The following is a 112,162-nucleotide window of genomic DNA, read 5'->3' as shown; positions in this document are numbered from 1 at the left end:
GTTATAGCCAGTTTAGTCCGAAACGGCAAGGACGTACAGCGTCGCCCCGAGGGCACGCCGACTCCCGGGGGAACAGCGGGCAAGGCGAGACCCAGCAGCGACATCGTCGCGATGCGGCTCGCTGACCGCCCCCAGGAAAGCGGCGTGCCGGACAGGGCGGCTTTAAAGGGCAATGAAAGCAGAGGAGCGCCATCCCATCCGGGATGACGCTCCTCTGCTCAAAATTATTTGAAGTTTTTCAGTGCCCTCAATCTATCCTGAGGGCGCTTTTTGCGTTCTAATGCGATGAAGTCGAACGTACTCCCGTTCGTGTCTTGTTGAAACGAAGCCACTTGTCGAAACCCGCAAGCTTCATACACGCGAATCGCCCGCACGTTGAACGTGGCAACCGACAAGGTGATACGATTTGGGTCGAACGTAGATTCGATGAAATCAAGAATCGAGGTGACGAACGCTCGTCCGGTCCCATTTCCGGTCAGACCTGGCTTCATGCCTAAACCGAGGTCAATCGTATCGGCGTCTGTTTGATGCACGCTAACGAAACCGACCAGTTCGCCATCGTTCGTGATGGCGAATACCGATTGCCCTCGTTGTTCGGTGTCTAAAAACTCGGCCAAGTCGTCTTCGTCAGCCTCCATATCGTAAAAAGCATACTCTCCATCGTAATGCCAACTGAAGGCGATTGTTTCGGCCTGCGCTTGTGTCATCAAAGCGAACTTATACGTCATAGTGATTTCCTCGTTTCAAAAGGATGGATAGGTGCTACACTTTCGATAGTACCATCAATTCAAGAAGTGAGGTGACCACATGGGAATCAAACTAGATATGGTCGGCATCGTCGTCGAGGATATGAAGCGAGCGCTCGACTTCTATCGGCTGCTCGGACTGTCGATTCCAGCATCAATGAACGGGGAAGCGCACGTTGAAGTTGACGAAGGCGGCGTCCGGCTCGCCTTTGACACAGTCGAGGTCGCGGAGTCGGTGTATGGGGAATGGAAACCGGCATCGGGGCATCGGGTCGAGCTCGCTTTCCTGTGCGACAGCCGTGAAGCGCTCGATACACTGTTTGAAGCTATCTTCAAACAAGGATACGTGATTCATCGTGAGCCGTGGGACGCGTTTTGGGGACAACGTTACGCCATCGTCGTCGATCCGGACGGGAACCTCATCAGCCTATTCGCGTCATGACAAAACCCTCGCCTGGACTTGGCGAGGGTTTATTCGTCTCGGGTTTCGCCCCAAGAGCAGAGCGCCTTCATCGCTGGTTGCAGGCTAAACGCCTCCTCGGTGAGGGAGTATTCGACGTGGAGCTGTTTGTCGGTCGAATAGTCGTCGCGTCGGACCATGCCGAGCTGTTCGAGTTCGCGCAGTTGGTCGGTCAACACTTTGCGGCTGACGTCGGGGATGGCGCGCTGAATCTCCGAGAAGCGGCGCGGGCCGGTCTCGAGCGTGCAGTACACTTGTGGACGCCATTTACCGCCGATGATGTCGAGCGCCTTGTTGACGGGGAACGGGGTCGTCATGTTCAGTTCGCCTCGCTTTCGGGTAGTTACTTCAATGTGCGTACTTTTTTTCTTGCTACGATGAAGGTATCTTATCGTTATCGACCCAAATGAGCAACCAAAAAGGAGCGGATCAATTTGACTTATCCACGTACATTCTCACATATCGGGCTATCAGTCCCCAGTGTGACGGAAGCAGTGAAATTTTATGAAGACGTGATGGGCTGGTACACGATCATGCAACCGTCGGACGTCGTTGAGGATGACTCACCGATCGGCGTCATGTGCACCGACGTGTTCGGCCCGGGCTGGGGCAAGTTCCGCATCGCCCACATGTCGACCGGTGACAAGATCGGCATCGAGCTGTTCGAGTTCCCGAACAACGAGAAACCGGAGAATAATTTCGAGTTTTGGAAAACAGGCATCTTCCACTATTGCGTCCAAGACCCAGACATCGAAGGGCTCGTCGAGAAGATTGTCGCCCACGGTGGCAAACAACGGATGCCGATCCGCGAGTATTACCCGGGCGATAAGCCGTACCGGATGGTGTACTGTGAAGATCCGTTCGGCAACCTCGTCGAGATCTACTCGCATTCGTATGAACTGACATATTCGGAAGGAGCGTACTAATCATGAAAGCATGGCTACTTGAACAACCTGGCCTAGATAATATGAACCTCGGGGACATCGAACGACCGACCCCGGGAGCGGGCGAACTGCTCATCAAAGTCGAAGCGGTCGCCTTGAACCCGGTCGACTATAAAGTCGGCACGAACGGCAACCCGAACTGGGCATACCCGCACATCCTCGGCGTCGACCTCGTCGGCGAAGTCGTCGAAGTCGGATCGAGCATCGCCAACATCATCACCGGCTCCCGCGTCGCCGTCCATACGAGTCTCGCGAACAACGGAGGCTTCGCCGAGTACGCTGTCGTCGACGCCCGTGCTTGTGCCGTCGTACCGCAAGACGTGAGCGACGAAGCGGCAGCAGCCATCCTCTGTGCCGGCATGACGGCGTATGAAGCAGTCATGCAGAAGCTGAACACGCGCGACAAAGAGACGATTCTCGTCCACGCCGGAGCGGGCGGGGTCGGCGGCTACGCGATTCAGCTCGCGAAAAAGCTCGGTCTCAAAGTATTCACGACGGCATCGCCGGAAAACTTTGATTGGGTCACATCACTCGGTGCCGACGTCGCAATCGACTACAACGTCGAGGACGTGACGGAACGAATCATGGAACTGACGGACGGCCGTGGTGTCGATCTAATTTTGAACACTGTCGGCCGCGACGTGGCAACAGCCGATCTCGATCGCCTCGCCTTCAGCGGACAGCTCGCTCATATCGCCGGTCCGCCTGACATGTCGAACATGAAAGGGTTCACGCTGTCACCATCGATCCATGAAGTCGCCCTCGGTGCGGCCCATGCGAGCGAAGACGAGCGTGCGATTCGCAACTTGGCGTATATGGCCGAGGAGTTGATGAAACTGCTCGAAACGGGTGAACTGAACGACCTCGTCACCGACGTATTGCCGTTCGACCGCTTGAAAGACGGACTCGAACAGCTTCAGACGCGGAAAGTACGAGGCAAGTTGATCGTCCGCGTACGCGACTAAATCTTGGCCTCTTGTCTCGTGACAAGGGGCTTCTTTTGGAGGGGATGACATGGATTTACGGACGTCATATCAACAGACGACGCATCAACTGAGCGGGCACGGGAAACGGAACGTCGGCGTCTTACAGCGCGCGTTTGAGCAAGCCGACCCGGAGCAAACGAGCGACCATTATGGGACGGGCGAGGTCATCGAACAATTCGAACAAAAGCTCGCCACGCGGCTCGGGACGGAAGCCGCTGTCTTCTTTCCGAGCGGCACGATGGCACAACAGATCGCCTTACGCATCTGGTCGGACAAGACAGGGAATCGAAGCGTCGCCTATCACCCGCTCTGTCACTTGGAGATTCATGAACAAGACGGGTTGAGACAGCTGCATCACCTCGAGCCGCTTTTGATCGGGGGAGCGGACCGATTGATGACGCTTGAAGAAGTGAAGGCGTTACCGGACGTCGCTTGCCTGTTGGTCGAGTTGCCGCAACGTGAGCTCGGCGGTTATTTGCCACCGTTTGATGAGCTTGAAGCGATCAGCCGGCACTGCCGGGATCGGGGGATTCATCTGCATCTCGATGGGGCCCGCCTGTTCGAGACGTTACCATATTATGAGAAGACGGCCGAAGAAGTATGCGCCTTGTTCGATAGCGTCTACGTCTCGTTCTACAAAGGGATCGGCGGTGTCGCCGGGGCGATTTTGGGCGGACCGAAAGCGTTCTGTGACGAGGCAAGAATCTGGAAACGGCGCTATGGCGGCGACTTGATCGGCTTATACCCGTACATCACCCCGGCCGACTACTACTATGAGCTCAGGAAAGACCGAATGGGAACGTACTACGAACATGCCAAAGCGCTCGCAACCCGGTTCAATGCGCTCGACGGTGTCTGGACGACGCCGGATGTGCCGGTGACGAACATGTTCCACCTTCATATGAATGGGGACGCAGAAACCGTCTCGAATTGGATCGAGCGTGTCCAAACGGAGACAGGCATCGGCATCACCGGGTACGTCGTGCCGCATGACGGTCATTGTTCGACCGAGATCAGTGTCGGGGATGCGTTTTTAGACATCGATACGTCTCGGCTCGACAAGTTGTTCGAGGTACTCTCCCATCAACAATAACAAAAGCCCTGAAGAAACAATCGTTTCGACAGGGCTTTTGTTGAGGAACGATGCTTACGCGGCCTCAAGTTTGGATACGTTTTTTCGTAGTGAAAGGTGTTTGACCGACAGTGTGATGAGCCATTGGATCGTCTTCGCTTGGACGAATACGAGCGGTGACAAGATGACGTAGTGCATCAGACTATGCGCTGTGATGAAGTCGTTTTGAACGAGTCCCCAGTGGACGAAGAACATACCGAGGACAACGTAGGCGACACCTGGGCAGATGAGGCCGAAGCTCGCCGCGCCATCAGGCTGTTCGTTGAAATAGTCGAGACGACGCAATACACGGAATCCGATCAAGCCGACGGCAGTGCTCGCCATGAACAGGAAGCCGAGTACGACGAACAGTAGCGCCGTGTTGACATGTGTCTCGAGTAGCCGGTGCGACACCATCGAATAGATTCGAACGAACGTGATTCCAGTGAGCGTGAAGATCGGAATCAGTAACCAGACGGTCGGTGCGCCAGGTTTGGCCAGACCTTTCGCCAATACGGCACGTAAACTCATACCGCCGAAGAAGAGGAGGATACCGCTGACGAGCGCTAAGAACAAGAGGGAGGCGACCGTCGATGTGACATAGACCCATGGTGTCGTCGACATCGCGGCAGGGCTCGCTAAACCGACAGCGACCATGACAAACGCGAACGCTCCTAAAAATTGTCCGAATTGATTCAAGTTGTCGACCGGGAATTTACCGTTCGCCATAACGTTGGAGATGTACTGAACATAAAGCACGAGCGCGTAGACGCCGATTGCCAAGAATGCGAGCAAGGCGAACGGGAAGAGTGATTGGACGTTGGCCCATAGTCCAGGGACGAACAAGGCGCCGAGAATGAACACGACGTTGACGCTCATCGCGTATGTAAGCGGTTCGGCCATGACCGCCACTTCACCCGGAGTGCCTTTGAGAGCCTGATAAGCCGACGTTCGCTTGTACGTGTGGAACGAGCGGACGTTCCAAATGAGCAGGCGGAAATGGTTCACCGCGAGCGCCAAGATGATGAGGGAGACAGCGACAACGAGAATTTGCGCAGTTCCTCCTTTCTCAAACGTGGCCCGCAAATGATCGAAATGGGGGAGTGGTGAATCCGGATGCGGAATCAAAAACATGAAATACATAAAGAACGAGACGGCGAGCCCGCCGTTACCGAGTGCTGATAAGAAGTAGAGCGGATGATAAGGTCGTTGTGTCATTGTGAAAAAGTCCTCCTAAAAAATTAGATAACCAATTTATACCCCCTATGGTATAATGGAGTCAATACTTTCCTCGTCAAATGAGGGGAATCCCCTATGCCGTTTTGATGAGGAAATCACGTCGGGTGAAGTGATTTAACTCACAGATTGACCCAGGAAAACAACTGGGGCACTTCATGACTAGATGACGACGATCATAGTTGCGTCCTATAGTCCGGGAGAAATTGAGGGACTTCCCCTATATAAGTTGTATGCGCTTTCAACTATGCTGAAGGCGTGGGTAAGTTCACTGAATTGACATAATTTTGTCGGTCATCTACGGAAACGAAAGGGGAATTGCTTTATGCGTACTCATTATCGAGTTGTCATCGTCGGAGCCGGTACCGGAGGGATTAGCGTCGCTGCGCGCCTGCTTCGTGAAAAACATCATTTAGCCGATGAGGTTTTGCTGATCGATCCTGAAACGAAACACTACTATCAACCGCTTTGGACGCTCGTCGGAGCCGGAGCCGCGAAAAAAGAAGAGTCGGAGCGAGACATGGCGACACTCATCCCAAAAGGTGCGAAATGGCTTCAGGACAAGGTAGTCAGCTTCGACCCAGAAGCCAATCAAGTCGAGACGGCTGTCAACGGGACGATTTATTACGACTACTTGGTCGTCGCGTCGGGGATTGAGATCGATTGGGGTCGGATCAAAGGATTAGAAGCAGCGCTTGGGACGAAACAAGTATGTAGCAACTACTCGTATCAACACGTCGACTACACGTGGGATACCCTTAGGGGTTTTGAGGGCGGTACCGCGTTGTTCACGCACCCAGCATCACCTGTGAAGTGTGGCGGGGCCCCGCAAAAAATTATGTATATGGCGGAAGACTACTTTGTGAAAACAGGTGTCCGCGATAACAGTAAAATCGTCTTCGGATCGGCCAACCCGGCTATCTTTGATGTTGCCAAATATCGGACGGCGCTCGAAAAAGTACTCGAACGAAAACGGATTGACACACATTTCCGTGTCAATTTAATCGAGATTAAAGCAGACGACAAAGTCGCTGTCTTTGAACAGTTAGATAGCGGTGAAACGTTCGAGATGCGCTATGACATGATTCACGTCACGCCACCGATGCAAGCACCGACATTCATTCGAGAAAGCAAGCTTGCGGACGCGGGCGGATGGGTCGATGTCGATATGTACACGCTTCAACATAAACAGTATAAAAATGTCTTCGGACTCGGTGACTGCACGAATTTACCGACGTCGAAGACCGGTGCCGCGATTCGGAAACAAGCGCCCGTCGTCGCTAAAAATGTGGGCGACCTCATGTATGGCCAAGTTCCGGTCGCGTCGTATGACGGCTACTCGTCTTGCCCAATCGTCACAGGCTACAACAAGCTTATCTTGGCTGAGTTCGATTACGAGAAAGTACCACAAGAGTCGATGCCGTTCAATCAAGCGAAAGAACGCCATAGCATGTATATCTTGAAAAAAGACTTTCTTCCAGTCATGTATTGGAACGGGATGTTGAAAGGGACGATGTGAGAAAGGGGGAGAAGACGATGGAACGTACACCAACGAAAGAACAGACATTAGAATCTGTGTTGACGCGGCCGGACGTCGAGCAAGCGCTCGTCTCCCTCGTCGAACGATTGCCCGAGATTGAGAAGTCGCTTCGCCGCCTCGAAGACGCTGTTGATTTCGGGATGGCGACGATGAACGACCAGCAAGTGAGACAAAAAGTCGATACGCTCCTCGACTCATCGAATTTACAAGTCGAGACGCTCGAGGCGGCGGTCAAGCTCGCCGAGAAGTTGCCGATGTTGCTCCAGGTGACGAACCAGCTTGAACAAGTACTCGCCTTCGCACAAGACGTCTACGCGGACGAGCAGACACGAGAACTGATCGGTCAACGGGTCGATGAATACGTCGCACCGGTAAAAGGGAAAGCCGACGCCACGCGTACGATGCTCACCGAAATCCGAGCACGGGCTGAACGCGATGACCGCAACATCACGTTGTTCTCGCTCGTTCGTTGGCTGAAAGAGCCATCGGTCCAGCATGGCCTCAAGTATATGCAGGCGACGGTCGAAGTATTGTCCGAACAAACAAAAAAATAATGAACCGGTCCGGACGTGAATGCATCACGTCCGGTTTCTGTATGCTCAAATAGTTGGCAACAATTACCCGCGGGGGTATGATGGGGGAAACGAGAAGGCAGACAGAAAGGAGGGGGCGGATTGGCACTTCAAGATTTTGAACGCCAGATCTTAAATGTCCTAAAAGACGGGGTCATCGTGATGGACCATGATCGAAACATCATCACGATGAACGAGGCAGCCGAACAATTGACCGGGTGGCGGCTAGGAGAACCTGTCCCGTACTGTTCATTTTGTCAACGACGTGAAATCGGTCCGGACGAAGATCGATGCTACTTGATCCAACATGAGCGCTCCCCGTACTTCACGTCAGAGATGCCGACATATTCGGGAAAGATGGTCGACGTGGAGATGAATACGGCGCGAATTTTGAACGATCCGATATCGGGTGCGACGTACTATTTGCTCGTGCTTCGCGATTTTACGGAACGCAAGCGCCGGGAAGCGCATGCGCTTCGCGAACAGATGGTGTGGGAATTGATTCGAGCCCGGGAGGAAGAGCACGAACGGCTCGCCCAAGAACTCCACGACGGGGTCGGTCAATCGTTGTTCAGCATCGCCCTCGCCCTCGGTGCGCTCCAGTCCGATGTATCCGACCCAGACAAAAAAGACTACATCGAATCCGTACTCGCCGAAGTGGGCCGACTGATCGATAACGTGCGCGGCTATTCGAAACAACTGCGCCCGATCGAGCTGGATCAATTCGGACTCGGCTCGGCGTTGAACGTGTTAGTTGATAGTTTTGCCACCAGATACCCGCTCGTCACGTTTCGGACCGACATTCGTTTAGCTGACCGCTATGAGCGCGTCATCGAAATCAACGTGTATCGCATCGTCCAAGAGGCGCTCGTCAATAGCATGAAGTATGCACAGGCGAGTACGATCGATTGCCGCATCGTCGAGCATGACGGACAAATCGATGTGCTGTTTAAAGATGACGGGAACGGGTTCGATCAACAACGAGTGGCGAAAGGATTAGGGCTTCGTCATATGGAAGAACGGACGAAAACGATTCACGGTACGTTTACACTCGAATCAGTCATCGGACAAGGCACTGAAATTTCAGTGTCCGTTCCGATTGAGCGAGGTCGCTATGACACCGATTGATGTGCTGATTGTCGATGACCACGAACTCGTCCGGCGTGGATTGAAGTTGATGTTTCGTCCCTATAAAGACATCAACGTTGTCGGGGAAGCGGCCGAAGGGACGACAGCCATCCAGGAAGCGATGCGGACGATACCGGACGTCGTCTTGCTCGACATCACGATGCCGAACGGACTCGACGGATTTATGACGGCAAAAGCGTTAGCGCAAGAAGTACCGACCGCCAAAGTCATCCTGCTCACGATGCACGATGAGGAGCTTTACATCAAACGCGCGCTCGAGCTCGGTGTGCCCGGCTATTTATCCAAAAATAGTGATCCGGCCCAGCTCGTCGACGGCATCAAGCAAGTGATGGAAGGGAAGCGTTACTATGCAACGTCTCTGTCGGAAGCGTTTATCGAGAAAGCAGCATCGCAAAAGACAGAGTCGGTGCTGACGCGGCGTGAGTCGGAAATTGTACGTTTGACAACGCTCGGTTACGGAAATATCGAGATTGGAGAGAAACTCGGCATCAGTCCGAAGACGGTCGAGAACCATAAAGGACGCATCATGCAGAAACTTCAAATCAAGCATCGACACGAGCTCGTCCAGTTCGCGTTGAAAAATCGGTTGATCGACTACGACGGCTAGAAAGAGGGGAAGTTATGAAACTAGATTTAGAGAAGACGGTCGATTCACAGTACATTCAACAGCACCTCGCCAACGAGCGGACGTTCCTCGCCTGGATCCGGACGGCCATCACCGTCATCGGGATCGGCTTCCTCGTGACGAACTTTCATTACTATCGAAGTGAGAACTTGAGCGGGGCCGAGCATCAACTGATCACGGCGATCGGCATTTTGTCGATCATCTTCGGTATCGCGACGATCCTCGTCGGGACACGGTCGTACTTGAAGAAAGTGCACACGATCAACTCGCAGCAGTTCAAGTCGGCGAAGATGAGCCTCGTCGCGCTCGCCATCGGGATGGTGTTCATCTTCACGCTCATCTTGATTGTTAGTTATTTTCTGTTTTAACAAAAAACCGCCCGCATCTCAACCGAGGTGCGGGCGGTTTTGGTTATCTCGAGACGATGGCGTTGAGACGATCGAGTTGTGACGAGAAGCCTTCGACGGCGCCCATTTCGACGACCTGTTTGAGAGCAGCATCGTCTGTGAACTCGGAGCGGCTGACGAGCAACGTCCCGTCCGGAATGTCGATAAATTCGTTCGTGATCGTCATGACCGGGAAGTCGGGATTGACGTTCCCCGCCTCGTCTGCAAAAGCATCAAGGTAGACAATCCGGGAATGGGGATCGATTTCAAGGAACGTCGCCTTGCCCCATGACTCCATCCCGACATAATCGACTTGGTCCTCATCGACACAGGTCATGCAATAATGCCATGTCCCACCCGGTTCAAACTCAAACGTGCGGATGTCTGTTTTCCATCCCGCAGGTCCCCACCACGCCTCTAAGTGAGCCGGGCTTGAGAATGCCTCGAACACGAGCTCACGTGGCGCTTTGAAACTCCGCTCAACAACCAACGTCTTACCTTCGACGTGCGATTTGACGGTTCCCATTTGAAAGACTCCTCTCTAGAGAAAGTACGGTACACCGACTTGAAACGATGTAGTCCTTATTCCCGAATTGAGCGTCCTTCCAACCTGATCAGTCAAACAACAAATCGAGCACCGTCTCGCCGATGGGACGTTCTTTCCCTTCGTACGGGAAGGAATGGATATGGATGGCCGGGTTGAAGTTCAATTCGATGATGCCGTAGTCATTTTCTGCGTCAAGCGACGGGATCATCATATCGACGCCGCAAATCGTGGCACCGATTGCTTTCGCCGAATCGACCGCGACCTGTTTATAAAAGTCAGAGATTTGGTCCGTATAGTCGATGCTGTCGCCACCTGTGCTAATGTTCGAGTTCTCGCGCAAGAAGACGCGTTCGCCGTCAGCGAGGACGCTGTCAGGAGTTTTGCCTTGCGGACGCAGGAACGATACGACGATGTCGTCGATCTCGATCTTCTCGAGCGGTGTCTTATAGCCTTTGCCGCGGAGCGGATCCTCATTTTTCTTCGCAACGAGCTCGCGGATCGTCGAGACACCGTCCCCGGTCACATTCGCCGGGACGCGGTGCAAGATGCCGGCGACCTTATCACCGATGACGAGGAAACGATATTCTTTCCCCGGTAAAAACGTCTCGAGCAAGACGACGTCGTCGAACGTGTTGGCATGACGGAACGCCTCGAGCGCCTCGTCGAGCGTCGTCCCGTCTTTGAAGATGTGGATGCCAATCCCGAAGTTCGTCGATTTCGGCTTCAGGACGATTGGCTGAGCGGAAAACTCGGACCAGACGTTACGCAAGTCGTCTTCACTGCGCAACTCGACACCCCCAGGGACGTGGATGCCGTGTTCGGCGAGCACATGTTTTGTCACCGTCTTGTTTTCCATCATCAGCACCGACACGTAGTTATCTTTCGACGTTTTCGTCGCTTGTCTGACGTACTCGACCCGATTGCCGTGACGAAGACGGATGAATTGGTCGTCCCGGTCGACGACATCGACCGCGTAACCTCGTTTTAAGGCCGACTTCATCAAAATTTGCGTCGACAGTTCCATGTCCGTATAGCCGTGCATCCGGAACCGGTTGGCGAACGCATCTTCATAATACGTCTCGGCTTGGCGGAGTGACCAGGTCGTATAGCCTTCGTCGGTCATGACTTTTGTCAGCCGGGCCGAGTAGGTCGCTTCGACGTTGTCAATCCGTTCCCGGACGGACGCGAAGACGTCAGCAAAACCGAGGTCGTGTTGCGCGTTGAACGACTCGATGTCAGCGACGAGGTCACGGGCGAACGTTTGCAGAGCGACCGGCTCGCCATCACGTTCGAGGACGAGTGACGGCGATAGTCCCTCTTTGGCGACGAGCTGTTGGTTACGGAACGCCTCGGCTTGCCAGTCCGCGAAGTCAGTCTCGTCTTTCAACGCTAAATAGAGCAAGAAGACGTGCAGGAATCGCAAATCATCGAGTGCGATACCGGTCTTCTCGAACGGATTGAGGTCGATGTTGCGAATCTCGATATAATCGATGCCGTTCTTCTCGAGCCGGTCGAGGTCATTTCCGCCGCGTGACGTCTTCAGTCGAATCGGCGAGTACAGCTCGTTCGGGTTGGCGATGTCGCCTTTGGCGATCAAACGGCGGACGCTACTCGCATAGTCTGGGAGCGTCGCATAGTTCGGATAGAGCGGTTCGACGTTCGTATAACCGCAGTCACTATTTCGGTACGACAGCGCCGTCGTATTCGAGTAGACGTCCTCGTTCAACGCCTGCATTTGGCTGACGCAACGTTCCTCGTAGCTCGTATGGACGGCAGGCGTTCCGCCGAGCAAGTAGACAGCGAGCCAGCGCAGGCGCAAATAGTTGCGGACGAGCTTCAAATAGAGCTCGTTTTTGAAGCGGTCATATTGCTCGGGAGACCCTTCATATAACGCGGCGATCAACTCGTCCGAGAACGAGAAGTTGAAATGGATCCCGGAGATGAGCTGTTTTTTCGCCCCGTACTTTTGAAGCAGATGTTCACGGTAACGGCCGGCCTCAATACCGGAACTGCCGAAGTCGGCGAGCGGGATGACGCCGCCGTCCGGCAACGGGCACGGCATCGACTGTGGCCAAAGCCGCTCGTCGCCGATATTTAGCGCCGTGATGTCATAAAGCGTCTCTAAAAAGTTATGTGCCGCTTCGACGGTCGGGAACGTCGGCGTGATCAGTTCGATCTGGCTCTCGGAAAAATCGGTCGTAATATACGGGTGCGTCGCTTTGTCGCCGAGACTTGACGGATGTTTCGTCACGGCGAGCGTCCCGTCTGTTGTCACACGTAGCATTTCGCGTTCAATCGCGAACCGTCCGCTCGTGAGAAGTTGCTTGGATAATTGCTTAAATCGCTTCTGCAAGTGAAGTCACTTCCTTTTTCTTTAGTCGAACAAATAGTGCCGAGACGAGCCCTTTAACGATGCTCGAGATGGCGATACTCCACCAGATGGCGTCGATGCCGAGATACGGCTCGAGGAGGATAGCGAGCGGGATCCTAGCGACGGTGAAGACGATAGAGATCATCGCCGGGATCTTCGGTAGCCCGAGTCCGGAGAAATAACCGTTCCCGATCATCTCGAGCGAGGCGAAGATGAGGGAGACGCTGATGATACGTAAATAGCTGGCCCCGATTTCAATCGTAGTCGGATCATCGACGAAGGCGCGGATGAGCACGTCCGGGAAGAAGAGGAATACGAGCGTGATCAGCCCGGTATAGAGCATACCGAGGTGCGTCGTCACGCGATACCCTTCGTGCACGCGTTCAATCTGTCGGGCGCCGATATTTTGGCCGGTATAGCTCGCAATCGCCCCGTTCAGTCCGCCGATCATCATGTAGGCAATCGACTCGATCTGTAGGCCGATGCGCTGGGCGGCGATTGCTTCCGTCCCGTACGATCCGATCATGCGGGCGAGAAAGATACTGATGACGGTAAAGAGGACGCGTTGTGTCGCCATCGGGAAGCCGAGGCGAACGATCTCTGTATAGTCCGCGCGAACGGGTTCGACCGTCTCGTCCCAGTCAAAGAGCGCGCGAGCCCGATGCCAGAAGAAGCCGAACATGACGGCGTTGGCGACGAGTGTCGCCAGACCGGCCCCGAGCACGCCGAGACCGAGCGGATAGATGAAGAGCGGCGACAAGATCATGTTGAGCGTGACCCCGGTCGCATTGATCCGCATCGCTGTCGTCGTATTGCCGAAAGCGCTGAATATGCGGGCGTACAGCAAGTTGAAGAACGAGAACAACAGCATCGGTGCGCTTACGAGCAAGTAGCTGTAAGCGAGCCGCTCGACGGTTGGTGCGTTCATATTCAAAAAGCCGATCAGCGTCTGACCAAAGGCGACGAGGAGCGTCAAGAAGAACAGGCCGAGGACGAGGTTACCTCGTTTTCCGGCCTTGACGTAACGTTGGATCAACTGTTGGTCCCGCCTGCCGACGGCTTGCGACACTTTGATGCCGGCGCCGACGACAAGTAACGATTGAATCGCCTGGCCGAGCATAATATAAAAACTGGCCGCACCGATACTGGCGACGGCGTCGCTACCGAGCGCACCGACCCAAAACATATCGACGAGACTATACGTGAACTGTAAGAGCGAACTGCCGACGAGCGGAAGGGCGAGCGCCAAAATGACGCTCTGCACACGTCCGGTCGTCAAATCGACGGTTTTCACAAGACAAGACTCCTTCAACGAATTAGTATATAACCATTTAGTTATATATAAGCACGACGAGACAAAATTGGCAATCACGACGCCCGACTCGACGAAAAATCGACACAAAAAAAGGAATTCGAGGTGAATTCCTAACCGAGTTTTGGTATCACAAAAAAGCGTTTCTTGTCTTTGAAACTTAAAACTTGTTCAAATTCTTCGCCTTCATTGCGCCATTTGATGCGTAACGTGTACTCAGAAGAGTCTGTTGGGACTTCACCAAAATAAATAAATTCCGTTTGGTCCGTAGCTGCCAAGTCGATATATTCATGAGGAGACCAATCTAAATCGCCCGTCAGGAGTTGTCCATCTCTATAAAAATCAAGAGCGGTGATGTCGCCCTTCATCCCGTCCCAGTACAGCTGACCTCGCCAAATATTCTTAATCGAGTTCCCGACATCGTATTCCGCTTCCCATTGTCCATCACTTGAGCCTGCATATAGCTTTGAAGGCAACGTAAGCGAAACGCCGATCCAAACCAGCAGAATCAATCTGAGGACCACCAATAATCATGTTGGTGTATTCATAGCAATGACCTCCACTTTCACATTGTGATGATGTTATATTCTGTAATCGATAAATATAACCCTCTAAAGGACATGTGGTTTTGACACCGGCACGTGCAAAAGACAAAACTGACCAAAATGGCATATGTCGCGCCACTTTAGTCAGTCATCGGCTTCATCGGTTTGGAATGAATTTCTTAATGAGTATAGGCCCGAATCCAAGTCGTCATGTAAACGAGCGTCGAGATGATGAGTGTCGAGGCGAGCGCGTAGATCGGGTAGGTCGGGAGCGCGTCTTCGAACAGCGGATAAAACATGAACGACGACATGAGCAGCGGCACCGATATTCCGAATGAGACGTAGGCCGCTTTCGTCGCTTTCGCCGTGATCACTTGTTCGCGTTCATCGACGTCACTGAACTCGGTCATCCGGATCGACCATTTCCAAAAACTCATGTCGCGATTTGGTCGGGTGTTGAACGAATAGACGCTCCATACAATAAAGAAGCCGACTAGCAACAACAGCGGCACCATGTTAAATTCGATTTCGAATCGCTCGGTTTCAATAACCGTGGTCACATCGGACACGAACGAGCTGAATAGAAATGCCATCAAGATGTACAGGATAATGCTGGAGATGGACTGAATGACGACATGTTTCAAATTGTTTCCTCCTCAATCGTAAAAATCGATTCGACCGGTTCCTCGAACACGCGGGCGATTTGCATCGCCAGCAGGAGCGACGGGGTGTAGCTCCCTTTCTCGAGCGAGATGATCGTCTGTCTCGTCACACCGACCTTGGCCGCAAGGTCGCCTTGTGTCAATTGATGCCGGGCCCGCAACTCTTTGACGCGATTGACTAATGGCATGGTGCCACCTCATTTCTTGTTTCTAGTTATAGTGTAAAGTAAACTTTACTTAATGTAAAGCTGACTTTACTTATTTGCGGGTGGTACAATAGAACCAAATGTGGAAGGGGGGAGGTTGATGAAGGCGATTTTAGGACAGCATCATGTCTCGGCGATGACGGGGGATGCCAAGAAAAACTTACGATTCTACACGGAAGTTCTCGGGATGCGGCTCGTTAAAAAGACGGTCAACCAAGATGATCCGTCGATGTATCATTTATTTTATGCGGACGAGACGGGCGCGGCGGGGACGGATTTGACATTTTTTGAGCTGCCGTTTCTCGGGCAGACGTATCGAGGAAGCAGCAGCATCTCGCGGACGGCGCTCCGCGTGCCGGCAGGGGCGTTGCCGTACTGGCTTGAGCGGTTTGCTGCGTTCGGTGTGCTGCATGACGAAGTGACGGCCGTGCTCGGACGGCCGACGCTCTACTTCGAGGATGAAGAGGGGCAACGGCTCTGTCTCGTGGAAGGCGGGACGGGTACGCCGTGGAGACAGGGGCCGGTCTCTGCTGACGCTGCCGTCTTCGGTCTCGGATTTAGCGAATGGACGGTTCGGCGACCGGAGAAGACGGAGCGGGTGTTGACGGACCTGCTCGGCTATCGCTTTTCGACCGAAATCGAACGGGACGGTCAAGTGGTGCGTGTCTTCGAGACGGGTGACGGAGGTGTGGGGACGGAGATTCATCTCGTCGGGCGTCCCGACCTACCGTCGGAACGGCCGGGACGGGGCAGCGTCCATCACGTCGCGATTCGCGTCGAGGACGATGCCGAGATGGGGCGTTGGGTCGAGCGACTCGATGCGTTCGGCATTAGTCATTCCGGACTGGTTGACCGCTACTATTTCAAATCGATTTACTTCCGCGAGCCGAGCGGCATCTTGGTCGAGCTCGCGACCGATGGACCGGGGTTTGCGACCGATGAGCCCGTCGAAACGCTCGGGGAACGCCTGGCGTTGCCGCCTTTCTTAGAGCCACGCCGAGCAGAGATTGAGAGAAAACTGAAGCCGATTTAACAACGAAACCCGACAGACTAGTTTGAACTGAGCCCCGTAAAATGGACAGTTTAATAAAAAGCCCACGTGTTCTATGCGGCGATCAGATGGCCCCGATATTGTTCCGGGGTCATCTTTTTTAGGTTCCATTGACCGCGTTCGCAGTTGTAATAGCTTATGTAGTCACCGACCATTTCTCGGACCTCCTCGAGCGATTTGCACGAGCGGTTGGTGACATAGTCCTTCAAATGACCGAAGAACGATTCAATTGGTGCGTTGTCGAGACAGTTTCCCCGACGTGACATGGACTGGACCAGTCCGAGGTCACCGACGAGTTGCTGGTAGTCTGGATGTGTGTAGTGGAAGCCTTGGTCCGAATGAATCATCGCCTCAGGATGCAGGTTCCCTTGGAGGTGCTCTTCGAGCTTTTCCATCGTCTGAAAGACGAGGTCCATGTGAAGGCCCATGGACAGCTTATGTGCCACGATCTCGCGTGTGGCGACGTCCTTCACACAAGACAAATAGACGTTCTCGCCGGAGGCGATCGGGAGATAGGTGATGTCGGTCACGAACACCTTCCCGGGCTCGCTCTGTCGGAACTGGCGGTTCAACAGATTCGGCACGACGCGATGCTCGAGCGTCGCTTTAGCTAGTTTTCGATAAGGGCTCATCTTTCGGATTTTGGTGACGATGTTATACTTGCGCATCAGTCGGAGGATACGCTTATGGTTGATCCGGACCCCGAGGGTCGCGCGCACCTCCATGTACAGTGCCCGATAACCGACTTTGCCACCGTGGCTGTCGTGAATCTGCTTGAGTAGGGTCGCGTCTAGGTAATCACGCTCTTCCCGGAGGGACTCTGCCTCGGCTCGGTTCAACCAGGCATAGTAGCCACTCCGACTCACGCCAGCGATCTCACACAGTGGACGGACGAGGTTCTTCAGCTGCGCGATTCGGATGATGGTATTGATGACCTGATATTTCTCTGCCGGTGTCAGTTCGTTCGTTTCGCCTGCCCTTCTAACTTCTCTAGCTTTTTTAAGAGTTCATTTTCTGCCGTCAGGTATTTGATACGCGCCTCTGCCTTCGCTAACCGTCGCTCCATCGACTCGTCTGTTTTCGGACGCCCGCCTCCCAGAGTCTTCCCACGTTTGTTGTTCAGGAGACCGTCTTCTCCGTCCGTTCGGTACGTCCGACGCCAACGCTTCAACGAAGACTTCGCCTTCTCTTTCCCGATCACCGTCAGGTCGAACCCCGCCTCTGTGAAGATCTGTTGGGGTCCTTTGCCGTCCATGTTCTCACGCACGGCCTTGACCTTAAACTCGGCGGTGTATTGAATCGAGCGTTCTGATACGGAGGCGACGTTCGGATTTTCTTCAAGCCGATTGATTTGATGGATGTTGAAGGTGATTTTACTCATGATTGTTTCTCCCGTCTGAATGAATAGGTTCATTATAGCGATTCGTACGCACACGAAAAACCCCGAGTGAGGGACTTTTTCAAGTGTCCATCATTCGGGGTTCAGTTCAGTTTTTAGTCCGTCGGGTTTTTTATGCCTAAAAGCATGGCCAGTTCATTCGTTCGGTTCGCCATCAGGTCGGCGATCGTGTAACGGTCGAGCACGTGCAGGAAAGCGAGCATCGCCTCGTTCAAGACGCTCCGAAGGTCACACGCCGGTGCGATGACACAGCGGCCTTCGCCGAAGCATTCGACGAGCTCGAGCGGCTCCATCGTCCGGACGACGTCACCGACGTTGATGTCTTCCATTGGGCGGGCGAGCCGGAAACCGCCGCCGCGACCTCGTACCGATTCAAGATAGCCGTGTTTCCCGAGCTCATAGACGACTTTCATGACGTGGTTCTTTGAGATTTGATATTGGTCAGCCACTTCTTGGATCGTCACGAGACGATGGGAGAAGGTGGCGCTGTACATTAATGTTCGGAGTGCGTAGTCGCACGTTTGCGTGAGCCGCATGATCGTTCACCTCTTATTTGTCCATTGTACAAGACATTTCTTGAAAGCGCGACGATGGAAGATGTGAAAAAAGCGTGGCGGAATCAAGGCTAAAAGTTGAACTTCGTTTTAAACAAGTATTTTATATATTGCTTTTACCGTGACGAAACTCACATAATGTATGTGTACTTTCAAAAAGGGGGAAATATTTATGTTAGATCAACAAACGATTGAAATTGTCAAAGCGACGGCACCGGTCTTGAAAGACCACGGTGTCGCCATCACGAGTCATTTCTATAAGCGCATGTTCGCAAACAATCCAGAAGTTCGTCAGTTCTTCAACCATACGAACCAACAACGCGGCCGCCAGCCAGAAGCGCTCGCCAACGCCGTCTACGCGGCCGCCGTCCATATCGACCGTCTCGAAGCGATCTTACCGGCGATCCAACCGGCGCTTCATAAACATCAAAGCTTGAACATCCGCCCGGAACATTATCCGATCGTCGGCGCTAACTTGCTCGGCGCAATTCAAGACGTTCTCGGTGAAGCAGCGACGCCTGAGATCATCGAAGCTTGGGCAAAAGCGTACGGTGTCATCGCCGACGTCTTCATCTCGCTCGAGAAACAAATGTACGCCGATGCACCATGGATCGGCTTCAAGCCGTTCACGATCGCTGAAGTCATCGAAGACACGCCGGAAGTGAAACGGTTCCGTCTTGTCGCGAACGACGGTGTCGTTGGTGTGGCTATTCCGGGCCAGTACATCTCAGTCCAAGCCCGCATCGAGGGTGAAGATATTCTACACCACCGTCAATACAGCGTCGTCGAGACGACAGAAGACGGCTACTGGATTGCGCCGAAAGCGGAAGGGCTCGTCTCGAACTGGCTTCACGAGCAAACAGTCGGTACAGAGATTCCGATGAGCGCGCCAGCAGGCGAGTTCACGATGGAAGACACGGACCGTCCGCTCACGCTCGTCGCTGGCGGGATCGGTATCACACCGCTGTTCAATATGGCGAAGACAGCGCTCCGTCAAGGTCGCTCGGTCACACTATTACACGCCGTCCGCAGCACGAACCTCCGTCCGCTCGGTGAAGAGCTCGACGAACTCGTGAACGAGGGACTTCAGCTCATCACACACATCGACGAGGTGTCTGGCTGCATGAGCGCGACGCAGCTTACAGCACTCGATGTCGACGGTCATGACGTCTATACGTGTGGCCCGACCGCGATGATGGAGACGGTCGTCCAAACGATTCCACAAGCACGTTACGAGTTCTTCGGTCCATCGGCCGTGCTCGCCAAAGCATAAGAAAAGACGATTGCGAAAACAGTCGTCACATCACCGCGAACCGGTCATCGGTTTGCGGTTTTATAATTCTTCCGCGTGCATCACATTTCTGTCGCCGTCAAGCGTCTCAAGTGTCTCGAATCTACCCCGTTGTGATTCATCGAGCGTGATCAAGTAAGACATGACGTATCCTTCGTCTCGAGGGTCGTTCACGGTGTATGTCTCGCTCCAATCCGAACCGCTTAGTCGCACGTAAGCCACATCTTCCGGTTTTTCGTTGAAGCGAATACCGATGTATTCATCAGTCGTATTGCCAAAGTGAATCGAATCGAACGGTTTTTCTTCAATCGTGTCCCATGTCGACGCGCTGAAGCCTCCATCTGAATTCATGATACCGAGACCGAGAATCGTCTCGTCTTCATTCGTAAATAAGACGACGGTGCTGCCTTCTACGTATGTGTACCAGCCTTGGGCGGTCATGTGCTCATGCAGTTTTTGTTGCGCCTGTGCCAAAGGTTGTTTTCGTTGCTCGTCCTGATAATACCCGACGCCGGCCGTGACTGAAATGGCGATGATGATGATCATACCTGTAAGGAATAACGCGAGTCCTCGTTTTGACATCTTGCCCCTCCTTGTTCAGTTTTTCATAAGTCGATGGAGTCAAGTACTTGCTCATTTTGATCTAACGTTTGAAGGATCCAGTCGGATGTTGGACGGTTTCGCAACTCGATGATGTGTGTGTCAGCATAGTCACTATCTTCGGTACGATTGAGGATGTGTTGTTCTTGTATACGATCTCCGATGATACGGAGATAGGCAACGTTCTGAGGTTGTTTGTTAAGGCGGATGCCTAAATAGTTATTGGACTCGTCACTCGAATAGATATAGTCAAACGGATCCACGTCGAGGGTCTCTATAGTTCCGTAACCGTAGCCGTCCACACTCATTTCAGCGAGGCCGAGCATGGTCCCATCTTTATTTGTGAAGAGGGCAAGTGTCGCGTCATCTGTTTTGTGATATTCGTATGCGTGAAAATCATTGTCTGCCAGGTAACGTTTCAATTGGTGTCTCTCATAAAAATAACTACCGATTCCTGAAAAAATGACGACAATCGCGATGCAAATCACTAAAGACCAAATTAGTTTTCGTTTGAACATCCAATTCTTCCTTTCTATATGAAACAGCCCATGTCGCTACCTGAGCGCATGGGCTGTTTGTTTAGTACGTCAAACTCGCGGCGACGATGATGCCGACGACGAGCGAGGCCGAGAACAGGCTGACACCGACGGCGAGGTTGCCGTTTTCGACTTCTTTCTCCAAGTTTACGCCAGGCGTGAGCACGTACTCAAACGTCCAAAAAGCGAGCACTTGGGCGAGGATCCCGACGAGTCCCCAGATGAAGGCGTCGAGCAGGTTGACGCTGTTCGCCCAAACTGTGTAGATGACGATGGCGAGGCCGAGCGCTTTGCCCCAAAGTTTGAGGGCGACGGCGACGTTGCCAGCTTTGATGAGTTTTCGTTCCGAATATTTTGTCGTCAGGGCGAACACGACGAGTCCTGCTAAAATAAGTCCGAACCCGGTACCGAGGTGAGCCAGGAAGCTCAAGATTGAATCGAGCGTGATAAATGTCATGTGTTAATCTCCTTCGTGAGTTGGTGTGCCGATGGCTAGGTAGTAGGACTGGTTGTTCGTGATCATGCTTCCGGCCCGGGCGCCGAGCGCCGACGGGTGGCCGTTCAGACAAAAGCAGCCGATCATGTAGTGCGTCGCAAGCGGACCGTTGACCGTGTTCGTCGTTCGTGTCGGTAGCTCGATGAATTGTTGATACACCGCGGTTTCTGCGGCATATGTCTGCAGCACTTCTTTATGGAACGGGACGCCGTCTTCGGCATACAAAATGACCGAGTCGCCTTCACGTCCGAAGGCCGGTTTTTGCACGTAAGCGCTCTGGCCTAAAAATGGGTCCGCCTCGAGATAAGTCGGTAACAAGTGAGTACGGATGACCTGGCGCTCCGCTTCATCAAAATATGTATCCGTCTCATACAGTTCCCAAATGAGCGCTTGGACGCCTTTGGACTGCATGAGAAATGCGGACAACGGGTTGAGGAGCGACACGTGCTTCGCTTGGTTCAACTCGAGCAGCCGGATGCCGATCAAGTCGCCGTTCGGCGCCCGGTCGTCGACCAAGTGCTCGATCGGATACGTCTGGCGGTACAAGACGTCGACCCGTTCGCCCGACGGGGTATAGACGCCGTCCACGTCGACGAGCAACCGGTCGAGCGGGACGAATTCTGACGGCAAGTCGAGCGTCTCTTGGAGGAAGCGGGTCGTCCATTTGTCCTCGATGTTGTCGTCGTGTGACGTGAAGACGATTTTTGGTGTCCCGTCGCGATTTAATCGTTGCCACGCCGCGATGACGGCTTTACGGAGTTCGGTCTTCAGCTCGGCTGTCGCGTTCGCGTTCGGGTCGTTGAGTCCGAACGCGGTCGTCACATACCGGTTCACATCGAACAGTTCTTTGATGAACGTCGGCGTGTCGGCGTTGAACTCCATCAGTTTGATCACACCGTCTTTGACGATCCAGTCATAACGGCCGATGATCGTCTCTTGCGGGAGCGCTTTGTCACGCAAGAACGGCAAGCTCGCCTCCGGATAACCGAGCAGACGGAGCGTCTCGTCTGGGAGCGTCCGCAACAATCGATTGGCTTTCCGGAAGATGGCATCGACGGCGCGCGTCGCTTCCCGGATGCGGTCGACCTCGTCTTGCGTGTAGACGAGGCAATCGTAGAGTGCATATTCTTCGTCGTTCAAGTCGGGCCAAAAGTAAGGGATTTGGCCGAACAAGTCGTGCCGATTCATCCCCCGAAGCCGCCTTTTGAGCCGCTGCCGAGTCCCGAGTTTGACCCTGAGTTCGATCGGTTCGGCGTGATGCTGCTCGCGCCACCGTTCGAGCGGTAGTTTTTATAAGCGGACGAGTTTTTTAGCGAACTCTTTGAATTGAACAGACTGCCGAGTAAGAAGAAGCTCCCGAAGTGCGGGGACCGTCTGTCGTCGCAGTAATATGATTCCGTTTCGTCGTCCCATTCCCAGTCGTCACACTCATAGCCGGTTGGCTCTTCCGGTAACGTCGCTTGTTGCGTTTCGTCCGTACCGCACGCCGCGAGTGACGCTGTCAAGACGGCGGCCGAGAGACCGCTTAAAATCTTCTTGCTTGTTTTCATGTTGTTTCCTCCAGTGTATAGCCAGTCGGGGTGACATAGATGACGTAGACGCCACGGTCCTCGTCCGTCTCGGCCGAGTCGCGCGCATATTCGTTTCCGGCGACGTATAAATACTCGCTGCCGAGCATGGCGAGCGCGTCAAGGTGACGGTCGACGAAGTACGCTTCGAGCAGCGGGTTGTCGAATCGGTCGTCGAGCGTGCGAATCTCGACTTTGATGTCGTCAGTTGCTTTCTTGTCAACAGGTCCTTCCGTGTACCGGTCGACGTAAATCAAGAAATATTGGTCGCCTTCGAGCGCGGACGAGCGTTGTTTGTACGTCATGCCGTCTTTGACGAAAAATTCGCATTCGCGTCTAGCAAGTACTTCATCAAGCCCGAGCGATGTATAATGGTAAAGTGGCTCGAACGAGATCTCATTTTTATAGAGTCGGTATTCTAAAACGATGGAGTCCATAGGTTAGTCCTTTCTTTTTTCTTTCTATACGGAACCGAACACAAACGGGTTTCGTAAATCAATTGAGTTGTCTCTAGTATATAGGAGAAAGGGAGTGATTTCAGTGCATATCTTTTTTCGAGTGTGGCGCGGGTTATCGAAATTATCGTTTCTGAACGTCGTGTTGGCATCACTCGTCATTATTTTGACCGGTACCGTCCTCGGTTACTGGCTCGAGCCGGAGACGTTCCCGTCGATGTTCGATTCGTTCTGGTGGACGATGACGACGCTGACGACGGTCGGTTACGGTGATTTCTTCCCGTCAACGGTTGCCGGGCGTTGGCTCGGCATTTTCCTGTTCCTGTTCGGGATCGGGATTATCGGGGCTTTGATCGGAAAACTCGTTGAGGTCGGTGCGACGTTTCAACGTTTAAAACGGGAGGGAAAGCTAGTGTATCGAGGAGAAGGGCATTACGTCTATATCGGTTGGTCGCCGAAGACGAAGAAAGCGATCGACGAGGTGCTCAGCTATGAGCCGAAGGCGGAGATCGTGTTGATCGACCAATTGAAAGAAGAACCGTACGATCATGACAACGTCCATTTTGTCCACGGTGACCCGTCCGATGAGGCGGTGCTCCTGCAGGCGAACATTTTGAAAGCGCGCCGGGTCGCCATCTTCGCGGATGCGCAGATCAGCGAGACGTTGCTCGCCGACGGGAAGTCGCTATTGATCGCGTCAGCCGTCGAGGCGCTGTCGTCGGAACGGGGGGTTGACCTACATACGGTCGTCGAAGTATGCGAAGAGCGGAACATCTCGAAGTTCAAACACGTGCGCATCGACGACTTTATATTGGCGAACGATTCGGTGTCGCTCCTCATGGCGAAAGCGACGTTGCAGCCGGGCACGACATCGATTTTCCGGCAACTGCTCAGCAAGCAGTCCGGTGGTAACATTCAAGCGCTCGCGCCGAGACCCGAGTGGGCGACGGTCCGGGACGCTGTCGAAAACTTGTTGCGCCAGGGCGTCACCTTGATTGCCGTCAACGACCGTCTCGATTTCGCGACGGCGCTCGACACAACGCTTGAGCCGAGTGACACGCTCTACATCGTCTGTCATGACGATGCGTGGGAACGTTTAAAGCAAGGAGGAATTTGATGCATAACGGAACGTTTATCCGCAAGATGACACGTATGCAAAACGTGCAACGGTGGGACGAATACGCGCCGCACTATCACGATAACGCGGCGAGCCATAGCTTCCGTGTCGCCGTCTTCAGTTTGATTGCGGCCTATTATGAAGAGAACAACGGACAGGACGTCAACTTGCTCGATGTGCTCGGCAAGGCGTTGTTCCACGATATGAACGAGGTGCAGACCGGCCCGATCATGCACCGGACGAAAAAAGAGCCGACGCTCAAAGAACATATCGAACGGATGGAACGGACGGCGAGCCTCGGGTTGGTCGACTTGTTGTCACAGTCGCTCCGGCCGCACTTTTATCGTTTTCTCGTCGAGGCGGAGGACGATTCGTTCGAAGGACGGATTGTCGACGGGATCGATTCGTTCGATGCGATGCTGTTCGTGCGGCGTGAAGTCGCACATGGGTCGCCACACTTCGTCGAGAAGCTCAAAGAGATGAAGGCGGTGCTCCGCGACCATCCGCTCGAGTCAGTCCGCTGGCTCTATGAGCAAGTCGAAACGGAGACGGACGTCGCGACGTTCATCGAGAACGTCATGCGGATGGATAGCGTCCGGCGCTGGAAAGGCCGTTTCAATACGATTGACGACAACGACGCCATCCACGGTTTCCGGGCGGCGGCGCTCGGTCTGTTCAGCGGCTTGCTCGAGCGTGAGAAGTACGGGGTCGAGGTCGACGTCGCCGAATTGACGGCGCGCTTGCTCTGTCACGACCTCGTCGAAGGCGTGACCGGGGACGTGCTCGGTCCGGTGAAGCACTCGACGGCCGAGACCGGTGCTGCGTTCGAGGCGTATGAACGGGCCGAGAGCGAGGCGTTATTGTCACTCCTCCCGGAATACATGCAACCGGCGTTCCGGCGCTATATGGCCGATTCGAAAGATGCGACGTACGAAGGGTCGCTCGTCGATATGATGGACAAGCTTGACGCCTTGATCAAGATGAACATGGAGCGGAAGATGAACGGGGCCGAGTACGAAGTCACGTACCGGGAACAACTCCGGAAAGTCCAGTCGCGCTATGAGAATCCGAGTATGATTTTCTTCCTTGCCTACATTTTGCACGATCTCGATTATGTCACGAGCTAAACGAGTCGCAGACGACCTGTCTGCGGCTTTTTTTATATCATTCATTGACATATATCATTCAACGATATATATTAGGAGTAAGAAGTATATCGATGAATGATATAGGAGGCGAGACGATGCCACGGAACGATACGATCGGGCTCGGGGAGTTGACCGACAGCACATTTTACATCTTGCTCGCGCTGACCGAGCCAAGACACGGGTATTTGATCATGCAGTTCGTCGAAGAGTTGACGAATGGGCGGATGCAGATAGGTCCGGCGTCGATGTACACGATCATCAAAAAACTCGTGAACGCGTCGCTGATCGAGCCGCTCGACGGGGACGGCAAGAAGAAGAGTTATATCATCACGGACATCGGGCGCGCATTGTTACACGAAGACGTGAAACGGCGCCAAGCGATGGTCGACGACGCACGTTTTATTTTGGAAGGGGAGGGCCACAGATGAACCGAAAATATATGGCGAGTTGGGGCCTCGCGTTCGCTGAAGAGCGTGAGATGGAGAAGTTGGGACGAATGGCCGCGCAGGGCTGGCATTTAGAGAAGTTCGCACCGCTTGGCTATACGCTCGTCGAAGGAGAACCGGCGGACGTCCAGTATAGTCTCGATTATCGTAAACGACCGGACGAGGATTATTTCGAGCTGTTCCGCGCGAGCGGCTGGGAACACGTCACGTCGAGCGGGGACGAGATTCACGTGTTCAAAGGTAGTCCGGACGCGCGACCGATTTACTCGGATCGTGAGACGACACACGAGAAATACGCTCAAGTCGAAGGGCAGATGGGGAAAGTAGCGTTGGTACTGCTCATCTTATGGGTCGGGCTGTTTATATTGCTTGAACTGGATTGGTCGGGACTCGTCGAGACGGGATTGATCATGGTCCAGTTGCTCGTCACGATCGGACTCGTCTTCACAGGTCTCCCGTATTTAGGCTATCTCGTGAAGCGAAAACGGCTCGATCGCAAAGGATGACTAGGCGGATGGCACAAGCCATCCGTTTTTGTTTTGGACGACTGAACTATTCAAGAAAAAAATAGTTAGGTGCAGAGAACTGTTTTTCGGAAATCCTCTGTTAAACTAAAGCGGAATCGTTCATGATAAATAATGAAAACGCTTGCATTTAATTCGATAGGAGGAAAACGCATGATGAAGAGACGACAAGGGTTTGCGGTCATCGCTGGCGTCACGGCGATTGCGCTGCTTGCTGGGCAACCGGTCGCGCAAGCAGCGACGCCGCAAAACGGCACGATGATGCAGTATTTTGAATGGTACGTCCCGAACGACGGCCTGCATTGGAATCGGTTATCGAACGACTCGCAGAACCTGAAAGATATCGGTGTGACGACGGTGTGGATCCCGCCGGCGTATAAAGGGACGTCGCAAAACGATGTCGGTTACGGGGCGTACGACTTGTATGACCTCGGTGAGTTCAACCAGAAAGGGACCGTCCGGACGAAGTACGGTACGAAAGCGCAGCTCCAATCGGCGATCTCGAACTTGCGTGGTAAAGGTATCGGTGTCTACGGCGATGTCGTCATGAACCATAAGGGCGGCGCCGACTACACCGAGTCCGTCCAAGCGATCGAGGTCAACCCGTCGAACCGGAACCAAGAGACGTCAGGGGAATACGGCATCTCGGCCTGGACCGGCTTCAACTTCGCGGGCCGCAACAATACATACTCGCCGTTCAAGTGGCGCTGGTATCACTTTGACGGGACCGACTGGGATCAGTCACGCAGCTTGAGCCGGATCTACAAGTTCAAGAGTACGGGCAAGGCGTGGGACACGGACGTCTCGAATGAGAATGGCAACTACGACTATCTCATGTATGCCGACGTCGACTTCGAGCATCCGGAAGTCCGTCAAGAGATGAAGAACTGGGGCAAATGGTACGCCGACTCGCTCGGGCTCGACGGGTTCCGCTTGGACGCGGTCAAACATATTAGTCACGCGTACTTGCGTGAGTGGGTGACGAGCGTCCGGCAGACGACCGGCAAACAGATGTTCACCGTCGCCGAGTATTGGAAGAACGACCTCGGCGCCATCAACGACTACCTCGCGAAGACCGGTTACACGCATTCGGTGTTCGATGTGCCGCTGCACTATAACTTCCAGGCGGCCGGCAACGGCGGTGGCTTCTATGACATGCGCAACATCTTGAAAGGCACCGTCACCGAGCAGCATCCGACGCTCGCCGTGACGATCGTTGACAACCATGACTCACAACCTGGGCAGTCGCTCGAGTCGACGGTCGCCAACTGGTTCAAACCGCTCGCCTACGCGACGATCATGACGCGCAGCCAAGGTTACCCGACGCTCTTCTACGGAGACTACTACGGGACGAAAGGGACGACGAACCGGGAGATCCCGAACATGTCGGCCTCGCTCCGACCGATCATGAAAGCACGTAAAGACTTCGCCTACGGGACACAGCACGACTATCTCGATCATCAAGACGTCGTCGGTTGGACACGCGAAGGCGTGAGTGACCGGGCCAAGTCGGGTCTCGCGACGATTTTGTCTGACGGACCGGGCGGCTCGAAATGGATGTACGTCGGCAAGCAGAACGCCGGTGAAGTGTGGAAAGATATGACGAACAACAGCAATCGTCTCGTCACGATCAATAGCGACGGCTGGGGCCAGTTCTTCGTCAACGGGGGCTCGGTGTCGATTTACACTCAACAATAACGAATTCGAACAGAGGGACGCCATCCGTAATGGATGATGCCCCTCTGTTTTCATGTTTGCAGTAGACGTTGCACGAGCTTCGTATTCCACATCCCGCGGGGCAAGGGTAACAAACGAAAGTTCGCCATTTCTTCAGGCTCGTCGGCCCCTTGTGCGGGTATCGGATGATAAAGGATGATGATCACGACACCGACCGCCATGGAGGGGAACAACGAACACCACGACGTCTTCCGCAAGCTGACGAGACGCATCTCGTTGACGAGAACCAAGTCATTATCGTGGAGACGCTGAAGTTGATTCAGGACGCCGGATGGGGCGAGCTTGGTCCATAACCGTTGCTAACAAGAGCGCGGTCTTCCCAAGCAGCGCCGACTTCAGGTTGCGCTTCAAATAAGTGGTGAGTAGTTCACAAGCGTATACTTTTCTGGTGTAATACATGGTATAATTACCTGGTATTAGTTTAGGTGGGGAAAATAATCATATGGATACTATGAATTCACCTTCACGCACGTCGGTTGTCGGTTTCATTTCATATCATCAATTTAGAAGCGTCGTGAACGCTGTCGAATTCAAGGAGGCTCACATATGAGTAAAGAAAAGATTGCCCAGCTACGTAAACACGTCTCGCCCTTTGAAAAGGCAGATGTCAAAGTCAGTGTCCGGCAGATGATCAACACGATCCTGCCGTTCCTCGTCGCCTGGTTCCTTGCGTACCAAGCGCTCGAAGTGTCGGTGTGGCTCACGATCCCGCTCGCGATCATCGCAGCCGGGTTCGTCGTCCGCATGTTTATCATCTTCCATGATTGTACGCACGGTTCGTTCTTCAAAAACAAGAAAGCGAACGCCGTCGTCGGAACAATCATGGGTGTGTTGACGCTGTTCCCGTACGAGAAGTGGAAGCGGGAGCATTCGATCCACCACGCGTCGAGCGGTAACCTCGATAAGCGCGGTGTCGGTGACATTTGGGTCATGACGATCGAGGAATATGTCGAGGCCTCGAAATGGACGCGTCTTCAGTACCGCCTCTATCGCAACCCGCTCGTCATGTTCGGTATCGGACCGTTGTTCTTGATTCTCGTCACGAGCCGGTTTAACCGCAAGGACGCTCGGAAAAAAGAGCGGATGAACACGCATGTCATCAACCTCTCGCTCGTCGTGCTGTACAGTCTGATGATTTATTTGGTCGGCTGGCAGGCGTTCTTGATCATTCAAGGGACGACGATGTTCACGGCCGGTGTCCTCGGGATTTGGCTGTTTTATGTCCAACATACGTTCGAAGACTCGTATTTTGAAGATGAGAGCGAATGGGATTACGTCAAAGCGGCGATCGAAGGCAGTTCGTATTACGAGTTGCCGAAAGTGTTGCAGTGGGTGACAGGCAACATCGGCTTCCACCACGTCCACCACTTGAGCCCGCGCGTGCCGAACTATAACCTCGAAAAAGCGCATACGGCGACGCCGCCGCTACAAAAAGCGACGACGATCGGATTGTTCTCTAGTTTAAAATCGCTTCGTTACAAATTGTACGATGCGAACAATATGACGTTCGTCACGTTCCGCGACATTAAGCATCTGTTGCGCGACCCGAAGACGACTTTATAAAAAATGTCCCGCTGAAGCGCTTCAGCGGGACATTTTTAGTTCACATATTTTAGCGTTTCCAGACCCAGTCGTCACTCTCATACTTTTCAACTAAGCGAGCGATCTCATCTCGTTGCGTCGCCGTGAACACGAGCGGCTCGAACGTCAGTTGAAACGCGTCGCGGAACCCGTCCTCGAACGCCATGGCGACTTCGTCGAACGTCACGAAGCGGCCGAGCGTCTCGTTCAAAGCGACCGCTTTGCTGCTGAACCGTGCTTTCGCGTATACTTTCTCGTCTGCTTCCATATTGAAGCAGTCGAACAGGACATCATCGTCGATCGATAGTGGGATCGACCCGTGCTGCAAGACCGCTCCTTGGTGCCGGACTTGAGCGCTACCCGCCACTTTACGGCCGTCGACGGCGAGTTCGTAGTAAGAAGCGGCGTCGAAACAGACGGCCGACTTCGGTTTCCGCAATACTTCGCGGTCTTCTTCGGTCAACGGTACCGAGAATTCGGCCGGGACACCGAGCGCTCGGTAGCCGCGCCGGACGCCTTCGGTCAACAGGCGATAGCTCTCGATGACGTTCGTCGGGAGTGTCGGCGTCGTTTCGGGCAAGATGACGCTGTACGTCAATTCGTCGGCGTGTAAGACGGCCCGGCCCCCGGTCAAGCGGCGGACGACCGGGATGCCGTTCGCTGCGAGCGCCTCACGGTCAAGGTCACGCGTCGCCCGTTGGAAACGCCCGACGCTGATTGCGTGCGGGGCCCATGAATAGAAGCGGAGCGTCGGCTTCAGCTCGCCGCGTGCGACCCAGCCTGAGACCGCTTCATCGATCGCCATGTTTTCAGCCGGGGCGAGTGATTGTGTCGTTAAAATGTGCCATGTTGTATCAGTCATCGTGTCTCTTCTTTCTCTCAATCGATTGGCAACATCGTATGGCGACGTGCCTTATGGACTTGTTCGTCGGCGTGATATGACGAGCGGACGAGCGGACCGGCCTCGCAATGTGAGAAGCCTTTTGACAAGGCGATTTCTTTCAACTCGGCAAACTCGTCCGGGTGGTAGTAGCGCTCGACGTCGAGGTGTTTCTTTGTCGGCTGTAAATATTGACCGAGCGTCAAAATATCGACGTCATGGGCCCGGAGGTCGTCCATCGCTTGAATCAATTCTTCTCTTGTCTCGCCAAGACCGAGCATGATCGACGACTTCGTCGGGATGTCCGGATTCAATTCTTTGGAACGTTTTAGGAATTCAAGGGTGCGGTCGTACGTCGCTTTGGCCCGGACTCGTGGCGTCAAGCGGCGCACCGTCTCCAAGTTATGGTTCATGATGTCCGGCCCCGCGTCAATCAACGTCTGGAGTGCCGAGAAGTTGCCCATCATGTCGGACGGTAATACTTCGATCGACGTTTCCGGGTTCATCGCGCGTATGGAGCGGACCGTCTCGGCGAACACGGTCGCCCCGTAATCGTTCAAGTCGTCGCGGGCGACGGCGGTGATGACGACGTGTTTCAAGTTCATGAGCCGAACCGATTCGGCGACGCGTTTCGGCTCTTCCCAGTCGAGTTCGTTCGGTTTCCCGGTCGTGACCGCGCAGAAGCGGCACGCCCGTGTACAGATGCTCCCGAGAATCATGAACGTCGCCGTGCGGCGGACGGCCCAACACTCATGGATGTTCGGGCATTTCGCCTCCTCGCACACCGTGTTCAAATTCTTCTCCCGCATCATCTTTTTAAGGCCGGTATACGTCTCGTTCGTATTCAATTTGATTTTCAGCCATTCTGGTTTTCGTTTCAGTTCCCCTCTTGCCACTTCGGATTCCCCCTTTATCATGTCAACCCCTAACGAAATGAGTTTACCAAAAAACAAATGAAAATCGAACCACTCAAATTATTGGCTTTGCCAATACAGGTGGAACGTGTTCCAAGACAGGTCAAATGTTTCAAAATGGTTACGCTTTCATCAAAGTCATTGTTTCCCATTTTTTGAATTGCTATACTGACGTTGACCACCTGAATAATGACCATATGTAACTGATTCGATCAGGCATGGGGTGAACGAGCGTTGGTGAGGCAACGCTTATTCCTCCATGCCTTTTCGTTTGTGGTCGGGGGAACTTTCAAAAAGGAGTGAAAACATGAACAAAGTACTGAACTGGACAGCAACACTCGGATTGACGACAGCGTTACTCGTCTCGTCCGTCCCGATGGCAAACGCGGTCGTGGCAGAGGAGACGCCGGCACAATCGATTGAAGCACGGGTGAACGCGCAACTCGAGGCGATGACGCTTGAACAGAAACTCGGACAGATGATCATGCCAGACTTCCGACTTTGGAACGGGACGAACCATACGGCACTCGCGCCAGATGTGGCACGGGTCATCGACCGGTTCGACCTTGGAGGCGTCATCTTGTTCGCGGAAAACGTGACCGAGACCGAACAGACGACGAAACTCGTCCACGACCTGCAAGAAGTCGTCAAGCAAGACGACAGCAACGACATTCCGCTCTTCATCACGATCGACCAAGAAGGCGGGATCGTGACTCGGCTCGGAACCGGCACGAACTTGCCGGGGAACATGGCGCTTGGGGCGACGCGGAGCAGCCAATACGCGTATGATGCGGGGAACATCATCGGGTCAGAGTTGAATGCGCTCGGGGTGAACGTCAACTTCGGTCCGGTCTTAGACGTCAACAACAACCCGGCCAACCCGGTCATCGGGGTCCGCTCGTTCTCGAGTGATCCGGAACTCGTCGGTGAACTCGGCTCGGCGATGACGCAAGGGATTCAAGACCAAGGCGTTGCCGCGACGGCGAAACATTTCCCGGGACACGGCGACACGGCCGTCGACTCGCACTACGGCTTGCCGATCGTCGATAAGTCACTCGAAGACTTGCGCGGGCTCGAGCTGTTGCCGTTCAAGCGGGCTATCACGGAAGGTATCGATATGATCATGACGGCCCATATCGGGATGCCACAAATCGAGGACGAGGTCGTCAACTCGCCGCGCGGCACGTTCCCGCTCCCGGCGACGCTCTCTGACGACGTCATCACCGGCGTCTTGCGTGACGAGATGGGCTATGACGGCATCGTCATCACGGATGCCCTCAACATGAAGGCGATCACGGACAACTTCACAGAAGCCGAGGCGGTCATCAAGACGTTTGAGGCGGGTGTCGATATCGCCCTCATGCCGACGATTTTACGGTCGAACGCGGACGTCGTGAAACTTGAGACGATCTTTGAAGACGTCATGGCGGCTGTCGAGAGCGGCCGTTTGCCAGAAGCGAAGATCGATGAAGCGGTCGAACGGATCTTGAAGCTGAAAGCGGAACGCGGCATCTGGAGCGAGTCAATGGATACGACGACGCTCGAGGCGAAACTCGCGGAAGCAAATGCGGTCGTCGGTAGTGCCGAGCATAAAGCGACAGAACGTGAGATTGCCGAAGCGGCCGTCACACTCGTGAAGAACGACGACAAGACACTTCCGTTCAAACCGAAAAAAGGGGAGACGGTGCTCGTCATCTCGCCAGCAAAAGATCAGACCGACAGCATGGTCAAGACGATCAAATCGCTTAAAAAGAACGCGGGCAACATGAAGCAAGTGAACGTCATCACGGCGAACTATACGGCGTCGACACCGCACCTTGACCAAAACCCAGATTTAAAACAAAAAGTCGAGGCGGCCGACTACATCATCGTCGGCTCGAACGTCAACAACAGCGCCAAGCTGAAAGCGACGTCAGCGGACAATTATGTTCCGGCAGAAGTGTTCCGCTATGCCAACGAGACGGGCAAGAAATCGGTGTTGCTCAGCCTTCGTAACCCGTACGATGTGGCCGTCCAACCGGATGCGCCGGCCCAGCTGCTCATCTATGGCTTTAAAGGTGACCCGAACGGACCGGACTCTGAAGCAGGTAACGCCAAGTCGGCTGGACCAAACCTTCCGGCTGGCATCCGCGCCATCTTCGGTGAAGTCAAACCAGGAGGCAAGCTCCCGGTCGACGTCCCGACGTTTGAGAACGGTATGTTCGGTGACGAACTCCACTTCGAATTCGGTGACGGCTTCAAAAACTGGAATAAATGAAAACAGCGAGCGCCCTTGAGGGTGCTCGCTGTTTTTAGTTTTAGTTTACGCCTCGAAGTAACTGACGACAAGGAGTCCAGGACCTGTGTGCGCGCCAATTGCCGAACCGACGATCGTCTTCGTCACGCTGGCCGGATTCATCTGTTCAAGTAGCAATGCTTCCAACTGATCAGCTTTGGCCGGGTCATCCCCGTGGCCGATAAAGATATGATGTCCTTCGATGAGCGGTTTTGACTCGGTCATCCACTCGACGATGCGCCGCATCATTTTTTTATGACCGCGAATCTTTTCGATCGGGACGAGCTTACCATCTCGGACAGTGAGCAGCGGTAAAATCGTCAACAAGTCCCCGATGAACGCGCTCGCTCTCGAAACTCGGCCACCGCGCATCAAGTACTCGAGCGATTCGACGGTGAACAAGTGGCGGATCTTCCCGACGAGCGACTCGGCGTAGGCGATCGTCTCCTCGTACGAGTGGTCTTGGCCGTATTCGGCGACCGTTCGGACGAACAATCCTTGTCCGACCGACGCGGTCCGCGTGTCGAGAATATGGAACGTGCTGTTCGGGTATTCTTCTTTAAGCAAGTTCCCGACCATGACGGCCGTCTGATATGTACCGGACAGTTCGCCCGAGAAGGCGAGGTAAAGGAACGGGATCTCAGACTCGAGATGTTGACGGAAACAGCGCTCAATCCGGGCCGCCTCGATTTGGAACGTCTTCGGCGTCTTGCCGACACGCATCGCGTCATATACTTCTTTCGGCTGAATCGTCTCTCCGTCTAAAAACTCTTCGTTGTCGATGATGACCCCGAGCGGTAACATCTCGAGGCCGTATTCGACGATCTGGTCTTGCGTCAAATCAGCACCGGTATCGGTTATGATTTTGAACATGGTTGGATCACTCCTCTAGTAGTTGGTGTTCAATGTCGCGGATCGGTTCGTTTCGCTGCCACATGCGATCGAGCTGAACGACGAGCGTCGCTTGTTCGTCCGCGTCGAGCGTTGCCGGGACGAGTCGGCTCGTCTCCCCGAGCACGTCATAGGCGCGGCGGAGCACATCGTTGACGGTGAGCGGGATGTGAAGCAAGTCTTCGAGCGACGCCATCGTCTCCGGGACGATGGCCGGGTACGTGAATCGTGTCGCTTCGCCTTGGATGGCACGGTCGTAAAAGTCACGGATGAGGGCGGCACGAGCGCTTCCGCTCTTGCGGACGCTCAAATAAATTTGGACGGCGACACCGCCACGGACACGTCGCTGCGAGATGCCGGCGAACTTTTTACCGTCAATCGATAGATCGAAGCTACCCGGGCAGTACGAACCGACGATTTCTCCAGGCACGATTTTGTCCGTCACGTCTTTGAACATATGTTGAATGAGCGACGTCATCGCCTCATAGCCGCTATCGATTTGAATGCCGTCATTCTCGGGTAGAATAAGAGATAAGTTCAATACATCTTCGTCGAGGACGACCGCAAGTCCTCCCGAGTTACGGATGACGGGACGATAGCCATGTTCATGCAGCAGTCGAATCCCGTCGCGCAGATGAGGCAGCCGCGCGTCTTGAATCCCGAGCACGACTGTGTTCAGATGGATCCAGGCCCGAAAGACGGCGCCTTGGTGTTTCGTCGACGCGCACAGCGTATCGTCCGTCGCGAATGATTGCTCGGCTTGAAACGCCGCACCGAGCGATGATTGGTCGATCAGGCGGTAGGTCGGTTGCCGTAAAAGTGGATGGATCATATGCATAATTCCTTTTCAAAAAATAATGTCTTCCTCATTATAGCATGGAGGGAACGACTCGGAAGAAGTCGAATCAGTACAATACATAAAACGCAGGGGGCACCAACATGTACACATCACGAGGTCAGCTATCTGGGTCAAAAGTGTTTAAAGACCCGGTCCATCGCTATATATACGTCTACGATCATCTCATTTGGGAGTTGATCAACACGAAAGAGTTTCAACGGTTACGTCGGATCAAGCAGCTCGGGACGTCGTTTTTGACGTTCCACGGGGCTGAACACACCCGATTCCACCATTCGCTCGGCGTCTATGAGATTGCCCGGCAGTTGATCGACCAGTTCCGCGACTATCCGGAATGGGACGACCGCGACCGGGAGCTGTTGCTCGCGGCGGCACTGTTGCACGACGTCGGGCACGGCCCGTTCTCGCACGCGTTCGAGCACGTCTTCTCGGTCCGCCATGAAATCTGGACGGAACGGATCATCTTAGGGAACACGGAAGTGAATAAAGTCCTCTCCGAGATGGGCGTCGGGTTCCCGGAAGAAGTCGCGGCCATCATCAACAAGACGCACCCGAACCGGCTGATCGTCAACATGCTCAGCTCACAGCTCGACGTCGACCGGATGGACTATTTACTTCGCGACGCCCATTTCGCCGGCGTCAGTTACGGGAAGTTCGACCTCGAGCGGATGCTGCGCGTGTTGCGGCCGGACGAAGATCAAATCGTCGTCAAACAGTCGGGGATGCATACGATCGAAGACTATATCATGCGGCGCTATCAAATGTATTGGCAAGTCTATCTGCATCCGGCGACGCGTTCGAGTGACTTGTTATTAAAAGCCGTGCTCGAGCGGGCCCAAGAACTGCATGAATCGGGTTATGTGTTTGAGATGACACCGAAGCATTTCTTGCCGATCTTCAACCATGACGAGATGACGCTCGAACACTATTTGAAGCTTGACGAGACGATCGTCTACTTCTATTTCCAAGAATGGATGGACGAGGCAGACCCGATTTTGGCTGATCTGGCGAGCCGTTTCGTCAATCGTCGCCTGTTAAAGTATAAAAACTTCCCAGAAGCGAACCGTGTCCGCTATATGGACCGGTTACGGTCGACGATGGAAGCGATCGGGTTGCCGACGCGCTATTATTTGCTCGAGGACCAGCTCAGCCAGCTGCCATATGATCTATATAAAGGGCACGGCACGTACGAAGGGATTTACCTGCAGATGAACGACGGCGACCGTCGCGAGATTTCAGAGGTGTCGATGCTCGTCCAATCGATTTTGAATTCGCGACAGTCGGACGAGAAAATTTATTACCCTGAGGACGTGCTGTTGAACTTGAAAGACCACGCTTCAGAAAAATCATGGATGTTGTCAACGTTACGCGGCGATTGAATCGCTTGAAAAGGATGTGACACCATGGGGATCGGGACGCTCATCGGCGGAATCGGCATCTTTTTGTTAGGGATGATGCTGTTGACCGATACGTTGAAAAGCTTGGCCGGGGAAAGACTGCGAGAGCGGTTGAACCGCATGGCGGAAGGACCGGTGGCAGGGGCGTTTCTCGGTGCGACGATGACGGCGTTGTTCCAGTCCTCGACTGTGACGACGCTCATGACGATCAGTTTCGTCAGCGCAGGGCTGTTGACGTTCACGCAGGCGCTCACGCTCGTCATCGGGGCGAACGCTGGTAGTGCGACGACGGGATGGATCGTAGCGCTCCTCGGCTACAACGTCGACATTCGGGAGCTCTTACTGCCGCTCATCGGCGTCGGGATGGCGCTCCGCTTGATCGGACGACGGGTCAAGCGGATTGGGATGTTACTCGTCAGTCTCGGACTTGTTTTTGTCGGCATCGGAACACTCCAAGAAGCGATGCGGGAAGTCGTCACGTTCTCGTTTTCGGGCTGGGACACCGACACACCGCTTCATCAATTAGCCTTGCTCGGCACGGGCCTGTTCATGACCGTCGTCTTGCAATCGTCGAGCATCGGTCTCGTCTTGACAATGACGGCGCTCGCGACCGACACGGTGACGCTCGCGCAGGCTGCATTCCTCGTACTCGGGCAGAGTGCCGGAACGAGTCTCGTCGTCGCGCTCGGCTCGCTCGGAGGATGGAAATCAGCGCGGCGCATCGTGCTCGGACACGTACTCGTTCACAGTTCGATTTTGTTGATTGGCTGGCTGACGTTCCCGCTCTTGTTTGGTGTCGTCAATCGCGTGGCCGACTGGCTGAATTGGAATGAGCTATTGCGGCTCGCGTTGTTCCATACGTCGTTTCACTTGCTCGGCGTGTTGACGTTTCTGCCGTTTCACGAAGCGTTCAGCCGGCGGTTGCTCAAATGGGTGCCGAGTCGGTCTGAAAAGCTGATCCGTTTCCTCGACCCGAACATGTCGCGGATCCCGACGGTCGCACTCGAGGCGGCAAGACGTTCGTTGATTGAGATCGAGCGCTATCTCGGAAACGAGACGAAACTGTTATTGACGGAAGCGCGCAAGCGGGAAGACGAGTTGCAGCTCGTCGAGAAGACGCTCGGGGACGTCCGGGTATTTTTGAGCACGATTCAATTGGAAGAAGGACAGGGCCGCAACGACTACGGACAACACTTGTCACTGCTCCATACGATCGACCATTTGGAGCGCTGGCTGTTCGTCCTGCGCGAAGTCGATCCCGTTGACGCCCTCCGCGACACCGACTTTTTAGTCGCACGTCAGCTCGTCTTGCACGAGCTCGAGCTTGTCGATGCCCTCAACCATCACACGCCGCCGGAAGATTCGAAACAATGGAAGACGGCGTCGAAGCAGCTCGCCGAGTACCGGAAAGCGCATCGGGCCGAGATGTTAGAGGAGACGGCGGCGAACCAGCTTGAAATGGAGCAGACGATTCGCAAAGTTCAAGCGCTCCTTTGGCTCGACCGGCTTGGTTATCACGTTTGGCGGGCGACCCGGCACTTGATCAAGCCGACCGTCCCGAGCGAGCGGTTCGAAGTGAACTCAGAAGACTGAAAAAACACCCGCGCGTCCAACTGGATGCGCGGGTGTCTGGCGTTATTTTTTGTCGGCGTGCATGACACCGGCTTGACCGTAGTTCGTCGCGTCCATCTCTTCGATGAAGACGGTGATGTTTTCTTTCGGTGCGTTCGTCGTCTCTGAGACGGCGTCCGTCACTTTCTCGATCAAGGCACGTTTCTGTTCAACAGTACGGCCCGGGAGCATTTTTACGGTAACGTATGGCATATTATTTCCTCCTTTTCTAGTTCTCTTCTATTTTAGAGAATCACTAGTCGAGAGGAAAGCGAAAAATCAATGGAATGCAGCCTCGATGATGTGAGGCGCACTCGATTTCGACAAGTTTTTGTGCACGACGCGCTCTGGTTTCGTCCGTAACTCGTCACGGAACGAGTTGGACAGCTCGGCTTCTCCGATGACGACAAGCGCTTCCCAGTCGTGTGCACCTTTCATCTGTTCGACGGTTTGGGCGAGGTCACGGTAGAACCGACCGAGATTTTCGGCAAGTCGACGATCGAATTTATCGACTTGCGAGCTGCTCGACGCCATACGGTCACCCGAAGCCGTCCCTTCAAACCGAACCCACTCCTCGGTCTCAGGGTCGAACGCGAATTCGAACGTCGCATCGATGTGCCCGAGTGAGGTATCGAGTACCGTCACGTGGTCGAGGTTCGTCAAAATAATACCGGTGGACGGAAATTTTTGTTGTAACGCCTCGAGTGGTTCAAGTACTGGCTTCGTTTCCCAGTGGAACGACGTCTCGACATCGTGTTGAAGGTAGTATGTTTCAAATAAATCGTTTTCTTCCGAAGCAAAAATGATTAGGCTTCGCGCCAAGTCGTTCCGGTGTTTGCCGAGTTCCTGATCGACTTGCTTACGTACTTTTTTGAAGTTCTTCAGTTGCGTCTCGTCACCGGACGCCTCTAAATATTCACCGATCCGCTTCAAGCCGTTCTTCAAGTGGATTGACCAGTCGCCTTGTTGGTTAGGTCCTGTATTAAGGTAGACCGATAGCACACACTTGTCCTTGCATTCAATCTGACGCAATTGTTTCAAGTCGCTTGCTAATCCCATCTTAATTCCTCCCTAAAGTAAACGTTCTCTTAACCTGTTTCCTACTTGGTTAGTACTCAAACACCGAATACGATGGGAAAATATGAAAAAGTAGGTGCGAAACGAGATGAATCCGGGTAAGTAACAAGACAGACTAGCAGTAGGAGGAACAATCGTATGAAATGGAAAGGCAGACAGGCGAGTCAGAATGTCGAAGACCGACGGGGGCGAAGTGTTGGGGGGAAAGGGATTGCGGGAATCGGCGGCGGTTTGGGCCTCATTTTAGTCATCGTCTTCACGCTTTTGAATGGGGGTAACCCGGGAGACATCGTCAACAATATCGGAATTGGTGAGCCGCAGTCTTCCGAGACGTATCAAGGCTCGGCACGGGAAGAAGAGATGGCGGACTTTGTCTCGGTCGTCCTACGTGACACCGAAGAAGTGTGGACCGACATCTTTGCCGAGAACGGGTTGACGTATCGGGAACCGACGCTCGTCCTCTACTCAGGACAAGTCGAGTCGGCGTGTGGGATCGCTGGCTCTGCGGTCGGACCGTTTTATTGCCCGGGCGATCAGAAACTGTATATCGATTTGAGTTTCTATGACGAACTCAGTCAGCGCTTCAACGCGCCGGGCGACTTCGCGATGGCGTACGTCGTCGCCCATGAGGTCGGACACCACGTGCAGACGTTGCTCGGCACGACCGACGAGATCATGCCGCTGCGAAACGAGATGAGCGAGACCGAGTTCAACACGTACTTGGTACGGTTCGAACTTCAAGCCGACTACTATGCCGGTGTTTGGGCGCATCACGCCCAAGGCATGGGCTATTTAGAGGCGGGTGATGTCGAAGAGGCGATGAACGCGGCGCATCAAATCGGGGACGACACGTTGCAAAAACAAGCGCGTGGCTACGTCACGCCGGACTCGTTCACGCACGGGACGTCGGAACAACGGAAACGGTGGTTTGATAAAGGTTTTCAAAATGGAACGATCCAAGGCGGCGACACGTTCAATACAAAAAACTTGTAAGTCTCACCTACAGGTTGAGCGCGAGCTCAGCCTTTTTCGTGTCCAAGTTGGAATGTAGGGAAAGAATCCGCTATCATTAAATACAGCAACTAGTAGCAGGAAGGGGATGACCTGATGGAATCCTTACTGAAAAAAATCGAGCTCGCCCAAGGCGAGATGACGTCCGTCGAAAAGAAGATCGCGGACTACATCTTGACCCATTCGACGCTCGTCCCGAATATGACGACGAAAGAACTCGCCCAAAAGACCGACGTGTCAGAAGCGAGCATCGTCCGCTTCGCGCGTGTCGTCGGGATCGACAGCTTCAAATCGTTCAAGCTCGCCCTCGTCAAAGACTTGGCGATCACAGAGACGATGCTGACCGACTTTAACGTCCTCCAACAGAAGGACACCCCGTACGACTCGTTCCAAAAAGTCATCCACGTGAACAAAATGGCCATCGAGGCATGTGCCGAGGCGATGGACAAACGCGAACTCGAACACGCGATCGATACGTTCGCTCGCGCAAACCGGGTCATCTTCTATGGAGTCGGCGGCTCATCGACGGCCGCCTATGACGCGCAGTACAAGTTCACGAAACTCGGCTACGCCGCTCTGACGTCGCAAGACTTTCACTACATGCTGTCGCTCATCCCGCATCTCGGGCCGACCGACGTCTTCGTCGCGATCAGCACGTCGGGCCGGACGAAAGACGTGCTCGAGCTCGTCCGGTTCGCCAAGAAAAAAGGCGTCACCGTCGTCGCCATCACTGACCTCGACAAGTCGCCGCTTTACCGCGAGGCGGACGTCCGTCTGTGCACACCGACCGTCGAACGAGATTACCGGATCGCGAGCATCGCTTCACGGATGACACAATTGACGATTATCGACACGCTCTACATGGGTCTGTTGCACCGAAAAGGCGAAGGGCTGATCGATCGTTACGCCGAGGCGCGCGACGAGATGGTGAAGCTGCGCCGGTGATTCGCCGATATGAAGCGTCAGACCGCGAACGAGTGGCAGCTTTCCTCATGAGACAACAAGCGTTCGCCGGATTGAACGCTCAGACGCTCGAAGTGTTCCGCGATGAGAATTTGGCTGACTTCGAGGCGACAGGTACGGTCAGCCTCGTCGTGGAGGACGACGGGGCGATCGTGGCGATGGCGGATTTGTTGAGCCGTCACCCGGTCGACGGCTCACTCTGGCTCGGCCTGCTCCTCGTCGACGAACAACTTCACGGCACCGGTCTCGCCCAGACGGTATACGATCAACTCGAGCGGGACCACATGCGTCCGTTCCAGACGACGTTCCGGCTCGGTGTGCTCCCGAAGAACGTGCGGGCCCGTCGTTTTTGGGAGCGGCAAGGCTACGTGTATGAGCAAGACTCGGTCACAGGGGATGGTGTCCACGTCCACGTGTTGAAAAAAGACATCGAATGAAGCGAACTCGACCTCAAACGGCCGAGTTTTTTTGTTGGCACTCAAGTTGAGCGTTTATGAAATTATAATTCTTTATTTTTTTAAATAAGTTTGACTTTTAATTTCAAATTAGTACAATAAAACTAGAGAGAAGAAAGGATGGTGGCGATGTTAGACAAATTGGCTACGGAACGACGGAACGAACGGACGATGCGCCTAGACGACATGACGGTTGAGGAACTGCTCGGCGTGATGAATGAAGAGGACCAGTCGGTGCCTCACGTGATCAAGCAACAGCTTCCGGTCATCGCACAAGTCGTAGAACGAGCGATCACATCGTTTAAACGAGGCGGACGCTTGATCTATATCGGTGCGGGGACGAGTGGACGACTCGGTATTTTAGATGCGGCAGAATGTGTCCCGACGTTCGGCGTGTCAGCGGACATGGTCGTCGGCTTGATTGCCGGGGGCGAACGCGCGCTCGTCAAAGCGGTCGAGGGAGCAGAGGATAGTATGGATTTGGCAATCAACGATTTGAAAGCGCTTCACTTGAGTCCGGACGATACGGTCATCGGCATCGCCGCGAGCGGCCGGACCCCGTACGTCATCGGCGGACTCGATTACGCGCGTGAAGTCGGTGCGACGACGGCGGCGCTATCTTGCAACGAAGGCTCAAAAATCAGCGACCACGCCGAGTTCAAAATCGAGGTCGAGACGGGACCGGAAGTATTGACCGGATCGACGCGCTTGAAGGCGGGGACGGCCCAGAAACTCGTCCTCAACATGATCTCGACGGCGTCGATGATTGGAGTGGGCAAAGTGTATCAAAACTTGATGGTCGACGTGCAGCCGACGAACGAGAAATTGGAAGTTCGAGCCAAACGGATGATTGCGGAAGCGACAGGGGTCGACGAACAGACGGCCGCGCGTTATTTCGCTTCATCGAACGGCCACGTCAAGACGGCGATCGTCATGATTTTAGCCGACGTCTCTTACGCGGAGGCAGTCGAGCGATTACAGCGCGCGAACGGATTCGTCCGCGACGCGATTTAAGGGGGATTACGAGATGAAGAAAGAAGAGGTGTTGGCGCAAGCCATACTCGAGCATGTCGGGGGGAAAGATAACATCCGCCAACTCGCGCACTGTATGACACGCGTCCGGTTGGCGTTGAAAGACCCAACGAAAGTGAACATCGATGCGTTGAAAAAAATCGACGGCGTCATGGGCGTCATCGATGATGAGACGCTGCAAATCGTCGTCGGACCGGGGACTGTCAACCGTGTCGCGGATCATTTGAGCCGTGAGACGGGGCTCGCCATCGGAGAAGAGGCAGTCGATGCGAACTTGACGCCTGACGAGCGGGCGGCCATCGAACGTCAAAAAGTGAAAGATAAACAGAAGTCACCGTTCAAACGTTTCTTGCGTCGCTTAGGGAACATCTTCATCCCGCTCATCCCGGGACTTGTCGCTTCAGGGATCATCAACGGGGCAGCGAACTTTGCCGTCAACGCTGGTGTCGACCGGACCGAGACGTGGATGCAAATTCTGCTTGTGCTCGGGAGCACGGTCTTCGCCTATCTCGCCATCCTCGTCGGGTGGAATACGGCGAAAGAGTTCGGGGGGACGCCGGTGCTCGGAGCGATTGCCGGGGGGATTTTGTTCAACCCGTTACTCGCCGACATCGTCATCTATGGGGAAGCACTCGTCGTCGGAAGGGGTGGACTGTTCGGTGTCATCTTTGCCGCTTGGCTCATGACGTATATCGAAAAACACGTCCGCCGCTTCATGCCGGTCTCGATTGATATTATCTTTACGCCGCTGCTTACGGTGCTCGTCGTCGGCTTCACGGCGCTCTATGCGATCATGCCGGTCGCGGGCGTGTTGTCAGACGGCATAATGCAAGGACTGAATGCCGTGCTTGAAATCGGCGGACCGGTCGCAGGGGCCGTCCTCGCTGGCTTCTTCTTGCCGCTCGTCATGGTCGGCTTGCATCATGGTTTGACGCCGATTCACCTTGAGTTACTGAACACCGTTGGCAACACGGCGCTCTTGCCGATCCTTGCGATGGCAGGAGCGGGACAAGTCGGGGCCGCGCTTGCGATTTTCGTGAAGACGCGCAACCAACGTCTCCGCAACATCATCAAAGGGGCGATCCCCGTCGGATTCCTCGGCATCGGCGAACCACTTCTTTATGGGGTCACGCTTCCGCTCGGTCGTCCGTTCTTGACGGCTTGTATGGGAGCCGCGGTCGGCGGTGCGTTCCAAGCGTCGATGCAAACGGCAGCGCTCGGGATCGGGGTCTCGGGTCTCTCGCTTACACCGCTCATCGACAATGGGATGTACTTGACGTATATTGGGGGTCTCGTCATCTCGTATACGGCTGGCTTCATCTTCACGTATTTCTTCGGTTTCAAAGAAGAGATGGCGGATGGGATTTAACAACCAAGGTGGCTCTTTCGAGTCACCTTTTTGAATAGGGAGGGCTGTTTTATATGAGAGGATTATCTGTTTACTTGAGCGAACCGCTGACAGAAGCGTTCACGGTGTGGATGAAACGCATGCGTGAGATCGGTTTCACGTCACTGTTCACATCGCTACATATCCCGGAAGACGATCCATCGGTCTACACGGAGCGGTTGCGTCGACTCGGCACGCTCGCACGACAGCATGACATGGAACTGTTCGCCGATATCGCCCCGACTTCGCTCGCCGCACTCGGGAAGACGTGGGACGACGCCCATACGCTCATCGACTGGGGCGTGACCGGCCTCCGCGTCGATTACGGGGTGACCCCGAAACAAGTCGCCGATCTGTCGAAACGGATGACCGTCGCCTTGAACGCGAGCACGTTGACTGCTGAAGAGCTCGACGAGATGAAACAGGAAGGGCTCATGACGGACAATGTCGAAGCATGGCACAACTTCTACCCGCGCCCAGAGACCGGGCTCGACCGGCAATGGTTTGACGAAAAAAATGACTGGTTGAAACGACAAGGGTTGAGCGTGCAGGCGTTCATCCCGGGAGATGGGACGCTCCGCGGACCGCTATACGAACGACTCCCGACGCTTGAAGACCACCGGCAGCTGTCGACGTTCGCTGCTTATTTAGAGTTGACGGGGAGTGTCGACCGCATTTTGATCGGTGACCCGGGACTAGCGGATGCGACGGTCGAACAGTTCGCGTCATACGAGAACGGGATGCTCGTCCTCCGGGCCGAGGCGTATACGACAATCGAGGCGGCGCTCTACCGCGTCCAGACGAACCGGATGGACCCGGCGCGCGACGTCATCCGTTCCGTCGAATCACGGGCGTATGGTCGCCCTGGGGACCGCTTGCTCGAACCGGTTGCGGCGAAACAGCGACCGCTCGGCACGATCACGATTGACAACATGGATTACGGGCGCTATGCTGGCGAAATGCAAGTGACGAAGACAGACCTTCAGGCCGACAAGCGGGTCAACGTGCTCGGACGTGTCATCGAAGCGGATCGTCCGCTCATTCGTTCGGTTGGACCAGGCACGAAGTTTCGAATCGAGTGGGGCTGACGTTCGCGATTGCCACGTTCCCTCGTCTTTGTGTACAGTAGAGGGGGAGGGAATGCCATGAAAGATATCAACTTTAACATTATCGCTGACGATGCGACGGACGGCCACGGCGGTTTCGGGGTCGGATCGCTCAGTTTGAACAATATGTCGCCCGTCATCATCGACGTCGAGGCAGGTACGGCAGTGATCGACATGGGTGCGATGCACGCCAAGTCGGCAATCGAGAAGCGGATCAAGTTTTTGACCGACCCGGAAGCTGTGCCGAACGGTAAACCGTATTGGATCGTCTGGGTGACGGTCGGACGCAAGCCGGAAGGGTTCTACTACGGCGGGATCGCGGCTTGTGACATGTCGATTGACTTGGAGGCGCGTCGCGGGTACAAATTGCTCCCGTATCACGTCAACCAAATGGACAAGTCGCTCAAAGGACGGATCCTCATCGATATGATGGATGCGCCGTCACGGAGCGTGCTCGCGGAGTTTCTGCAACAGCACCGTCCGGAGATATGGGACCAGTCGACCGAACTTCATACTGAACTCGCGCGTCTCGCTGCCGAGTAAAAAGATTGGACCGTCACGGTCTCCAATCTTTTTTGTTTTCTTTTGAAGCAACTTGGGAAAATGACCGTGTTAAGGCCCGCAAATCAACCGGAATTGTAAGAAAATTTAGCATTATGCTATACTAAACGCACTGTGTAAAAAAGAAAGGGTGACACGATGAGTGAAACTAAGAAAATTTTGATTGGCCTCGCCTTAGGGGTCATCGTCGGTCTCGGTCTCGCCGGCCTATCCGGTAACGTCTACGACGTGATCAATACGTACATACTATCCCCAGTCGGGACAGTGTTTTTGAACTTGATTAAAATGTTAGTCGTCCCAATCGTCTTCTTCTCGATCATTCTCGGTGTCATGGGCCTAGGTGACCCGAAAGAGCTCGGTCGCGTCGGGTCGAAGGCGCTTCTGTTCTTCTTGACGACGACAGCGCTCGCCATCGTGCTCGCGATGGGTGTCGCGTCGGTCATCAAGCCAGGTGAACGCGGCAACTTCGATACAGCCAATCTAGCATTTGAATCGACAACGACCGAAGAATCGTCGAACATCGTCCAGACGTTCGTCAATATGATTCCGACGAACCCGATCCAAGCGCTCGCTGAAGGGAACATGCTACAGATTATCGTTTTCGCGGCGTTGATCGGGTTTGCGATGATCGCCCTCGGCGAACGTGCCAAGACGTGGCGCCGCTTCGTGAAACAAGGGGATCGCATCATGATGCATCTCATTCACTTGGTCATGAAGCTCGCCCCATACGGTGCCTTCGCGCTGATCGCCTCGGCCATCGGCGGTATCGGGTTGGATGCTGTCGCAGCGATGGCATGGTACATGTTTGCCGTCGTCTTGACGTTGTTCTTACATGCGACCATCGTCTACGGCGGAGCGCTCATCTTGCTTGGCAAGATGAGTCCGGTCTTCTTCTTTAAAAACTTCTATGAAGCGATCACGCTCGCATTCTCGACGTCGTCTTCAAACGCGACGCTTCCGGTGTCGATGGAACTCGCCCAGACGAAGCTCGGCGTCCCGCGTTCGATCTCGTCATTCGTCCAACCGCTTGGTGCGACGGTGAACATGGATGGAACGGCCATCATGCAAGGGGTCGCGACCATCTTCATCGCCCAAGTGTTCGCCGCTGACTTGACGATCACCGAGCTCGTGACGGTCGTCATCACGGCGGTGCTCGCCTCAATCGGGACGGCTGGTGTGCCGGGTGTCGGGCTCATCATGCTCGCGCTCGTCTTACAGTCGGTCAACTTGCCGGTCGAAGGGATCGCCCTCATCATCGGGGTCGACCGTATCCTCGATATGCTCCGTACGTCCGTCAACATCACGGGTGACGCGACGTGTGCGGTCGTTGTAGCGAAGCTTGAAGAGAAACACCTTCCACCTGTCGACGAAGACGCGTGGGATGAAGTCGAAGCGAAATAAAACAAAGGCTGACCTCGCGGGGTCAGCCTTTTGAAATGGGGTTTGAATGATGGAATGGGAACTGCTCCCGATCCCGCTGTTTGTCGTCATCAGCATCGTCTTGAACAGTGCCATCGCCGTCGCTGGCGTGTTACCGAGCGCGTTTTTGACGGCGCTGAACGTAAACATTCTCGGTTTCGGTCTCGGCGTCACTGTCTCGATCATCGGTGAGGCGGTTGGAGCGGTCATCAGTTTCGTACTGTACCGACGTGCGCTACAAACGTATACGTCACCGAGCGGAAAGCGCTTCAAGCGTCTCCGCGAGGCGAGCGGGGTTGAGGCGTGGTTCCTCGTCCTCGGGATGCGACTCATGCCGTTCGTTCCGTCCGGACTCGTCACGTTATCGGCCGCGTTCAGTCGGATGACGCTCCCGTCGTTCGCCGCGGCGAGCACGATTGGGAAAATCCCGGCGCTCCTCATCGAGGCGCTCGCGGTCACGGCCGTGATGAGTGTTGCGCCCGGTTGGCAATTCGTGCTGATCGCGCTACTCGTGCTCATTTATCTCCTCTGGCGTGTGTTTCAAAGCAACGGCGAGAAGATATGACAGAACGCCTCGATGAACCGTTTGCCGTTCGATTTTTTTCGGAGCATCGACCAGTCGACGAGAATCGACTCGTCGAAGTCTTTCAAAAACGCGTCATGCAGTTGACCGATTGATGACGTCTCGAACTGGGCGATCGTCATCTCGTGATTCAAATACATGCTGCGGAAATCAAAGTTAGCCGTCCCAACGAGCGCAATCTTGCCGTCGATGAGGACGGTTTTTGCATGGATGAAATGACGATTGTATTTATAAATGCGGATGTTCCGTTTCAGCAGTTGCTCGAAATAATATTCGGTCGCATGGAAACTGAACCATTCGTCGCCTTGTCCTGGGACGACGATACGAACGTCGATGCCGCTTTTCCCCGCGACTTCTAGCACGGCGAGCAGTTCGGGCGGCGGGATCAAGTAAGGGGTCGTGATCCAAATCGATTCTTTCGCTTCCATCAACAGACGCATCAGCCCGTCCCGGATCGTGACGTCCTTACCGGGAGACGTCACGAGTAGTTGTGTCGCCCCGTTCGCGTCTTTTGGTTCGTTAATGAAATATTCCGGAAGGTGTTTAGCATCGGCGAACAGGTCCCACGTCTCGCTATCTTCTTCATGTCCGGCGTAAAGCCAATTCTCGATGAACAGACGCTGAAGCTCCCGGACGAGTGGTCCTTCGACCCGCAAATGCGTATCTCGCCAAAAACCGAGCTTCTTATGCCTGCCGAGATATTCATCGCCGACATTAAGTCCACCAGTGTAAGCGATCCGTCCGTCGAACACGATGAGTTTTTGATGATTCCGGAAGTTGGCGTTAAAGACGAGCAGCGGATGCACGACCGGATCGAACGCTTCGACGTGCACCCGCGACTTGCGGAGCGGCTCGAGGAATTCTTCGCTGATCTCTTGGCTGCCGAGACCGTCATAAAGAAAACGGACGGTGACGTTTTCATTGGATCTTTTGATTAAGGCGTCGCGAATCTTCAGGGAGATCTCATCGGTCCGGAACAAGTAATATTGGACGTGGATATGGTGCGTCGCGTGCTCGATATCTTTGAGCACAGCGTCGTACTTTTCATCTCCGTTGACGAGTAGTTTCGTCGCCGTATGACCGTCGGCACCGGTCGCGCCCATTTTTTCGAGCGCTCTCGTGAGAGGGAACCGGTCGGATACGTCATTCGTCGTCTCAACGCGGTCGGCTTCGATTGCGTGCCGGAACATCCGAATCTCAGACGAAGTTCGTTTGATCCGGCGGTGGCGTTTCGGCGTCCGGCCGAATAGCACCCAGGCGAGAGCGCCGAGAAACGGGATGAACAAGACGGTGAGCAGCCAGGCGAGCTTCGCTTGCGGTTGAACTTGGTCAAATAAAATATTCCAACCGACGATGAGCGGCGCGATGATGCCGACACCAATCAAAAACGGGATCAATCCATCGATCGAGTAAAGTGATAGCAGAAGGAAGATGCCGAGGACGAACATTCCGATTAGTTGTAAGACACGTCGTTTCAAAAGGTACACCTTCTTTCTGTTCAGTTGTCATCACTAAATTGATTCCACCAATCAGACAGTTTTAATCTAATTAAGCGAGAATTCTCCCACCTCTAAGCGTCTGGGGCGAAGCCCAGCGTAGGTGGGAGATGAATCGCTTGCGAAGCAAATAAGTGGTGAGTAGTTCACTCTAAAAAAGACGTTTGAGTGGGCAAGTGGAGGGAATAAACCTTACTGTACGACAGAACTTTCAAAAAGGGGTGTGTTTGATGAAACGAAAAGGCACATTGGCTGCGTCGCTGCTGGCGACAGGCATCATTCTCGGCGCTTGCGGGGGAGCGGACGAGGAACCGATGAACAACGACGACACGGAAATGCAAGAAGACGATATGAATGAAGATACAGAAGAAGAGGACGATTGAAAACAAAGGCCTAGAGCGTTCGCTCTAGGCCTTTGTTTTCATAGTGCGTATGGAGACGGTTTGCCGAAGAAATAACCTTGGGCGAGATCATAACCGAGTTCGCGACAGACGTCGACCTCTTCGGCGCGTTCGATCCCTTCGGCGAGGATGGTGATGCCCATCGAGCGCGTCAATTGACGCACATTTTTCAAGAACGTACGTTTCTCGGCATCTTGGTCACAAAACGAAATATACGACCGATCGATTTTGACGTAATCGGGCTCGAGCCGCTGTAACATATCGAGCGTCGAGAAGCCGGCGCCGACATCGTCGAGTGCGACTTTCATACCACGTTTCTTATATGTGGCGAACACGTGCTGCAAATGAGCGACGTCCTGGACTTTCTCCGTCTCGACGACTTCAAAGATGAAGCGTTCGGCACTGAGCCCGTAGCGGTCGATGACTTCGAACGTGTGTTGCAGGCAGTAGTCAGGATTGTAGATCGTCGACGGCAAGAAGTTGATGAACGTCTTCTCGTGAGGCGCGACGGCGTGATACGTCGCTTTGATCGCCTCGGACCGGGCGCGTTGGTCGAGCTTCGAATGAAGTCCGAACCGGTTGGCGGCGCGGAACAGCTCCCCAGGCGAGATATTGTTCGGGCTGCGAAGGAGCGCCTCGTAACCGAACCGTTCACCTGTGTCGAGGTGGATGATCGGTTGCAGGTGACTTTCGAACTCCCCGTGTTGGATCAGCTCGATCGTGTCACGGTTGGCGATCTGTTCGAGCAAATCGACTGCTGGTAGAATCGGCGTTTGCTGTTTCGTGGCAGGGTTGACACAATATACATTGTCCTCGACCGAAGATAGCTTAGTCTTGAGTTCATCAAATGATTCGTATGGCTGAGGTTGGTCGTTGACGACCAACAAGCCCCGTTCAAAGAGCGGGATTGTCGTGGAGCAGGCCACGCAAGGAGACCACATAGGATCCCTCCTTTACTGTTATAAAATACATCTATATCCAGTTTATCGGCTAAACCTCATGGAAAAATCACACATCTGGACGAATAAATAAAAAAATCGTGCAAAATGCGGACAGTTTTTGTATACTTCCTATCGTATGAATAAGAAGCGCCTCAAAACGCCACTCGCATACGAACAACTTTTTGAACAGAAAGGGGTTCTATCGATGGACCAAAAATTAAAGTTATGGTTTACGGAGCACCAGACAGAAGATTACGGGATCACGTTCCGGGTTAACCACGTTTATGAGAGCGAACAAACGGAGTTTCAACGACTAGAGATGGTCGAAACGGACGAGTTCGGTACAATGTTGTTGCTTGACGGAATGGTCATGACGACGGATAAAGACGAATTCGTCTATCACGAGATGGTGGCGCACGTGCCACTGTTCACGCACCCTAACCCGAAACACGTTCTCGTGGTCGGCGGCGGCGACGGTGGAGTCATCCGTGAGATTATGAAACACCCAACAGTCGAGAAAGCGGTTCTTGTCGACATCGACGGGAAAGTCATTGAATATTCGAAGAAATACTTGCCAAATATTGCGGGTGAGCTCGATAACCCACGCGTCGAAGTCATCGTCGGCGACGGCTTCATGCATATCGCGAAGTCTGAGAACGAGTACGACGTCATCATGGTCGATTCGACTGAACCGGTCGGACCGGCAGCGAACTTGTTCACGAAAGGGTTCTACGCGGGAATCTCGAAAGCGCTCAAAGACGATGGAATTTTCGTCGCGCAGTCGGATAACCCGTGGTTCACACCAGAACTCATCCAAACGGTACAGCGTGACGTGAAAGAGATCTTCCCAATCACGAAGCTGTACACAGCCAACGTACCGACGTACCCGAGCGGCTTGTGGACGTTCACGATTGGCTCGAAGAAGTACGACCCGCTTCAAGTACCGGCTGAGCGGTTCCACGATATCGAGACGAAATACTACACGCCAGCGCTTCACTCGGCGGCGTTCGTACTTCCTAAATTCGTGGAGGACTTGACGAAATGATCAAACGATTCGATGAAGCCTACTCAGGGAAAGTATTTATCGCGAGCCTACCGGAAGTGACGGAAGCGAAGACGGTCCTTTACGGCATGCCGATGGACTGGACGGTCAGTTTCCGTCCGGGCTCACGTTTCGGTCCGAACCGCATCCGTGAAGTCTCGATCGGACTCGAAGAATACAGCCCGTACCTTGACGGGGACTTGAACGAAGCGGCCGTCTATGACGCAGGAGACATCCCGCTTCCGTTCGGCAACGCCCAAAAGTCGCTCGACATGATCGAGTCGTTCGTCAAAGACGTCATCAAAGAAGGGAAGTTCCCGCTCGGTATGGGTGGTGAACACCTCGTCACGTGGCCGGTCATCAAGGCGATGCATGACGCGTACGGGGACGACTTCGTCATCTTGCACCTCGACGCGCACACCGACCTTCGTGACGATTACGAAGGCGAGCCGCTCTCGCACTCGACACCGCTCAAAAAAGCGGCCAACTTGATTGGGCCGTCGAACTGCTACTCGTTCGGGATTCGTTCGGGGATGAAAGAAGAGTTCGACTGGGCAAAAGAAGTCGGCTACAACTTGTACAAGTATGAAGTGCTCGAACCGCTCAAGCGCGTCCTGCCGACGCTCGCCGGAAAAAAAGTGTACGTCACGATCGACATCGACGTCCTTGACCCGTCGGCCGCACCAGGAACCGGCACGCAAGAGATCGGCGGCATCACGACGAAAGAGTTGCTCGAGTCGGTCCATGCCATCGCCAACGCTGACCTCGATATCATCGGTGCCGACCTCGTCGAAGTGTCACCGGCTTATGATCAGTCAGACATGACGGCGATTGCCGCCGCGAAGATTCTTCGCGAGATGATGATCGGATTCGTGAAGTAACGATGAAGAAAAAAGGTCAGCTCGAGATGGAACTGAGCGCCCGGATCACCCAATGGGAGAAAGAGTATCTTGGACGCGGTTCATTAACGTGTAAGAGTGACCTGCTCCGCGACTTGGCCATCGTGACGCTGCAAGGCGTCTTGACCCCGGCCGAGTATGAACTCGCCGCGAAGTCGAGTGGTCGCGAACAGTTAAAGAAATACCGCAACAACCTCGTCGAATCCGGCCGGGTCCAACTCGAGACGATCATTCATGACGTGCTTGGGAGACGGCTCGTGTCGCTCCATACGGACATCAGCACGAAGACAGGCGAACGCCTCATCGTCTTTCGGTTGGATGCAGCGTGGGACGATGTGGTTGACAAGGCGTAATGACATTTTTACACTAGAAGCAGAGACGCGTCAGGATTGGTGGAGATGACCTACGGGAACTTTCCACCGCCGTCCTGAAACGGAGCTGTCAAAAACTACCCCGACAGTTGTCGGCTAGACGGAACGAACGTGTTCGAGCCGTCGGCATGCAGCGCACACCTTTCTTTGGTGTGCGCTTTTGTCGTCTAGGAGGAAACAATGGAACTATTGACGTTTTTATTGACGAGCGCCCCGGTGCTCCTGTTCGTGACGGGCGTGATTGCCGCCCTCGGAAAATCGAATTTAAGAATCCCAGAATCGCTCAGTGTGACGCTCAACATTTATCTGCTACTCGCCATCGGGTTAAAAGGCGGCATGGGGCTCGCCGCTGTCTCGCTTGACGAGCTTGCGGCACCGCTCGCCGTGACGCTCGTCCTCGGGATGGTTTTACCGCTCGTCGCTTTTGGACTCGGTCGTCTGCTCAAGTTCAGCTTTCACGAACGGATCGCCATGGCGGCGACGTTCGGTTCGGTCTCGCTCGTGACGTATGTCGCTGCGACCGCCCAGCTCGAGCGGCTCGGCATCAGCTATGAACCGTTCATGACGACGCTCGTCGTCGTCCTCGAGATTCCCGGTCTCGTCGTCGCGCTCTTACTGTACAACCAGACGCGTGTGCTCGGTATCACGGCCGCCCCAAGTCAGTCGTTCACCGTCATCCGGGACAGTATGCTTTCAAAGAGCATCCTCTTGCTCATCGCCGGCCTTGTCGTCGGATTCGTCACGCCGGACACGTCGGCGCTGACACCCTTTTTCGTCGATTTGTTCCCGGGCGTCTTACTCTTATTCTTACTGAGTCTTGGGGTCAAGGTCGGCCATCAGCTGAAAGACGTCCCGGCGTACGGCATGAAGTTTTTAATTGTCGGGACGATGTTCCCGCTCATCGGTGCCGTTGTCGGCTACTTTGCCGCCGGACTGGCCGGTTTGTCTGACGGGGGGACGATCTTGCTTATGACGCTCTCCGCAAGCGGCTCTTACATCGCGGCGCCGGCGATGCTCCAGGCGTCCGTCCCGGAAGCCGAGCCGTCGTTTTATTTGACGCTCGCCCTCGCCGTCACGTTCCCGTTCAATTTGCTCGTCGGTATCCCACTGTTCATCACGATCGTCACATGACAAAAGCGCCGTCTCTTGATGAGACGGCGCTTTTGTCATGTGATGACTTGCTGTTGTTCCATACATTTCAAAGCGGCGGTCCAGCTGCCGAACAAGGCGTTGATCGTCGACGTGCTCGGCACGTTTCGTCCTTCGGCCCATTTGCGGTAGTGAAGGATGCTGAAATGGTTTAATTCATCTTTAGCGACCCGGAGCGCCTCGATGACGTCCTCCTCGTCCCATTTCCGTTTCGGTGGGGCGATATCGAGGACGAACAAGGCGTAGCTCCAGGAGCCGTACTTCCGAGCAATCGTTGCCACGGTCGGATATCCCTTCTCTTGCGCCCAGACAGCATAGTGCTGTGAAGTGAGACGTGTTAGTTCGGAGGATGCCTCGATGAGTGCCTGAATGATGCGCTCCTCGTTATTGCGGGCCGTCGTCGTCTGCAATTTTGCTTCGCGCAGCGAGTTTGACCACGAGCCGAACCGACTGCTGATCAGCGTGAGCGACGGGGCTTGTGCGACTTTGGCCCACTCCCGATACGTTTGGCTCGTAAAGATGTCGAGCTCTTCGGCGGCCTCGTTTAACGCGGTTAAAATATCTTCGTCCGAATAATAGCGGTACATCATTTTGATTTCAGCGGCTTGAACGGCTTCGCGCCAGGAACCGAATTTGTAAATCACGGTCGAGAGGGAAGGAACGTCTTTGCTGCGGGCCCAGAGTGTGTATTGTTTCGTATCGAATTCTTTGAGTTCGTTCGCTGCTTGTTGTAGGCATGAGATGATTTGCTGCTCTGTCCATCTTTTCATCGTGATGTCTCTCCTTTTTAGAAGCGCTTGATTGCTTCAAAGGTCGTGGTGTGGTTGAACAGTGATGGTTTTCAAGGAAAGCTCAAACGGTCGAGGGCGCGACTACGGTTGACAAAGAACATAAATGACTCGTGACTGATAGTGTAAGCAAGTCGTGAAGAGGTCATGTGACGAGCATGCATGCTTACTTATTTCTAAATTCCCCTCCTTATTGACAATTTACACCTAATTCACAACTAATATACTTTCAATATTACCCATTTAGTGCGGAAATATTCACAAACAAAAAGAAATGGCCATCATACATTCGTAAAACTGTTTGATGGCTAAATTTCGTTGCTATGAAAAAGCTATGGTTTTCTTTCAGATTGTGAATCTCGAACGGGTACTAATCTAGCATCAGCGAATAATCCGTTTACATTCGGCAATCTTTAAAGGTGGTGACAGGATGACTATTCGATTCAATCATTATCCGATGGACCGAAAAAACACGATGCTTATGATGCTCGACGTGACGATTGCGGCTGCAGCCATCTTTCTCACGTTCAAACTGTTGTTCGCTCATGATACGACCGTCTCCGGCGACACGACGAAGTTGATGACGATTTTAGCGCTGAAGAGTACAGCTCTGCTCGTCCTAGGGTGGATGACACGCGTTTATCGGATTGACTGGCGTTACGGTTCGATGCGCGAGCTACAATTGCTCGCCCTCGTGTTGCTCACGAGCGATCTGCTCGTCCTCGGCGCTGCCCTCGTCGTTTTAAAAAGCGTGTCGTATCAAGCGCTGTTCGTCCAGAGCCTGCTCGCGTTCAACGGAATGTTGTTCATCCGAATCGTGGCGAGAACCCGTTCCTTCTTCCGCTTCCGGAACGAACCGCCGAGCGGGAAAGCGACACTCATCATCGGCGGTGGGGACTCAGGACAAAAGATCACGAAAGAGTTGAAAGAACATCGGACGAACGTGTTAAACGTCGTCGGTATTTTAGACGACAATCCGTTCCTGCAACGGCTCTATATCCACGGGACACCGGTCATTGGCCCGATTGATGCGCTCGAGCGAAAAATTGAAGAGCTCGGGATCGAAGTCGTTGTTCTCGCAATCCCGTCCCTGCCTTACAGCAAACGGCTGCAACTGCTCAAGCGAATCGAGAAGACGGGCGTCGAATCACACGCGTTACCGATGCTCTCAGAGCTTGCGTCCGGAAAAGTATCGATGAATGAGATCAGGGAAGTGGCAATCGAAGACTTGCTCGGACGAGAGCCGGTCCAACTCGACGTATCCGAGATCTCACATAAGCTAAAAGGCACGACCATTTTGATTTCAGGTGCTGGCGGATCGATTGGGTCTGAGCTATGCCGGCAGTTAATCAAATTCGAACCCGGTCGTCTCGTCTTGTTCGGGCATGGCGAGAACAGCATTTATTCGATTGACCGTGAACTTAAAGACTTACAAACAGAAACGGAGATTTGTCCGATCATTGGGGACGTCCAAGACCGGGCGCGGTTGATGGAAGTGTTCGAACAGTTCGAGCCTGAGATCGTCTATCATGCGGCGGCCCATAAACACGTCCCGCTCATGGAAGGGAACCCGAAAGAGGCCGTGAAGAACAACATCTATGGTACGAAAAATATGGTCGAAACCGCTGATTTGTTCAACGTCGAACGTTTCGTCATGATCTCGACAGACAAGGCGGTCAATCCGACGAACGTGATGGGCGCGACGAAACGGGTCGCCGAGATGATTGTTCAGCAACAAGCGCGTCATAGTGCGACGACGTTCTCGGTCGTTCGGTTCGGTAACGTCCTCGGCAGTCGCGGCTCGGTCGTCCCGTTGTTCAAAGAACAGATTGAACGCGGTGGTCCGATCACGGTGACACATCCCGAGATGACGCGTTACTTTATGACCATCCCCGAGGCGAGTCGGCTCGTCGTTCAAGCAAGTGTTCGCGCGAATGGCGGTGAGGTGTTCGTCCTTGATATGGGACAGCCGGTCAAAATCGTCGACTTGGCCCGACGGATGATCACGCTCAGCGGCTTCACGCTTGAGCAAATTTCGATTGAATACAGCGGAATCCGGCCGGGCGAGAAATTGTATGAGGAGCTGCTTGCCACGAGCGAACGCAGCGAAAATCAAGTGTACGACAAAATTTTTGTCGGCTGTACGCGACCGTTCAAATCGGTCGAACCAATTTTACGTACGATTGAACATCTGCTTGACCAACAAAGCGCATTGACGTCCTTCCTCTTGTTCGTCGCCAATAGCGAAATCCCGGAAGAAGTGATGGCAGATATGTTCGCGCCTCAGATCGAGCCCGTTCGGATTCGTTCGAGCGACCCCACTCAAAGGAGGAAGACGTTATGAAAAAGACTGTGCTCGTCACAGGTGTCGCAGGGTTCATCGGCTTTCATTTGGCGCGCCGGCTGTTGCGAGAAGGGCACCACGTCGTCGGCATTGATGAAGTGAATGATTACTACGATCCTCATTTGAAAGAGGCGCGTCTCTACGTCTTGACGCACCCGAACTTCAAACTGTATCGGGACTCGCTCGAGAACAAAATGGCCGTCACACGGGTGTTCGAGAAACGGAGTCCTGATATCGTCGTCAACTTGGCTGCGCAAGCAGGCGTCCGCTACAGTCTTGAAAATCCGGACGCTTATATCCAATCGAATATCGTCGGATTTTTAAACATCCTTGAGGCGTGCCGGAACTTCCCGGTCGAGCAATTGATTTATGCATCATCAAGTTCCGTGTACGGCTCGAACCAAAAGATGCCGTTCTCTGAACAGCATCCGGTCGATCATCCGCTCTCGTTATATGCGGCTTCGAAGAAAGCGAATGAACTGATGGCCCACACGTATAGCCATCTGTTCGGTCTAAAGACGACCGGACTACGATTTTTTAGCGTCTATGGACCGTGGGGAAGACCAGATATGGCGCTGTACAAATTCACAGAAGCCATCATTAAAGGTGAACCGATTGACGTCTATAACTATGGGCAAATGGCCCGTGACTTCACTTACGTCGACGACGTGATTGAGTCGATCGTCCGCTTGATGGACATTCAACCGTTCGCTGACGAAGAGTTTGACTATCACGACCCGCTCCCTGACCGAAGCGACGTCCCGTTCCGTGTTTACAACGTCGGGAATCATAGCCCCGTCCAGCTGATGGATTTTATTCGGATCATCGAGAAAAAACTCGGGAAGCGAGCAATCGTGAACGAACTCCCGCTGCAGCCGGGTGACGTACCGGAAAGTTTTGCCGATTCATCGGAATTGTATGGAGCGATTGATTTTCAACCACAGACCCCGATTGAACAAGGGGTGCATGAGTTTATCGATTGGTATATCACGTATCACCATGCATTGAAGGAGGGAATCGAGTGATGATGTCACTTCAAGACAAAATCTATGCCAACTCTCCGTTGCCGGTTCAAAACTGGCTTATCTCGCTATACGGGTTGAAGTTATACCATGAGCGTTACGGTCCCTATTACGAAAAAGAGTTGACCAAGCTTCGAAGTCGACGGCTCGTCGATCCGCAAACAGCTCAACTGAATCGGCTCAATCGGTTCCTTAAGTTTTGTCAGACGCATAATAGCTACTATCGGGACTTGTTTGACCGCCATCACGTGGAGCTACCGCTTCTGCAACTGAGCGATTTGAAACAAATTCCAGTGCTTGAGAAAGAGACACTCCGTACCGAACCGACTATTTTCTCGGATGTTAAAGCACCAATCGTCGGGTGTACGGGTGGAACGACCGGGACGGCACTCCAAGTCCGGTTCACGGTCGAAGATTACCAAGCCCGCATGGCCCATTTGGATTACTTTAAAGAGCAGCACGGCTTTACAAAAGGGATGAAACGAGCAAGTTTCACCGATCGGATGATTTGTCCGCGCGGCCAGGAAGAGCCGGTCTATTGGCGTTATAACGCTCCGATGAAACAGATGCTCTACTCGGTCGTTCACTTTCATCCGAAAACGATCCCGGCCTACGTCGAATCATTGAACGACTTTCAACCTGACGCCCTCGACGGTTCGCCGTCCGCGATGATCGAAGTCGCCAAGTATTTAAAAGACACGGATATGCGCTTAACGTTCAAGCCAATCGCCATCTTTCCGACGTCGGAAACGTTGTCGCCATGGGGACGCGCATTGCTCGAGGAAGTTTTTGACGCCCCGGTATACGACCAATACGCTTCTTCAGAAGGCGCACCGCTCGTCACCGAATGTCAGCATGGACGAATGCACCTCCATCCGGAGACCGGCATCATTGAGGCCGGAGAGAACGGAGACGTGCTCGTCACGAGCTTCACCACCCATGGCACGCCGCTCGTCCGTTATCGAATCGGAGACCGGATGACGCTCAGCGATGAGATGTGTCCGTGTGGCCAGACCGGTACGGTCATCTCGTCGATCGATGGTCGTCAAATGAATTACGTTGAGACACCGGAAGGTTATAAAGTGTTCGAAGGCGACTTGACGGCGACCGTCGCCGTGCTACCGAACTCGGTACTTCAAGTCCAAGTGCTCCAACATGAGATCGACCAGATTGAAATGTTGTATGTCAAAGATGAGGACCGGTTCGAAAACGAACATGAGACGATATTAAAGCAAGAAGTGGAACGACTGTTCACACCGAATATGCGAATCCGTCTTAAAAATGTGCCGGCCATCAAAAAAGAACCAAACGGAAAAATTCGGGTCGTGAAGCGACTTCACGTCTGACCCATACAAAAGGGGAGTTCAATCATGGCAATCTTCGCGTTGCGGGACGTATATTTTAAGGCGCCGATCCGCCTTCAAAACTGGATGACGTCACTTTATGGCTTGAAGTTGTCACAAGAGCGTTACGGGAAAGCGTACGAGCAGGAGCTTGCCGCACTACGCAACCGTCCGACGGATGACGCGGCCGTTCGAGCAGACCAGCTTCGACGACTCAATGACTTTTTAGCATTTTGCGAAGCGAACAATGACTATTACCGTCAGTTATTCGACGAGGCCGGCGTATCGCTCCCGCTCGACTCGATTGAAGATCTAAAACAGATTCCGATACTCGAGAAGGAAACGGTCCGCTCGACCCCGGCAATCTACTCGCACGTGAAGACAGACATTATCGGCAAGACAGGCGGGACGACCGGTGCGTCGCTCCAAGTGAAATTCACAGCGGAAGATTATCAGATCCGGATGGCCCATTTGGATTACTTTAAAGAACAACACGGCTTTAAAAAAGGGATGAAACGAGCCAGTTTCACGGGACGCGTCATTTGTGAACCGGATCAAGCGGAACCCGTGTTTTGGCGGTATAATCGTCCGATGAATCAACTACTGCTGTCGTTGTTCCATCTGACCGAGGAGAATATCCCGCACTATATCGCAGAACTGAATCGGTTCAAACCAAGCGTTCTCGATAGCGCCCCGTCCGCCATGATTGACCTGGCCTCATACATTAAAGCGCACAACATCAAACTCGACTTCCAACTGATCGCCTTGTTCCCGACGTCAGAGACAATCACGGCGTTTGGACGGTCGTTGCTTGAAGAAGCGTTCAACGCGCCCGTGTTCGACCAATACGCTTCTTCAGAAGGCGCACCGATTTTGAGCGAGTGCAGTCATGGACGGATGCACCTTCATCACGAGACGGGGGTCATCGAGCCTTACGGGGAGGACGGCGAAATTCTCGTCACGAGCTTTACGACCCACGGCACACCGCTCGTCCGCTACCGGATCGGGGACCGGATGAAGTTTGGGGAAGGGACTTGTCCGTGCGGTCAAGGCGGGACGTATGTCGAGTCGATCGAGGGACGGCAATCGAATTTCATCGTCACGCCAAAAGGACTCAAAGTCTATGAAGGGGATTTGACGACGATCGTCAGCGAGCTCCCGAACTCGGTCATTCAAGTCCAGTTTCGGCAGTTCGATTTGCATCACATCGAGATGCGCTACATCAAAGACCCAAATCGCTTTACCTCTTCGCATGAACAAGTGCTTCGACGGGGATTGAAAGAGCTCGTCGGAGACGGCGTCGAGATTACGTTGACGCCGGTCAAACAAATTCCTCGAGGCCCGAACGGAAAAGTCATCGTCGTCGAAAAGTTGATGAATCAAATTTCACAATAACTGGAGGCAGATGGACATGGACAAACTCATCTCAGAATCACGGACAGCACGAAGAACCATTGCCAATCGCCATATCGCCGTCGTCGGACTCGGGTACGTCGGTCTCCCGGTCGCGGTCGCGCTCGGAGAAGTCGGAGACGTCATCGGATTTGATATTAATGAGGCCCGCATCAACGAACTGAACGGTCATCTCGACAGCACGCGAGAAGTCGAGCGGGAATCGCTTGAAATCGCCTCAGTCGCATATACGACCGACGCATCACAGCTTGAAGAGGCGGATTTTATCATCATCGCCGTACCGACGCCGATCAACGAACAAAATCAGCCGGACCTCGGTCCGATCTGTAGCGCGACGCGAACCGTCGGCAAGCACCTACGGCCGGGGGCGATTGTCGTCTACGAGTCGACCGTTTACCCTGGACTGACGGAAGAAGAATGCATCCCGCTGCTCGAACGAGAGTCGGGTCTACGGGCCGGGATTGATTTTAAAGTCGGCTATTCGCCAGAGCGTATCAATCCAGGGGACCGGGTCAACACGTTCCGGACGATCAAGAAAGTCGTCGCCGCCGAGGATGAGGAGACGCTTGATATCGTCGCAGCCGTATATGAGACGGTCGTCGATGCCGGTGTGCATCGCGCTTCGTCCATCAAAGTCGCCGAAGCCGCGAAAGTGATCGAGAACACGCAGCGAGACTTGAACATCGCATTGATGAATGAGCTCGCGATCATCTTCGAGCGGATGAACATCGATACGCTTGAAGTGTTAGAAGCGGCCGGAACGAAATGGAACTTCCTGAACTTCCGGCCTGGGCTCGTCGGTGGCCATTGTATCGGGGTCGACCCGTTCTATTTGACGATGAAGTCTGAGATGCTCGGCTATCACCCTGAGGTCATTTTAGCCGGTCGGCGCATCAACGAGACGATGGGCAGCTTCATCGCCACGTCGCTCATTAAAACGATGATCCGTCAAAACATGCCGGTACTCGGCTCACGGGTCACCGTGCTCGGCATGTCGTTCAAAGAGAACGTCAGTGATATCCGTAATTCAAAAGTCGCGACACTCGTGCGGGAAATCGAGGAGTTCGGCCTTGAGGTGCAAGTGTACGACCCGCTCGTCCACCATGAGGAAGTCGAACAAGAATACGGGATCCAAGTAAAACCGTACCATGAGCTCAAGCCGGCGGAAGTCGTCATCTACGCCGTCTCACACGATGAATTCGTGAGTGCCGGTTGGAAAATCGCCGAACGTCAGTTGAAGATGGGACGAGGGATCGTCATGGATTTAAAAGGTATCTTAAACCGAGCGACGAAGCCAGAGGAGGTCCACTTATGGCGCCTTTAAAGATCCTTCAATTCTGCGCGGTCGACGTGACCGCTGACGTCCTGTTGCGTCCGCTCATCGAGTCGCTGAAAGCCGAAGGGCACCAAGTCGATGTCGCCTGTGCCTACGGTGACCGGACGGACCGGTTGCGGTCGGAAGGTTGGGTCATCCATACGCTGCCTATCGATCGCAAATTCCATCCGAAGCGGAACGTGCAGACGATTCAAGGGCTCGTTGCCTTGCTCAGACGGGAGAAGTATGACGCGATCCATGTCCATACGCCGGTTGCGGCCGCGCTCGGACGGGTTGCGGCCCGAATCGCCCGCACCCCACACATTCTGTACACGGCCCATGGCTTTTACTTCCATGAACGGATGAGCCGGGTCGCCTATGAACTCGTGTTTTGGCTCGAAAAATCGCTTGCCGCACTCGCGACCGACTGGCTGCTGCTCCAAAGTGAGGAAGATTATTCGCTCGCCAAGACCCGACAATTTAAAAGCGATGACCGTCTGCTTCATCTCGGGAACGGGATTGATTTGACTCGATTCCAACCGCTTGAAAAAACAGTTGACCCGAAGCAGTTAAAGTTTCTGTTCGTCGGTCGCCTCGTCAAAGAAAAGGGGATCCTCGATCTACTCGAGGCGTTTCAGGAAGTGTCTGCGCGTCATCCGGGAGCGACACTCACGATTGCCGGAGAGTTGCTGTCGAATGAGCGGGATCAAGAGACCGCCAAACTCGTTGAAGCTCACTTGGTAGACAATCCGAACGTTCATTACGTCGGATACGTCATAGACACCCCGTCTTTGTTCAACCGTCATGACGTCTTTCTGTTACCGTCTTATCGGGAAGGGCTCCCCCGTTCCATTTTAGAGGCGATGGCGTCAGGTCTTCCGGTCATCGCGACCAACATCCGCGGTTGTCGAGAAGAAGTCATTGACGGAGAGACGGGATACCTCGTCCCGGTGGCCTGTCCGCAAGCGCTCGCGGAGGCGATGGAGTCGTTCATCGAGCATTCAGATCGGATCGAATCATACGGTCGCCGAGGTCGCGAAGTCGTCGAGGAACGGTTCGATGAATCGAAAATTTTGACACGGCAAATCAATTTATTTGCGCAAATTAGCGCTCGTGAAGTGGGATGAGTCGTCGCATATAAAAGGGGGAGGCGGCATGGAAGAGAAACAAGTGATTCACCAGTTGAGGACGGCCGCCGATGACGGTCGTCTCACAATCCATATGTACCAGCAATGGCAACAAGCGAACGGCGGACCGACCGTACTCGAACTGTTAGAGGTGTATGGTTCGTGGGCGAACGTGCTGCGGCTCGTCGGGTTTGAAAACCAGATGCCGCGTTTCACGAAGTCGGAAATGTTGCGAACGCTTCGCCGGGCAGCGAAGGATCTTGGCTCGATCAGTAGTGCCGATTACCGAAAATGGGCGCATGACCATGATGCTCCGACGCTCACGGAAGTTGTCATCCAGTTTGGGTCTTGGAAGGTCGCATTGATTGAGGCCGATCTACTCGGGATGATGGCAAAAGACCAAAAGATTGAAATTATTCAAGCGTTGCTCGATGCGAGCGATGAAATCGAACCATTTAATTCAACGACGTATGCGAAATGGGCGAAAGCGAACCAACGTCCGAGTATCACAAAAGTCGTTCGGCGCTTCGGGTCTTGGACGCAAGCACTTGAAGAAATCGGATTGTCGACGCGTAAAGCGTTCACGGAACAAGATATTCTATCGGCGTTGAAAGAAGCGAGTGAGGATTTGGCCGTCCTCTCGCCATGGGGTTATGAAATATGGCAAAAAAAGACGGGAAAGGACCGGCGCTTAAAGATATCCAACAGATGTTCGGTTCTTTTGACATAGCACTTTCGGCGATGGGGCCAGAATTTACAGACCAGACAGACGATGACGCTTCAAAGAGAGGGAAGGAGGGCTTATGACGCGTCCGATCGTCTTATGTATCGGCGAGGATCCGACTTCGACTTATGTGTACCAGGCGATCCGGAATCTCGGGGTGACCCATGTGATCAAAGAAGACGGTCCGGCTGAAGTGCGGCCCGACTCGATCAACGAGTGGATGCGTCAATCATACGTTCGCTTTATGTCACCGCTCATGTGCCGATTCAGTCGTCAGCGCGTCCGAGAGTTACAAGCACGTTATCCGCTGAACGACAATCCGATCCCATCGCATCATCTGTTGCGTGTCACGTCACTGAATGACGCACGAACGATGATGTGGCTTGATCGCTTACAACCACAACTCGTGATCTTGCACGAGACCGGACCCGTCGACATGAGCCGACTGCACCGTCTTGACTGTCCGATTTTAACGGTCAGCCCTTCGATGGCCAAAGGACAACTTGAAGCTTACTGGGCGTTTCGCGCTAAGCCTGACGTCTGTGAAGTGAGAATCGAACAATGGGGCGACAGAGGCTGGACTGTACTCGACCGGTCCGTCCTTTATGTCGGTGGCACCGATAACTTTGCGACGTATCCTTATCTTCAACTTGTGACGGCTCTGCCGCTTTTGCGTCGTCAAATTGAATCGATGCTCGAAGAGGGCGTATATGATCGACGGACGGCAGAGTAAAGGCCAAAGCGAGCTCGCTTTGGCCTTTCAGCTATTTTTGATGCAGTAATGTTGGATTGCGTCGAGCGACTGCTAGAACAGAATCGTACGTCCCGTTTCGCATAGAGAGGATAACCGTCGTCCCGGCGAGCTTCGCGAGCTGCTGAATCGAATACATAAGCCTCACCTCCTTGAATTCAGCGTAAAGCGTGACGTCACGTCAAGCTTGTTTTTCAAATAAGGAAAAACCGTCGCGTTCGCCGACGTAGCTGAAGCCGAAGCGAAGATAATAGTCGTTCAAAAATCCGTTCGTCGCGACACAGTCGAGCCGGATCCGTTTTGACCCGGCCACTGCCTGACGCATCAATTGGGAACCAATCTGTTTTCCTTTATGACGTGAGTCGACGACGAGGCGATGCACGTAGACGGCCGTGTCGGCGTCGTTCCATAAGTTCTCATCCCACGACGTCGGCGGGATCAGACTGACCGCCCCGATGATGGTGTCGTTCTCTTCATATACGTACACCGTCCCGTTCGTGACGTCATACGTCACAGTATCGGTCCGACTCGGCTCTAAATATTTTTGCCATTGCGTTTTGCCGGCAGCTTTAAACTCCATCGCTTTCGTTAAAATAAGCGTATCGATGGGAGATATGTCGGACACGGTGGCCAAACGAATCATATGAGTCGCCTCGCTTTCAATTGGTTTTCAAATCGTGTAGGGTACACGGTGAGCAAGCTATTTAAAACTTCTTTGTGTCGGCGAATGATTTTTGGTAAGATAAACTTACTGTAATCGTGCAAACGATTGCGCTAACCGTAAGAAGAAAAAAATAGCACTGATATTAGGATAAGTATATAGGATGCGCAGTGAGTTTAGAGACAAGGGAGTCTTATTGAGATATGCAACTTTTACAACGTGACCAACAGACAAAAACTTTAAAACGAAATTGGTGGAAAGAAGCCGTCGCCTATCAAATCTATCCGCGCAGTTTTTACGACGCGAACGGGGACGGGATCGGTGACATTCAAGGCATCATCGACAAACTCGATTATTTGAAAGACCTCGGCGTCGACGTCATCTGGATTTGCCCGATGTACAAGTCGCCGAACGACGACAACGGTTATGACATTAGTGACTATGAGGACATCATGGACGAGTTCGGGACGATGGCAGACTTTGACCGTCTCTTGGAAGAAGTCCATGCGCGCGGCATGAAGCTGCTCTTGGACCTCGTCGTCAACCACACGTCAGACGAGCACCCGTGGTTCATCGAATCGAAGAGCTCGAAAGACAATCCGAAGCGTGACTGGTACATTTGGCGCGACGGGAAGCCCGACGGTTCGAAGCCGAACAACTGGGAGTCGATCTTTGGCGGCTCGGCTTGGGAGTTCGACGAGACGACCGAACAGTATTTCTTGCACGTCTTCTCGAAGAAACAGCCGGACCTCAACTGGGAGAACGCTAAGATGCGCCAGACGATCTACAACATGATCAATTGGTGGCTCGACAAAGGCATCGACGGTTTCCGCGTCGACGCCATCAGCCATATCCGTAAACACCCGTCGTTCGGCGATCTTCCGAATCCGGAAGGCCTCGACTTCGTGCCGTCGTTCGAGATGCACATGAACGTCGACGGTATCCACGGCTACCTGGAAGAACTCCGTGACGAGACGTTCAACAAACACGACATCATGACGGTCGGTGAAGCGAACGGCGTCTCGCCTGACGACGCCCACCTTTGGGTCGGTGAGAAGGACGGCAAGATGAACATGGTGTTCCAATTCGAGCATATGGGTCTTTGGCGTGAAGACGCCGAGTCGAAACTCGACGTCGTCCATTTGAAAAACGTCTTGACGAAATGGCAAAAAGGCCTCGAGGCAGACGGCTGGAACGCCTTGTATGTCGAGAACCACGACCAGACACGGACCGTGTCGTCATGGGGCGACGATGAGCGTTACTGGAAAGAGAGCGCCAAGTCGATCGCGATGATGTATTTCCTCATGCAAGGGACACCGTTCATCTATCAAGGCCAAGAGATCGGGATGACGAACGTGAAGTTCGATTCGATCGACCAGTACGACGACATCGCGACACGTAACCGTTACTATATCGGACGTGAGCACGGCAAGAGCCATGAAGAGATGATGGAGATCACGTGGAACTCGTCGCGTGACAACACACGGACGCCAATGCAATGGAGCGACGCCGCGAATGCCGGCTTCACGTTCGCCGAGAAACCGTGGTTCGGCATCAACCCGAACTATCCGGATATCAACGTCGACGCGCAGCTCGAGGACGAGGATTCGATCCTCAACTTCTATAAAGAGATGATCCGTCTCCGTAAAGACGACGAGACGTTCGTCTACGGCAAGTACGATATCGTCTTGCCGGAACATCCGGAGATTTACGCCTACACACGTACGCTCGGTGACACGCAATACCTCGTCATGTCGAACTTGACGGGCAAAGAAGCGATCTTCGCGACGGATATCATGCTTCGTTCAGACGACGTCGTCTTGAAGAACATGCCGCTCGACGCGCATGATGAGACGATGCTCCTCCACTTGAAGCCGTTCGAAGGACGCGTCTACAAGTTGAGCTGACTCAAAGACAGGGGAAACCCTGTCTTTTTTGTAGTGTGAGGCGCGCGCGAACCGGGAAAGAAAAAGTTAGCGATTCCGGACCGTTTAGGAGATATGGTACGATGAGACAGCGGAAAGGGGAATCACCATGGCAATTGAACCACGACGGGTCCGTGTCCGGCAGACGACGAAAGTCAGTGAGGTCGATGAACCGATCGAGCTCCATGCCGACGGTCTCTACTATGAATTAAAGACCGGCTTCATCTTGACGTTCGACCAAGAGCGTGAGGACGGCATCGTACCGACGACGTTGAAATATACGACTGGGCGGCTCGCCCTCATCTGTAAAGGACCGATCGAGATGAACCATTCCTTCATTGAAGGACGGCTGACACAAAGCCTATACAAAAATCCATATATGTCGATGACGATGGCGACGACAACGGTGCGGCTCGATGTCCGGGACGGCCGCTGCCGTTTCCATTACGAGTTGGCAATGAACGACGACTTGGCGGGCGACTATGAAGTCGACGTCGCTTGGACGTTTGAAGGAGGAGAAACGACATGAATTTTACAGAACGTGTGAAAAAAATTGAAGAAATGTTGAACGAGGATTGGTTCGAGATGCTCGAGACGAACGAGGAAGAGTATGAGGAATGGCGAGGCCGCCTCGAAGACCATGCCGAACAAGTCATCGGTCATTATGACAATGAGACCGGCGTCGATATGGACGCGGTCGACAAGTTGCTCCAATTGAACGACGAGTTCCCGCTCCTGTACGGAGAAGACACGGTCCGGCTCTATATCGCGTTGATCGAGGCGCGATCGGAAGATAAATCGGTGTACGACCGCTATATCGACTACTTGGCGGCAATCGGTGACGCTGAGCATGAGGAATTCTTGCGGTTCCACACACTCGTCGAAGCCGGTCGCTTAGACGAAGCGAGACAACTCGCACCCGTGATGCCAAAACGATTAGGACTCGAAGACTAAGGCCGCATTGCGGTCTTTTCTATACATATAATTAGGGGGAAATGCTATGTTACGGCTCGTGAAGACGTCAGTCGAACAGCAAGACCAAGTTCTTGCCCTGTTAAGCGAATGGAAAGAGGACGGAAGCAACATCGTCCCGACGACGATTAATAAAGATACAAGCGATTTTGACGCCTACGTCAAACGACTACTTGACGCAGAAGACCGTGAAAAGATTGAGGACGGTTGGGTGCCGAGCACGACGTATTGGTTGACGGACGGGGACGAGTTGCTCGGGGCGGCGAATATTCGCCATGAGTTAAACGCCCACCTGTTGAACTTCGGGGGACATATCGGCTACGGCATCAAGCCGAGTGCGCGCGGACGCGGTTTGGCGACAGAACAGCTACGTCTCGCGCTCGAGAAAGCGAAGGAACTCGGGATTGAGCGGGCGCTCATCACGTGTGACCGAGAGAACGTCGCCTCTCGCCAAGTCATTTTGAACAACGGGGGTGTCGCCGACACACCGTATACCGAAGAAGATGGAACCGTCGTCGAGCGATTTTGGATTGAACTGAAAGGGTGACATGGGATGGCGAACTGGATTGTCGTGTATTTAGTGCTCATCAATTTCTTTGGGATTTATTTGTTTCCACGCGACCGGGTACCGTCTAAAAAATGGTTCTCATTTTCGAGCGGGATCGCCATCACGTATTTTTTCATGTATCTGTTACCATCTCTCAACAAGCGCCAAGATACGCTTCGAGTCAACTGGCTCGACCTTGCCTTGCCGTCAGAGATTTACGTCGTCAGTCTGCTCGGCTTCACCGTCTTCTACGGGACGATGCGGTTCGTGCGGACACCGTACTTTCAAGACGAGACGATCGACCGCACCGTATCGTATTGGCTTCAAGTGACGCTTCTGACGGCATACATGTCGTTCTCGGCTTACGTCGTCACGGCGACATCGGTCACGTTTGTGGCACGTAGTTTTTATGCGACCGCGCTCGGTGTCCATTTTCTCGCTGTCGGACACGACTTGTACCGTCACTACGGGGAACGTTATTTGACGCAAGGCCGTTATTTTTTGAGCGGCGGGATTCTCGTTGGCGGCTTGTTCGCCCGTTTCATCGATCTCGCGACGCACGTCGAGGCGCTCCTGTTCGCGTTCGTCGCCGGGGCGATGATCCTCAATATCGTCAAGTTCGAGCTGCCGGCCGACCGCAACCTCCACTTCCGGACGTTCGTGCTCGCCGTTTTTGGCTACGGCGGCATCTTGTTGTTCTTGAAGCATGTGCTCGACTTTTGATTCCAACAAGAAAATGAATGACTGTTCATTCACTTTTTGTTATACTGAACTCAAGATTGAATCCGTTTTCATAAGGGGGAGTTTTGGGGATGTCGACATTTTTAATCGTCAACTGGATTCTATTCTTGTTTGTTCTTGGCTATGGACTGTATTTGTTCGCGACGCTCGTCTATCAGCGGTATACGTTCATCAAGCTTGGGAAGAAGGCAGAATGGAGCCAAACGAATAAGGAACGGCTCGAACAAGTCATGATCAACGTGTTCGGTCAAAAGAAACTACTGAAGGATAAGAAGAGCGGAATCATCCACGTCATGATGTTCTATGGGTTCATCCTCGTCCAGTTCGGGGCCATCGACTTCATCTGGAAAGGGCTCGCCGTCGGGACACGCTTCCCGCATGTGCCGCTCGGACCGGTCTATCCGATCTTCACGTTCATGCAAGAAATCGTCATGCTCATGATTCTCGTCGCGGTCGTTTGGGGATTCTACCGCCGTTACGTCGAGAAACTTGTGCGCTTGAAGCGGAACTTTATGGCCGGCCTCGCCCTCATCTTCATCGGCGGGCTCATGGTATCGGTCTTGTTCGGCAACGGGTTCTATCTCGTCTATAAAGAAGAGCTGCCGATGTGGGGCGAACCGGTCGCGACACTGATCGGTTCAGCGTTCGCTTGGGTACCTGGGGGCGTCGCTTTCGCCTTGTTCGTCGTCTTCTGGTGGCTACACCTCATGTTCTTGCTCAGCTTCATGATTTACATCCCGCAAGGCAAGCACGCCCACTTGATCGCCGGCACGTTAAACGTCTGGCTCGGCCGGACGCACAAAGTCGGCCGTCTCGCGCCGGTCGATTTCTCGGCGATGGAAGACGCGGAAGAGTCGGACGAAGAAGTCGTCTTCGGTGTCAACAAAATCGAGGACTTCAACCAGAAGCAACTCGTCGACTTGTACGCTTGTGTCGAGTGTGGGCGCTGTACGAACGTCTGTCCGGCGACCGGTACCGGCAAGATGCTGTCGCCGATGGATCTCATCGTCAAGCTGCGTGACCATATGAACATGAAAGGGGCGGCCATCACGCGGAAATCACCGTGGGCACCGGCCCTCATGTTCCAAAACACGCAAGGTGCGGAGATCGCGGCCGCGGCCCAAAACGGGCACATGCTCGTCGCCGATGAGTTGATCGGCAACGTCATCACGGAAGAAGAGATTTGGGCGTGCACGACATGCCGAAACTGTGAAGACCAATGTCCGGTCATGAACGAGCACGTCGATAAAATCATCGACCTTCGCCGTTACCTCGTCATGATGGAAGGGAAGATGGACCCTGAGGCGCAACGTACGGTCGCGAACATCGAGCGCCAAGGCAACCCGTGGGGCATGAACCGGAAAGAGCGCGAAAACTGGCGCAAAGACCGGGAAGAGCTCGTCATCCCGACTGCCAAAGAGAAGAAGAAAGCGGGAGAAGAGTTCGAATTTCTCTTCTGGGTCGGGGCGATGGGCTCTTACGACAGCCGTAGCCAAAAAGTCGCCCAAAGCTTCGCGAGTGTCTTAAACAAGGCCGGTGTCTCGTTCGCCATCCTCGGGAACGAGGAGAAGAACTCAGGGGACACGCCGCGCCGAATCGGGAACGAACTATTGTTCCAAGAACTCGCCGAAGCGAACATCAAACTGTTCGAGAAATACGGCGTCACGAAAATCGTCACAGTCGACCCGCACGCGTACAACACGTTCAAAAACGAGTATCCGGACTTCGGGCTGACTGGTGTGAAAGTGTACCATCATACCGAGCTGCTCGCCGAACTGCTCGATACGGGACGGGTCAAGCCGGACTTCGCCGTGAACGAACGCGTCGTCTACCATGACTCGTGCTATCTCGGCCGCTATAACAACGTCTATGACGCACCGCGTTTCGTCCTCGAACGAATTCCAGGTGTCGAGCTCGTCGAGGCGGCACGTAACCGCGAGAACGGCATGTGTTGTGGAGCCGGTGGCGGACTCATGTGGCAAGAAGAGAAAGTCGGGACGCGTGTCAACGTCGCTCGGACCGAGCAGTTGCTCGAGACGAAGCCGACGGTCATCGGTTCGGCATGTCCATACTGCTTGACGATGCTCTCGGACGGTACGAAAGCGAAAGAAGTCGATGAGACGGTCGGAACGTTCGACGTCGTCGAGCTGCTCGATCGCTCACTGAAGCCGATCGAAGTACCAGAACCGCTTGTACAGTAATCGCTAAGACGGAGCCTTTGTGCTCTGTCTTTTTTGTTCGTCGCATCGTAAAAATGGGAATAAGCAAAGATTAGATCGAATAAAGGAAGTGAGCATATGGTCGAATTGATGACCGATAACGAGATTGCTTTGGCCATCATTCAAGCATTAAAAGAAGCCAAAAAGAACGAGTTTCAGAACATCGTTGATGAACTGCAGCCATACGATGTCGCCCAGCAATACAAACTGTTGCCGAGCAAACATCAGAATAAGTTTTTATTGTATTTGACCATCGAGCAAATGACCGACATGATTCAAGAACTCGATCAGACGACACGGCTTCAAGTACTACACCGGCTCGGTTTTGAACGGACGACCGAAGTCCTCGATTTAATGGAAAATGACAATGTCATGTCGTTCTTGTCCGAGCTCGATCCGGAAAAAGTCGAGGAACTCATATCTGAGATGAAAGATGAGGAATCGAGTATCGTCCAAAATATGATGACCTATCCTCCGGAGACGGCGGGACGTCTGATGAACAACCGGTTCGTTTGGATTCCGCAATATTTTACGATTCGTCAAGCCGTCAATAAATTGAAAGACTTCGCCGCACTCGCTGAATACTTGAACTATTTATACGTAGTGGATGAAGAAAAACGACTCGTCGGTGTCGTTTCGTATAAAGATTTAATTTTGGCCGAACCGGACGAGGCGATTGCGGACGTCATGTACAAACGCGTCGTTAAAGTCGACGTGATGACCGATCAGGAAGATGTAGCAAAGTTGATTGGTCGTTATGACTTCATCTCGATTCCTGTCGTCGAGGATGGCAACCGGCTCGTCGGCGTCATCACAATCGATGACATTATCGATATTGTCATTCAAGAGGCGAACGAGGATATCGAGAAACTGTCCGCGTCTGGTAAGTCGATTGATTTTGACACGTTACCGCTCGTCGCGGCCTATCGGCGTTTACCGTGGCTGATTTTACTGTTGTTCATCGGTTTGATTTCTGGCAGTATCATCGATAGATTCTCAGGTACGATCGAACAAGTCGTCGCGCTCGCGTTCTTCATGCCGATGATTGCTGGGATGACCGGGAATACCGGGACACAGTCACTTGCCGTCGTCGTCCGAGGACTCGCAACCCGTGATTTAACGCCGAGGCAAGTTGGTGCACTCATCTTTCGGGAACTAAAGGTCGGCCTCATCATCGGTGTCACGTGTGCCATGTTAATTGCAGTAATCGCATTTTTCTGGCAGGATAGTTGGACGCTCGGTCTCGTCGTCGGTAGTTCGCTGCTTATGACGCTCATCATCGGTACGCTCGCCGGGACCATCATCCCGCTCATCTTGTATCGATTAAACGTTGATCCGGCCGTCGCCTCTGGTCCGCTCATTACGACAATCAACGATATTTTGTCGTTGCTCATCTACTTCGGTGTCGCGACGGCATTTTTGGCAAAACTGATGTAAAACAAATCCGGGCTTGGTCAGCGACCAGGCCCGGATTTCGTTTACTTACATTTCGGATTTTGTGAGCAGTGAAGACGTGAGGTGAGACAGTCCTTGCGTCGTCTCGTTGATGGCTGAGATCGTCTCGACCATCTGTCCGAGGTCTTGCTTGTTGCGTTCGAACGAGAGGACGTAGTTTCCCATCTCGTCTTTCACAGTCGAGAAGCCGACTTTGACCGCATTCAACTGACGCATCGCCTCGTCGTTCGTCCGATGCATTTGTCCCATCTGGTCGAGAAGGGCGGCGATGTTCGTCTCGTTCTCATGAATGAGAACGTTAATCTGGCTGCTGAGCTGTTTGGCGTTCTCGGCGAGTGTCCGGACTTCGGTCGCGACGACGGCGAAGCCTTTGCCGTGCTCACCGGCCCGGGCCGCCTCGATTGAGGCGTTCAACGCGAGCAAGTTCGTTTGGTTGGCGATCTGTTCGATGCTGCGGGTCATGCTGACGATCTCTTGCGAGCCGTCTTTGAGTGCTGTGATGCGCTCGAGCGAGGCGTCGACGTATGTCGCCGATTGCGTGAACTCCGTCTCCATCTGCTCGATCTGTTTGCCGTTCGTTTGCGTCAGTTCCATCAAGTGACGGCTCATCTTCTCCGTCTGTTCGGTTTCAGACAACACTTGGTGGGCCCGGTCGCTCGTCTCGGACATGGCGGCGCCGGTCCGTTCCATCGTCGTTGCGACTTCCGTGCTGACACGACCGATATCGGTCAACAAATCGGTCCGGGCCGCGTTTGCCGATTCGATTTCACCGAGTCTGGCGTCGACGTACTGCTCGGTCACGATTTGAGCGTCTAAATTCATCGCGTGAGACAACGCGAGCAACGACTCTGTCATCGCCGCCGGATCGTGTTGATAGTGCTCGACTATTTTCGGGACGAGCAACGTGTTGAAGGCAGAATACGTCGCGAGGAACCAGACGACCGGTACCGAGAAATTATGGTGGGTCTGTCCCATGCGTTTACGCATGGCGAGAAACTTCTCATCGATCCGACCCGTCAACAAGCTGCGGAAGTAGTCGGCGAATACTTTTTTCAAACGCTCGCGCGTCGATGAGGCGTTGGCGATCTTGACCATGTCAGGCTGCAACATCAAATGGTCGAGTACGCTTTCTAACACGTCATCAAGCACGGATTCGACGAGTGGGGCCATCGCTTGAAGTCGTTCGACTTGAGTCGACGTATAGCCCATATAATGCGCGCGTCCGCTCAGGCGTTTGTCTGATGGTTGTGCGATGGTCGTTGCGTCAGGGAAAGCGATTGATGCGGTATAATCAGGTTTTTTCGGTTTACGGAAGAGTGTCATTCAAAAATCTCCTTTTTCATCGTATGTAGAATATAGCTGTCATCTTTATATCGGCTAAGTAGTGGGAAAAGTAAGGTGTGAATGTGTAATCGCTTTATCCTCAGTGACTAAGCGGATGAAATCATTCGGAGCCAGCGTTATTCCATCGGAAAACCGGGAAAAAGATTCAAAGAAGCTTTTATTTAGGGGTCCGTCAAGAAAGAAGGGGACGCATGTGAAAAACGCTATTGTTTTATTGACAATCGTGAGTGCGCTCAGCAGCCAAATCCTCCCGCAAATTTTGTATTTGTCAGTCATGGCATTAGAAGAAGGCGCCGGGGGTTTAATCCCATTCATGATTTTTTATGTCGCGAGTATGTCGGGTCTATTGTTGTGGGTTTATGTCATCGGTCGTCTCGGGTCGAAACAGACGTTTTTGATTGCTTTATGGGTACTGGTCGGCGGACTGATCTGCTTTTTGTTGCCGTTTGAATGGGCCGTTGAGTTGAGTGCATTTTTAGTCGGCGTCGGCTCAATTGGCGTCGGGTCGATCATGACGACGATTTTGTCCCAACTGAGTGAACTGTCTGTACCAAAAGAACCGACGGAGGACAAAGGGAGTTCATTGCCGCTCGTATTGGCACTCGTTGCGTGGATCGCCGCATTCTCATACACGCTCACCCAATCTTACAATGGGGCCGTCATCTTATTCCTTGTCAGCCTCGTCCTGCCATGGTTATTCGTGAGAAAATTGCCACTCCAAAAAACGGCAACTTGGACATTGACGACGGTAAAGTTTGTGGGCGCCTTCATCGCCGTCACATTATTTACGTTAGTGAGCCGTCTTCTTAGTTTGTTAGAAGGAACGAGAGGCTACATTGAAATATTTTTGTTGATGGTCATTTTACTAGGATATGTGGGCTGGGTTCTGTTCCAAGAACGGACGAGAACATACGTCAGCGCGACTAGGACGCGACAAGTCCAATTGCTTGCGTTCGTCGTCGGCTTGTTCGGGGGATGGACATTGATCGGTGCCGTATTCGTCAGTCTCGCCCTATATTCGTTTCAAGTACTCCTCTTCTATGTATTTGTCCCATTTTTGGCAGGGGTTATCGGTTGGGTATTGATTAGTCGCGTTTTCGAGTTGGCTCGCCGTCCTTATCTCGTCCTGTTCGTCTCATCTCTGGTGTTTTTCTTAGGTTTCATCGAACCGCTCGTGTTCATTCCCGTCCTGTTCGTGAGCGGTTACGTCCAAACGATGTACTCAAGTGCCGGGCACGTCTACTTATATGAATACTATGGAGACAACAAAGAGTTTGCTTCGTTACTGCTTCAACTATGGAAACGATTTGGCATGGTCGTCGCCTATTCCGCTTTGATGGTCGGAATATTAAGCTATGGTCTCTACGTTGGACAGACAGTCAATGCCGAGCTGTCGTTTCAAATTCCTCGCGGCTGGATGATGGGGGTACTCGGTCTGACTTGGTTGTTTAACGTTGGATTGATTACAATCTATTGGCAACGCGTCAATAAAAATCAAGCGGAACCGAAATAATTTCCTCTAGCTTTTTTATATCGGTTTTGTTTATAATGAGGAGTGATGTTTAACTAGTGACGGAAAAGGAGTGTCCTTTAATGAATAAATCGTTGATCGATTTTGTTTACGAAATTCTTCAAAAGACTGGGGAGCAACCAGTTTCATTTGATGAAATCCGCGAGCAGATCAGACAAAACTATACGTTCACAAGTGAAGAGGAAGAGCTCGAGAAAATCGCGCAACTCTACACGGACATGAACATCGACGGACTATTCGTCAACTTGGGAGCTAACCGTTGGGCGCTTCGTGTTTGGTATCCGTTCGATAAGTCAGACGAAGATCTCGTCATCGAGGCACGCCAACGCGGCGAGCTCGACGAGTTTGAGGAAGATCTCGATGAGACGGACGAAGGCATCGTCGACATCGAAGACGACCTTGACGTCTTTGCTAAAGGTGAAGATTTCGATGCATCTGAATTTGATGCGGATGATGAAACTGAAAAAGTACCAGACCTTGACGAGTTCAAGGACGACGACTTAGACGACGACCTCGACCTTGAAGACGAGGACGACTTATAAGAGACCGCAAAAAGCCGGGCATTTGTCCCGGCTAGGCGTGTCTCTTTTTCTTTTTTGGCACACGTGACCAAGAAAAAAATAATAACTTGACGACTGCATCGTCTCTGACGTAAATTAGTCATGGGCTAGTTTAGCACGTACGATGCAGCAAAAGTGTCCCCCATGTCAGTGGGGGCACTTTTGCTTTTTTTGTTTTTCGTTTCCCGATGTGGGCATTCAAGAGAGGAGAATGATGATGACAAAGTATATTTTCGTAACAGGTGGGGTAGTATCTTCACTCGGTAAAGGGATCACAGCCGCTTCACTCGCACGTCTGCTTAAAAACCGAGGTTTGAACGTAACGATTCAAAAGTTTGACCCATATATCAATATCGACCCAGGGACGATGAGCCCATACCAGCACGGTGAGGTGTTCGTCACGGACGACGGCGCCGAGACCGATCTTGACCTCGGACATTACGAGCGTTTCATCGACATCAACTTGTCGCAAAACGCGAACGTGACGTCGGGGCGCATCTACTCGACGGTATTGAAAAAAGAACGTCGCGGTGACTATAACGGGGGGACGGTCCAAGTCATCCCGCATATCACGAACGAGATTAAAGACCGCGTCTTCCGTGCCGGCCGCGAGACGAACGCGGACGTCGTCATCACAGAGATTGGTGGAACAGTCGGGGACATCGAGTCGCTTCCGTTCATTGAGGCCATTCGACAAGTGAAGAACGACATCGGCAAAGAGAACGTCATGTATGTTCACTGTACGCTCGTCCCATACCTTCGCGCAGCTGGCGAGATGAAGACGAAACCGACACAACACAGCGTCAAAGAGCTCCGCAGTTACGGAATCCAGCCGGACATCATCGTGCTCCGTACCGAGTATGATATCCCGGAAGAGATGCGTGAAAAGATCGCCCTCTTCTGCGACACACGCAAAGAAGCGGTCATCGAGGCACAAGACGCGTCGACGTTGTATGAAGTGCCGCTCAACCTTCAAAAACAAGGCATGGACCAGCTCGTCAACGACTACTTCGGCTTCAACACGCCACCGGCTGACATGACGGCTTGGAAAAACCTTGTCCATACGGTCACGCACCTCGAGAAGAAAGTGAAGATCGCGCTCGTCGGAAAATACGTCGAACTCCGCGACGCCTATATCTCGGTCGCCGAATCGCTCAAACATGCCGGTTACGCGTTCAACGCCGACATCGACATCGACTGGGTCAACGCAGAAGAGGTGACGGCTGAAAACGTCGATGCGCTTCTCGGCGACGCCGACGGTATTCTCGTCCCGGGCGGCTTCGGCGAGCGTGGGATTGAAGGGAAGATTGAAGCGACGCGTTATGCGCGTGAGAACAACGTCCCGTTCTTCGGGATCTGTCTCGGGATGCAACTCGCGACGGTTGAGTTTGCCCGTAACGTCTTGAAGTTAGACGGCGCCCACTCGGCGGAGATCGATCCGACGACGAACTACCCGATTATCGACCTTCTTCCTGAGCAAAAAGATATCGAGGACCTCGGCGGTACGCTCCGCCTCGGCCTTTACCCTTGTAAACTTGAGCCGGGCACGAAAGCGCACGCCGCTTACAACCAAGAGCTCGTCTATGAGCGTCATCGCCATCGCTACGAGTTCAACAACGAGTACCGTGAAGCGTTCGAAGCGGAAGGATTCAAGTTCTCGGGGACGAGCCCGGACGGCCGTCTCGTCGAGATCATCGAGATTCCAGAACACAAGTGGTTCGTCGCGTCACAGTTCCACCCAGAATTGATTTCGCGTCCTGAGCGCCCGCAGCGCTTGTTCCACGATTTCATCCAAGCAGCACTCGCAGAGTGAGGGAGAGGTCACGACCGTTTTCGGTCGTGGCCTTTTTTCTCGGGCAAAAGACTGACCGCTTCAACAGCTTAGGATGGATACATGTTCACCTAAATCCGGGTAAACTAAGAGTAGAACGGGGAGAGGGCGATGTCACATGGGGGAACGAAACATGATTTACTGGGGGTATGGGGTCGCATTAGTCGCGTTGAGCATATTGCCGTTCGTCGTCTTGCCGACACTCTTATTGCCGTATCAACTCGGATGGACCGGGGTTGTCCTGTTGGCTCTATCGATCGGTCTGTTGCGGTCGATCCGTGAAGGGTCGAGCGTCTATTTGAAGCAGATGTTGAAAGTGACATTCACGTTGTTTTTATTATTTGTCTTGATCTATTACGTCTCATTCGGTCTCATCTTATACGATACGTATGGGCTCGATCGTCTGCTCGAACGTTATGAGGCTCATGCGGTCTGGGTGTTCGCCGCCTTCAGTTTCCTGCAGCCGATCGCGTTGCCGGTCCCGGAAGCGATCAGCGTCCCGATCGGCAGTGTCGCCCTCGGTCCGTTGCGCGCGGCCATGATCGGCAGTGTCGCGACGACGCTCGGCATCCTCGTCATGTACGGGCTCGCGCGGTTCGGACGGGAGCGGGTCATGCACTTGATCGATGCGGATAAGCTCGCGACGTATGACCGTTATGTCGGCAAGTACGGTCTCGGTGTCTTGCTCGTCTTGTTCATCATCCCGATCTTACCGGACGAAGTCATTTGTTTGGCGGCCGGATTCAGCCGCGTACCGTTCGGACGTTTCGTGATGATCGCAGCCGGAGCGAAGCTCGTCACGTCGTTCGGATTAGCTTATTCGGTCACGCTCGGTGAATTGTTCGTGACCGGTACGAGCCCGTTCGCGGTCGTCTCGGTGACGGCGAGCTTGATCCTCGTCATCTTGGCGCTCGTCTGGCGCAAACGTAGAAAAGGGAATTCGAACTGACGTCTCGAATGAGTGAAGAGCATATACGGAGAGGAAGAGATTATGTATCGAGATGAGAAACTGGTTATTCGACCGATCGAGGCGTGCGACTTGGGACGGTTATGGGAATTGATTTACAAAGAAGCGGCGCCCGAATGGAAACGGTGGGACGCACCGTATTTTGAACATCGCGCGCAAAGTTATGATGCGTATCAGGAGGAGGCGGACCGCCACGTCGGACGTGACGACATGTGGGTCGTCGAAGTCGATGGGACGGTATTCGGTACGGTGTCCTACTATTATGAGGACGCCGGAAAGGAATGGCTCGAAGTCGGGATCATCCTTCATCAGTCAGACCGCTGGAATCAAGGTGTCGGTACGAGGGCGCTCAAACTTTGGATCGACCATCTGTTTAACACGCTCTCGACGGTCCGGGTCGGATTGACGACGTGGTCAGGGAACGAGCGCATGGTGCGCGTCGCTGAAAAGATCGGCATGCAGCTCGAAGGTCGGATGCGGCGCGTCCGCGTCGTCCGTGGTGAGCGTTACGATTCGATTCGGATGGGCATGCTTCGGGAAGAATGGGAAGACGAACAAAAGCGCGACGTCTCAAGTTGAGGCGTCGCGCTTTTTAGACGTGAGAAACAATTGGCGGTATTGGAGCGGGGTCATCTGCTTGTACGTCTTGAACGTGGTAATATACGCCGTGCAAGAGGTAAAACAGTATTTTTCGCCGATGGCACAAATCGGCAGATTCGTACCGAGCAGGTCGGCGATCGACGCATCGATCCGTCGCCTGCGAATCCGTTCTGGCACACTTTCCCCGACTTCTTGTTTGAACAGGGCTGACAGATAGTTGTTCGACATACCGATTCGTTGGGCGATCCAAGGGAGCGATAACGCCGGTTCTTGCAGATGGTCCTCGATCAAGTGGATGATCGTCGTCACGTTCGGATTGGTCGATACGGGTGGGGACAAGAAAGCCATCATCTTCGTCAAGGAATCGACGATGACCGGGACGGCATAGATGAAGTCGAGCGTAGTCGTCAGTTCGTCGATCAAGATAAGGAGCGCACTCGTATAAGTGAGCGCGGTCTGGACGTTTGGGTTGTCGACCGGAATCATGCGGATGACGTGATAGACGAGTCCGCGATAGTAGAAGCGGACACTCCTATATTCATCCGTGACCGGAAGTTTCAAAAGGTCGAACGTCAACGTTTCAAGCAATTGCTCGGCCCGGACCGGATGGGCGCTCCGGAGCGCACTCACAATCTGTTGGTCGAGCGCATAAAAGTTATCGAGCAGCTGAAAGTCAGCAAATAAGTTTTTGTCGCGCTGCAAGTGGTTCATAAATTGGCGTTCGATTTTGTTTTCCACCGGTCAAGTCACTTCTTTCATCGTACCATCGGGAATCGTTCATTTGTCTCGTTGAGCGTTTCGCATCGTCGCCTGCTTCAGCTCGGCGATTTCTTTGGCGAGTGCTTCTTCTCGGGAACGTGTGGATGATTCGAGGTGGTGTTCGAGTTCTTTGCTTTTGTTGCGATACGTTTCAGCCGCTTGTTTTGTGCGCTGGTGATGTTGATTAAGCTGTTTGTTGTGTACATCGAGATCAAACGGCTTTTTTGTCATATATATGCCCCTTTCAAAACAAGGTCAAACAGACAGACGGAACGAATGATTGGTCTCGAGCCGCGGTCTCAATGAGGAAACGCTTCCTGTCCTTAGCTTACGAATGGGGCGAATGCTTGGAAAGTTAGGTCAACACGAAAGGAGTGGTGAAAAAGATGATAAATGTGACGGAATTGTGTCTGAAGAGACTTATTTGTGTCACAGTCCGGTCTCGTCTCCGAACGCAATAAAAAATCCGCAGACATATGTCTGCGGACAGCTTGCTTATTTGACTGCTTCGTCTTTGATTGGGAACCAGCCGGCACGTGTCGTGATGGCGTTCCAAAGTGGGGCCGGGACAGCGAGTTCGGCTTGCTTGTTCAAGTCGAGCGCCGTCTCGATTTCATCTTCACGATCCGTTTGCACTTTTTCAAGCCAGTCAGGGTCGATGATGAGTTCACGGCCGAGCGCGGCCAGGTCGATGACGTTCAAAGCGTCTTCGACTTGACCAGGGCGCTGAAGTTGTCCGACTCCGATGAGCGGGACGGCACCGTTGATGCGTTTCGCGATCCGGTCGATCGAGCGCTCCATCACGTTCTCGTTGCGCATCGAACCGATATTGAAGTTCCAAAGCGAGGCGTGGAGGTAGTCGAGTCCTTCCTCGAGCAACATGTCGATCAATACGTCCGTGTCGTCGAGCGTGATACCTGGCTCTTCGACTTCTTCTGGTGAGAAGCGGTAGCCGATCAAGAAATCGTCAGCGTCTTTCGCCGCGGCTTTCACAGAACGGATGACTTCACGCGGGAACGTGAGACGCGCCTGTACGTCGCCTCCGAAGCGGTCGTCTCGGCGGTTTGAGTGCGGTGAGAAGAACTGCTGGATCAAGTACGTGTTCGCTCCGTGAATCTCGACGCCGTCAAATCCGGCTTCGATGGCACGGCGTGTCGCTTCACCGAATGCTTCGATGATTGCCTCGACTTCTTCTGTCTCGAGGGCACGCGGTGTGGCGGCACCTTCACGGACGGGTGCGACCGCACTTGCGCTCACGGGTTGTTCGTTCGGGACGAGCTCTGGAGGAGACATGCGCCCAGCGTGGAAGATTTGCAGAATGGCTTTGGCACCTTCCGCCTTCAAACTTTCAGCGAGTTGACGGAGACCGGTGATGAAGTGATCGTCGCTCGCGCCAAACGCGTTCGGGAATCCTTTACCGTCTTCTGTCACATAGGCACACGCCGTGATGGCGAGACCGACATTTTTCGCTCGCTTCCGATAGTAGGCGAGTTCGTGCTCCGAAACCTCACCTGTCGGCTCGGACGAATAATGGGTCATCGGCGCAAGGACGAGCCGGTTATGAAGCTCGACGCCGTTTTTAAATTGAAAAGATTGTAACATGCGTTTCATGAAAACTCCTCCTTCGTAGTGATACTTTGAAGTCTAGTCTTCTGAATTTCAAATTGCGAGCGTGACGCTTTCGGTCGGGCAGGTTGCGTGTCTAGTGAGCCGGTCGATGGTTGAAGAATGGAGAATAGGGTATAATACAGGAGAAAAGTTGATAACCGGTTGGAGATTACAGAGAGACCACGACATAGAGGGCGAAGCCTTGTTTTGTTGTGGTCTCTTTGTTTATACGAACCGGATTCATTATAGGAGGGAATAAGATGGAAATCAGAAACTTCTCAGCAAAAGAACGTGCCAAGCGATACGAACAATTGACGAGTGAGCGTCATGACATCCTCGTCGTCGGTGGGGGCATCACCGGTGCCGGGATCGCCCTCGACGCCGCTTCAAGGGGAATGAAGACGGCGGTTCTTGAAATGCAAGACTTCGCGGCTGGAACATCGAGCCGCTCGACGAAACTTGTCCACGGTGGCTTGCGCTATTTGAAACAGTTCGAAGTCGCACTCGTCGCCGAGGTCGGGAAAGAACGCGCCATCGTCTATGAGAACGGACCGCACGTCACGACGCCAGAGCGCATGCTTCTACCGATGCACAAAGGCGGCACGTTCGGACCGCTGTCGACAGCGCTCGGGCTGATGGTGTATGACTTGTTGGCCGGCGTCAAACGAGCGGAGCGCCGTTTGATGTTGACGCCGGAAGAGGTGATCGAGAAGTCACCGCTCGTCAAAAAAGACGGGCTCGTCGGTGGCGGTTATTACGTCGAGTATCGGACGGACGATGCGCGCATGACGATCGAAGTCGCGAAAGAAGCGGCGAACCATGGCGCACTCCTCTTAAACTACTCGAAAGTGACCGGTCTCATTTACGAGCAAGGCAAAGTCGTCGGCGTGAACGTCGAAGATCAAATCGACGGGAAGACGTATGAAATTTATGCGAAAAAAGTCATCAACGCGACCGGCCCATGGGTCGACGTGCTCCGTGAGCAGGACGGCTCGAATAAAGGCAAGATGCTTCGTCTGACGAAAGGGATTCATCTCGTCATCGATCAATCGAAGTTCCCGCTCAAACAAGCGACTTACTTCGATACACCAGATGGCCGAATGGTGTTCGCCATCCCGCGTGACGGCAAAGCGTACGTCGGGACGACCGACACGTTCTTCGATAAGGATAAGGCGCATCCGCGCATGACGACAGAAGACCGCGACTATATCTTGGGCGCGATCCACTATATGTTCCCGGATGTGTCGTTGACGGAAGATGACGTCGAGTCAAGCTGGGCCGGCATCCGTCCGCTCATCTATGAGGAAGGCAAAGACCCGTCCGAGATCTCACGGAAAGATGAGATTTGGCAATCGGAAAGCGGCCTGATCACAATCGCCGGTGGTAAGTTGACAGGCTACCGGAAGATGTCTGAGACGGTCGTCGATCTCGTCGCGAAGCTACTCAAACAAGAAGAGGGCATCGTCTTCCTCGCTTCACGGACGAAACATATGCCGATGTCGGGTGGACATGTGGGCGGTTCGAACGGCTTTGACGACTTCTTGACGAAGAAGAAAGACGAGCTGAAAAACCTTGGTTTCGATGACGTGAAAGCGGAGCAGTTAGTCCGTCTCTACGGATCGAACATCGATCGCGTCGTCGAGCGGATGGATACGAACGCTTACGACCTGCCCGAGATCGTCTACGCGCAGTTGATGTACGGCATCGAAGAAGAGTCGGTCGTCCGTGCCATCGACTTCCTCGTCCGTCGGACAGGGGCGATGTTCTTCGACATCGACTTCGTCAGAGACTATAAAGACGGTGTCTTGCGCTGTATGGCCGATGTCTTCAAATGGTCGGATGCACGTCTCGCCGAGGAGCGGGAAGAAGTCGAGAAAGAGATCGACCTCGCCGTCGTCCCGGTCACGATCGACTAAACGTAAACCAAAAGGAACTTCGCTCAAGCGAGCGAAGTTCCTTTTCATATGCCTAATTCTTCATAGTACGCTGTGATCCGATCATCGATTGCGAAGACCATCTCCTCGTCGCCCGAAAAATAGAAGACAATATACGTTCCGTCCTCGCGATACACTTCCGCTTCGACGATGAGCGTTGTCGGCTGTCCGTCATACGTGACTTCAAGTTCATCGAGCGGATGCACGGTCGCCTCGTCTAAATCTGGATTGGAGACGAGTAGATGCATGCGCTCGACGTCTTCTGCTGAAATCGGTTCGTCGAAAACCTCGGAGATGAGTTTGAACGTCTCGGGCACGTCTTCTAATTCCGCATCTATTGAAGTAGCGAGCGGTATATCGTCTTCATAAACATCTTCATACGCGTCGGCGGACGGCTCTTCTCCGAACGTCCCAGCCGTGATGGCGACACCTCCGGCAAGCGTCACTAAAAAAAGTAAAAATCCGAATAAATGCTTCATGTCGTGTCTCCCATCATGTCTTGTACGTCGAGTATAACAAGAAGCGTTGCGTTTAGGAATCGTTCATATATGGTATTGGAAGATAGCGATCAATAGAAGTGAGGGATGCACATGCAACGGAACCGAGTACTCATCGTCACAGTCTGTCTCGCGGTCTTTGCCGGATGGTTGGTCATCGATTTGGACCGTCTGTTCGCGGATACATATTATGTGAAAATCCCGAAGGCGGAGACGGCGGAGCGAGATGGGACGGACTATGTGTATACGACGATCGGCTATGATGAGGAGCGAAAAAAGCGTTCGCTCACATTCACGTCTGACTCACGGCTCGCAGAAGGTGATTTTTTGCAATTGTACGTGAAAGATGAAGGGACGGTGACGTCGTATGAAATCGCCGACGAACGAGACGTTCCCTTTGAATTGAAAATGGAGCAAGCGGGGGAGGCGGGGACGTGAGCCTCGTTTCCATCTTTTAGAAAATGACGCGTCGCCAAACGAAAACGATTTTGGTATGGTTATATTATCGCACAAAGCTATAGAAGCTACGGAAAGAAGGTAACTAGATGTCACGCATGTTAATCGCAGACGACCAAGATGGAATTCGCTTGATGCTCGCCCAAGTGTTTAAAAACCTCGGTATCGAGGTCGACACGGCCCAGGACGGCTTGAGCGCTTGGGAACAGCTAGAACAAAGTACTTACGATTTGGTGCTGCTCGATATGAACATGCCGCGCATGTTCGGGCATGAAGTGTTACGGAACATGCGGAACAACGACATCGACACACCGGTCATGATCATGACCGCATTTGGGGAAAAATCGACAATCGAAGAAGTGCGCCGCCTCGGGATCACGGCTCAGTTCGAGAAGCCGTTCGATATTTACGGCATGATCGAGAAAGTGAAAGAAGTGCTCGGCATTCAGTGAATCGTCACGAAGATGACATATGTAAACGCTTGCGCGGGGCCATTTCTATATGCGAATAGCATAGGCACAAGTTTTGACGTGTGTTATAATGGGAACGAATTGCACAGGGTCACTTTTCCCACAGTGCACAACAGCGAACAGAGGAGGACATCATTATGCCATTAGTATCAATGACAGAAATGCTTAACAAAGCATTCGAAGGCAAGTATGCAGTCGGCCAATTCAACATCAACAACCTCGAGTGGACGCAAGCGATTCTTCGCGCTGCGGAAGGCGAGAAATCACCAGTTATCCTCGGTGTATCAGAAGGTGCAGCAAAATACATGGGTGGCTTCACAACAGTTGTTAAAATGACTGAAGGTCTCATGCACGACTACAACATCACTGTTCCAGTTGCAATCCACCTCGACCACGGTTCTTCATTCGACAAGTGTAAAGCAGCGATCGACGCTGGTTTCACGTCTGTTATGATCGACGGTTCACACCACCCGATCGAAGAAAACATCGAAATGACGAAACAAGTCGTTGAATACGCACACGCTAAAGGCGCTTCAGTTGAAGCGGAAGTTGGCACAGTCGGCGGCGAAGAAGACGGCGTCGTTGGCGGCGTACAATACGCTGACCTCGACGAGTGTGTCCGTGTTGTTAAAGAAGCGAAAGTTGACGCTCTTGCAGCGGCACTCGGTTCTGTACACGGAGAATACGCAGGCGAGCCAAACCTCGGCTTCAAAGAGATGGAAGAAATCGCAGCAGCGACGAAAACGCCACTCGTTCTTCACGGCGGTTCAGGAATCCCTGAGCACCAAATCAAAAAAGCAATCGAGCTCGGTCACAGCAAAATCAACGTCAACACAGAGTGCCAACAAGAATGGACTCGTGCGGTACGTGAGAAGCTTAACACTGACTCGAAAGTATATGACCCACGTAAAGTCATCGGACCTGGTATCGAAGCGATCTACAACGTCGTTTCTGGTAAAATGCGTGAGTTTGGTTCAAGCAACCAAGCGTAATCTTGTCACATCAGTCGGTTCTCCTCGTGAGAACTGGCTTTTTTGTTGAAAAAAATTATAGGAAGTCATGGGCCGTCGGGACGCTCGCCGGGATGATCTTGCTTGCCGCTTCGATGCTCGGCATCGCCGCGCTGACGTAAAGGGTATAGCAATTCCGTGTCGATTTCCTCATAATAAGAGAGTAAGCGATTACAATCCGATTCGAGGAGGACATGTACATGCGTTTTTTCATTGACACGGCAAATGTGGAAGACATCAAGAAAGCCCACCAAATGGGCGTCATCGGGGGCGTGACGACGAATCCGTCGCTCGTCGCGAAAGAAGGCGTCGATTTCCATACGCGGCTCCGTGAGATTTGTGAGGTCGTCGGGGACCTTTCAGTCAGTGCGGAAGTTATTGCACTCGACGCAGAGGGTATGGTCAAAGAAGGAAAGGAACTCGCGGCGATCGCGCCGAATATTACAGTTAAGGTGCCAATGACAGCAGCCGGTATGATCGCTGTCAATGAGCTTTCGAAGCTCGGCATTAAGACGAACGTGACGCTCATCTTTAACGCCAACCAAGCGCTCTTAGCAGCTCGGGCGGGTGCGTCATACGTCTCGCCGTTCATCGGACGCCTTGACGACATCGGTCACGATGGTCTCGACCTCGTCGAGACGATTGCGAATATCTTTGCCATCCATGGCATCGATACGGAAATCATCGCCGCGTCCGTTCGCCATCCGGTCCACGTGACGAAAGCAGCTCTACTTGGTGCTAATATCGCCACGGTACCGTACAAAGTCATCGAACAGATGATGAATCATCCGCTCACTGACAAAGGGATTGAGCAGTTCTTAGCGGATTGGAATAACGCTCAATCCAAATAAGTTCGTCGTAGAAAGGTTTGATCATCGTGGAAATTCTCCATATCGTTGGACAGCAGAAACTTGAAGGAACAGTTGACATTAGTGGCGCCAAACAGAGTGCCTTGCCTTGTCTCGTCGCAGCACTTCTTACCGAAGAACCGGTGACAATCGAGAACGTCCCCGTCATCGAAGATGTTGAAGTGATGCTCAGCCTATTACAAGAACTCGGGGTGACAATCGAGCGGGACGGGGAGCGGATGACGCTTCATGCAAAAGATGCCGTCGCCATGCCGCTGCTCGGCTCAGAAACTCGGAAAGTCCGGGCCGCTGTCTACTTACTTGGTGTGTTCGCAGCTCGTTTTGGGAAAGGGGCCGTTGGATTACCAGGGGGATATGCGATTGGTCCACGACCGATCGATTTACATTTAAAAGCGCTAGAACGTCTCGGCATCAAAGTCGAGAACGAGTCGGGTCTCTATCACGTCAACGCCGACAAGTTGGCCGGCAATCGGATCTACCTCGACCTTCGCTCATTCGGGGCGACGGTGAGCGCGATGCTCGCCGCGGTCCTTGCCGAAGGGACGACCGTCATTGAAAATGCCGCGACTGATCCGGAAGTCGTCGACGTCGCGACGATGCTGACATCGATGGGTGCATACGTCATCGGTGCCGGGACCGATGAGATTCGAATTAAAGGGGTCGAACGCTTGCACGGCTGTACACATACGCTGATCCCAGACCGCCTTGAAGCCGGAACGTTTATGATTTACGGTGCGGTTGCAGGGGAAGTGACGGTTCGAAACGTTATTCCGACCCATTTAGAAGGGGTCATCCAAAAATTAGTTGATTACGGTGCTGAAGTCGAGGTCGGGGAAGAAGCGATCACGGTTCGGGCGAAAGCTTTTGAGCCGATTGATATTCGCGTCTTCCACTACTCGGGTTATCCGACCGATTTGCAACCGATCATGTCAGCCGCTTTGTTGAAAGCGAACGGGACGAGCGTCGTGACGGATAAGCTATACGTCCAACGTTTCCGTCATATCGCCGAAATGCGGCGGATGAACGCGCAAATCACGCTTGAAGATTCGTCGGCCGTCATTCGTGGCGGGACGACGCTTGCGAACGCTGAGATGGAGTCTGCCGATGCGCGGAGCGCCGCGGCACTCGTCTTGGCCGGTTTGCAGGCAACGGGAGAGTCGACGGTTCTCTATGCGGAACGTCTGAACGACTCGTACGTCGACTTCGTCGGCAAACTAAAACAACTCGGCGCCCTCGTCTGGGTCGATGAGATGTCCGAGTAACAAAGGGGAGAATTCGGGTGGAACGTAGTTTATCAATGGAATTGGTCCGGGTCACAGAAGCGGCAGCGCTGTCTTCGGCCCGCTGGATGGGGAAAGGCTTGAAAGAACAAGCGGACGACGCAGCCACAACAGCGATGCGCGAAGTGTTCGATACGATTCCGATGAAAGGGATCGTCGTCATCGGGGAAGGTGAGATGGACGAGGCACCGATGCTCTACATCGGCGAGAAAGTCGGGAACGGTTACGGCTCACGCCTCGACGTTGCCGTCGATCCGCTCGAAGGGACGAGCATCGTCGCGACGGGAACATGGGGCGCACTCGCGGTGCTCGCGGTCGCGGACGCAGGTGATCTCCTTCACGCGCCAGACATGTATATGGATAAGATTGCGGTCGGTCCAGAAGCGGCGGGACTGATCAGCCTCGACAACTCGATCGAAGAAAACATCGCGATCGTCGCCAAGGCGAAGGGCAAGAACGTCGAAGACGTCGTCGTCACGATTTTGCACCGTGACCGTCATGAAGAGATGATTCAACGAGTCCGGGCAACGGGAGCTCGTATCAAGTTGATTCCGGACGGCGATGTCGCGGCGGCCATCAACACGGCGTTCCCGAAAACCGGTGTCGATCTCTTGCTAGGCTCGGGCGGGGCGCCGGAAGGCGTCATCGCAGCCGTCGCCATGAAGTGCCTCGGTGGTGACTTCCAGGGACGGTTGTTGCCGGAAGACGCGGCCCAGGAAAAACGATGCCAAGATATGGGCATCGCTGACACGGGACGCATCCTGCTTCTTGACGATCTCGTCAAAGGCGAGGATTGTATCTTCGCGGCGACGGGTGTGACAGACGGTGAACTGCTCCGTGGTGTCCAATTCACGGGTCAGGGCGGTCAGACACACTCGGTCGTCATGCGCGCCAAATCGGGTACGGTCCGTTTCGTCGAAGGGATTCATTCATTGAAGAAAAAACCGAAAATGGTCATGAAACCTTAATTCTCTCGAGCTGCAGATTCTCTCTGCAGCTTTTTTGATGCGTTCTTTCATATTTAAAATATGAATAGAACGGGAATGAGTAAGGCAGGAGGTGGGGTCGATGATCGAAGTAGAGTCACTCGTCAAGACGTTCGGGGATGTTCCGGCCGTCGACGGAATATCGTTTTCAGTAAAACAAGGAGAAATCTTTGCGTTCCTTGGTCCGAACGGGGCCGGGAAATCGACGGCTATACAGATGTTGACGACACTCATTCGACCGACGAGCGGGTCGGCGCGCGTGAACGGGTTTGATGTCGTCAAGCGGGAGAAGGACGTCCGGTTATCCATCGGTGTCGCCCTCCAGGAGACGGGCATCGATAAAGTGTTGACCGGCCGGGAATTGCTCGTCCTTCAAGGTCGGCTGTTCAAAATGACGAAACGTGAAGCAGAAGCACGGGCCGAGGAACTGCTGTCGGTCGTCTCACTCGCGGATGCGGCTGACCGAAAGAGTGGCACGTATTCCGGCGGGATGCGGCGTCGGCTTGATTTGGCGCTCACGCTCGTCCATCGTCCGATCGTACTGTTTTTAGATGAACCGACGACCGGGCTCGACCCGGCGAGTCGAATCGAGATTTGGAAAGAGGTACGGCGTCTCAATCAAGAGTTCGGGACGACCATCTTTTTGACGACCCAATATTTAGAGGAGGCGGACGAGCTGGCCGATCGCATCGCCATCATCCATCACGGTAAGATTGTCGTCGAAGGGACAGCAGAAGAATTGAAGCAGACCGTCGGAGGCGAGTCGATTTCTCTAGTGTTTCATACCGATGCAGAAGCACGAGCCGCCGCTGAGCTGTTCGGACAAGCCGCGACCGGACCGAGCCTCGTCTTCGAACTTCGCGACTACACGTTGACCGACGTCGTCCGGAAACTCGATGAGCAGGCGTTACAGCCGGAGCGGCTCACGGTGAAACAGCCGTCACTTGACGACGTATTCTTGAAAGTGACGGGCGAATCGTACGAAGGAGGTGTGCCGAGTGTGGACTGAAACGTGGTTGTTTACAAAGCGGAGTCTAATGACGACGATCCGCAACCCATTTTCATTTATCCCGAACTTGATGATTTCTGTCTTTTTCTTGCTCGTCTATACGAGCGGGCTGTCGAGTGTGGCCGCATTGCCGCAGTTCGGCGGCGGCGACTACTTGAATTTCATCTTGCCGGTATCGATCGTCTCAGGTGCTGTCGGCGGGGCCGGGGGTGCCGGCCAAGCGTTAGTGCGTGACATCGAGAGCGGCTATTTCGCCCGGTTGCTGCTCACACCTTCGACGCGGACTGCCATCGTGCTCGGACCGATGATTGCCGGGATGTTGCAACTGTTCGTTCAAACGTTGCTTATCTTTGCCGTCGCGTTCTTACTCGGGTTATCGATTCCGGTCGGTGTGGTCGGCTTCTTGTTCACGGTTTTGCTCGCTCTCGGATTCGGACTCGCTTTTGCCGGATATTCGGTCGGGGTCGCCTTGAAGACACGGAACGCCCAAGCCGCACAGGCCGGGACACTTCTCTTCTTCCCGCTCATCTTCTTGTCGACGACGTTCGTTCCGAAAGAGTTGATCGAGGCGGAATGGCTCAAAGTGGCGGCGACGTTCAATCCGACGACGTATATCTTTGAAGGGATGCGGGCCGTGTTGACCCAACCGACGATTGACTGGGGCGCTTTGTCGGCCGGCCTTGCCGTGGCTGGAGGGATGAGTGTCATCATGGTCGTCTTCGCGGCGACAAACGCGCGGGGTGCCTTGAAACAAAAATGATGAACGACGAGTACGCTTTCGAAGTGATTGTTCAAAAACAGAAAAGGGGGGAGACGATGGATCAACTCAAAACGATGGTGCAAATCATCTTGACAGGGATCGGGGCTTACTTCTCGATCATTTTCATATTACGTGTATCAGGAAAACGGACGCTCTCGAAAATGAACGCATTCGATTTTATCGTGACCGTTGCGCTCGGTTCGATCTTAGCGACGACGCTCACGAGCCGACAGACACCGCTACTGAATGGGCTCGTCGCTTTTGCCACGCTCGTCGCGTTGCAATACGTCATGGCGAAGCTGGCCAATCGGTCAAAACGAGTGAACGAGCTGATCAAATCGACACCGACGATGCTATATTATCGGGGGAGTTACTTAGAAGCGGAGATGCGTAAAGAACGCGTGCTCGAGATCGAAGTGCTCCAAGCCATCCGCTCGAGCGGGACCGCTCACGATAAAGTCGAGGCGGTCGTCCTTGAGACAGACGGGACGTTCTCGGTGTTGACGAGCACGGAAGCCGTTTTGCAAAATGTTCGTAAATAAAAAACGACTCGGTTCCGCTGAACCGAGTCGTTTGAGGTTTTATTGAATTAGAGGTACGTTCCAGCACCGACGTAACGTGGTGCCCAGTAACCTGATGTGAAGCTCGCGTATTTAACGCCGCCTGTTTCTGAGTTGATCATTTGTGTCTTGCTGATTGCCATACCGACGTGTTGGATCGTGCCGCCGTTATGTGAGAAGAACACGAGGTCGCCTGCTTGAATCGCTGACTTCGACAATTTTTTCGAGCTTGAGTATTGTGAGCGTGAATCACGTGGGATTGACTTGTTGATCGCTTTCTTGTAAACATGTCCTGTGTAACCAGAGCAGTCAAATCCAGCTGTTGTCGTTCCGCCGTAACGGTACGGTGTGCCAAGGTATTTCTTCGACTCGGCGACAAGTTTCGTACGAGCGCTTGAAGAAGAAGTCGTTGTCACTTTAGTAGCCGTTGCTGTGTTTGCTTTCAAGTACGTGTAAGTCGATGACGCTGAGATGTAACGGTGAGTCCCTTTGTAGTTGATCTTGTAGAACGAGCCAACTTTACCGAGGTATGTATAGCGTTGACCTTTATTCATCTTCGTAACGACTGACGAGCTGAGTGATGCTGATGTCCGAATGTTCAAGCCGTTGACTTTCGAGTAAGCGAATGTTCCAGTAGCTGCTTCTGCTTGTTCACCTGTTGTGAATGCAAGACCCGAGAAAGCGATAGTGGCGGCGACGATGATAGATGCGAAACGCTTTAACATAGTATAATTCCCTCCGTTTTTTAAAATAAAACCCTGTGAGTGTATATGATCGATGTGTGTTTACGATAGTTGAGCAAAAGTCGAGTTTGTTACCCGGTTTCCTCTGCAAATAAACTATATCATGCGTAAGACCGATGGCATTTTTCAATCACAAGTCAAAAATAGTTTTCTTGTAACATATTTGAAACAATATGGAGGCATAGAGACCTTTTTGTTACATAAGGAAGAGTACCGGACGTTAACTTTTAAAAATCAAGGGAATAGACTGATATGTAGCCGTTTATATAAAGTGACGGCATGATTGAATTGTGATTAGATGAATAAGAACTTTACAATTACTTTTCAAATATAGAATCACAAGAAAGACAGGTGACGTTTATGACGCAAAGTACAGAACCAGCTAAAAACTATACGCTTCGTGAACTCGAGACGAAGACGTTGAAAGAATTGTATGAAATCGCAAAAGAAGTGAATGTGCCTCAATATCGGGAAGCACGGAAACGTGAACTCATGTTCCGAATCTTAAAATCGCAAGCCGAATCGAAGGACCTCTACTTCCTCGAAGGCGTCCTTGAGATCATCCCTCCGAACCCGCAGTCACAAAATGAAGGTGGCTTCGGTTTCCTCCGACCGATCAACTACTCCCAATCGTCCGAAGACATCTATATCGCCGCTTCACAGATCCGCCGCTTTAGTTTGCGGAACGGGGATCTCGTCACCGGGAAAGTCCGGAAACCGAAAGAAAATGAACGTTTCCAAGGGCTCTTGAGCGTCGAGGCGGTCAACGGGGAAACGACCGATTCGACCCGGAACCGCGACTATTTCCCTGCGCTCACGCCGATCTATCCGGAAAAGCAAATGGTGCTCGAGACGGAGCCGAACCATCTATCGGTCCGTGTCATGGATATGATCGCACCGGTCGGCTTCGGACAACGTGGTTTGATCGTCGCCCCACCGAAAGCCGGGAAGACGTCTCTATTGAAAGAAGTCGCCAATTCAATCACGACGAACCACCCGAACGTCGAACTGATCATCTTATTGATCGACGAACGTCCGGAAGAAGTGACGGACATCCAACGTTCGGTGCCGGGGGCAGACGTCGCCTATTCCACGTTTGACGAGACACCGGAGAATCATACTCGCATCTCGGAGCTCGTGCTAGAGCGGGCGATGCGCCTCGTCGAACATAAGAAAGACGTCGTCATCTTGCTCGACTCGATCACTCGGTTGACGCGTGCCTATAACCTGTCCGTCCCGCCGAGCGGGCGTACGCTCTCGGGCGGGATCGACCCGGCAGCGTTCCACAAACCGAAGAAATTCTTCGGGGCGGCCCGGAACATCGAGGACGGCGGCAGTTTGACGATTCTCGGGACGGCGCTCATCGATACCGGTTCGCGGATGGATGACGTCATCTATGAAGAGTTCAAAGGGACCGGCAACATGGAGCTCCATCTCGACCGGAAGCTCGCGGAACGCCGTATCTTCCCGGCCATCGATATCCGTCGTTCGGGTACGCGGAAAGAAGAACTCCTCCTCGGCAAGGACGAGCTCGACTCACTTTGGACGATTCGTCGCACGATGAACGAGTCGCCGGACTTCGTCGATCAGTTCTTGCGTCGTGTGCGTGAGACGCAAACAAATCTCGACTTTTTTGCGGCGCTCGAGGCCGATAAGAAAAAGAGTCGTCGCCCGGTGAAAAAAACGAAAACGGACTTGTAAATCCGTGAACCGGGTGCTATTATATTCTAGTGAACTTTCTCTAGGTTGAAAGAATACTTAGGGCAGAAGGAGTTGAAAAGCAATGAAACAAGGAATCCACCCAGAATACCGTAAAGTCGTATTCATGGACTCAACGACTGAGTTTAAATTCATCAGTGGTTCGACTCGTTACTCTAACGAAACGATCACGATGGAAGATGGTAACGAATACCCACTCATCCGTGTCGATGTATCTTCTGATTCGCACCCGTTCTACACAGGTCGCCAGAAATTCGCATCTGCGGACGGTCGTATCGAGCGCTTCAACAAGAAGTACCAACGTTAATCGTCAAGTTGTATGCACACCGCCTAGGGATTGCCCTTGGCGGTTTTTTGTTGTCCAAGCGAGGGTAAAGAGACGGAAGACTGACGTGAGGGGGCTTCCATGGAGTATATATTGATTAGCATCAGCTTGTTGGTTGGCGTCGGGATCGTCTCGCAATGGTTGGCGTGGCGCTACCAAATTCCGGCGATTATCATCATGACAGTCGCCGGCGTATTGGCCGGCCCGATCTTTGGTTTGTTTGAACCGCGAGAGTTGCTCGGTAATTTGTACAGCCCGATCATCTCGTTTGCGGTCGCAATCATATTATTTGAAGGTAGTTTAGGGCTTCATTTCAGCGAGATCAACCAATTCCGGCGTTCGATCGTCCGCATCGTGACAGCGGGTGTGACGTTGTCGTTCGTTGGGGCTTCGCTGTTGATTCAATACGTCGGCGGTCTCCATTGGGTCGTTGCTTGGACGATGGGAGCGCTATTCGTCGTCACCGGCCCGACGGTCGTCATCCCGTTGCTCAGGCAAGCCCATCTGAAAGATCGGGTCGGTGCCATCTTAAAGTGGGAAGGGATCATTGTCGACCCGGTCGGTGCGTTGCTCGGCTTGTTCGTGATTCGAATCGGCTACATCGTCTATGAAGGCATGGACTTGTGGGTGCAATTGCTCTTTGCGGGAGCATGTCTCGTCGGTATCGGTCTCGGTTACGTGTTCGGTCACGTCTTGATGGGCTGGTTCGTAGGTGAGAAGATTCCGCGGTACTTACGCGCTTCGGTGACGCTTACGGCCGTCTTGATCTTATTCTCTTTGAGCGAGTTTATGATGCATGAAGTCGGTCTCCTTGCCGTGACGGCGATGGGGATGACGATGGCGAACACGAAACTTCGCGATGAACAGATCATCGAGGAACTGCAGTCGTTCAAGGAAGACATCTCGATTTTGCTGATCTCATCCGTATTCATCTTGCTGACGGCGTCGCTGTCGCGTGAAGAACTATTGAATATCTTCCAGTGGCCATTGCTGTTGACGATTGCCGGCATCTTGTTTCTCGTTCGACCACTGGCAATCTATGTATCGACGCTTGGTGTGGGGCTTCCGCTCAAGGAGCGTGGGTTCATCGGCTGGATCGCACCACGCGGCATCGTCGCGATGACGGTCGCAGGTTTTTTCGCGGAGGAAGTGGCCGGTCTCGGGATTGAGGATGCGTCACAGATGCTACCGCTCACGATCGGACTCGTCTTTACCTCGGTGACGTTGCACGGGCTGACGATTCGACCGCTCGCGCGCAAATTGAACTTGATCGATTATAAAAAAGAAGAAGAAGCGGAAGAGTGAAGAGAAATCGGGACGGGATGATGCCGTTCCGATTTTTGTTAGAAGTCAACCCTTTTCCTATGACTGAAAGATGGTTATAATCGGAAAGCGATTAACGATGGAGAGGGCGAAGTAGAATGATGCATGTGACGAACCGTTACGGTTGGATAGAAGTGATTTGTGGCAGTATGTTTTCTGGTAAGTCGGAGGAATTGATCCGTCGTGTCCGTCGGGCGCACTACGGGAAGATCCCGGTCCAAGTGTTCAAGCCGGCCATCGATGACCGCTACCACGAAGAGAACGTCGTCTCCCATAGCGGCAACTCGGTCGTGGCCGTCCCGACTCGAACGAGTCAAGATGTGTACGATGCGGTGCGCGAAGAGACGCAAGTCATCGCCATCGACGAGGTGCAGTTCTTTGATGAGGGGATCGTCGACGTCATCGAGCAGTTGGCGTCAGAAGACAAACGTGTCATCTGCGCCGGACTCGATATGGACTTCCGTGGCGAACCGTTCACGATGATGCCGGAGCTCTTGTCGCGTGCCGAGTTCGTCACGAAGCTGCAGGCGATCTGCCTGTCGTGCGGCGCCCCGGCGTCTCGGACACAGCGCTTGATCAACGGAGAACCGGCTCGCTTTGAGGACCCGGTCATCTTAGTCGGTGCCGCCGAGTCGTACGAACCGCGTTGCCGCCATTGCCATGACGTCCCGAACAAACCGCGCCCGATCCGTCATACAGTAGCGGATTGAGGATTTTGGCTGGTTCGCTCTAAGTATTCAATTTGTCGACGAACCGAGCTAGCTCGGTTCGTTTTTTGGTATAATGAAGAGAACGATTTGGTGAACAGAAAGGACGGATCATGATGTTTGACCGTTTAAGCGTTTTAGAAGAACGATATATGCAATTGAATGAGATGCTCGCTGACCCGGAAGTGCTCAGCGACTCGAATAAACTGCGTCAATATTCAAAAGAACAGTCTCAACTCGAGGAGACGGTACAAGCGTATCGACGCTATAAAGAAACGAGTACGGCCTACAAAGAAGCGAAAGCGATGTTAGAAGACCGAACGCTCGAGTCCGATATGCGCGAACTCGCGAAAGAAGAGATGGCGCTACTCGAACCAGTTGTGAAAGCGCTCGAAGCGAAGCTGCGCGTCCTGCTCATCCCGAAAGACCCGAACGACGACAAGAACGTCATCGTCGAGATTCGCGGGGCAGCCGGTGGTGACGAGGCGGCACTGTTTGCGGTCGACTTGTATAAGATGTACACCCGATTCGCCGAGCGTCAAAACTGGAAAGCCGAGCTGATCGACGCCAACTATACGGAACTCGGCGGCTTTAAAGAAGTGACGTTTTTGATCAACGGTGCCGGTGCCTACTCGAAACTGAAATTCGAGAATGGGGCACACCGTGTGCAACGCGTCCCGTCGACGGAGTCGGGCGGACGGATCCACACGTCGACAGCCACCGTCGCGGTCTTGCCGGAAGCGGAAGACGTCGAAGTGCACATCGACATGAAAGACGTCCGCGTCGACACGTTCACGTCGTCAGGGCCGGGTGGTCAATCGGTCAACACGACCCAGTCGGCCGTGCGGTTGACACACATCCCGTCAGGACTCGTCGTGTCATGCCAAGACGAGAAATCACAGCATAAAAACAAAGATCGGGCGATGAAAGTCTTGCGGGCCCGTCTGTACGACAAGATGCAGCGCGAACATCTCGAAGAACTGTCGGCGCAGCGGAAGTCGGCCGTCGGGACGGGCGACCGTTCGGAGCGGATCCGGACGTATAACTTCCCGCAAAGCCGTGTGACCGACCACCGCATCGGCCTCACGCTTCAAAAACTTGACCGGGTGCTCGCCGGGGAGCTTGAAGACATCATTGATGCGCTCGTCATGGAAGATCAGGCCGGCTTGATGGAGGGTATGGAGTGATGCGGATTGCCGCAAGGTTGAAACAAGCGGAACGCATGCTCATTGACGCGGGGCGTGACCCGTCGACTGCCGAATGGTGGCTCATGCACGTGCTCGGCGTCGACCGGACGGGTCTGATCGTTCGGTTATCCGAAGAACTCTCGGACGACGAAACAACTGCGTTCGAGTCCGGGCTCGAGCGACTGCTTGCCGGTGAGCCGGTCCAACATTTGATTGGCCAGGCCCCGTTCTACGGTCGTTCATTCGCTGTGAACCGGGACGTACTTATCCCGCGACCGGAGACCGAAGAGTTGATCGAATGGGTCGTTGAGCACGTCGGACCGATTGAAGACGACGCGATCGTCGACGTCGGAACGGGCAGTGGCGCCATCGCCATCACGCTCAGTCTCGAGCTCGGTGTCCGCGTCCAAACGGTCGATATTTCCCGGGAAGCGATCGCGGTGGCAAAACATAACGCGGAAGTGCTTCGTGCCGATGTGACGTTTCATGAAGGGGATTGCCTCGGTCCGGTCGCGGACGACTCGATTCGGGTGCTCGTCTCAAATCCGCCTTACATCGAAGCTGATGAACTGCTCGATGAGACGGTCGCAGGGTACGAACCGCACCTCGCATTATTCGGGGGGGCGGACGGTCTCGAGTTCTACCGGAAAATCATCGCGGACTCAACACGCGTGCTACGTGCCGATTGGCAATTGATTGCGTTTGAAATCGGGTATAATCAAGGACAAGTTGTGAAATCGTACCTGTCCGAACGTTATCCTGAAGCAGAAACGGGTATTTTAAAAGATATAAACGGTAAAGACCGAATTGTCTACGCCGTGAGGGAAGGGATTGCGCATGGAAACGAAATGGATCAAGCCAACAGAAGTTGAGGAAGGGGTTCGTCTCTTGAAGATGGGCGAGGTGATCGCGATTCCGACAGAGACGGTGTACGGCCTCGCCGGGGATGCGACGAACGATATCGCCATCCGTAAGATTTTCGAGGCGAAAGGAAGACCATCGGACAACCCGCTCATCGTCCACGTGGCTACGGTCGAACAGGCCGAACATTTCGCGCAAACCATCCCGCCGGTAGCCAAACGCTTGATGGAAGCGTTTTGGCCCGGTGCCTTGACGATCATCTTACCGTCGAACGGTCGAGCGTCGTCACTTGTGACGGCCGGGCTCGACTCGATCGGCCTCCGCATGCCGGACCATCCAGCCGCACTCGAACTCATCCGCACGTCCGGTCTCGGTCTCGCGGCGCCGAGTGCGAACCGTTCAGGACGACCGTCACCGACATCGGCACAGCACGTAGCCGATGATTTGACCGGTCGGATCGCGGGTATTATGGATGGGGGACCGACAGGCATCGGCGTCGAGTCGACTGTGATCGACTGTACGACGGAACCGGTGACGATTTTGCGTCCCGGTGGCGTGACGAAAGAAGCGATCGAGACCGTCATCGGGCCAGTTGCGCTCGATGCGAATTTGAGCGATGAAGCGGCCGCGCCCAAATCACCAGGAATGAAGTACACCCACTATGCCCCGACTGCACCTTTGTATTTAGTCGATGGCGGACGCGATGATCTCGTCCGTGCCATCACGATGCGGCAGGCGGCGGGCAAACGGATCGGCGCGCTCGTATTTGATGAAGCAACGACCCCGGCTGACGTCACGCTTTCTCTCGGTGACACGATGGAGATGGCGGCCCAGCGACTTTACGAGGCGTTGCGAAAATTCGATGAGACAGATGTAGAAGAGATTTACGTGAATCGGATTGAACCGACGGGAGTCGCCCTTGCCGTATATAATCGCTTGTATAAAGCGGCAGGCGGGAAAATCATCCGTCTAGAGGAAGAGGCTTAAGGACATGAGGAGGATCACGCGATGTCAATGAAACGCGTATTATTCATATGTAGTGGGAACACATGCCGAAGCCCGATGGCGATGGCCCTGCTCCGCTCGAAAGTGACAGGCGACGAATTTGATATTCGTTCGGCTGGAGTTCGGACGATGCAAGGGTTTGATGCCTCAGAAAACGCTCTTCAAGTATTACGTGAACGAGGGATTGAACTCGAACACGTGACGCAGACGTTCGATGATGTACTCGGACGTTGGGCAGACATCATTTTGACGATGACGCGGGCACACCGCGAACAGATTCGGGATACGTATCCGGATTTGGCCGATCGTACGTTCACATTATATGAGTTCGTGACCGGGCTCGAACGTGACATTAACGACCCGTTTGGAGGCTCGATGAACGTCTATCGTCAAGTTCGAAACGAACTCGAACCACTCGTCAATCGACTTGTGCTAAAATTGACGAATGACGGGTCAAAGGTGACGAAACCACCGAGACGCCTACCAAAGAAGACGGGGGAATGAACACATGAAAATTGCAATCGGCGCCGACCACGGCGGATTCAACTTGAAGAAAGACATTATCGGATTACTAGAAGAGCTTGGACACGAGTATAAAGATTTCGGGACACACTCGGCCGAGTCGATTGATTATCCAGACGTAGCCATCCCGGTCGCTGAGGCTGTCGCTGCCGGCGAGTTCGACCGCGGCATCTTGATTTGCGGCACAGGGATCGGTATCGGCATTGCGGCGAACAAAGTCAAAGGGATCCGCGCAGCACTCGTTCACGACTCGTTCAGCGCCAAGGCGACACGTCAACATAACGACTCGAACATCATGACGATGGGCGAGCGTGTCGTCGGACCGGGGCTCGCGATTGACTTGGTGGCGACGTGGCTCGATACAGATTTCGAGGGCGGACGTCACTCGAACCGTGTCGATAAAATGAGCGCTTACGAAACGAAGTGACCGCGATGAAAGCTGAACTTTCGAACCTGCTGTTGGAGCTGCACGAACGCTTTCCGCTCGATGAGGACAAGATCCTCATCATCGGCTGTTCGACGAGCGAAGTCATCGGCAAGACGATCGGGAAAGCTGGATCGATCGATGTGGCGTCGGAATTCATCGAAGCGTTTCTCGCGTTTCGTGACAAGACGGGCGTCCATCTGGCGTTTCAAGGGTGCGAGCACATTAACCGTGCCCTCACCGTCGAGCGTCGGACGCAGAAGCAGTTCGGTCTGACCGAAGTGACCGTCGTCCCGGTCCGCTCAGCGGGCGGGGCGATGGCGGAGAAAGCGTATGAGCGCCTCAACGCGCCGTGCGTCGTCGAATCGATTCAAGCGGACGCGGGGATCGACATCGGCTCGACGCTGATCGGCATGCACTTGAAGCCGGTCGCGATCCCGGTCCGGTTATCGGCGAAACAGCTCGGCGAGGCGTACGTCACGTTCGCCGTCACGAGACCGAAACTAATCGGTGGCCCTCGGGCACATTATCCAGCGAAATAACAAAGACAGCCGGTCATAGCGACCGGCTGTCTTTTGCGTTATATGTCTTCACTGAACAGATACGATACGACCATCGGGAAACGTTCGCGCCAGGCGAGTTCGTTATGCACACCTTCTTCGATGACTTCGAAGCGCAAGTGATCGACTTTGTCGCGTAGTAAGGCGTAGACGCGCTCGCTCGACTCGAGATACATCTCGTTCGTCGGCCCATCCTCTGACGGCTGCTCGACTTCTTTACGGCCGACGTCCATATATAGACGCTCGATACCTTTCAAATCACTCGACTCGATCAACTGCTCGAGTTCGGTCTGGTTGAACCAGAACGCTGACGACAAGGAAGCAACACGTTTGAAGATGTCCGGATAGACGGAGGCGGCATACACCGAGATGAGTCCCCCCATCGAGCTGCCGATCATCCCGGTCTCGTCTGGTTTCGTCCGATACGCGTCGTCAATCATCGGCTTCAGCTCTTGGGCGATATATTCGATGTAGGCCGAGCCTTGGCCGCCTAATGTCAATTCTCGACCATAGAGTGCTTCCCCGACGAACGGATTTTCCCAAGGGCCGTATTCGTCGAGTCGCATCTCACCCGGTGCGCTATCGATGGCGACGACGATCAAGTCGCGCTTTGAGGCGTCCAAATACTCTCCGACGCGCCAGCTCATATTGTAGCTCGCGTCCGCGTCGTCGAACGCGTTCTGTCCGTCGTGCATGTAGAGCACCGGGTAGCGCTTGTCCGTCAGCTCGTAGTCGTTAGGCGTATAAATCCGCACCGTCCGCTCGCGCTCGAACGGGGTAATCGTCACTTGTCTCGTCTCAATCATAATTGTCCTCCTCTAATGTTCTTCTTCAATACCATACCCAACTTTGAGCCCGATTATGACGATACCCAAAAAAACGAGCATATGGTACGATGGGGTTGTTGATTTTTAGACATTCAGAGGGGGTTTCAACATGGTAAACACGACGAAGTTGAAAGTGCAGGATGCGGAATTGTTTGAAGCGATGCAACACGAGCTCGCCCGTCAACGGGAGAACATCGAACTAATCGCCTCGGAGAACTTTGTCTCAGAAGCGGTCATGGAAGCGCAAGGCGGGGTTCTCACGAACAAATACGCCGAAGGTTACCCAGGTCGCCGTTACTACGGTGGTTGTGAGTTCGTCGACGTGGCCGAAAACTTGGCACGCGACCGGGCGAAGGAACTGTTCGGTGCAGAACACGCCAACGTTCAGCCGCATTCGGGTGCGCAAGCGAACATGGCCGTCTACTTCACGGTGCTTGAAGCGGGCGACACGGTGCTCGGCATGAACTTGTCGCACGGTGGCCATTTGACGCACGGAAGTCCGGTCAACTTCTCGGGCGTCCAGTACAACTTCGTCGAGTACGGTGTGGACAAAGACACAGAACACATCGACTATGACGTCGTCGCAGCCCTCGCGAAAGAACATAAACCAAAACTGATCGTCGCCGGAGCGTCAGCATACCCGCGGACGATCGATTTCGCCAAGTTCCGTGAAATCGCCGACAGCGTCGACGCCTATCTCATGGTCGATATGGCCCACATCGCCGGACTCGTCGCGGCCGGACTCCATCCGAACCCGGTCGAGCATGCGCACTTCGTGACGACGACGACGCACAAGACGCTTCGCGGCCCGCGCGGCGGGATGATCCTTTGTAAAGAAGAGTTCGCCAAAGCGATCGACAAGTCGATTTTCCCTGGTATTCAAGGCGGCCCGCTCATGCACGTCATCGCCGCGAAAGCGGTGGCGTTCGGAGAGGCGCTCCAACCTGAGTTTAAAGACTATCAGGCGCAAGTCATCAAAAACGCGCAAGTGCTCGCGCAAGGTTTAGAAGAAGAAGGGCTCCGCATCGTATCGGGCGGTACGGACAACCATCTCCTCCTCGTCGACCTCCGTGGCATCGACATTACCGGTAAAGCGGCCGAGCATGCGCTCGATGCGGCCGGTATCACGGTCAACAAGAACACGATCCCGTTCGACCCGGCGTCACCGTTCGTCACGAGCGGGATTCGTCTCGGGACGGCTGCGATGACGACACGCGGTTTGAAAGAAGACGACATGCGTGAAGTCGCCCGCCTGATCGGTCGTGTCCTGACAAACCATGAAGATGAAGCAGTGCTCGCCGAGGCGCACGAAGACGTACGTGCCTTGACGGCGAAATTCTCGCTCTATCCTGAACGAGGCTGACGAATGGACGCACGGACACTAGCAGAACGGGAACTTGCAGAACTGCCGCTCATCGATATGACGGAATGGCTCATCCGAAAAGGAGAGCATGACCCGACGTTCCGTCTCGTCGCGAACGAGTTTGGCGTCGTGATGACGCTCCTTGACCACGGCTATTACGTCGAGGCGAGCGAACGGATTGTGCCGCTTCTCGGGATGAAAGTGCCGGCAGCGTTCCATCGGCTCGGACTCGCGCTCGAAATGAAAGCGAACGGCAAGAAGGCGGCCAAGCGCCGCTTTCGTTCGTTGTCGCCAGCCGTCATGCAGCATGCGGACCTCTCGCCGTGGCGTGATGTCTTTAAATGGGACAAGAAGTGGCTCGGACTACCGGCTGTCGTCGCGTTGGCGCTTGTCGCCCTCGCATTTTGGCCTGAAGCGACTCCGCCCGTCGCACCGATGACTGAAGACGCGCCGCGGGTCGAGACGGTGACCGAGGACGAGGCGCTCGCCAAACGGTTAGAAGAGCTCGAGCAAGAAGTCGCCCGTCTCGAGGAAGCGAACGAGGCGTTGCAGACGGAAGAAGCGCCGGTCGAAGAGGAAGCGTCGGCGACACCGACACAACAAGTCATTCCGCTTGCGGATGTCGAGACGCTCGTTCAAGACAAGCGCTATAAAGAGGCGGACGCCCTGCTCGAAGGCACGCCGAAAGCCGGGCAAGAACAGGCCGTCGGCTTCTATCGCCTCCTCGTCGACAACAAGCTCGGAGAAGCAGAAGTGTCAGACTATGCGGCGTACGTCGAAACGTACCCGGAATCGGGCTACAAGACAGACGTCCTGTGGATGAAGGGCATTGCTGAGAAGAAGGCCGGGGACAAAGCGTACCGGACGACGCTCGCCGAAGTCGCCGCAATGGAAGGCACATACTGGGCACCGATTGCGAAATCGGTACTAGAAAACGAATGAGGTTGCGGCCATGCCGCAACCTTTTTCTCATCAAATTCTAATCTGGTTCACCAACGTTTCTCAACCCGCTCCCGTATAATAAAGAAAAAGAAGCAGGGGGAGAGGCATATGCAACGCAGTACAACAGGTAAAGTCGCCCGATTCATGAAAGGCGCAATCATCGGGGCGCTCGCACTCACATTGATGGCAGCCGGAGTGGCAGGATTTTTGATTTTCACGCTGACTGGAAATGCTTGGCTCGATCAAATCGTTCAATTCGGGACTGACGTGTCGTTCCAAGCGGAAGGGCTCGAATCCTCATTTGAACGCTTCAGCGACTCGATCGAGCTTCGCGTCGAACAGGCGATTCCAGAAGCGGTTCGTCCGTTTTTCGACTGATGAATCCGGGAACAGAATAAGGATGCGTCGGGCGGACTGCTCGGCGCTTTTTTTCAAGAAAGGATGAACTATATGCCGACAATCCTCGTCGTAGAAGACGATGCCAAAATTGCCAGACTGCTTGAACTTGAACTGATGCACGCCGGCTATCAAGTCGAGGTCACCCACGACGGACGCAGCGGGCTTGAACGAGCGCTCGCCGGGGGAATCGACTTGATGCTTTTAGACGTGATGCTTCCACAAATGAGCGGGCTCGAGGTCGTCCGTCGGGTGAAGGAAGAACAACCGTTGCTTCCGGTCTTGATGGTGACGGCGCGGGGCGACCGGTACGATAAAGTGAGCGGGCTCGACCTTGGGGCGGATGATTACATCACAAAGCCGTTCGAGATGGAGGAACTGCTTGCCCGGATCCGTGCATTTTTGCGGATGCGCCAGCACGTTCATGTCGATGCGACTGAACGTGTTTTGTCCTATGAGGGACTCACGGTCGACGTTAACCGGCATGAGGTGACGTGCGAAGGACAGAAAGTCGAGTTGACTCGTCGTGAATTCGATTTGATCGTCTATTTGCTCGAGCATCCAGAACGCGTGCTCACGCGCGACCAACTCGTCGAGCACGTCTGGGGTTTCGACTATTATGGGGACACGAACGTCGTCGACGTATACGTGCGTTACTTACGGAAGAAACTCGGAGGTTCTTGGATTCAGACGGTACGAGGCGTCGGCTATATGCTGAAGCGTGGTGAGTGAGTATGAAATTACGGACGAAGATCGCCCTCGGGATGGCCGGGTTCATGCTGTTTTTGCTCATCACGTCGTTCGGGGTCGCCTGGGTCGTCTCGCGCCAGCAAATCGTCGACGCTCGCTATGACGTGCTCCGTCAAGCGCTCAGTCTGCTCGAAGAGGATGAGCGGAACCGTCAGGCCGTGCTGTCACTGCATGAGGACAGTGTCGTCCTCGAGCGGCAGAGCAATGGCGATTGGGGCATCATCGGCGGACAGGCGGCAGACGGTTTGAGTTTTCCCGTCAATTTTGGAGAGCCGGCACTGATTGATGACTGGTTCGTCATCGCCACGTCGAACGGTCTCGGTTTTGCCTTTCAAGACGCGGCGGTAAGTGAGACGTTACAGACGCTCGCGACGATCTTTCTCATCATTTTCCTGATCGCGGTGGCGATGACGTTCGTCGGCAGTTTATGGATCGTGCGCCAAGGACTCGACCCGCTCCGGCGGCTCGAGTCGACGATGGGCCGGATCACGGAGTCGGGGACGCTCGAGACGATTGACGTCGGTCCGAATCAAGATGAGGTGTCGACGCTCGCGACCGGATTCAATCAGATGATTGCCCGTGTCGAAGGGTCGATGGAGCAACAACGCCGTTTCGTCGCGGATGTTTCACATGAACTCAAAACCCCGCTCACCGTCATCGAAGGGTACGCCAAGTTGCTCAGACGTTGGGGTCAACACGACCCCGTCGTGCGAGATGAGGCGATCGATCATATTTTGACCGAGTCGAGACAGATGCGGGAGGACTTGATTGAACCGATGCTCGAACTGAGCCGCTTCGCCGCTTTAGAGGACATCGAAGTCGAACAGATCGACTTGAGCGACCTCGCACGACAACTTGAGGAACGGTTCGAACGGTCGCACGGAAAACACGTTCCGATCGAAGCGGCAGGAAGTTGGGCTGGACATCGTGACTCGTTGCAGCGATTGATTGTCATCTTCATCGATAACAGTTTGAAGTACGCGGCTGACACGAGCGTAACGATGACACCAAATCGGATTGAGGTGCGCGACCATGGGACGACTCTGACCGAGGAGGCGCGTGCGCGGTTGTTCGACCGGTTCTATCGGCTTGATGAAGCGCGCGACCGGAGCGGCAGCGGTCTCGGGCTTGCCATCGCCAAAGAAGTCGCCGATTTGAACGGCTGGAAGGTTGGTAGTTACGCGAACGCGCCGGACGGGAGCGTATTCTTCGTCACGAAATGAGGAAAGTTTCTCAGGCACTCATCATTTTCTAATGAAATCCTCGTGGTGCTCTAACGTCAACGTTCTATGATGAAGGTGTAGAGAAGGAACAGCACATGGAACGAGGAGGAAACATCATGAAATTACTTGGGTGGATTTTAGGGGTCGGCCTGGCCGTACTCGCTGTCGCGGGGGTCGGGTTGTATATCGCGAACGACAAGACGGATACGGTCATCATCCCACGCGCCATCGATAGTGCCAATAGTGGAACCGACGACGCGAAAGACGACGCTGCGAAGGAAGCTGCCGCCACTTCCGAATCGAATTCATCTTCAAGTGACGTGCCCGTCCGTTCGGTCGACGATGACGACTATGAACTATACGGGACGCTCGTCAGCTTGTCAGATCAGGACGTGACGATCAGCTTTAGCGGAAAAGAATCGACGTACCCACTTGCGGCACGCCACGAGATTGATGACGACACCCCGAAAGCCGGTGACCGTGTCAAACTCGAGTTCAATCAAAACAATGAAGTGAAAGAAGTCGACCGGGAGAGCGACGACTTCGACATTTACGGTAGTTTCGTCAGCCTCTCAGATCGAGACGTCGTCATTGAGCGTGACGGGAAGCAAGTGACCTACCCACTCGCCGCTCGCTATGAAATCGATGATGAGATGCCAACAGCCGGTGTTCGCGTCAAACTTGAATTGAACATGCAAGAGCAAGTCAAAGAGATCGAACGTGATGATGACCGTAGCAGCGCAGACGATCGCGATGACGACCAAGATGACGACAATTGATGAACGAACGGGTGCCCGCTGGAGGTACCCGTTTTTTTTGATTCGTAATATTTCTGCAAACATAATCGATTCGTATCTTATGATATGATGGAGAGGGAATTTATGCCAACATAACATAATACATATAACGACGATGTAGGGAGAGGGGAGACGAGTGATGAGACTGAGTTGGACTGCCCTGCTCGCCCTCTGTTGCCTCAGCGGTTGTGGTTCGAAAGAAGAGATTAACGCCCTCGCGTTACGTCCGCTCGAAGCGTACGTGACGAATCAGGATGAGCAGGAACACATTTTACCGGAAACAGAGAAGCGACTGCTGGCCTATTGTCGACAACAAACGACGGAACGGCTCCCGTCACGCCGGGGCGAGGTGGCTGAAGTGACGTTTCGCCATCCGCTGTATGCAGAGCTCGGCAGTCAGACGATTAAGTATTGGGTGAGCGGTGACGACCGTTATTTGTCTTGTGCGAACAGCCACGAACAAATCGAGCGGACGTTCCAGATTGACCCCGTCAACGAATTCGAATCGCTCGTCTCGAGTGAACTAGTCGAGACCGACGTCGGAGAGGAGGTCTCGTTTTATCCGGAACCCGATGTCGCAAAAATCGTCAACTTGTTCCGGTTGAATCAAGCGCATGAAACAATCGTCCCGGGATCGACATTCCGCTACCAGACGCCGGACAGTGGTTCGTTGTACGTGACGTATGAGGTGATGCGGAACGGCCGGACGCTCGACCGGACGATTGAACCGGGGCTGTTCGTATTCAAGAGCGGAAAGAATGACGGATACGCTTTCCTCACGAAGTTAGCGGATGGCAGGGTAGCGCTACAGATGGGTACGGAATCGTCATGGGAACGCACCGTTCTTCCAAGCGCCTTCACCGGAAAGTATGTATATACTGATTCGACAACTGATGTGTTCACGCTCGATCATTCAAAACGCCAACTGTTGAAACGAGTCGTACTTGCTGAACAGCCGATTGGAGACGTAAGCGACGCCACCTCGCTCACATTGTCTAAACGATATGATGCGGTCATCGAAGTGTGGGGCAGTGTCAGACGGCCGATGACCACGAAGCTGATGAGTTCGTCCGCTCGTTCGGTGAAGACGAAGCTCGCCACGTACGAGACGAAGGGGAAGACGTCATATCTGGATGGACCGAATACGCAAGAGCTGTTCGAACTCCTGACGCATGTGACAGGCGGAGACAAGTCAGAAGCAGCCGTCCAACACGGGACGCTCTCCTTGTACGAACACTTACAAGAGCAACATTTCGAGGTTTGGGTCGAACCTGGGGATCAACGGGTCTACCTCATCGACCTGACGACGAAACAAACGTACGCAATCGACCTGATGCGGCTCGAGGAATTGTTGAATCGATCGATTCGATATAATAGCTGAACTAGATATACTACCCGCTTTATGACAAGACTATGTCATGAAGCGGTTTTTTTTGTCGTCAAATTGATACTATATTTTGCTGGAAAACTATCCTATAATTTTTTTTGCGAAGGTTCAACATTACATACATGAATCCGATACATCTATAAAACACACAGCACTAACCTTCTCGTCATCAATTTATGAAGAAAAGGGGGAACGGAGAGACACATCTCAATTCAACCATCATTGTCCGTCACCAAGTTTTGTCAGTCATCAGGAGAGGAATAGGTATTGAAATTGAAAAAGATTATTATGTCTCTAACGGTAGTGTTGTTAATTGTTAGTCTGAACATGTCAAAAACGGGGGCGCAAACGATGAACCCACTCGACGGTGTGAAGAACTATCAAGTGTATTATGGTCATCCGACCGAAACGATCATCAAAGATATGCAAAACTATGATCTCGTCATCATCGAGCCGCTTCATTATACAAAAGCTCAAGTTGAACAGATCAAGTCACGCGGTACGAAAGTACTCGGTTATATTAGTGTCATGGAAGTCGCGACGTGGAACACCGGTCTCATGTCAAAACTTCAGTCAGGTGATTTCTTCACGCGCAACGGACAACGTGTCCACTACCCGGAATGGGATTCTTACTTGACGAACATCGCTTCACCGCACTTCCAAGGGCTCTTGCTCACGGAAATCCAAAACCAAGTCATCGCTAAAGGGATCGATGGCGTGTTCATGGATACGGTCGGCGATATCGACAACGAACATTTGAACAACCCGACCGTGCTCAAGCAGCAACGTGACGGTCTCGTCAACTTCTTGAAAGAAGCGCGTGCCCGATACGGCAACATCGCTATGGTCCAAAACTGGGGCTTTGACACACTCGAAACGTCGACAGCACCTTACGTCGATGGCATCATGTGGGAGAGCTTCAACGCCGACACGATCAAAAGCGACGCCTGGTCACAAAACATGATCAAAAAACTTCAAGCAGTCGATACGAAACATTCGGTCAAAACGCTCACGATCTCGACGCGTCAAAGTGCGGAAAGCCACAAACTTGCCGCTGACTCGAAGTTTATCCACTTCCACGAAGCAGACGCTTATGTGAACTGGAACGCAGGTCTTGTGACACGGACGAAAGACACGGCACCGACTCCGGCACCTGTCGTGGTAGCACCAACGACAGAGACGTCAACAGCAACAAAACCGGAAGCGACGAAGCCAGCGACGGAAACATCGACTGCACCAAAACCGGAAGCAACGAAGCCGGCGACGGAAACATCGACTGCACCAAAACCGGAAGCAACGAAGCCAGCGACGGAAACATCGACTGCACCAAAACCGGAAGCAACGAAACCAGCGACGGAAACATCGACTGCGCCAAAGCCGGTAGCGACGGAAACATCGACTGCGCAAAAGCCGGTAGCAACAAAACCAGCGACAGAGACGTCGACTGCGTCAAAACCGACAACAGCGCCGACGAAGCCTGCTGCATCGACGAGCACGACAACGAAGCCAGTCGAGCAAAAAGATTCGAAGCAAGCTGAGCCGAAGCAGAAAACAGAAAAAGAACTAAAAAAAGACAAAAAGAAAGCGAAGAAGCACGCGAAAAAACATGCTGCTAAGCATGCCAAGTTCGTGGAGCACGAAAAAGCCAAAGGCAACATGTGTGCAAAAGCCAAGCACAAGACAGCCGGCTTTTTGAACTTCTTCAAATTCTAATCTAGAAGGTAGATCAACCCCGAGGTGTCAAACTGGCCCTTGGGGTTTCGTCTGACCTCTTCAAAAACGGAAGTTGACCCTACCTTTCTAAGAGAAGTTGGGGTACAATGCTCGAGAGAGATTTAGAGAGGAGTGAAGCAAAATGGGAAAAGTACACGTTTATGATCACCCATTGATTCAGCACAAGATGACGATTATGCGCAAAGTAGAGACGGGGACGAAGCAGTTCCGCGAACTCGTAGAAGAGGTTTCTTCACTCATGGCATATGAAATTACACGCGACCTTCCGCTTACTGATGTGGAGATTGAGACACCGGTCTCGGTATCGACACAAAAGATGATTGCCGGCAAGAAATTGGGAATCGTCCCAATTTTACGGGCAGGCCTCGGCA

119 protein-coding genes (1 of these 119 cut by a window edge) are annotated in these 112,162 nt (G+C 53.5%); 84 read left to right on the top strand and 35 right to left on the bottom strand.

The features are described 5' to 3' along the window. Nucleotides 1–224 precede the first annotated feature (224 nt). Nucleotides 225–728, bottom strand: coding sequence for a GNAT family N-acetyltransferase (locus BJU60_RS07625; RefSeq protein ID WP_070328291.1), 504 nt, complete (start codon nt 726–728; stop codon nt 225–227). A 79-nt stretch (nt 729–807) separates the two neighbouring features. On the opposite strand from BJU60_RS07625, the gene BJU60_RS07620 reads away from it, so the two are divergent. Continuing rightward, nucleotides 808–1,188: a VOC family protein gene (locus BJU60_RS07620; protein WP_070328290.1), complete on the top strand. Its 381-nt coding sequence runs from the start codon at nt 808–810 to the stop codon at nt 1,186–1,188. 29 nt (nt 1,189–1,217) lie between these two features. Here BJU60_RS07620 and BJU60_RS07615 read toward each other — a convergent pair whose 3' ends face one another. Continuing rightward, entirely contained in the window at nt 1,218–1,523 is a 306-nt protein-coding gene (locus BJU60_RS07615) for a winged helix-turn-helix transcriptional regulator (protein WP_070328289.1), read from the bottom strand. 117 nt (nt 1,524–1,640) lie between these two features. On the opposite strand from BJU60_RS07615, the gene BJU60_RS07610 reads away from it, so the two are divergent. The 3 genes from BJU60_RS07610 to BJU60_RS07600 are packed head-to-tail and all read left to right on the top strand — an operon-like array spanning nt 1,641 to nt 4,229. Beyond that, nucleotides 1,641–2,132: a lactoylglutathione lyase family protein gene (locus tag BJU60_RS07610; RefSeq protein WP_070328288.1), complete on the top strand. Its 492-nt coding sequence runs from the start codon at nt 1,641–1,643 to the stop codon at nt 2,130–2,132. A 2-nt stretch (nt 2,133–2,134) separates the two neighbouring features. Next, the gene (locus tag BJU60_RS07605) at nt 2,135–3,115 is read left to right on the top strand and encodes a zinc-binding dehydrogenase (RefSeq protein ID WP_070328287.1); all 981 of its coding nucleotides are present in this window, start codon (nt 2,135–2,137) and stop codon (nt 3,113–3,115) included. A gap of 49 nt (nt 3,116–3,164) precedes the next feature. After that, a complete protein-coding gene (locus tag BJU60_RS07600) occupies nt 3,165–4,229 on the top strand; it encodes a threonine aldolase family protein (RefSeq protein ID WP_070328286.1) in 1,065 nt (354 codons plus the stop codon). Between the two features lie 54 nt (nt 4,230–4,283). Here BJU60_RS07600 and BJU60_RS07595 read toward each other — a convergent pair whose 3' ends face one another. Next, nucleotides 4,284–5,465, bottom strand: coding sequence for a TsoY family (seleno)protein (locus BJU60_RS07595; RefSeq protein WP_070328285.1), 1,182 nt, complete (start codon nt 5,463–5,465; stop codon nt 4,284–4,286). Between the two features lie 343 nt (nt 5,466–5,808). Between BJU60_RS07595 and BJU60_RS07590 the strand changes: the two genes are divergently transcribed. The 5 genes from BJU60_RS07590 to BJU60_RS07570 all read left to right on the top strand — a co-directional run bounded on the left by BJU60_RS07590 (nt 5,809) and on the right by BJU60_RS07570 (nt 9,737). Then, complete coding sequence (locus tag BJU60_RS07590; RefSeq protein WP_070328284.1) at nt 5,809–7,002, top strand: FAD/NAD(P)-binding oxidoreductase; 1,194 nt, start codon at nt 5,809–5,811, stop codon at nt 7,000–7,002. Nucleotides 7,003–7,019: 17 nt separating this feature from the next. Beyond that, the gene (locus tag BJU60_RS07585; protein WP_070328283.1) at nt 7,020–7,577 is read left to right on the top strand and encodes a hypothetical protein; all 558 of its coding nucleotides are present in this window, start codon (nt 7,020–7,022) and stop codon (nt 7,575–7,577) included. A 120-nt stretch (nt 7,578–7,697) separates the two neighbouring features. Then, nucleotides 7,698–8,723: a PAS domain-containing sensor histidine kinase gene (locus BJU60_RS07580; RefSeq protein WP_083274058.1), complete on the top strand. Its 1,026-nt coding sequence runs from the start codon at nt 7,698–7,700 to the stop codon at nt 8,721–8,723. Next, nucleotides 8,710–9,351, top strand: coding sequence for a response regulator (locus tag BJU60_RS07575; RefSeq protein ID WP_070328282.1), 642 nt, complete (start codon nt 8,710–8,712; stop codon nt 9,349–9,351). The genes BJU60_RS07580 and BJU60_RS07575 overlap by 14 nt, the downstream gene beginning before the upstream one ends. 14 nt (nt 9,352–9,365) lie before the next feature. Beyond that, nucleotides 9,366–9,737: a YidH family protein gene (locus tag BJU60_RS07570; RefSeq protein WP_021066029.1), complete on the top strand. Its 372-nt coding sequence runs from the start codon at nt 9,366–9,368 to the stop codon at nt 9,735–9,737. Between the two features lie 43 nt (nt 9,738–9,780). Here the strand turns inward: BJU60_RS07570 and BJU60_RS07565 are convergent, their stop codons facing one another. The 6 genes from BJU60_RS07565 to BJU60_RS07540 all read right to left on the bottom strand — a co-directional run bounded on the left by BJU60_RS07565 (nt 9,781) and on the right by BJU60_RS07540 (nt 15,380). Further along, the gene (locus BJU60_RS07565; protein ID WP_070328281.1) at nt 9,781–10,281 is read right to left on the bottom strand and encodes an SRPBCC family protein; all 501 of its coding nucleotides are present in this window, start codon (nt 10,279–10,281) and stop codon (nt 9,781–9,783) included. A gap of 88 nt (nt 10,282–10,369) precedes the next feature. Beyond that, entirely contained in the window at nt 10,370–12,655 is a 2,286-nt protein-coding gene (gshAB, locus tag BJU60_RS07560; RefSeq protein ID WP_070328280.1) for a bifunctional glutamate--cysteine ligase GshA/glutathione synthetase GshB, read from the bottom strand. Next, the gene (locus BJU60_RS07555; RefSeq protein ID WP_070328279.1) at nt 12,639–13,967 is read right to left on the bottom strand and encodes an MATE family efflux transporter; all 1,329 of its coding nucleotides are present in this window, start codon (nt 13,965–13,967) and stop codon (nt 12,639–12,641) included. The genes gshAB and BJU60_RS07555 overlap by 17 nt, the downstream gene beginning before the upstream one ends. 131 nt (nt 13,968–14,098) lie before the next feature. Then, on the bottom strand, nt 14,099–14,509 hold the full coding sequence (locus BJU60_RS07550) for a hypothetical protein (protein ID WP_070328278.1): 411 nt from the start codon (nt 14,507–14,509) through the stop codon (nt 14,099–14,101). 200 nt (nt 14,510–14,709) lie between these two features. Beyond that, on the bottom strand, nt 14,710–15,174 hold the full coding sequence (locus BJU60_RS07545; protein ID WP_070328277.1) for a hypothetical protein: 465 nt from the start codon (nt 15,172–15,174) through the stop codon (nt 14,710–14,712). Beyond that, entirely contained in the window at nt 15,171–15,380 is a 210-nt protein-coding gene (locus BJU60_RS07540; RefSeq protein WP_070328276.1) for a helix-turn-helix transcriptional regulator, read from the bottom strand. The genes BJU60_RS07545 and BJU60_RS07540 overlap by 4 nt, the downstream gene beginning before the upstream one ends. Nucleotides 15,381–15,498: 118 nt before the next feature. Here BJU60_RS07540 and BJU60_RS07535 point away from each other — a divergent pair, with 118 nt between their 5' ends. Continuing rightward, nucleotides 15,499–16,431: a ring-cleaving dioxygenase gene (locus BJU60_RS07535; RefSeq protein ID WP_070328275.1), complete on the top strand. Its 933-nt coding sequence runs from the start codon at nt 15,499–15,501 to the stop codon at nt 16,429–16,431. Between the two features lie 71 nt (nt 16,432–16,502). Here the strand turns inward: BJU60_RS07535 and BJU60_RS15005 are convergent. Then, nucleotides 16,503–17,830, bottom strand: a protein-coding gene (locus BJU60_RS15005) for an IS3 family transposase (protein ID WP_438802339.1) whose coding sequence is annotated in 2 segments (ribosomal slippage) — nt 16,503–17,458 and nt 17,458–17,830 — 1,329 coding nt in all. Because the reading frame shifts where the segments join, the coding sequence is not laid out codon by codon here. Nucleotides 17,831–17,943: 113 nt separating this feature from the next. Continuing rightward, nucleotides 17,944–18,384 carry an RrF2 family transcriptional regulator gene (locus tag BJU60_RS07520; RefSeq protein WP_070328272.1) on the bottom strand — a complete coding sequence of 147 codons (441 nt, stop codon included), beginning with the start codon at nt 18,382–18,384 and terminating at the stop codon, nt 17,944–17,946. 190 nt (nt 18,385–18,574) lie between these two features. On the opposite strand from BJU60_RS07520, the gene BJU60_RS07515 reads away from it, so the two are divergent. Further along, nucleotides 18,575–19,675, top strand: a complete 1,101-nt coding sequence (locus tag BJU60_RS07515; RefSeq protein ID WP_070328271.1) for a globin domain-containing protein — start codon at nt 18,575–18,577, stop codon at nt 19,673–19,675. A gap of 60 nt (nt 19,676–19,735) precedes the next feature. Here BJU60_RS07515 and BJU60_RS07510 read toward each other — a convergent pair whose 3' ends face one another. From BJU60_RS07510 to BJU60_RS07485, 6 genes are all read right to left on the bottom strand, one after another. After that, the gene (locus tag BJU60_RS07510; protein WP_070328270.1) at nt 19,736–20,275 is read right to left on the bottom strand and encodes a hypothetical protein; all 540 of its coding nucleotides are present in this window, start codon (nt 20,273–20,275) and stop codon (nt 19,736–19,738) included. Nucleotides 20,276–20,298: 23 nt separating this feature from the next. Continuing rightward, the gene (locus BJU60_RS07505; RefSeq protein WP_070328269.1) at nt 20,299–20,811 is read right to left on the bottom strand and encodes a hypothetical protein; all 513 of its coding nucleotides are present in this window, start codon (nt 20,809–20,811) and stop codon (nt 20,299–20,301) included. Between the two features lie 61 nt (nt 20,812–20,872). After that, on the bottom strand, nt 20,873–21,286 hold the full coding sequence (locus tag BJU60_RS07500; RefSeq protein ID WP_016508299.1) for a DUF350 domain-containing protein: 414 nt from the start codon (nt 21,284–21,286) through the stop codon (nt 20,873–20,875). A 3-nt stretch (nt 21,287–21,289) separates the two neighbouring features. Continuing rightward, a complete protein-coding gene (locus tag BJU60_RS07495) occupies nt 21,290–22,513 on the bottom strand; it encodes a glutathionylspermidine synthase family protein (RefSeq protein WP_070328268.1) in 1,224 nt (407 codons plus the stop codon). Next, the gene (locus BJU60_RS07490) at nt 22,510–22,875 is read right to left on the bottom strand and encodes a hypothetical protein (protein ID WP_070328267.1); all 366 of its coding nucleotides are present in this window, start codon (nt 22,873–22,875) and stop codon (nt 22,510–22,512) included. The genes BJU60_RS07495 and BJU60_RS07490 overlap by 4 nt, the downstream gene beginning before the upstream one ends. Then, entirely contained in the window at nt 22,872–23,330 is a 459-nt protein-coding gene (locus BJU60_RS07485) for a hypothetical protein (protein WP_016508356.1), read from the bottom strand. Before BJU60_RS07485 ends, BJU60_RS07490 begins: the two co-directional genes overlap by 4 nt. A 94-nt stretch (nt 23,331–23,424) precedes the next feature. Between BJU60_RS07485 and BJU60_RS07480 the strand changes: the two genes are divergently transcribed. From BJU60_RS07480 to BJU60_RS07455, 7 genes are all read left to right on the top strand, one after another. After that, nucleotides 23,425–24,465, top strand: a complete 1,041-nt coding sequence (locus BJU60_RS07480) for a potassium channel family protein (protein WP_254281669.1) — start codon at nt 23,425–23,427, stop codon at nt 24,463–24,465. Next, on the top strand, nt 24,465–25,592 hold the full coding sequence (locus tag BJU60_RS07475) for a YfbR-like 5'-deoxynucleotidase (RefSeq protein WP_070328266.1): 1,128 nt from the start codon (nt 24,465–24,467) through the stop codon (nt 25,590–25,592). The genes BJU60_RS07480 and BJU60_RS07475 overlap by 1 nt, the downstream gene beginning before the upstream one ends. A gap of 116 nt (nt 25,593–25,708) precedes the next feature. Beyond that, nucleotides 25,709–26,041, top strand: coding sequence for a PadR family transcriptional regulator (locus BJU60_RS07470; protein ID WP_070328265.1), 333 nt, complete (start codon nt 25,709–25,711; stop codon nt 26,039–26,041). Beyond that, nucleotides 26,038–26,565 (top strand): DUF2812 domain-containing protein, encoded by a 528-nt coding sequence (locus BJU60_RS07465; protein WP_070328264.1) that lies wholly within the window; start codon nt 26,038–26,040, stop codon nt 26,563–26,565. Before BJU60_RS07470 ends, BJU60_RS07465 begins: the two co-directional genes overlap by 4 nt. A gap of 174 nt (nt 26,566–26,739) precedes the next feature. Beyond that, complete coding sequence (amyS, locus tag BJU60_RS07460) at nt 26,740–28,281, top strand: alpha-amylase (RefSeq protein ID WP_438802341.1); 1,542 nt, start codon at nt 26,740–26,742, stop codon at nt 28,279–28,281. 164 nt (nt 28,282–28,445) lie between these two features. Beyond that, complete coding sequence (locus BJU60_RS15245; RefSeq protein ID WP_161567015.1) at nt 28,446–28,613, top strand: hypothetical protein; 168 nt, start codon at nt 28,446–28,448, stop codon at nt 28,611–28,613. A gap of 253 nt (nt 28,614–28,866) precedes the next feature. Next, nucleotides 28,867–29,883 (top strand): fatty acid desaturase, encoded by a 1,017-nt coding sequence (locus BJU60_RS07455; protein ID WP_070328262.1) that lies wholly within the window; start codon nt 28,867–28,869, stop codon nt 29,881–29,883. Nucleotides 29,884–29,932: 49 nt separating this feature from the next. Here the strand turns inward: BJU60_RS07455 and BJU60_RS07450 are convergent, their stop codons facing one another. Continuing rightward, on the bottom strand, nt 29,933–30,763 hold the full coding sequence (locus BJU60_RS07450) for a lipoate--protein ligase family protein (RefSeq protein ID WP_070328261.1): 831 nt from the start codon (nt 30,761–30,763) through the stop codon (nt 29,933–29,935). 17 nt (nt 30,764–30,780) lie between these two features. Then, entirely contained in the window at nt 30,781–31,698 is a 918-nt protein-coding gene (gene lipA, locus BJU60_RS07445) for a lipoyl synthase (RefSeq protein ID WP_083274057.1), read from the bottom strand. A gap of 304 nt (nt 31,699–32,002) precedes the next feature. Between lipA and BJU60_RS07440 the strand changes: the two genes are divergently transcribed. After that, the gene (locus BJU60_RS07440) at nt 32,003–33,952 is read left to right on the top strand and encodes a glycoside hydrolase family 3 protein (protein ID WP_070328259.1); all 1,950 of its coding nucleotides are present in this window, start codon (nt 32,003–32,005) and stop codon (nt 33,950–33,952) included. Between the two features lie 45 nt (nt 33,953–33,997). Here the strand turns inward: BJU60_RS07440 and BJU60_RS07435 are convergent, their stop codons facing one another. Then, on the bottom strand, nt 33,998–34,843 hold the full coding sequence (locus BJU60_RS07435; protein WP_070328258.1) for a DegV family protein: 846 nt from the start codon (nt 34,841–34,843) through the stop codon (nt 33,998–34,000). A 7-nt stretch (nt 34,844–34,850) separates the two neighbouring features. Beyond that, nucleotides 34,851–35,693, bottom strand: coding sequence for a lipoate--protein ligase family protein (locus BJU60_RS07430; protein ID WP_070328257.1), 843 nt, complete (start codon nt 35,691–35,693; stop codon nt 34,851–34,853). A gap of 107 nt (nt 35,694–35,800) precedes the next feature. Between BJU60_RS07430 and BJU60_RS07425 the strand changes: the two genes are divergently transcribed. Together BJU60_RS07425 and BJU60_RS07420 are read left to right on the top strand one after the other, a co-directional pair. Next, entirely contained in the window at nt 35,801–37,096 is a 1,296-nt protein-coding gene (locus BJU60_RS07425) for an HD domain-containing protein (protein ID WP_070328256.1), read from the top strand. Between the two features lie 24 nt (nt 37,097–37,120). Further along, the gene (locus tag BJU60_RS07420) at nt 37,121–38,707 is read left to right on the top strand and encodes a Na/Pi cotransporter family protein (RefSeq protein ID WP_070328255.1); all 1,587 of its coding nucleotides are present in this window, start codon (nt 37,121–37,123) and stop codon (nt 38,705–38,707) included. A 42-nt stretch (nt 38,708–38,749) separates the two neighbouring features. Here the strand turns inward: BJU60_RS07420 and BJU60_RS07415 are convergent, their stop codons facing one another. Together BJU60_RS07415 and BJU60_RS07410 are read right to left on the bottom strand one after the other, a co-directional pair. Then, a complete protein-coding gene (locus BJU60_RS07415; RefSeq protein WP_070328254.1) occupies nt 38,750–38,938 on the bottom strand; it encodes a 2-hydroxymuconate tautomerase in 189 nt (62 codons plus the stop codon). Between the two features lie 66 nt (nt 38,939–39,004). Further along, a complete protein-coding gene (locus BJU60_RS07410) occupies nt 39,005–39,784 on the bottom strand; it encodes a VLRF1 family aeRF1-type release factor (RefSeq protein WP_070328253.1) in 780 nt (259 codons plus the stop codon). Nucleotides 39,785–39,940: 156 nt separating this feature from the next. On the opposite strand from BJU60_RS07410, the gene ypfJ reads away from it, so the two are divergent. The 9 genes from ypfJ to BJU60_RS07365 all read left to right on the top strand — a co-directional run bounded on the left by ypfJ (nt 39,941) and on the right by BJU60_RS07365 (nt 48,301). Next, entirely contained in the window at nt 39,941–40,795 is an 855-nt protein-coding gene (gene ypfJ, locus BJU60_RS07405; RefSeq protein WP_070328252.1) for a KPN_02809 family neutral zinc metallopeptidase, read from the top strand. Between the two features lie 114 nt (nt 40,796–40,909). Next, nucleotides 40,910–41,758 carry a MurR/RpiR family transcriptional regulator gene (locus BJU60_RS07400; protein WP_070328251.1) on the top strand — a complete coding sequence of 283 codons (849 nt, stop codon included), beginning with the start codon at nt 40,910–40,912 and terminating at the stop codon, nt 41,756–41,758. Then, a complete protein-coding gene (locus BJU60_RS07395; protein WP_070328250.1) occupies nt 41,755–42,213 on the top strand; it encodes a GNAT family N-acetyltransferase in 459 nt (152 codons plus the stop codon). The genes BJU60_RS07400 and BJU60_RS07395 overlap by 4 nt, the downstream gene beginning before the upstream one ends. A gap of 138 nt (nt 42,214–42,351) precedes the next feature. Then, nucleotides 42,352–43,245 (top strand): N-acetylmuramic acid 6-phosphate etherase, encoded by an 894-nt coding sequence (gene murQ / locus BJU60_RS07390; protein ID WP_070328249.1) that lies wholly within the window; start codon nt 42,352–42,354, stop codon nt 43,243–43,245. Nucleotides 43,246–43,258: 13 nt separating this feature from the next. After that, complete coding sequence (locus tag BJU60_RS07385) at nt 43,259–44,632, top strand: PTS transporter subunit EIIC (RefSeq protein WP_070328248.1); 1,374 nt, start codon at nt 43,259–43,261, stop codon at nt 44,630–44,632. Nucleotides 44,633–44,685: 53 nt separating this feature from the next. After that, nucleotides 44,686–45,738 carry a DUF871 domain-containing protein gene (locus BJU60_RS07380; RefSeq protein WP_070328247.1) on the top strand — a complete coding sequence of 351 codons (1,053 nt, stop codon included), beginning with the start codon at nt 44,686–44,688 and terminating at the stop codon, nt 45,736–45,738. A gap of 57 nt (nt 45,739–45,795) precedes the next feature. After that, nucleotides 45,796–46,299 carry a YwhD family protein gene (locus BJU60_RS07375; protein WP_070328246.1) on the top strand — a complete coding sequence of 168 codons (504 nt, stop codon included), beginning with the start codon at nt 45,796–45,798 and terminating at the stop codon, nt 46,297–46,299. Between the two features lie 156 nt (nt 46,300–46,455). Then, on the top strand, nt 46,456–47,718 hold the full coding sequence (locus BJU60_RS07370; protein WP_070328245.1) for a dicarboxylate/amino acid:cation symporter: 1,263 nt from the start codon (nt 46,456–46,458) through the stop codon (nt 47,716–47,718). Nucleotides 47,719–47,767: 49 nt separating this feature from the next. After that, nucleotides 47,768–48,301 (top strand): TVP38/TMEM64 family protein, encoded by a 534-nt coding sequence (locus BJU60_RS07365; protein ID WP_070328244.1) that lies wholly within the window; start codon nt 47,768–47,770, stop codon nt 48,299–48,301. Here BJU60_RS07365 and cls read toward each other — a convergent pair. Further along, nucleotides 48,277–49,806 (bottom strand): cardiolipin synthase, encoded by a 1,530-nt coding sequence (gene cls, locus BJU60_RS07360; RefSeq protein ID WP_083274055.1) that lies wholly within the window; start codon nt 49,804–49,806, stop codon nt 48,277–48,279. The two genes, BJU60_RS07365 and cls, sit on opposite strands and share 25 nt — an antisense overlap. 239 nt (nt 49,807–50,045) lie before the next feature. On the opposite strand from cls, the gene BJU60_RS15240 reads away from it, so the two are divergent. Continuing rightward, on the top strand, nt 50,046–50,198 hold the full coding sequence (locus BJU60_RS15240) for a hypothetical protein (protein ID WP_167615678.1): 153 nt from the start codon (nt 50,046–50,048) through the stop codon (nt 50,196–50,198). 38 nt (nt 50,199–50,236) lie between these two features. On the opposite strand, the gene BJU60_RS07355 is transcribed toward BJU60_RS15240, so the two are convergent. Beyond that, a complete protein-coding gene (locus BJU60_RS07355; protein ID WP_070328242.1) occupies nt 50,237–51,157 on the bottom strand; it encodes an EAL domain-containing protein in 921 nt (306 codons plus the stop codon). 205 nt (nt 51,158–51,362) lie between these two features. Between BJU60_RS07355 and speE the strand changes: the two genes are divergently transcribed. From speE to BJU60_RS07335, 4 genes are all read left to right on the top strand, one after another. Then, nucleotides 51,363–52,202 carry a spermidine synthase gene (speE, locus tag BJU60_RS07350; RefSeq protein ID WP_070328241.1) on the top strand — a complete coding sequence of 280 codons (840 nt, stop codon included), beginning with the start codon at nt 51,363–51,365 and terminating at the stop codon, nt 52,200–52,202. After that, entirely contained in the window at nt 52,199–53,080 is an 882-nt protein-coding gene (speB, locus tag BJU60_RS07345) for an agmatinase (protein WP_070328240.1), read from the top strand. The genes speE and speB overlap by 4 nt, the downstream gene beginning before the upstream one ends. 2 nt (nt 53,081–53,082) lie before the next feature. Continuing rightward, nucleotides 53,083–53,451: a DUF2294 domain-containing protein gene (locus BJU60_RS07340; protein ID WP_070328239.1), complete on the top strand. Its 369-nt coding sequence runs from the start codon at nt 53,083–53,085 to the stop codon at nt 53,449–53,451. 198 nt (nt 53,452–53,649) lie between these two features. Further along, nucleotides 53,650–54,600 carry a sodium-dependent bicarbonate transport family permease gene (locus tag BJU60_RS07335; RefSeq protein ID WP_070328238.1) on the top strand — a complete coding sequence of 317 codons (951 nt, stop codon included), beginning with the start codon at nt 53,650–53,652 and terminating at the stop codon, nt 54,598–54,600. Between the two features lie 35 nt (nt 54,601–54,635). On the opposite strand, the gene BJU60_RS07330 is transcribed toward BJU60_RS07335, so the two are convergent. After that, nucleotides 54,636–55,388: a homing endonuclease associated repeat-containing protein gene (locus BJU60_RS07330; protein WP_070328237.1), complete on the bottom strand. Its 753-nt coding sequence runs from the start codon at nt 55,386–55,388 to the stop codon at nt 54,636–54,638. Between the two features lie 448 nt (nt 55,389–55,836). Here BJU60_RS07330 and BJU60_RS07325 point away from each other — a divergent pair, with 448 nt between their 5' ends. The 8 genes from BJU60_RS07325 to BJU60_RS07290 all read left to right on the top strand — a co-directional run bounded on the left by BJU60_RS07325 (nt 55,837) and on the right by BJU60_RS07290 (nt 65,427). Further along, a complete protein-coding gene (locus tag BJU60_RS07325) occupies nt 55,837–57,750 on the top strand; it encodes a polysaccharide biosynthesis protein (RefSeq protein WP_070328236.1) in 1,914 nt (637 codons plus the stop codon). Then, complete coding sequence (locus BJU60_RS07320) at nt 57,747–58,775, top strand: NAD-dependent epimerase (protein WP_070328235.1); 1,029 nt, start codon at nt 57,747–57,749, stop codon at nt 58,773–58,775. The genes BJU60_RS07325 and BJU60_RS07320 overlap by 4 nt, the downstream gene beginning before the upstream one ends. Continuing rightward, a complete protein-coding gene (locus tag BJU60_RS07315) occupies nt 58,775–60,118 on the top strand; it encodes a phenylacetate--CoA ligase family protein (protein ID WP_083274054.1) in 1,344 nt (447 codons plus the stop codon). Before BJU60_RS07320 ends, BJU60_RS07315 begins: the two co-directional genes overlap by 1 nt. Before the next feature lie 24 nt (nt 60,119–60,142). After that, nucleotides 60,143–61,510 (top strand): phenylacetate--CoA ligase family protein, encoded by a 1,368-nt coding sequence (locus BJU60_RS07310; RefSeq protein ID WP_070328234.1) that lies wholly within the window; start codon nt 60,143–60,145, stop codon nt 61,508–61,510. 10 nt (nt 61,511–61,520) lie between these two features. Further along, on the top strand, nt 61,521–62,852 hold the full coding sequence (locus BJU60_RS07305; RefSeq protein ID WP_131464634.1) for a nucleotide sugar dehydrogenase: 1,332 nt from the start codon (nt 61,521–61,523) through the stop codon (nt 62,850–62,852). Next, the gene (locus tag BJU60_RS07300; RefSeq protein WP_070328232.1) at nt 62,840–63,970 is read left to right on the top strand and encodes a glycosyltransferase family 4 protein; all 1,131 of its coding nucleotides are present in this window, start codon (nt 62,840–62,842) and stop codon (nt 63,968–63,970) included. The genes BJU60_RS07305 and BJU60_RS07300 overlap by 13 nt, the downstream gene beginning before the upstream one ends. Nucleotides 63,971–63,998: 28 nt before the next feature. Then, nucleotides 63,999–64,700: a hypothetical protein gene (locus BJU60_RS07295; protein ID WP_070328231.1), complete on the top strand. Its 702-nt coding sequence runs from the start codon at nt 63,999–64,001 to the stop codon at nt 64,698–64,700. Nucleotides 64,701–64,773: 73 nt separating this feature from the next. Then, nucleotides 64,774–65,427 carry a hypothetical protein gene (locus BJU60_RS07290; protein WP_070328230.1) on the top strand — a complete coding sequence of 218 codons (654 nt, stop codon included), beginning with the start codon at nt 64,774–64,776 and terminating at the stop codon, nt 65,425–65,427. A gap of 31 nt (nt 65,428–65,458) precedes the next feature. Here the strand turns inward: BJU60_RS07290 and BJU60_RS15440 are convergent, their stop codons facing one another. Both BJU60_RS15440 and BJU60_RS07285 read right to left on the bottom strand, forming a co-directional pair. Further along, nucleotides 65,459–65,584, bottom strand: a complete 126-nt coding sequence (locus BJU60_RS15440; protein WP_302050626.1) for a hypothetical protein — start codon at nt 65,582–65,584, stop codon at nt 65,459–65,461. Nucleotides 65,585–65,626: 42 nt separating this feature from the next. Beyond that, nucleotides 65,627–66,088 (bottom strand): GNAT family N-acetyltransferase, encoded by a 462-nt coding sequence (locus tag BJU60_RS07285; protein WP_070328229.1) that lies wholly within the window; start codon nt 66,086–66,088, stop codon nt 65,627–65,629. 221 nt (nt 66,089–66,309) lie between these two features. Between BJU60_RS07285 and BJU60_RS07280 the strand changes: the two genes are divergently transcribed. The 7 genes from BJU60_RS07280 (at nt 66,310) to mgtE (ending at nt 73,947) form a co-directional block, all read left to right on the top strand. After that, a complete protein-coding gene (locus BJU60_RS07280; RefSeq protein ID WP_070328228.1) occupies nt 66,310–68,013 on the top strand; it encodes a glycoside hydrolase family 13 protein in 1,704 nt (567 codons plus the stop codon). A gap of 127 nt (nt 68,014–68,140) precedes the next feature. Next, nucleotides 68,141–68,560: a DUF1934 domain-containing protein gene (locus BJU60_RS07275; protein WP_070328227.1), complete on the top strand. Its 420-nt coding sequence runs from the start codon at nt 68,141–68,143 to the stop codon at nt 68,558–68,560. Then, on the top strand, nt 68,557–68,985 hold the full coding sequence (locus BJU60_RS07270) for a hypothetical protein (protein ID WP_070328226.1): 429 nt from the start codon (nt 68,557–68,559) through the stop codon (nt 68,983–68,985). Before BJU60_RS07275 ends, BJU60_RS07270 begins: the two co-directional genes overlap by 4 nt. Before the next feature lie 46 nt (nt 68,986–69,031). Then, the gene (locus BJU60_RS07265; protein ID WP_070328225.1) at nt 69,032–69,550 is read left to right on the top strand and encodes a GNAT family N-acetyltransferase; all 519 of its coding nucleotides are present in this window, start codon (nt 69,032–69,034) and stop codon (nt 69,548–69,550) included. Nucleotides 69,551–69,556: 6 nt separating this feature from the next. Beyond that, nucleotides 69,557–70,273, top strand: coding sequence for a hypothetical protein (locus tag BJU60_RS07260; RefSeq protein WP_070328224.1), 717 nt, complete (start codon nt 69,557–69,559; stop codon nt 70,271–70,273). 89 nt (nt 70,274–70,362) lie between these two features. Next, nucleotides 70,363–72,492 carry a heterodisulfide reductase-related iron-sulfur binding cluster gene (locus BJU60_RS07255; RefSeq protein WP_070328223.1) on the top strand — a complete coding sequence of 710 codons (2,130 nt, stop codon included), beginning with the start codon at nt 70,363–70,365 and terminating at the stop codon, nt 72,490–72,492. Between the two features lie 96 nt (nt 72,493–72,588). Continuing rightward, the gene (gene mgtE, locus BJU60_RS07250) at nt 72,589–73,947 is read left to right on the top strand and encodes a magnesium transporter (protein ID WP_070328222.1); all 1,359 of its coding nucleotides are present in this window, start codon (nt 72,589–72,591) and stop codon (nt 73,945–73,947) included. Nucleotides 73,948–73,992: 45 nt separating this feature from the next. Here mgtE and BJU60_RS07245 read toward each other — a convergent pair whose 3' ends face one another. After that, nucleotides 73,993–75,288: a protoglobin domain-containing protein gene (locus tag BJU60_RS07245; RefSeq protein WP_070328221.1), complete on the bottom strand. Its 1,296-nt coding sequence runs from the start codon at nt 75,286–75,288 to the stop codon at nt 73,993–73,995. Nucleotides 75,289–75,502: 214 nt separating this feature from the next. Between BJU60_RS07245 and BJU60_RS07240 the strand changes: the two genes are divergently transcribed. From BJU60_RS07240 to BJU60_RS07220, 5 genes are all read left to right on the top strand, one after another. Further along, nucleotides 75,503–76,822: a hypothetical protein gene (locus tag BJU60_RS07240; protein WP_070328220.1), complete on the top strand. Its 1,320-nt coding sequence runs from the start codon at nt 75,503–75,505 to the stop codon at nt 76,820–76,822. Nucleotides 76,823–76,902: 80 nt separating this feature from the next. Then, a complete protein-coding gene (rpoE, locus tag BJU60_RS07235) occupies nt 76,903–77,382 on the top strand; it encodes a DNA-directed RNA polymerase subunit delta (RefSeq protein WP_070328219.1) in 480 nt (159 codons plus the stop codon). Between the two features lie 235 nt (nt 77,383–77,617). After that, a complete protein-coding gene (locus BJU60_RS07230) occupies nt 77,618–79,213 on the top strand; it encodes a CTP synthase (RefSeq protein ID WP_070328303.1) in 1,596 nt (531 codons plus the stop codon). A 151-nt stretch (nt 79,214–79,364) separates the two neighbouring features. Then, nucleotides 79,365–80,180 carry a TVP38/TMEM64 family protein gene (locus BJU60_RS07225; RefSeq protein ID WP_236633442.1) on the top strand — a complete coding sequence of 272 codons (816 nt, stop codon included), beginning with the start codon at nt 79,365–79,367 and terminating at the stop codon, nt 80,178–80,180. 42 nt (nt 80,181–80,222) lie between these two features. Next, complete coding sequence (locus BJU60_RS07220; RefSeq protein ID WP_070328217.1) at nt 80,223–80,777, top strand: GNAT family N-acetyltransferase; 555 nt, start codon at nt 80,223–80,225, stop codon at nt 80,775–80,777. Here BJU60_RS07220 and BJU60_RS07215 read toward each other — a convergent pair. The 3 genes from BJU60_RS07215 to BJU60_RS07205 form a co-directional block, all read right to left on the bottom strand. Beyond that, the gene (locus BJU60_RS07215; protein WP_141737231.1) at nt 80,769–81,509 is read right to left on the bottom strand and encodes a helix-turn-helix transcriptional regulator; all 741 of its coding nucleotides are present in this window, start codon (nt 81,507–81,509) and stop codon (nt 80,769–80,771) included. The genes BJU60_RS07220 and BJU60_RS07215 overlap by 9 nt on opposite strands. A gap of 66 nt (nt 81,510–81,575) precedes the next feature. Continuing rightward, complete coding sequence (locus BJU60_RS07210; RefSeq protein WP_070328215.1) at nt 81,576–81,788, bottom strand: hypothetical protein; 213 nt, start codon at nt 81,786–81,788, stop codon at nt 81,576–81,578. Between the two features lie 264 nt (nt 81,789–82,052). Beyond that, entirely contained in the window at nt 82,053–83,168 is a 1,116-nt protein-coding gene (locus BJU60_RS07205) for an NADH-dependent flavin oxidoreductase (RefSeq protein WP_070328214.1), read from the bottom strand. 257 nt (nt 83,169–83,425) lie between these two features. Between BJU60_RS07205 and BJU60_RS07200 the strand changes: the two genes are divergently transcribed. Further along, nucleotides 83,426–85,081, top strand: coding sequence for a glycerol-3-phosphate dehydrogenase/oxidase (locus BJU60_RS07200; protein WP_070328213.1), 1,656 nt, complete (start codon nt 83,426–83,428; stop codon nt 85,079–85,081). A gap of 44 nt (nt 85,082–85,125) precedes the next feature. Here BJU60_RS07200 and BJU60_RS07195 read toward each other — a convergent pair whose 3' ends face one another. Next, nucleotides 85,126–85,578 (bottom strand): hypothetical protein, encoded by a 453-nt coding sequence (locus BJU60_RS07195; RefSeq protein ID WP_070328212.1) that lies wholly within the window; start codon nt 85,576–85,578, stop codon nt 85,126–85,128. Nucleotides 85,579–85,689: 111 nt separating this feature from the next. Here BJU60_RS07195 and BJU60_RS07190 point away from each other — a divergent pair, with 111 nt between their 5' ends. The 9 genes from BJU60_RS07190 (at nt 85,690) to BJU60_RS07150 (ending at nt 92,978) form a co-directional block, all read left to right on the top strand. Further along, a complete protein-coding gene (locus tag BJU60_RS07190; protein WP_070328211.1) occupies nt 85,690–86,034 on the top strand; it encodes a YxeA family protein in 345 nt (114 codons plus the stop codon). 107 nt (nt 86,035–86,141) lie between these two features. Further along, the gene (locus BJU60_RS07185; protein WP_070328210.1) at nt 86,142–86,504 is read left to right on the top strand and encodes a response regulator; all 363 of its coding nucleotides are present in this window, start codon (nt 86,142–86,144) and stop codon (nt 86,502–86,504) included. 155 nt (nt 86,505–86,659) lie between these two features. Then, on the top strand, nt 86,660–87,514 hold the full coding sequence (gene fba, locus BJU60_RS07180; protein ID WP_070328209.1) for a class II fructose-1,6-bisphosphate aldolase: 855 nt from the start codon (nt 86,660–86,662) through the stop codon (nt 87,512–87,514). Nucleotides 87,515–87,732: 218 nt separating this feature from the next. After that, nucleotides 87,733–88,383, top strand: coding sequence for a fructose-6-phosphate aldolase (gene fsa, locus BJU60_RS07175; RefSeq protein WP_070328208.1), 651 nt, complete (start codon nt 87,733–87,735; stop codon nt 88,381–88,383). A gap of 26 nt (nt 88,384–88,409) precedes the next feature. Further along, nucleotides 88,410–89,663: a UDP-N-acetylglucosamine 1-carboxyvinyltransferase gene (gene murA, locus BJU60_RS07170; RefSeq protein WP_070328207.1), complete on the top strand. Its 1,254-nt coding sequence runs from the start codon at nt 88,410–88,412 to the stop codon at nt 89,661–89,663. A gap of 17 nt (nt 89,664–89,680) precedes the next feature. After that, entirely contained in the window at nt 89,681–90,649 is a 969-nt protein-coding gene (gene glpX / locus BJU60_RS07165; RefSeq protein WP_070328206.1) for a class II fructose-bisphosphatase, read from the top strand. Nucleotides 90,650–90,749: 100 nt separating this feature from the next. After that, nucleotides 90,750–91,676 carry an ATP-binding cassette domain-containing protein gene (locus BJU60_RS07160; RefSeq protein WP_070328205.1) on the top strand — a complete coding sequence of 309 codons (927 nt, stop codon included), beginning with the start codon at nt 90,750–90,752 and terminating at the stop codon, nt 91,674–91,676. Beyond that, nucleotides 91,666–92,436, top strand: a complete 771-nt coding sequence (locus BJU60_RS07155) for an ABC transporter permease (protein WP_070328204.1) — start codon at nt 91,666–91,668, stop codon at nt 92,434–92,436. Before BJU60_RS07160 ends, BJU60_RS07155 begins: the two co-directional genes overlap by 11 nt. 56 nt (nt 92,437–92,492) lie before the next feature. Next, nucleotides 92,493–92,978, top strand: coding sequence for a DUF421 domain-containing protein (locus tag BJU60_RS07150; RefSeq protein WP_070328203.1), 486 nt, complete (start codon nt 92,493–92,495; stop codon nt 92,976–92,978). Nucleotides 92,979–93,025: 47 nt separating this feature from the next. On the opposite strand, the gene BJU60_RS07145 is transcribed toward BJU60_RS07150, so the two are convergent. Next, the gene (locus BJU60_RS07145) at nt 93,026–93,721 is read right to left on the bottom strand and encodes a C40 family peptidase (protein ID WP_070328202.1); all 696 of its coding nucleotides are present in this window, start codon (nt 93,719–93,721) and stop codon (nt 93,026–93,028) included. Nucleotides 93,722–94,099: 378 nt separating this feature from the next. Here BJU60_RS07145 and rho point away from each other — a divergent pair, with 378 nt between their 5' ends. The 10 genes from rho (at nt 94,100) to BJU60_RS07095 (ending at nt 102,354) form a co-directional block, all read left to right on the top strand. Then, nucleotides 94,100–95,440, top strand: a complete 1,341-nt coding sequence (gene rho, locus BJU60_RS07140; RefSeq protein WP_070328201.1) for a transcription termination factor Rho — start codon at nt 94,100–94,102, stop codon at nt 95,438–95,440. Between the two features lie 82 nt (nt 95,441–95,522). Next, nucleotides 95,523–95,765 carry a type B 50S ribosomal protein L31 gene (locus BJU60_RS07135; protein WP_021066109.1) on the top strand — a complete coding sequence of 81 codons (243 nt, stop codon included), beginning with the start codon at nt 95,523–95,525 and terminating at the stop codon, nt 95,763–95,765. Nucleotides 95,766–95,864: 99 nt separating this feature from the next. After that, complete coding sequence (locus BJU60_RS07130) at nt 95,865–97,088, top strand: cation:proton antiporter (protein ID WP_070328200.1); 1,224 nt, start codon at nt 95,865–95,867, stop codon at nt 97,086–97,088. Between the two features lie 116 nt (nt 97,089–97,204). After that, nucleotides 97,205–97,816 carry a thymidine kinase gene (locus BJU60_RS07125; protein ID WP_070328199.1) on the top strand — a complete coding sequence of 204 codons (612 nt, stop codon included), beginning with the start codon at nt 97,205–97,207 and terminating at the stop codon, nt 97,814–97,816. 113 nt (nt 97,817–97,929) lie between these two features. Further along, nucleotides 97,930–99,000, top strand: a complete 1,071-nt coding sequence (gene prfA / locus BJU60_RS07120) for a peptide chain release factor 1 (RefSeq protein WP_070328198.1) — start codon at nt 97,930–97,932, stop codon at nt 98,998–99,000. Continuing rightward, on the top strand, nt 99,000–99,872 hold the full coding sequence (gene prmC, locus BJU60_RS07115) for a peptide chain release factor N(5)-glutamine methyltransferase (protein ID WP_070328197.1): 873 nt from the start codon (nt 99,000–99,002) through the stop codon (nt 99,870–99,872). Before prfA ends, prmC begins: the two co-directional genes overlap by 1 nt. Then, entirely contained in the window at nt 99,838–100,848 is a 1,011-nt protein-coding gene (locus BJU60_RS07110) for an L-threonylcarbamoyladenylate synthase (protein ID WP_070328196.1), read from the top strand. Before prmC ends, BJU60_RS07110 begins: the two co-directional genes overlap by 35 nt. 21 nt (nt 100,849–100,869) lie before the next feature. Beyond that, entirely contained in the window at nt 100,870–101,370 is a 501-nt protein-coding gene (locus tag BJU60_RS07105; protein WP_083274052.1) for a low molecular weight protein arginine phosphatase, read from the top strand. 4 nt (nt 101,371–101,374) lie between these two features. Beyond that, nucleotides 101,375–101,815 carry a ribose 5-phosphate isomerase B gene (gene rpiB / locus BJU60_RS07100; RefSeq protein WP_070328195.1) on the top strand — a complete coding sequence of 147 codons (441 nt, stop codon included), beginning with the start codon at nt 101,375–101,377 and terminating at the stop codon, nt 101,813–101,815. Next, nucleotides 101,812–102,354 (top strand): TIGR01440 family protein, encoded by a 543-nt coding sequence (locus BJU60_RS07095; RefSeq protein ID WP_438802338.1) that lies wholly within the window; start codon nt 101,812–101,814, stop codon nt 102,352–102,354. Before rpiB ends, BJU60_RS07095 begins: the two co-directional genes overlap by 4 nt. Before the next feature lie 38 nt (nt 102,355–102,392). Here the strand turns inward: BJU60_RS07095 and BJU60_RS07090 are convergent, their stop codons facing one another. Next, nucleotides 102,393–103,178 carry an alpha/beta hydrolase gene (locus BJU60_RS07090; RefSeq protein WP_070328193.1) on the bottom strand — a complete coding sequence of 262 codons (786 nt, stop codon included), beginning with the start codon at nt 103,176–103,178 and terminating at the stop codon, nt 102,393–102,395. Between the two features lie 130 nt (nt 103,179–103,308). Between BJU60_RS07090 and glyA the strand changes: the two genes are divergently transcribed. The 9 genes from glyA to upp form a co-directional block, all read left to right on the top strand. Continuing rightward, nucleotides 103,309–104,562, top strand: a complete 1,254-nt coding sequence (gene glyA, locus BJU60_RS07085; RefSeq protein WP_070328192.1) for a serine hydroxymethyltransferase — start codon at nt 103,309–103,311, stop codon at nt 104,560–104,562. A 3-nt stretch (nt 104,563–104,565) separates the two neighbouring features. Further along, nucleotides 104,566–105,504 (top strand): hypothetical protein, encoded by a 939-nt coding sequence (locus tag BJU60_RS07080; protein ID WP_070328191.1) that lies wholly within the window; start codon nt 104,566–104,568, stop codon nt 105,502–105,504. Nucleotides 105,505–105,612: 108 nt separating this feature from the next. Next, a complete protein-coding gene (locus BJU60_RS07075) occupies nt 105,613–105,882 on the top strand; it encodes a hypothetical protein (RefSeq protein WP_070328190.1) in 270 nt (89 codons plus the stop codon). A 72-nt stretch (nt 105,883–105,954) separates the two neighbouring features. Then, nucleotides 105,955–106,632 (top strand): response regulator transcription factor, encoded by a 678-nt coding sequence (locus tag BJU60_RS07070; protein WP_070328189.1) that lies wholly within the window; start codon nt 105,955–105,957, stop codon nt 106,630–106,632. Nucleotides 106,633–106,634: 2 nt separating this feature from the next. Beyond that, nucleotides 106,635–107,873, top strand: a complete 1,239-nt coding sequence (locus BJU60_RS07065) for a sensor histidine kinase (RefSeq protein ID WP_070328188.1) — start codon at nt 106,635–106,637, stop codon at nt 107,871–107,873. 116 nt (nt 107,874–107,989) lie between these two features. After that, on the top strand, nt 107,990–108,652 hold the full coding sequence (locus BJU60_RS07060) for a hypothetical protein (RefSeq protein WP_254281668.1): 663 nt from the start codon (nt 107,990–107,992) through the stop codon (nt 108,650–108,652). 157 nt (nt 108,653–108,809) lie between these two features. Further along, the gene (locus tag BJU60_RS07055) at nt 108,810–110,051 is read left to right on the top strand and encodes a hypothetical protein (protein ID WP_070328186.1); all 1,242 of its coding nucleotides are present in this window, start codon (nt 108,810–108,812) and stop codon (nt 110,049–110,051) included. A 333-nt stretch (nt 110,052–110,384) separates the two neighbouring features. Further along, on the top strand, nt 110,385–111,770 hold the full coding sequence (locus BJU60_RS07050; RefSeq protein WP_217265639.1) for an endo alpha-1,4 polygalactosaminidase: 1,386 nt from the start codon (nt 110,385–110,387) through the stop codon (nt 111,768–111,770). Between the two features lie 142 nt (nt 111,771–111,912). Then, a protein-coding gene (gene upp, locus BJU60_RS07045; protein ID WP_035386536.1) for a uracil phosphoribosyltransferase crosses the window boundary here: on the top strand, nt 111,913–112,162 show its beginning. 380 nt of this gene lie beyond the right edge of the window; 250 of the gene's 630 nt are visible here — the first part of the coding sequence; its start codon is at nt 111,913–111,915; its stop codon lies off the right edge, out of view.

Origin of the sequence: Exiguobacterium aurantiacum (assembly GCF_001766415.1) — a bacterium.
GTDB lineage: Bacteria > Bacillota > Bacilli > Exiguobacteriales > Exiguobacteriaceae > Exiguobacterium > Exiguobacterium aurantiacum_A.
This window is presented reverse-complemented; position numbering and strand designations above follow the sequence as displayed.

Excerpts from the sequence above, each read along its gene's own strand:
- BJU60_RS15440 (WP_302050626.1), bottom strand. The coding sequence starts at position 65,584 with ATGTATTCGATTCAGCAGCTCGCGAAGCTCGCCGGGACGACGGTTATC.
- BJU60_RS07090 (WP_070328193.1), bottom strand. The coding sequence starts at position 103,178 with ATGATTGAGACGAGACAAGTGACGATTACCCCGTTCGAGCGCGAGCGG.
- BJU60_RS07430 (WP_070328257.1), bottom strand. The coding sequence starts at position 35,693 with ATGATCCATCCACTTTTACGGCAACCGACCTACCGCCTGATCGACCAA.
- BJU60_RS07510 (WP_070328270.1), bottom strand. The coding sequence starts at position 20,275 with ATGTCAAAACGAGGACTCGCGTTATTCCTTACAGGTATGATCATCATC.
- BJU60_RS07205 (WP_070328214.1), bottom strand. The coding sequence starts at position 83,168 with ATGAAACGCATGTTACAATCTTTTCAATTTAAAAACGGCGTCGAGCTT.
- BJU60_RS07475 (WP_070328266.1), top strand. The coding sequence starts at position 24,465 with ATGCATAACGGAACGTTTATCCGCAAGATGACACGTATGCAAAACGTG.
- BJU60_RS07465 (WP_070328264.1), top strand. The coding sequence starts at position 26,038 with ATGAACCGAAAATATATGGCGAGTTGGGGCCTCGCGTTCGCTGAAGAG.
- BJU60_RS07450 (WP_070328261.1), bottom strand. The coding sequence starts at position 30,763 with ATGACTGATACAACATGGCACATTTTAACGACACAATCACTCGCCCCG.
- BJU60_RS07215 (WP_141737231.1), bottom strand. The coding sequence starts at position 81,509 with ATGAACCACTTGCAGCGCGACAAAAACTTATTTGCTGACTTTCAGCTG.
- BJU60_RS07200 (WP_070328213.1), top strand. The coding sequence starts at position 83,426 with ATGGAAATCAGAAACTTCTCAGCAAAAGAACGTGCCAAGCGATACGAA.
- BJU60_RS07590 (WP_070328284.1), top strand. The coding sequence starts at position 5,809 with ATGCGTACTCATTATCGAGTTGTCATCGTCGGAGCCGGTACCGGAGGG.
- BJU60_RS07435 (WP_070328258.1), bottom strand. The coding sequence starts at position 34,843 with ATGTTCAAAATCATAACCGATACCGGTGCTGATTTGACGCAAGACCAG.
- BJU60_RS07380 (WP_070328247.1), top strand. The coding sequence starts at position 44,686 with ATGAGAGGATTATCTGTTTACTTGAGCGAACCGCTGACAGAAGCGTTC.
- BJU60_RS07065 (WP_070328188.1), top strand. The coding sequence starts at position 106,635 with ATGAAATTACGGACGAAGATCGCCCTCGGGATGGCCGGGTTCATGCTG.
- rpiB (WP_070328195.1), top strand. The coding sequence starts at position 101,375 with ATGAAAATTGCAATCGGCGCCGACCACGGCGGATTCAACTTGAAGAAA.
- BJU60_RS07335 (WP_070328238.1), top strand. The coding sequence starts at position 53,650 with ATGGAACTATTGACGTTTTTATTGACGAGCGCCCCGGTGCTCCTGTTC.
- BJU60_RS07290 (WP_070328230.1), top strand. The coding sequence starts at position 64,774 with ATGACGCGTCCGATCGTCTTATGTATCGGCGAGGATCCGACTTCGACT.
- BJU60_RS07185 (WP_070328210.1), top strand. The coding sequence starts at position 86,142 with ATGTCACGCATGTTAATCGCAGACGACCAAGATGGAATTCGCTTGATG.
- mgtE (WP_070328222.1), top strand. The coding sequence starts at position 72,589 with ATGGTCGAATTGATGACCGATAACGAGATTGCTTTGGCCATCATTCAA.
- BJU60_RS07135 (WP_021066109.1), top strand. The coding sequence starts at position 95,523 with ATGAAACAAGGAATCCACCCAGAATACCGTAAAGTCGTATTCATGGAC.
- BJU60_RS07605 (WP_070328287.1), top strand. The coding sequence starts at position 2,135 with ATGAAAGCATGGCTACTTGAACAACCTGGCCTAGATAATATGAACCTC.
- BJU60_RS15245 (WP_161567015.1), top strand. The coding sequence starts at position 28,446 with ATGATAAAGGATGATGATCACGACACCGACCGCCATGGAGGGGAACAA.
- prmC (WP_070328197.1), top strand. The coding sequence starts at position 99,000 with ATGCGGATTGCCGCAAGGTTGAAACAAGCGGAACGCATGCTCATTGAC.
- BJU60_RS07130 (WP_070328200.1), top strand. The coding sequence starts at position 95,865 with ATGGAGTATATATTGATTAGCATCAGCTTGTTGGTTGGCGTCGGGATC.
- BJU60_RS07385 (WP_070328248.1), top strand. The coding sequence starts at position 43,259 with ATGAAGAAAGAAGAGGTGTTGGCGCAAGCCATACTCGAGCATGTCGGG.
- BJU60_RS07245 (WP_070328221.1), bottom strand. The coding sequence starts at position 75,288 with ATGACACTCTTCCGTAAACCGAAAAAACCTGATTATACCGCATCAATC.
- BJU60_RS07370 (WP_070328245.1), top strand. The coding sequence starts at position 46,456 with ATGAGTGAAACTAAGAAAATTTTGATTGGCCTCGCCTTAGGGGTCATC.
- BJU60_RS07400 (WP_070328251.1), top strand. The coding sequence starts at position 40,910 with ATGGAATCCTTACTGAAAAAAATCGAGCTCGCCCAAGGCGAGATGACG.
- BJU60_RS07050 (WP_217265639.1), top strand. The coding sequence starts at position 110,385 with ATGTCAAAAACGGGGGCGCAAACGATGAACCCACTCGACGGTGTGAAG.
- BJU60_RS07270 (WP_070328226.1), top strand. The coding sequence starts at position 68,557 with ATGAATTTTACAGAACGTGTGAAAAAAATTGAAGAAATGTTGAACGAG.
- BJU60_RS07500 (WP_016508299.1), bottom strand. The coding sequence starts at position 21,286 with ATGACATTTATCACGCTCGATTCAATCTTGAGCTTCCTGGCTCACCTC.
- rho (WP_070328201.1), top strand. The coding sequence starts at position 94,100 with ATGACGCAAAGTACAGAACCAGCTAAAAACTATACGCTTCGTGAACTC.
- BJU60_RS07330 (WP_070328237.1), bottom strand. The coding sequence starts at position 55,388 with ATGAAAAGATGGACAGAGCAGCAAATCATCTCATGCCTACAACAAGCA.
- BJU60_RS07505 (WP_070328269.1), bottom strand. The coding sequence starts at position 20,811 with ATGTTCAAACGAAAACTAATTTGGTCTTTAGTGATTTGCATCGCGATT.
- BJU60_RS07310 (WP_070328234.1), top strand. The coding sequence starts at position 60,143 with ATGGCAATCTTCGCGTTGCGGGACGTATATTTTAAGGCGCCGATCCGC.
- BJU60_RS07470 (WP_070328265.1), top strand. The coding sequence starts at position 25,709 with ATGCCACGGAACGATACGATCGGGCTCGGGGAGTTGACCGACAGCACA.
- BJU60_RS07575 (WP_070328282.1), top strand. The coding sequence starts at position 8,710 with ATGACACCGATTGATGTGCTGATTGTCGATGACCACGAACTCGTCCGG.
- BJU60_RS07080 (WP_070328191.1), top strand. The coding sequence starts at position 104,566 with ATGGACGCACGGACACTAGCAGAACGGGAACTTGCAGAACTGCCGCTC.
- BJU60_RS07075 (WP_070328190.1), top strand. The coding sequence starts at position 105,613 with ATGCAACGCAGTACAACAGGTAAAGTCGCCCGATTCATGAAAGGCGCA.
- BJU60_RS07375 (WP_070328246.1), top strand. The coding sequence starts at position 45,796 with ATGAAAGATATCAACTTTAACATTATCGCTGACGATGCGACGGACGGC.
- BJU60_RS07055 (WP_070328186.1), top strand. The coding sequence starts at position 108,810 with ATGAGACTGAGTTGGACTGCCCTGCTCGCCCTCTGTTGCCTCAGCGGT.
- speE (WP_070328241.1), top strand. The coding sequence starts at position 51,363 with ATGGACCAAAAATTAAAGTTATGGTTTACGGAGCACCAGACAGAAGAT.
- speB (WP_070328240.1), top strand. The coding sequence starts at position 52,199 with ATGATCAAACGATTCGATGAAGCCTACTCAGGGAAAGTATTTATCGCG.
- BJU60_RS07220 (WP_070328217.1), top strand. The coding sequence starts at position 80,223 with ATGTATCGAGATGAGAAACTGGTTATTCGACCGATCGAGGCGTGCGAC.
- BJU60_RS07230 (WP_070328303.1), top strand. The coding sequence starts at position 77,618 with ATGACAAAGTATATTTTCGTAACAGGTGGGGTAGTATCTTCACTCGGT.
- BJU60_RS07110 (WP_070328196.1), top strand. The coding sequence starts at position 99,838 with ATGGAAACGAAATGGATCAAGCCAACAGAAGTTGAGGAAGGGGTTCGT.
- BJU60_RS07585 (WP_070328283.1), top strand. The coding sequence starts at position 7,020 with ATGGAACGTACACCAACGAAAGAACAGACATTAGAATCTGTGTTGACG.
- BJU60_RS07305 (WP_131464634.1), top strand. The coding sequence starts at position 61,521 with ATGGACATGGACAAACTCATCTCAGAATCACGGACAGCACGAAGAACC.
- BJU60_RS07570 (WP_021066029.1), top strand. The coding sequence starts at position 9,366 with ATGAAACTAGATTTAGAGAAGACGGTCGATTCACAGTACATTCAACAG.
- BJU60_RS07320 (WP_070328235.1), top strand. The coding sequence starts at position 57,747 with ATGAAAAAGACTGTGCTCGTCACAGGTGTCGCAGGGTTCATCGGCTTT.
- BJU60_RS07540 (WP_070328276.1), bottom strand. The coding sequence starts at position 15,380 with ATGCCATTAGTCAATCGCGTCAAAGAGTTGCGGGCCCGGCATCAATTG.
- ypfJ (WP_070328252.1), top strand. The coding sequence starts at position 39,941 with ATGAAATGGAAAGGCAGACAGGCGAGTCAGAATGTCGAAGACCGACGG.
- BJU60_RS07490 (WP_070328267.1), bottom strand. The coding sequence starts at position 22,875 with ATGAAAACAAGCAAGAAGATTTTAAGCGGTCTCTCGGCCGCCGTCTTG.
- BJU60_RS07280 (WP_070328228.1), top strand. The coding sequence starts at position 66,310 with ATGCAACTTTTACAACGTGACCAACAGACAAAAACTTTAAAACGAAAT.
- BJU60_RS07455 (WP_070328262.1), top strand. The coding sequence starts at position 28,867 with ATGAGTAAAGAAAAGATTGCCCAGCTACGTAAACACGTCTCGCCCTTT.
- BJU60_RS07210 (WP_070328215.1), bottom strand. The coding sequence starts at position 81,788 with ATGACAAAAAAGCCGTTTGATCTCGATGTACACAACAAACAGCTTAAT.
- BJU60_RS07160 (WP_070328205.1), top strand. The coding sequence starts at position 90,750 with ATGATCGAAGTAGAGTCACTCGTCAAGACGTTCGGGGATGTTCCGGCC.
- prfA (WP_070328198.1), top strand. The coding sequence starts at position 97,930 with ATGTTTGACCGTTTAAGCGTTTTAGAAGAACGATATATGCAATTGAAT.
- BJU60_RS07425 (WP_070328256.1), top strand. The coding sequence starts at position 35,801 with ATGTACACATCACGAGGTCAGCTATCTGGGTCAAAAGTGTTTAAAGAC.
- BJU60_RS07615 (WP_070328289.1), bottom strand. The coding sequence starts at position 1,523 with ATGACGACCCCGTTCCCCGTCAACAAGGCGCTCGACATCATCGGCGGT.
- BJU60_RS07260 (WP_070328224.1), top strand. The coding sequence starts at position 69,557 with ATGGCGAACTGGATTGTCGTGTATTTAGTGCTCATCAATTTCTTTGGG.
- BJU60_RS07485 (WP_016508356.1), bottom strand. The coding sequence starts at position 23,330 with ATGGACTCCATCGTTTTAGAATACCGACTCTATAAAAATGAGATCTCG.
- BJU60_RS07565 (WP_070328281.1), bottom strand. The coding sequence starts at position 10,281 with ATGGGAACCGTCAAATCGCACGTCGAAGGTAAGACGTTGGTTGTTGAG.
- BJU60_RS15240 (WP_167615678.1), top strand. The coding sequence starts at position 50,046 with ATGAAACGAAAAGGCACATTGGCTGCGTCGCTGCTGGCGACAGGCATC.
- BJU60_RS07190 (WP_070328211.1), top strand. The coding sequence starts at position 85,690 with ATGCAACGGAACCGAGTACTCATCGTCACAGTCTGTCTCGCGGTCTTT.
- BJU60_RS07255 (WP_070328223.1), top strand. The coding sequence starts at position 70,363 with ATGTCGACATTTTTAATCGTCAACTGGATTCTATTCTTGTTTGTTCTT.
- BJU60_RS07150 (WP_070328203.1), top strand. The coding sequence starts at position 92,493 with ATGGATCAACTCAAAACGATGGTGCAAATCATCTTGACAGGGATCGGG.
- BJU60_RS07355 (WP_070328242.1), bottom strand. The coding sequence starts at position 51,157 with ATGTGGTCTCCTTGCGTGGCCTGCTCCACGACAATCCCGCTCTTTGAA.
- murQ (WP_070328249.1), top strand. The coding sequence starts at position 42,352 with ATGGTGGCGATGTTAGACAAATTGGCTACGGAACGACGGAACGAACGG.
- BJU60_RS07520 (WP_070328272.1), bottom strand. The coding sequence starts at position 18,384 with ATGCGGCTCACGCAAACGTGCGACTACGCACTCCGAACATTAATGTAC.
- BJU60_RS07440 (WP_070328259.1), top strand. The coding sequence starts at position 32,003 with ATGAACAAAGTACTGAACTGGACAGCAACACTCGGATTGACGACAGCG.
- BJU60_RS07285 (WP_070328229.1), bottom strand. The coding sequence starts at position 66,088 with ATGATTCGTTTGGCCACCGTGTCCGACATATCTCCCATCGATACGCTT.
- BJU60_RS07060 (WP_254281668.1), top strand. The coding sequence starts at position 107,990 with ATGAAATTACTTGGGTGGATTTTAGGGGTCGGCCTGGCCGTACTCGCT.
- amyS (WP_438802341.1), top strand. The coding sequence starts at position 26,740 with ATGAAGAGACGACAAGGGTTTGCGGTCATCGCTGGCGTCACGGCGATT.
- BJU60_RS07275 (WP_070328227.1), top strand. The coding sequence starts at position 68,141 with ATGGCAATTGAACCACGACGGGTCCGTGTCCGGCAGACGACGAAAGTC.
- BJU60_RS07325 (WP_070328236.1), top strand. The coding sequence starts at position 55,837 with ATGACTATTCGATTCAATCATTATCCGATGGACCGAAAAAACACGATG.
- lipA (WP_083274057.1), bottom strand. The coding sequence starts at position 31,698 with ATGATAAAGGGGGAATCCGAAGTGGCAAGAGGGGAACTGAAACGAAAA.
- BJU60_RS07265 (WP_070328225.1), top strand. The coding sequence starts at position 69,032 with ATGTTACGGCTCGTGAAGACGTCAGTCGAACAGCAAGACCAAGTTCTT.
- BJU60_RS07295 (WP_070328231.1), top strand. The coding sequence starts at position 63,999 with ATGGAAGAGAAACAAGTGATTCACCAGTTGAGGACGGCCGCCGATGAC.
- rpoE (WP_070328219.1), top strand. The coding sequence starts at position 76,903 with ATGAATAAATCGTTGATCGATTTTGTTTACGAAATTCTTCAAAAGACT.
- BJU60_RS07535 (WP_070328275.1), top strand. The coding sequence starts at position 15,499 with ATGAAGGCGATTTTAGGACAGCATCATGTCTCGGCGATGACGGGGGAT.
- BJU60_RS07595 (WP_070328285.1), bottom strand. The coding sequence starts at position 5,465 with ATGACACAACGACCTTATCATCCGCTCTACTTCTTATCAGCACTCGGT.
- BJU60_RS07515 (WP_070328271.1), top strand. The coding sequence starts at position 18,575 with ATGTTAGATCAACAAACGATTGAAATTGTCAAAGCGACGGCACCGGTC.
- BJU60_RS07600 (WP_070328286.1), top strand. The coding sequence starts at position 3,165 with ATGGATTTACGGACGTCATATCAACAGACGACGCATCAACTGAGCGGG.
- BJU60_RS07315 (WP_083274054.1), top strand. The coding sequence starts at position 58,775 with ATGATGTCACTTCAAGACAAAATCTATGCCAACTCTCCGTTGCCGGTT.
- fba (WP_070328209.1), top strand. The coding sequence starts at position 86,660 with ATGCCATTAGTATCAATGACAGAAATGCTTAACAAAGCATTCGAAGGC.
- glyA (WP_070328192.1), top strand. The coding sequence starts at position 103,309 with ATGGTAAACACGACGAAGTTGAAAGTGCAGGATGCGGAATTGTTTGAA.
- BJU60_RS07495 (WP_070328268.1), bottom strand. The coding sequence starts at position 22,513 with ATGAATCGGCACGACTTGTTCGGCCAAATCCCTTACTTTTGGCCCGAC.
- BJU60_RS07365 (WP_070328244.1), top strand. The coding sequence starts at position 47,768 with ATGGAATGGGAACTGCTCCCGATCCCGCTGTTTGTCGTCATCAGCATC.
- BJU60_RS07105 (WP_083274052.1), top strand. The coding sequence starts at position 100,870 with ATGTCAATGAAACGCGTATTATTCATATGTAGTGGGAACACATGCCGA.
- BJU60_RS07125 (WP_070328199.1), top strand. The coding sequence starts at position 97,205 with ATGATGCATGTGACGAACCGTTACGGTTGGATAGAAGTGATTTGTGGC.
- BJU60_RS07410 (WP_070328253.1), bottom strand. The coding sequence starts at position 39,784 with ATGGGATTAGCAAGCGACTTGAAACAATTGCGTCAGATTGAATGCAAG.
- BJU60_RS07070 (WP_070328189.1), top strand. The coding sequence starts at position 105,955 with ATGCCGACAATCCTCGTCGTAGAAGACGATGCCAAAATTGCCAGACTG.
- BJU60_RS07300 (WP_070328232.1), top strand. The coding sequence starts at position 62,840 with ATGGCGCCTTTAAAGATCCTTCAATTCTGCGCGGTCGACGTGACCGCT.
- BJU60_RS07195 (WP_070328212.1), bottom strand. The coding sequence starts at position 85,578 with ATGAAGCATTTATTCGGATTTTTACTTTTTTTAGTGACGCTTGCCGGA.
- BJU60_RS07620 (WP_070328290.1), top strand. The coding sequence starts at position 808 with ATGGGAATCAAACTAGATATGGTCGGCATCGTCGTCGAGGATATGAAG.
- BJU60_RS07420 (WP_070328255.1), top strand. The coding sequence starts at position 37,121 with ATGGGGATCGGGACGCTCATCGGCGGAATCGGCATCTTTTTGTTAGGG.
- BJU60_RS07625 (WP_070328291.1), bottom strand. The coding sequence starts at position 728 with ATGACGTATAAGTTCGCTTTGATGACACAAGCGCAGGCCGAAACAATC.
- fsa (WP_070328208.1), top strand. The coding sequence starts at position 87,733 with ATGCGTTTTTTCATTGACACGGCAAATGTGGAAGACATCAAGAAAGCC.
- BJU60_RS07415 (WP_070328254.1), bottom strand. The coding sequence starts at position 38,938 with ATGCCATACGTTACCGTAAAAATGCTCCCGGGCCGTACTGTTGAACAG.
- BJU60_RS07225 (WP_236633442.1), top strand. The coding sequence starts at position 79,365 with ATGATTTACTGGGGGTATGGGGTCGCATTAGTCGCGTTGAGCATATTG.
- BJU60_RS07340 (WP_070328239.1), top strand. The coding sequence starts at position 53,083 with ATGAAGAAAAAAGGTCAGCTCGAGATGGAACTGAGCGCCCGGATCACC.
- BJU60_RS07145 (WP_070328202.1), bottom strand. The coding sequence starts at position 93,721 with ATGTTAAAGCGTTTCGCATCTATCATCGTCGCCGCCACTATCGCTTTC.